Source organism: Streptomyces glaucus, from assembly GCF_039533365.1.
Classification (GTDB): domain Bacteria; phylum Actinomycetota; class Actinomycetes; order Streptomycetales; family Streptomycetaceae; genus Streptomyces; species Streptomyces glaucus.
Genome location: NZ_BAAATK010000028.1, coordinates 1 through 86816, shown reverse-complemented (window position 1 = coordinate 86816; position 86816 = coordinate 1). Strand labels below are relative to the sequence as shown.

The following is an 86816-nucleotide window of genomic DNA, read 5'->3' as shown; positions in this document are numbered from 1 at the left end:
ACCATCTGGATGTTGCGGCGGACCGCCTTCAACGCCCGCCCGGACAACCGGGTGATGTCCTGGCCCTTGTAGAAGATCTCGCCGGCGGTGGCCCGCTCCAGGTTCATCAGGAGCTTGGCGACGGTGGACTTGCCGCAGCCGGACTCGCCCACGATGCCCAGCGTCTCGCCCTGGTACAGGTCGAAGGAGACCCCGTCGACGGCCTTGACCGCGCCGATCTGCTTCTTGAACAGGATGCCCTGGGTGAGCGGGAAGTGCTTCTTCAGGTTGCGCACCTGCAGGATCGGCTCGCCCCGGCCGACGGGCGCCTCGATCGCCGCGACCGACTCGGTCTCCGACGCGGCGTCCACGACCTCCACCTCGGAGACGTTCGGCGTGCCGTCCTGCGGCTCGTCGGTCTTGCTGAGCTCAGCCATGGAGCGTCTCCTTCCAGAAGTGGCAGGCGGAAGCGCGGCCGGCCAGCTCCGTGCCGTCCCGCTCGGTGACCGGGAACAGGTCCGGGATGTCGGTCCGGCACACGTCCCGGGCCTGCGGGCAGCGCGGGTTGAAGGCGCAACCGGTCGGGATGCGCAGCAGGTTGGGCGGCAGGCCCTTGATCGCGTACAGCTCCTGGCCCTTGTGGTCCAGGCGCGGGATCGAGTCCAGCAGGCCCTTGGTGTAGGGGTGCGCGGGACGCTTGTACAGCTCGTGGACCGGGGCCCGCTCCACGATCCGGCCCGCGTACATCACCGCGATCTTGTCCGCGACGTCGGCGACCACGCCGAGGTCGTGGGTGATCAGGATCAGGCCCATGTGGTACTCGCGCTGGAGCTCCGCGAGCAGGTCCATCACCTGGGCCTGGACGGTGACGTCGAGGGCGGTGGTCGGCTCGTCGGCGATGATCAGGTCCGGCTCCAGGGCCAGCGCCATGGCGATCATGATGCGCTGGCGCATACCGCCGGAGAACTGGTGCGGGTAGTCGTCGACGCGGGCCGCCGCGGCCGGGATCTTCACCCGGTCCATCAGCTCGATCGCCTTGGCCTTGGCGTCCTTCTTGGACAGGCCCTGGTGGACGCGGAACATCTCGCCGAGCTGGTAGCCGACGCTCAGCACCGGGTTCAGCGAGCTGAGCGCGTCCTGGAAGATCATGGCGATCCGCCGGCCGCGGATGGTGCGCCGCTCCTCCGCGGACATCTTCAGCATGTCCTGCCCGCGGAAGAGGATCTCGCCCTGGGGGATCTTCGCCGGCGGCATGTCGAGGATGCCCATGACGGCCTGCGCGGTCACCGACTTGCCGGAGCCGGACTCGCCGAGCACGGCGAGCGTCTCGCCCGCGCCGACGCTGTAGTTGACGCCGTTGACGGCCTTGACGACGCCGTCCCGGGTGTGGAACTCCACGTGCAGGTCGCGCACTTCGAGGAGCGGGCCGCCGTCCGCCCCGCCCGCACGAGGCGAGGGCGCGGGGGTGGTTTCTTCGATGGTGGTCACGTACGCCTCCCTCAGCGCATCTTCGGGTCGAGGGCGTTGCGGACCGCCTCACCGAGCATGATGAACGCCAGCACCGTGATGCTGAGCATGATCGACGGGTAGAGCATGATGTACCGCGCGACGCGGATCTGGTTGCCGCCGTCGGAGATGTCGTTGCCCCACGATACGCCGTCCAGGCCCAGGCCCAGGAAGGACAGCGTGGCCTCGGCGCCGATGTAGACGCCGAGCGAGATGGTGGCGACGACGATCACCGGGGCCACCGCGTTGGGCAGCACATGGCGGAGGAGGATGCGGCGGGTCCCGGCGCCCAGGGCCTTGGCCGCCTGCACGTAGTCCGCCTGTTTGACGGTGATGACCGAACCGCGCATCACCCGGGCCGTCTGTGTCCAGCCGAGGAAGGCCAGGGCTCCGATGACGACCGGGAGGGAGCGGTCGGTGAAGGAGTTGAGCATCACCATCGCGCCGAGCAGGAACGGGATGCCGAAGAACATGTCCGTGATGCGCGACAGCACGGCGTCGAGCCAGCCGCCGAAGTAACCGGCGAGCATGCCGATCAGACCGCCGAACACGGTCACGACCAGGGCGGTTCCCGCGCCGACGAGGAGCGAGGCGCGCGTGCCGTGGATGGTGCGGGCGTAGACGCTGCGGCCCTGGGCGTCGTAGCCCAGCCAGTCGGCCGCGAAGAGGTGGCCGTAGTTCGGCTGCTGCAGGTAGTGGTTGGCCAGGTCCTTGTCGTTCGGGTCCGCGTCGGTGAACAGGCCCGGGAAGGCGGCCATGAGCAGCAGGATCAGGATCAGCGCCGCGGAGACGATGAACACCCAGTTGGTGCGCAGGTCCCGCCAGGCGTCGCCCCACAGGCTGCGGGTCTTCTCCGGCTTGGGCTCGTCCGGCACGTGCGAGGCGGTGGCGACGACTGCGTCGTCGGCGGTCTTGGTCAGCTCAGGCATAACGGATCCTCGGGTCCAGGACCGCGTAGAGCAGGTCGACGATCAGGCTGGTGAGGAGGTAGACGAGAACGAGGATGGTGACCAGGCCGACGAGCGTGGTGCCCTCGCGGCGCACGATCGACTCGTAGATGGTGCCGCCGACGCCGTGGATGTTGAAGATGCCCTCGGTCACGATGGCGCCGCCCATCAGGGCGCCGATGTCGGTGCCGAGGAAGGTGACGACCGGGATGAGGGAGTTGCGCATCAGGTGCACGCCGACGATGCGGCGGCGGGGCAGGCCCTTGGCGACGGCCGTGCGCATGTAGTCGGCGCGCAGGTTCTCCGCGACCGACGTGCGGGTCAGCCGGGCCACGTAGGCGAGCGACGCGCAGGCCAGCACGAGGGCCGGCATGAGCAGCTGGCTCAGGTTGGTGTCGTCGATGACCGACGGCTCCAGCCAGTTCAGCTGGAAGGCGAACACCACCTGGAAGATGTAGCCGAGGACGAAGACGGGCACCGAGATCAGCAGCAGCGTCAGGAACAGGATGGCGGTGTCGGCCGCCTTGCCCGCGCGCAGGCCCGCGACCACGCCGAGCAGGATGCCGAGGGTGGCCTCGATGGCGAACGCCAGACCGGCCAGCCGCAGCGTCACCGGGAACGCCTCGCCCAGGATGTCGGTGACCGGGCGTCCGCTGGCGATCTGCGTGCCGAAGTCGAAGTGCAGAACGATGTTCCGCATGTAGTCCCAGTACTGGACCAGGACGGGCTTGTCGAGGCCGTACTCGTGCCGCAGCGATCTCAGGACCGCGGGGCTCGCACCCTTGTCGCCGAAGAGCCCTCGCACGGGGTCACCGGGCAGGGCGTAGACCATCAGGAAAATCAGCAGGGTCGTCCCGATGAACACCGGGATCATCTGGAGCAGTCGTCGCACGACATAGCGCCCCATGGTGCCTCCATGTCAGTCACAGCGGCAGGCCCTTTTCACCGCGCACGGACGGACTCCCCGTGGGTCTTCCGTACATGCGCGGCGAAAAGGGCCCCCCGGCCGATCGGCCGACGCCGTGCCGCACCCTCTGCGGGGGCGGCACGGCACACGCTGTCGTCAGCGGTTACTTCTTGACCTGAACGCCGGTCAGGACCGGGTCGCCGTCCTGGGCGTACTTGACTCCGGTGACCTTCTCCGAGTAGCCCGCGTTGACCTTGTAGTACCAGAGCGGGATGCTCGGCATGTGCTCGGGGAGCTTCTTCTCGATCTCCTGGTACAGCTTCTCCGACTCCTCCAGCGTCTTGGCGGAGTCGGCCCGGTCGATCAGCTCGTCGATCTCCTTGTTGGAGAAGCCGCCCTTGTTGCCGTCCGAGTTGGTGCCGAACAGGTCGCGGATGAAGTTGGCGATGAACGGGTAGTCGAGCACCCAGCCGGAGCGGTAGAGCGACTTGACTTCCTTGTTGTCACGGGCGTTGAGCTCCGCCTGGAAGTCCGCCTTGGAGTCGCCGACGCACTCGACGCCGGTCGCCTTGGTGATGGAGCCGCAGACCGCCTCCACCCACTCCTTGTGGCCGCCGTCCACGTTGTACTGGATGGAGATCTTGTTGCCCGGGACGCCGCCGCCCGCCTTGATGAGCTGCTTCGCCTTGGCCGGGTCGTACTTGGTGATGTCGCCGGCGGCGTTCGGCTGGTAGCCGAGGACGCCCTTGGCGACCCAGCCGGTGGCGGGCTCACGGGTGCCCTGGAGCACCGTCTTGGTGATGGTGTCGCGGTCGATCGCCATCGACAGGCCCTGCAGGACCTTGGGGTCGATGTCCTTCCACTGCTTGGTGTAGAAGGCCACCGCGATGGTCTGGATCGAGGAGTACGGCTGGTCCACGGCGCGGTCGCCGAGGTCGGCCTTGTAGACCGGCAGGTCACGCGGGGCGACCTGCCGCATCACGTCGAGGTTGCCGGACTTCAGGTCCTGGTAGGCCGTCTCCAGCTTCGAGTAGTTCTTGAAGATCACGCCGCCGTTCTTGGCCTTGTTCGGGCCCTTGTAGTCGGCGTACCTGGTGACCTCGATCTGCTTCTTGTGCTGCCAGCTGACGAACTTGTAGGGGCCGTTGCCGACCGGCTTCTCACCGGCGGCCTTCGGGTCCTTGTAGAAGGACTCGGGCAGCGGCGAGAAGACCTCGTAGCCCAGCTTGTAGCTGAAGTAGGGCAGCGCCTTCTCCAGCTCGATGGTGAAGGTGGTGTCGTCGACGACCTTCAGGCCGGACATCTCCGTGGCCTTCGGCTTGCCCTTCGCGGGGGCGACGTCGGAGTAGCCCTTGATGTCGGAGAACCAGAAGCTGTTGGTCTGCTTGTTCTCCGGGTTCGCGGCCCAGTTCCACGCCTTGACGTAGGACTCGGCGGTCACCGGGGTGCCGTCGTGGAACGTCCAGCCCGGCTTCAGCTTGACCGTGTAGGTCTTGTTGTCCGTGGTGTCCACGGACTGGGCGTTCATCATGACGAGCTTGCCGCTGGAGTCGTAGTCGACGAGACCGGTGAACAGCGCCCGCGTGACGATGCTGCCGTTGGACTCCATGGTGTTCGCCGGCTGCAGCGGGTTCTGCGGCTCGCCGACCTCGATCGAGAACTTGCCGTTCGGGTCGATCGCGGCCTTGCCGTCGCCCTCGTCACCGCTGCCACCACCACAGGCGGTCGCGCCCAGCGCCACAACCGCGGCAATCGCGACCCACTTGGCGCTCTTCGCACCGCGCATGGGTTCCTCCTCAAGAGTCCAATGGTTCACCGCATGGGTGGGCACGCGACACGGCGCCGTCACCGGTGCCTGGGATGGTCAGGTGCCCCCTCGCTCGTGAGTCGGCGCCTGCAGCGCGTGACCCGTTCAACCGAGCTCTACGCGCCTAACTATCTGCCATGGGCCCTGGCCGAACCACACCCCTGAGGTCTCGGTTCGATCACACCTCGTCCGTACATCTTCCAAAATCCGGACAAAGTGTTTGCCGAAAGATCCCTGCGAAACGGACTTGTTACACATCTATCGGTGGCAGCTGTCCGCATTCCGGACACTCGGCGTGGAAAACCGATTGCGGCCGTCAGGGCCGATGTGCCAAGGGCCGCCGTCGGCGCACCCCTTCGCGGCGCGGGCGGTGTGCGGCAGGTCTCACCCACCGGTCCGGGCCGCCGGCCCGGCCCCCGGACCCGGGCCACCCGGCCGGCCCCGCCCGGCCGGTCAGGCCGGCCCGGCCACGGGCCGGCGCGCGGGAACCGCCGGCCGGCGCAGGCGCGCAGCGGCCGGACTCCCTTCCCACAGCAGCCTAATGGGCGCAACGGGGCGCGCGGGGCCCTCGCCCCGGAATGCAGGGTTTTCCCTCTGCACCCCTGTTTTCTCGCCCTACGTCCCCGGCTGCCCGTTCCCGCCCGGGCCGGGCAGCCGCCGCCACGCGAACCGGGCACCCCGCGACGCGGGGTGCCCGGTGGTGCCGTACGACGGCGTTCCAGCTGTGCTCGGCGCGCGGCCGCGCCCGGCGTGTCGGCCGCGCCCGGCGTGTCGGCCGTGCGTCAGCCGTGCTTGGCGCGGCTCGCGGCGCGGGCGCGCTCGCGCTGGTCGAGGACGACCTTGCGGATGCGGACCGCCTCCGGGGTGACCTCGACGCACTCGTCGTCGCGGCAGAACTCCAGGGACTGCTCCAGCGACAGCTTGCGCGGCGGGACGATCGACTCGGTCACGTCGGCCGTGGACGACCGCATGTTGGTGAGCTTCTTCTCCTTGGTGATGTTGACGTCCATGTCGTCGGAGCGGGAGTTCTCGCCGACGATCATGCCCTCGTACACCTCGGTGCCCGGCTCCACGAACAGCACGCCGCGCTCCTGGAGGTTGGTCATCGCGAACGCGGTGACCGCGCCGGCGCGGTCGGCGACCAGGGAGCCGTTGTTGCGGGTCTGCAGCGGGCCGAACCAGGGCTCGAAGCCCTCGTGGATGGAGTGGGCGATGCCCGTGCCGCGGGTCTGCGTCAGGAACTCGGTGCGGAAGCCGATCAGGCCGCGCGAGGGCACCACGAACTCCATGCGGACCCAGCCGGAGCCGTGGTTGGACATGTTGTCCATGCGGCCCTTGCGGACGCCCATGAGCTGCGTGACCGCGCCCATGTGCTCCTCGGGCACGTCGATCGTCATGCGCTCGACGGGCTCGTACGTCTTGCCGTCGATCTCCCGGGTGACCACCTGGGGCTTGCCGACGGTCAGCTCGTAGCCCTCGCGGCGCATCTGCTCGACCAGGATGGCCAGCGCCAGCTCGCCGCGGCCCTGCACCTCCCAGGCGTCGGGCCGGTCGGTGTCCAGGACGCGCAGGGAGACGTTGCCGATCAGCTCGCGGTCGAGGCGGTCCTTGACCTGGCGGGCGGTGACCTTGCGGTCCTTGACGGCCGCCTTGTTGTCCGCGCCCTTGCCGGTGGCGCCGCGGCCGACCAGCGGGGAGGTGTTGGTGCCGATGGTCATCGAGATCGCGGGCTCGTCGACCGTGATCAGCGGCAGCGGGACCGGGTTCTCCGGATCGGCCAGGGTCTCGCCGATCATGATGTCGGGGATGCCGGCGACGGCGCAGATGTCACCGGGGCCGGCCTTCTCGGCGGGCTTGCGGGTGAGCGCCTCGGTCATCATCAGCTCGCTGATCCGCACGTTCTGCACGGACCCGTCGCGCTTCATCCAGGCGACGGTCTGCCCCTTCTTCAGCTCGCCCTGGTGGACGCGGAGCAGCGCGATGCGGCCGAGGAAGTTGTCGGCGTCCAGGTTGGTCACGTGCGCCTGGAGCGGGGCGCCCTCCTCGTAGGTGGGGGCGGGGATGTGCTCCAGGATCGTGGAGAAGAACGGCTCCAGCGAGTCGGAGTCGGCCGGGACCGTGCCGTCCTGCGGCTTGGTCAGCGAGGCGACGCCGTCCCGGCCGCAGGCGTAGACGATCGGGAACTCGATCTGCTCCTCGTCGGCGTCCAGGTCGAGGAAGAGGTCGTAGGTCTCGTTGACGACCTCGTCGATCCGGGCGTCCGGCCGGTCCGTCTTGTTGATGCACAGGATGATCGGCAGCCGCTGGTGGAGCGCCTTGCGCAGCACGAAGCGGGTCTGCGGCAGCGGGCCCTCGGAGGCGTCGACGAGCAGGACGACGCCGTCGACCATCGACAGGCCGCGCTCGACCTCGCCGCCGAAGTCGGCGTGGCCGGGCGTGTCGATGATGTTGATGGTGATGGGCTCCCCGCCGTCCTTGGGGTGGTACTTCACCGCCGTGTTCTTGGCGAGGATCGTGATGCCCTTCTCACGCTCCAGGTCGTTCGAGTCCATGACACGGTCGTCGACCTGGTCGAGCTGGTGGGCGGCGAAGGCGCCGGCCTGCTTGAGCATGCCGTCGACGATGGTGGTCTTGCCGTGGTCGACGTGGGCGACGATGGCGACGTTGCGGATGTCGTGACGAGTGGACACAGCCATATTGCGGCGTACTCCCGGAGTGGTGAGGACGGCTCTCGCGTACGTCCTCGGTACGCGGGCCCTGCCGGGCTGAACACGCCACGGCCTCACCCCATGGTACGGGGCCGCACCCGTTGAGGTGAGCCGGCGGGGAACGACGCAGGTGAGAGCGCCTTTTCCCGCCCGTCGCCCGCCGTCCGCCGCCCGCCGGACCACCGTCCGCCGCCCGCCGGGCCGCTTGCCGGGCCGTCCGCCGAGGCGCGCCCGGCGGGTCAGCCGGCGGCCGCCCGCTTCGCGCCCTTCGCGAAGAAGCCCATGTCCTCGTAGACCGGTGTGGCGAAGCCGAAGGCGCCCGCGTTGGCGAGGTTCTTCCGGGCGGCGGTGAGCTGGGGGCGCTGGTAGAGCGGGATCGAGCCGGCCACCGCCCAGATGCGGGCGTCCGCCTTGCGGATCAGGGAGCGGGCCTCCTCCTCGTCCAGGGTCGCGACGGCCTGGTCGAAGAGCTGGTCGACCTGGTCGGTGCCGACGCGGGTGTAGTTCTGCTCGACGTTCAGGGAGCCGTCGGCGCCCGGGACCGGCTTGGCGTAGACGGGGCGGGCGTCGGTGGCGGGGAAGGCGGACGCGGGCCAGGAGTACAGGGCGAGGTCGTACGCGCCGGACGCGATGTGGTCCGTGAAGTAGGACTCGTCGGAGACCTTGGAGATGTCCGTGCGGATGCCGACCCGGGCCAGCATCCGGGAGATGCGGCCGGCCACGGTGTGCAGCGTCCCGGAACCCGGGCCCGAGGGGAGCACGAAGCGCAGGGTGAGCCGCTTGCCGTCCTTGGCGAGCGGCGCGGCGGCGCCCGCCGGGACGGCGGTGCCCTTGGGGGCGTACGCGCCGGGCTCGCCGTCCCGCGGCTCGTCGCCGCGCGGGGAGTCCTCCCGCTCCCGGCCGGCCTCGCGGCGCGCCTTGCCGTCGGACCCCTCGCCGCCGTCGTCGCGCTTCCCGCGCTTGTCCTCCCTCTTGTCGTCCTCCCCGACGATGTACGTCCCCTCGGCGCCGCCGTCGGACTCCTTCTCGGCCGCGCCGCCCTCCGGGCCGGCCGCCTTCTCGCCCTTTCCGCGCTTCCCGGCCGGCCCGCCGGGCACCCATCCGGCGTCCCCGAGCAGGGCCCTGGCCTCCTTGGTGTCCTGTTCGCCGAGCGCGCCGCTGTTGTCGGCGTACGCGGCCTGGCCGGGGAGGGCGAGATGGCTGCCGACCGGCGCGGCGGGCAGGCCGAGCGGTTTCAGGACCGTCGCGGCCAGCGCCTCGCGGTCGAGGGCGCGGGCGACGGCCCGGCGGACGCGTTCGTCGGCGAGCGGCCCGTCGGCGCCGTTGAGCGCGAGCTGCGTGTAGGCCGGCTCCAGCGACTTGCGCACCTCGAAGCCGCGCAGGGCCCGGTCCCTCCCGCGGCGGAGTCCGCGGGTGCCGCTCCCCTCGTCCGCGGCCTTCTCGTCGAGGCCGTGGGCGGCCGCCCGGGAATCCGGTGCGCCGGCGGCGGCCGGGCGTCCGGAGCCCGGCCGGGGGGCGCCGGCGGCCCGGGCGGCGGCGGTGACGCGCCGGGCGGTGGCCGGGTCGATCTCGGCCAGGTCGATCCGGCCGGCGGCCAGCGCGGCGGCCCGCTTCCCGCGCGGCACGGCGCGCAGCTCGATCCGGTCCAGCTTGGCCGGCTCGCCCCACCAGCGCGGGCTGCGGGTGAGGACCACCTCGCCGGACCTGCGGACGACCCGTTCGACGGTGAAGGGGCCGGCGGTGACCTTCAGTCTCCGCCGCGCCCCGTCGTTGAAGGCGTCCGGGGTGCCCATGACGTCCTTCGGGTACAGCGGCGTGAACAGCGACCGCCAGTCGGCGTAGGGCCGGCTGAACGTGACCTTGACCTCCAGGTCGTCGGCGCCGCGCTGGATCTTCTCGATGCGGTCGTAGCCGGCGTTGCGGGCGGTCCAGTAGGCGGTGTCCCGGCCGGACAGGGCACGCCACTGGGCGGCGAAGTCGGCGGCGCCGATCTCCCGGCCGTCGCTCCACACGGCCTGCTGGTTGAGCTTGTAGAGGACGACCTGCTTGGGCTCGGTCGCGACGACTTCGGCCGATTCCAGGTAGTCGGGGTTGCGCTCGGGCCGGCCGCTGGCGTTCAGCCGGAACATCGACGGCAGGACGGCCTGGGCGACGCGGGTGGTGGTGTCGTCGGCATCGGACTGGAACGCGTTCAGGGTGTCCGGCACGGCGTCCACCGCCCAGCGCAGCGTGCCGCCGTCGGCCACCCGGGCGCGGGCGGCGGCGGCGATATCCTGCCCGGCCTGCGGCTTGCCGGCCGGGTCCGCGGAGCCGCAGCCGGTGAGCGCGGGCACCGCGAGCGTCCCCGCGGTGAGGAAGGCGGCCGAGCGCATGACCGCGCGCAGTCCGACGCCGTCGTGGGACATCTCTGGTTACCTCCGGGGAGCTGCGGGCGTATTGTCAGCTTTGGGCATATATGAGCTCATCAGATGTATGCGGTCACTGAAGAGGAAAGGCTTCGGGAACGGAGGGCGACACGGCGGCCAGGGACGGGAAGCCCACCCGGGCGGCGCAACGCATCCGGCGGGCGCCGCCACGCGCCTCGGCCGATCGGTGCACATCCCTTCACAGGGCGTGGTGTGACGCGCGACACTCTCAGGCGCATGAACGTTGCCGCCTTGGGCCCGAAGGACCCGTGGAAGCGAGGGCGAGTCATGTCCGTGCACGATGAACTGACGGTGATCCAGCGCTGCCTCGACGACCTGTCCCGGTCGGTGAGCCGCCTGGAACAGCGCGTCGGCGGCGGGAGCCTGGAGATACGCCGGGTGCGCACCGACGCCGACCATCTGCGGGAGAGCGTCGCGCTGCTGCGCGAGGCCACCACCGCTCCCGCCGCTCAGCAGCGCTCCGACCTCGTCACCATCTCCGACACGCCGTACGACTTCTCCCTGTGGACGGACTCGGACGACGAGGGCCTCGGCGCCCGCGACCGCCGCGCCCCGTGAACCCGCACCGACCGGAGTCAGGAATTGGCCACTGGTACGGAACCCCCCGCCACCGATCCCCGTCCCCCTAGCGGCGGCGTCCGCGCCCCGGCGCGCGCCGCGATCGGCGCCCCGCACCTGCGGACCGACCGCTGGTGGCTGGCGCCCGCCGCCACGGCCGCCGGCCTGCTGGCCTTCGTGGTCTACTCGACGTGGCGGGCCTTCGCCGACGCGCACTACTACGCGGCGCCGTACGTCTCGCCGTTCTACTCGCCCTGCCTGGCCGAGCGGTGCGAGCCGATGCGCGCCGGGCCGAACTGGGAGATCTTCGGGAGCTGGTGGGGCCTGTCCCCCGCGATCATCATCCTGGTCTTCCCGCTCGGCTTCCGCCTGACCTGCTACTACTACCGCAAGGCCTACTACCGGGGCTTCTGGGCGTCCCCGCCGGCCTGCGCGGTGGCCGAGCCGCACCGCAGGTACACCGGGGAGACCCGCTTCCCGCTGGTCCTCCAGAACCTCCACCGGTACTTCTTCTACGCCGCGATCCCGGTCGCGGGCATCCTGACCTACGACACCGTGCTCGCCTTCCGCGACGAGCACTACGCGTGGGGCCACATGGGGCTGGGCACCCTGGTGTTCCTGGTCAACATCGTGCTGATCTGGGCGTACACCCTCTCCTGCCACTCCTGCCGGCACATCGTCGGCGGCAAGCTCAAGCACTTCTCGAGGCATCCGGTGCGCTACCGCATGTGGCAGTGGGCCGGGAGGCTGAACGCCCGCCACATGCAGCTCGCCTGGGCGTCGCTGCTGAGCGTGGCGCTCGCCGACCTCTACGTCTACCTCGTCGCGTCCGGTGTCTTCGACGATCCGCGCTTCTTCTAGATGAGTGGGGCCTTGTGATGTCCGTGGTCGACCGGCAGGAATGGGACGTCGTCGTGGTGGGCGCCGGCGGGGCCGGGCTGCGCGCCGCCGTCGAGGCGCGCGAGCGGGGCGCCCGTACGGCGGTGATCTGCAAGTCGCTGTTCGGCAAGGCGCACACGGTGATGGCCGAGGGCGGCATCGCGGCCGCGATGGGCAACGTCAACGCGGGCGACAACTGGCAGGTCCACTTCCGCGACACCCTGCGCGGCGGGAAGTTCCTCAACCAGTGGCGGATGGCCGAGCTGCACGCGCGGGAGGCCCCGGAGCGGGTGTGGGAGCTGGAGACCTGGGGCGCGCTGTTCGACCGGACGAAGGACGGCCGGATCTCGCAGCGCAACTTCGGCGGCCACGAGTACCCGCGCCTGGCGCACGTCGGCGACCGCACGGGCCTGGAGCTGATCCGCACGCTCCAGCAGAAGATCGTCGCGCTCCAGCAGGAGGACCACCGGGAGACCGGGGACTACGAGTCCCGGCTGCGGGTCTTCCAGGAGTGCACGGTGACGCGGATCCTCAAGGACGGGGACCGGGTCTCGGGGGTCTTCGGCTACGAGCGCGAGACGGGCCGCTTCCTCGTCCTCGAAGCGCCCGCCGTCGTGCTCGCGACCGGCGGCATCGGCAAGTCCTTCAAGGTGACGTCGAACTCGTGGGAGTACACCGGCGACGGCCACGCGCTGGCCCTGCTGGCCGGGGCGCCCCTGCTGAACATGGAGTTCGTGCAGTTCCACCCGACGGGGATGGTCTGGCCGCCGTCGGTGAAGGGCATCCTGGTCACCGAGTCGGTGCGCGGCGACGGCGGGGTGCTGCGCGACCGCGACGGCCGGCGGTTCATGTTCGACTACGTCCCCGACGTCTTCAAGGAGAAGTACGCCGAGACGGAGGAGGAGGCCGACCGCTGGTACGACGACCCGGACCACCACCGGCGTCCCCCCGAGCTGCTGCCCCGCGACGAGGTGGCCCGGGCGATCAACACCGAGGTGAAGGAGGGCCGGGGCTCCCCGCACGGCGGCGTGTTCCTGGACGTGTCGACCCGGATGCCCGCCGAGGCGATCAAACGCCGGCTGCCGTCGATGTACCACCAGTTCAAGGAGCTGGCCGACGTCGACATCACGGCCGAGCCGATGGAGGTCGGGCCCACCTGCCACTACGTGATGGGCGGCGTCGCGGTCGACTCGGACACGGCGGCGGCGCGCGGGGTGCCGGGCCTGTACGCGGCCGGTGAGGTGGCGGGCGGTATGCACGGCTCCAACCGCCTCGGCGGGAACTCCCTGTCCGACCTGCTGGTCTTCGGTCGCCGGGCGGGCCGGTACGCGGCCGAGTACGCGGCGGGCACGGCCGGGGCGCGGCCCCGGGTGGACGACGTCCAGGTCGACGCGGCGGCACAGGAGGCCCTGCGCCCGTTCTCGGCCCGGGCCGCGGAGCCGGCCGACGGCCCGCCGGAGAACCCGTACGCCCTCCACCAGGAGCTCCAGCAGACGATGAACGACCTGGTCGGCATCATCCGCCGCGAGACGGAGATGAAGCAGGCCCTGGAGAAACTCGCCGAGCTGCGGGCACGGGCCCGCAGGGCCGGCGTGGAGGGGCACCGGCAGTTCAACCCGGGCTGGCACCTCGCGCTCGACCTGCGGAACATGCTGCTGGTCAGCGAGTGCGTGGCACGGGCGGCGCTGGAGCGCACCGAGTCGCGCGGCGGGCACACCCGCGAGGACCACCCGTCGATGGACCGCAAGTGGCGCCGGATCACCCTGCTGTGCCGGCTCACCGACCCCGCGGGCGGACCGGCGGTGACCGACCCGGCGCACGGCCGGATCACCCTGGAACGGGAGACCACCGACCCCATCCGTCCGGACCTGCTCGCCCTGTTCGCCAAGGAGGAGCTGGTCAAGTACCTCACCGAAGAGGAGCTGTACGAGTGAGCAGCTACCGGGCCCGCTTCAAGGTGTGGCGGGGAGACGCGTCGGGCGGCGGTCTGGAGGACTTCGCGGTCGAGGTCAACGACGGCGAGGTGGTGCTCGACATCATCCACCGCCTCCAGGCCACCCAGGCGCCGGACCTGGCCGTGCGCTGGAACTGCAAGGCGGGCAAGTGCGGCTCGTGCTCGGCGGAGATCAACGGGCGGCCCCGGCTGATGTGCATGACCCGCATGTCGGTCTTCGACCGGGCGGAGACGGTCACGGTGACGCCGCTGCGCGCGTTCCCGGTGATCCGCGACCTGGTCACGGACGTCGGCTTCAACTACGTCAAGGCCAGGCAGGTGCCCGCCTTCGTGCCGCCCGCCGGGCTCGGCCCCGGCGAGTACCGCATGATGCAGGAGGACGTGGACCGTCCCCAGGAGTTCCGCAAGTGCATCGAGTGCTTCCTGTGCCAGAACACCTGCCACGTGGTCCGCGACCACGAGGAGAACAAGCAGGCGTTCGCGGGCCCGCGTCTGCTGATGCGGGTCGCGGAGCTGGACATGCACCCGCTGGACGCGGCCCGGGAGACGGGCCTGGACCGCAAGCGCACGGCCCAGGACGAGCACGGCCTCGGCTACTGCAACATCACCAAGTGCTGCACGGAGGTCTGCCCCGAGGGCATCAAAATCACCGACAACGCGCTGATCCCGCTGAAGGAGCGGGCCGTGGACCGCAAGTACGACCCGCTGGTGTGGCTGGGCTCGAAGATCAGGAGGCGTTCCCCGGCGCGCTGACGGCCCGCCGCAGGCCCTCCCCGCGCGCCCCGGTCCCCGCCTCCCGCCCCCTCCCCCGCGCGTCGCCCGCCCGGCGCCCCCGTCCCGGTCGCGGAGCCGGGTCCCTGCCCCTACGCTCCGGAATGTGACGCGATCCTCGATACGGGGGCGGCCGCGGGGCACCACGTCGCACCGGTCCGTGCGGGTGGCGCACGCCGTGCTGGGCGGTACGGCCGGGGTGGTGTGGCTGGTGTTGCCGGCGGTGACGCGGGACAGCGACGTTCCGGTCGCGGTCGAGCCGGACCGGCCCGCCGCGAGCGCCGTCGCGCGGGACGCGCGGAACGGGGAGGACGACGGGACGTCGGCCGCCGACCTGGTGCTGCCGCTGGTCACCGCGGGCGCGGTGGCCGTCCTGGCGGGCTACGGCCGGCTGCGCCGCATCCGGCGCGCCCGGACCCGCACCACTCCCGGCGGGGCGGCCGTCGAACCGCCCGTGCCGCCCCTGGCCGACCTGGACGGGTCCGCCCGGGCGGCGCTGGTCGAGGCCGACGACTGCGTGCGCACCAGCCGGGAGGAGCTGGGCTTCGCCGAGGCCCGGTCCGGCGCGGCGGCCGTCGCGGACTTCGCGCGGGCCGTGCGGGAGGCCGAGGCCGAGCTGTCGGCCGCGTTCCGGATGCGGCAGCGGTACGACGACGGTCTGCCCGGGGAGGCCGCGGCCCGCCGGCACGCGCTCGCGGGGATCGTCGGGCGGTGCCGGGAGGCGGGACGGCGGCTGGACGCGGAGGCCGGCGCGTTCGACCGGCTGCGCGGCCTGGCGGCGGACCCCGGGGCGGCGCTGGAGGTGGCGGAGGCCCGGTTCCGGGAGCTGACCGGCCGTACGGGCGCCGCGCAGGCGCTGCTCGCGGATCTCGGCGGGCGGTACGCGCCGTCCGCCACCGCCCCGGTCGCCGGGTACGCCGAGCGGGCCACGGACCGGCTGGTGTTCGCCACCGCCCGCCTCAACCGGGCCCGCCAGACGGCCGACGCCGGCGACCGCGCCCGGGCGGCCGGCCATCTGCGCGCCGCCGAGGGCGCCGTCGCCCAGGCCGCCGTCCTCGTGGCCGCCGTCGGACGGCTCGCCGCCGCCCTGGCCACGGCCGCCGCGCTCGTGCCGGCCGCCCTCACCGGCGCGGAGGCGGAGCTGGCGGGGGCGCGGGAGGGGCCGGCGCGCGCCCCGGCGGCCGCTGCGGAGGTGTCCGCCGATGAGCCGCGGACCCGGATCCCGCACGCCGACGCGGCCCTGGCCGCCGTGCGCGAGGAGCTGACGGGCGGGCCGTACGATCCGCTGGGCGCGCTGCGCCGGATCGTGCGGGCCGTCACGCCGCTCGCCGCCGGGCGGGCCGGGGTGCTGCCGGTGGCCGCCCTGCTCGTCGCCCGCGCCGCGGCCGGCGCCGCGGCCGGCTTCGTCGCCACGCACCGCGGCGCCGTGCGCGCCGAGGCCCGCACCCGGCTGGCGGAGGCCGAACGGCTGCTCGCCGCGGACCCGCCGCACCCCCTGGCCGCCGACGCGCTGGCCCGCCGGGCCCGCGAACTCGCCGAGCAGGACGTACGCCGCCACCGCCGCCCGGCCGCCGAGGCGGACGCCGTCCTCGGCGGGATCCTCCTGGGCGGGGCCCCGGACGGCGGACCGCCGCCGAGCTTCGGGGGGCCGCGCACCCGGGCCCGCCGCGCGGCGCCGCCGTGAGGACGGGCCCCGGCGGCGCGCCCCCGGAACCCGGACCCGTGGGCCCTCCGGCGTCAGAACAGGCTCAGCAGCGCCTCCGCCGGATCCGTCAGGCCGCTGTCGCCGCCCGGGAGGGGCAGCTCGAACCAGACCGTCTTGCCGTGCGGGGTGCGGCGTGACCCCCAGGCCGCGCTGAGCAGGCCGACCAGCTGCAGTCCGCGGCCGCCCTCGTCGGTGTCGCGGGCGCGCCGGCGGCGCGGCTGGACCAGACCGGCGTCCCACACCTCGCACACCAGCGTGCGGTCCAGCAGCAGGCGGAGCCTGATCTCGCCCTCGCCGTAGCGCAGCGCGTTGGTGACCAGCTCGCTGACCAGCAGCTCGGTGGTGTCGACCAGCGGCTCCAGGTCCCAGCTGAGCAGCTGGCCGCGCGCGTACTCGCGGGCCCGGCCCACGCTGCGCGGCTCGCGCGGCAGGGTCCAGTCGCCGACGGACTCGGCGGGCAGGCCCTGGACACGTGCCATCAGCAACGCGATGTCGTCCTCGCCGTGGTGGGTGTCGAGGGTGCGCAGGACGTGGTCGCAGACGTCCTCCAGGGACCGGACGGCGCCGGTGCCGACGGCCGGGCGGGCGGGATCCGTCAGCGCCCCCACGAAGGCCTGGAGCCCCTCGTCCAAGGGGTGGTCGCGGGATTCGACGAGTCCGTCCGTGTAGAGCGCGAGCAGGGCGCCCTCGGGCAGCTCGACCTCCACCTCCTCGAAGGGCTCGCCGCCGACGCCGAGCGGCATGCCCGGCGGCACGTCGAGCATCAGCGCCGACTCGCCCGGTTCGACCAGGACGGGCGGCAGGTGGCCCGCGTTGGCGAAGGTGCAGCGCCTGGTCACCGAGTCGTAGACCGCGTAGATGCAGGTCGCGAGGTACACCTCCGACAGGTCGGCCTCGCGGGGGCGGCGGGCGGCGCGCGTCGCCTGCTGCACGCCGCCGGGCGCGCCGAGGCCCCGCGCGATCTCGTCCAGCTGGGACAGCACCTCGGCCGGCTCGAGGTCGAGCAGCGCCAGCGTCCGCACGGCGGTGCGCAGTTCGCCCATGGCGACGGCGGCGCGCAGGCCGCGGCCCATGACGTCGCCGACGACCAGCGCGGTGCGGTGGCCGGGGAGTTCGATGACGTCGAACCAGTCGCCGCCGACCTCGCTGGGCCGGCCGGTGGCCGCGTTGCCGGGCAGGTAGCGGCAGGCGATGTCGAGGCCGGAGGCCTCCGGGTCGCCGGGCGGCAGCAGGGACCGCTGCAGTATCAGCGCGCGCTCGTGCTCCCGCCGGTACAGCCGGGCGTTGTCGATGCAGACGGCGGCCCGGGCGGCGAGTTCAACGGCCAGGTCGCGGTCCCGGTCCCCGAACGGCTCGCTGCCCTTGGTGCGGGCGAACTGCGCGAGTCCCACGACGGTGTCGTGCGCGACCATCGGCACGGCGAGCGTGGACTGCACCAGGCCGCCCTCCTCGCCGGGGACCAGGCGCGGGCGGGCGGCGCGCAGGGCGTCCGCGCAGGGCGAGTTGAAGGGGTAGTGGTGCACGGCGCCGACCTCGACGGGCGCGCCGGTGCCGCTGAACGGCGCGTCGGAGACGGCGCTGGCGAAGGCGACGCGGCGCAGTTCGGCGCTGCCGTCGGCGAGGCCGGGCGGGGTCTCGTCGCCGGCCAGCAGCCCCTGGTAGAGGTCGACGGTGGCGAGGTCGCAGAAGCCGGGGACGACGACGTCGAGGAGTTCGCGGGCGGTGGTCTCCAGGTCGAGGGAGTTGCCGATGCGGGCGCCGGCCTCGTTCAGCAGGGCGAGATTGCGCCGTGCGGCGGCGGCCTCGCGGGCGGCGGCGCGGCGGGCGGTGATGTCGGTGCCGAGCCAGGCGACGCCGATGGGGCGGCCGGGGCCGCTGTGCACGCGGTAGAGGTTGACGGACCAGTGGCGGCGCTCGTCGGAGCCGGGCACGAAGCCGGTGACGTGCATGTCCGTGACGGAGTCGCCGGTCTCCAGGACGCGTCGCAGGGTCGCGGCGACCCGCTCGGCCTCCGGGCGCGGCAGGTAGTCGTGGACGCCGCGGCCGCGGTGGTCGTCGGGCGTGCCGCCGAAGGTGGAGGCGAACCGCTGGTTGGCGCGGCGCACCCGGAGGTCGGTGTCGATCAGCAGGAAACCGAACGGGGACTGGCCGAATATGGCCTGTGAGGCGGCGAGGTCCGTCTCGATGCCGCGCAGGGTGCGCACGTCGACGACGATGCAGACGGCGGCCTTCTCGCCGCCCTCGGTGCGCGTCGGCATGACGTACACCTCGGCGAGACCCTGCCGTCCGCGTGCGCCGCCGGCGCCGCCGGGCGTGCGGAAGGGGACCACGCCGGTCCACTCCCGGCCGTCGAGGATCTCGGCCATCTTGCGGTGGCCCCGCTCGCGCAGGTCCGGGTCGACGAGCGCCTCGATGGGGTCCATGCCGACGGCCCGCCCGGCGGGGATGCCGAAGAGCTGCTCGGCGCGCAGGCTCCACTGGTCGATCAGCCCGTCGGGGCCGATGGAGAAGGACGCGACCTTGATGTAGTCGTAGATCGAGCCGGGCGGACTGCTCTGCCACATGGCGTCTCCGGGGAGCGCCTCACCGGCCCCGAGGCCGTTCGCGGCCTTTGCCCTCGCGCCGCCCGACGGGTCCTTGGACTCCGTGGCCTTCGCTGGTATCTCGCTCACGCGAACCGTCCCCTCCAGCTCACCGCGTCCGGCACCGGTCACCGGGTGCGGCTGCCCGCAGTATCCAGCACTACGGCGCCACTCGACACGGTGTTCACGATCACAGCACGGTCCCGATGCTTTCCGGACCGATCTGTGACGACACTTCCAGTCTTCTAACCAGCAGACACGCCATCGAACCACGTCCGCCACCCACCGCCACCGGTCGGTACCGGCCGGTCGGCGGGGCGGGGGCGCGCGTACAGCGTCCGGGGGACGGATTCCGGGTCGCACCGGGACGGATTCCGGACCGTGCGGGGGACGGATTCCGGATCGCCGGGAACGGAATCCGTCCGGCCGCGCGGGACTCCTGACGGCGGTGGGGCCCCGGCTCCGCGCGTCACCGGGGTACCGCGAGGCGTCACCGGGGTACCGCGAGCTCGAACCACACGGTCTTGCCCGCCGGGCACGGCCGGATGCCCCAGCGGTGCGCGGAGGAAGCCACCAGGTGCAGGCCCCGGCCGCTCTCGTCCTCGGGGCGGGCGACGCGCTCGCGGGGCAGGTCCGGAAGGGAGTCGGAGACCTCGACGAGCAGGACGCCGTCCCGCTCGCAGGGGTGGGTCAGGCGGAGGCCGATGGGGCCGGTGGCGTACCGCAGGGCGTTGGTGACCAGCTCGCTGACCAGGAGGGCGGCGAGGTCGCCGAGGCTGTCCAGGCCCCAGGCGCCGAGCCGGCCGCGGACGGCGGACCGGGCGTTGTGCACGGCGTCGGGTTCCGCGGGGAAGGACCACTCGGCGTGGTGGTCCTCGGTGTCGGTCACGCCGATCACTTCCCAGGCCAACGAACCCGCCCATGTCCGGTCTCATGGGGTCAATGGGCACATACCCGATATCCGGGGCGGGGTACCGCGGACGAGGGCGCCCGGCGGCACGGACGACGGACGAGGCGCGCCCGCACGTCCGCGGACCCGCCCTCCGCCCCGGCACGCACCCGGGATGCGCCGGGCGTCCCCCGCGCCCCGGCGCGTTCCGTGGGCGCCGCGCCGGGCGTCTCCTGCACCGGGCCCGCGCTCCTTCAGCGTCCGGCCGGGCCCTCGGTCCTCCCGAGCGCGCCGCCGGGCAGGCCCAGGTGGGCCAGCGTCCGCCGGACCGCCGGGACGTCCTGGTCGAGCCAGTCGACGTCGCCGGTCTCCTCGGGCGTCAGCCAGCGCAGTTCGTCGTGGTCCTGGAGGGGTTCGGGGGCGGCGGATCCGGGGCGCAGACGGGCGGTCCAGACGTGCAGGACGTACGGCGGCCGCAGCGGCCACTCCCCCGGGACGCGCTCGCCGGGCTCGGCGTCGACGCCGAGTTCCTCGCGCAGCTCGCGCACGAGGGCCGCGTCGGGCGTCTCGCCGGGTTCCACCTTGCCGCCGGGCAGCTCCCAGCGTCCGGCCAGGTCGGCCGGTGCGCTGCGGCGCGCGGCGAGCAGGCGCCCGCCGTCGAACAGGGCGGCTCCCACCACCACGATCGGTACCGTCATGCGCCGGAGCCTACGGGAGCGTCGGGAGCCCCGGCGAAGGGGCGGGTCCCGCCCGTCAGTCGGCGGCGTTCGTTCCGTTCTGGCCGATCCTCTCGACCCAGTAGAGCTGTTTCGGCCCGCGGCCGTCGAGACTGTCCGCGATCTTCTGGGCCTCGGCGCGGGTGGCGTATCTGCCCACCCGGTAGCGATTGCCGTTGTCGTCCTGCCTGATGACGAGCCAGGGAAGTGTGACCGTGCTGTCGTTCATCGCGCCCCTCCACTTCCCGCCCACGGCCTGTGCCGCGTCCCGCCCGGTAAGGAAACCGCAGTCCGCATATGCCCGAGCCTACGCCTAACCTTTACGCAGCGAATACGGGTTTTCACCAAGAGGTACGCAACCGGCCAGAACGCAGGGGGCGCACACAGCGGAACGCGCCGCCTTCGCACGCCGACGTGTCCGGTCAGCGGCGTGGCGAGCGCGTCCGGGCCGACCTGCGAGAACGGCCGGATTGCAACGGCGCCGGGGCGCGGCGCGGCGGAGCCGATCGGTGATCCGCCGCGCCCCGGGGGGCGTGGGAGGCGCGCGAAGGTGTGCGCTATCTCACGGGGAGGTGATACGCGACCCGGTAGCGGTCGGCCGGGATGACCACGTCGGCCGTCTCGACCGCGCGCCCGGAGGCGTAGAAGGTGCGCTGGACGACCAGGACGACGTGCCCGGGCACGCCCCCGAGCGCGAGCAGTTCCTCGGCGAGGCCGGGGCGGGCGCCGACCTCCTCGGTGACGTTGTCCACGACGACGTCGATGGCCGCCATCCGCTCGACGACGCCCATGCCGCCGAGCGGCCCCTCCTCGGGCAGCATTACCGGCGTACGGCCGGTCAGGGCGAGGGGCTCCCAGGAGGTGGAGAGCATCATCGCCTCGCCGCCGTCCCGGAAGACGTACCTGGTGCGCATCACCCGGTCGCCGGGCTCGATGCCGAGCCGCTCGGCGACGGCGCCGCTCGCCTCGGTCTGCTCGCTGCTGGACTCCCAGGTGCCGCGCGCGGCGGCGTCGGCCTGTTCCTGGCGGAAGGGCGTGGCCCCGCCGGCCGGGCGGTACCCGGAGCGGGCGATGCGCCGCGGCACGGGCCGCTCGCGCACGTACGTCCCCGAGCCGGAGCGGCCCTCGACCAGCCCCTCGGCCATGAGCACCTTGCGGGCCTCCAGCGCGACGGTGTCCGAGACGCCGTACTCCTCGCGGATCCTCGCCTGGGAGGGGAGACGAGTGTGCGGGGGCAGCAGACCGTCGACGATCTTCTTGCGGAGATCACCCGCGACACGCAGGTACGCCGGCTGCTCACCGAATGTCACTGGCCGCTCCCCTCAGGCTGTACAGACAGCAACAGCGTCGCAACCGTGGGTTGTCCCGGGCAAGTAAAGGCCAGAGAATCACTCGATGTGATGACATGAGGCGGTGAGGGGTTTTACGCAGGCACTTTCTCCTCGCCGTCGCCGCCGTCACGCCCCGGTCTCCGCGTTCCCCGCACCGCCCGCCGCCCTCCTCGTACGACGGCGGTGTCGCGGTCGGCCCCGGAGCCTTGCGCGCGGTGACCGGCCGGTGGGGGCCGGCGAGGTCGTGGCCCCGGTCGCAGTGCTGGTGGAAGGCGCCGTCGTCGGCGGCCCCGGCCCGCTCTTCGCGCGCGGGGCGTCGACGGGGTCCGCGCGGCCGCCCGGCGCCGGGTCAGCCGCGCGCCCGCTCCGCTCCCGCGTCCGTCCGGCCCGGCCCTGCGTCGGGGTGGGGCAGCAGGACGTTCCAGAGGTGGGGCAGGAAGTCCGGCAAGCGTCACTTCGGGTCGCGGGCGGCCAGGGTCTCGAAGCCGGCCGTCGCGGCCACGACGACCGCGGCGAGCGCGGACCGTGACAGACCGGGCGGCGGTTCGCCCGACCGTTCGGCCTCCGCCAGGACGCCGCGCACCCATGCCTCCCACCGCTTCCACAGCCCGGTCCCGCCCTTGCGGGTGACGTCCACGTCCAGCCGGAAGCCGGCCCGTACGACGGCGTCGGCCGTGATGCCCTCCACGAGGGCGTGGGTGGCCTCGGCCAGAAGGCGCAGCGCCGGCCGGTCCTCGCCGTGCCGCGCCCGCTGGAGGATGAGGTCCAGACGGGCTCCGGCCTCGGCCACGACCGCCTCCGCCAGAGCGCCCTTGCTGGAGGAGTGGAAGTGCAGGGCTCCCCTGCCGACACCGGCGGCGTCGCTGATCGCGGGGAGCGACGCACAGGCGTAGCCCTCCCGGGCGAAGGTCTCCGCGGCGACCCGCAGCAGCGCCTGCCGGGTGCGGATCGCGCGCTCCTGCCTGACCATCCATGCCTCCCGGCGTCGGACTTCCCCCACGGCCGGCAGGAGGACCGGTCCGCTCGCCCTCCCGCGGTGCCTTTGGCGGTGCCTCCGAGGAGATTAACGAACCGCATGAGCGGTTTTGAAGAGAACCCTCGCGGACCCGGCGGTTTCGCGTACGGGACGGTTCGCGCACCGGTCGGCGGTTGTGCGCAGCGGGCGGGGCCCGCTCAGCCCTCGGCCGCCCCGGCCCCGGTCGCGGCCGAGGTCTCCCGCACCTCCGCGATGACCCGCCGGCCCCGGTCGGGCGCGGTGTCCAGCTGGACGAGCACCGCGGGGGCGGCGATGGCCGGGAGGATGTGGTTGAAGAGGGACGACGCGCGTTCTTCCAGGTCGGCCCAGTTGGACGCGGCCTGCGAGACGAACTGGATGCCGACCCAGGAGCCGAGGACGACCTGGGCGGTCTCCTCCGGCACGACGTGCGGCAGGACCTCGCCGCGGTCCTTGGCCTCGGTGAGGTAGTCGACCATGAGTGCCGACCAGGCGGGCCAGGAGCTGCCGAACTCGTCCCTGCCCTGGAGGTCGGCGGAGAGCCGGACGCCGGCCAGGAGCAGCGGCTCGTGCGGAAGCCGGGCGGCGAGCGTCATGCCCGTGTCCACCCACTCCTGGAGCTTGAGGCCGCGGGCCACGTGGTACTCGGGGCTTATCTGGGCCTCCAGTACGCCCCGGGCGAGCGCCGCCTTGGAGTCGAAGTGGAAGTACAGGGCGCCCTTGGTCACCTGGGCCCGGTTCAGGATCTCGGCGATCGTGGCTGCCGCGTACCCGCGTTCGGCGAAGACGGCGGCGGCGGCCTCCACGACGGCGCGGCGGGTCCGGATCGCACGCTTCTGCTGACCCATGGGCCCTCCTGAAAACAAAACCGAACAAGATGTATCTTAGCGCACGGCCGCTCTCGCATCCGGGTCCGAGTTCCGTACCGCGTACGGGCCGTGGGCCCACCGGGCCGTGCGTCCGCCGTCCACCGCCGGCGCGGTCCCGGCGACGAACGGGGCGCGGTCGCCGCACAGCCAGGCCGCCGCCTCGGCCCCTTCCTCGGCGCGCCTCCGTCCGTCCTCCACTCGCCCGGTGGAGATGCCGACGGCCTTGGCCCCACCCCGCCCCGGCGCTGTGACGGCGACCGGCACGGCGACACCCGTTTCGAGGTCACCGGCCGGTGGCCGCGCGCCCCCGCCTCCTTCCGGAGCGCCGCCCGGTGAGGCCGGACGCCGAGCGGGGTGAGCGCGACGGCTGCGCCACGACACGAGGACTCAGGACACCGGGCCGGCGTCGCCGCCGCGGCGCAGGGCGCGGGCACACCACCAGATCGCCGCGGCGTTGGCCGACGCGCCGAGGACGACTGCGGCGATCAGCGTCGCAGGGCCGTCCCCGGGCAGCGCCAACGCCACCAGGCCGACCGGAGCGGCGGCAAGCAGCGGTACGACCGCCGCCATGGACTCGCCCGTGTCGTCGGCGGCGGTCACGGCGAACGCCCCTATGAGCAGGGCCGCACAGAGCACGAGATAGGCGAGGGCGATGATGTCACCGACAGCCTTGTTCGGGCGACGGGCGGAGGATCGGTCGGAAACGGTCACGATGGTGCGTCCTTCGCTGATGTGAGCGGGCCGAACGGGTCACAGGCAGTGGTCGGGCGGGACGGGGCGGGCAAGGCCGAGGTCGTAGGCGAGGATGGTCGCCTGCACCCGGTCACGCAGTCCCAGCTTGCGCAGCAGTGCGTTCACGTGGGATTTCACCGTGCCCACGGCGATGCCGAGGTGCTCGGCGATCTCCCTGTTGGTGAGTCCGGCTGCGATCAGGGTCAGGACGTCGCGTTCGCGGCCGGTCAGGCTGTCCAGCCGGCGCACGGCGTTCGCGGCTCCGGGGCCGCTGCCGGTGACGGGTACGGACGTGGTGGCGTAGTGGCCGATGAGCCGGCGGGTCGCGGTCGGGGAGAGCACGCTTTCGCCTGCGGCCACCACCCTGATGCCTTGCAGCAGTTCGGAGGGGCGTACGTCCTTGAGCAGGAAGCCGGAGGCGCCGGAACGCAGCGCGTCGAACACGTAGGCGTCGAGGTCGAACGTGGTCAGCACCAGGACCCTGGGCGCGTCCTGGCGGCCGGTGACGATCCGGGTGGCGGCGATGCCGTCCAGTTCGGGCATGCGCACGTCCATGACGACCACGTCGGGTGCCAGTTCCTCGGCCAGCCGTACTGCTGTGGCCCCGTCGGCGGCCTCTCCGACGACGGTCATGTCCTCCTCGTTGTCGATCACGGCGGCGAAGCCCGCCCGTACGACGCCCTGGTCATCGGCGACCAGCACTCTGATGCTCACGGGTTCCTCTGCTCTTCCCCACCCTGTTCGCAGGTGGCCGGTGATGTGTTCGCGGCGGTCCGGGGTGTCCTGGTCCGCGCGAAGGGCAAGGTCAGACCGACCGTTCCGGGAAGCTGGGCGGTGACCGTGCCGCCGAGGGCCGAGACCCGGGCGGCCAGGCGCTCGCACACCGCGGGGCCGGCCGCGCGGGGCACGCCTGTGGCCGTCAGCGTCAACGCGCCGTCGCGGGCATCGATCTCGATCACCGCGGGCGCCTCGCCGCCGGCGGTGAGCATCGTCTCCGCGGCGTGGTAGGCAGCCAGGTCGACCGCGGTGGGCAGGCGGTCCGGCACGCGGTCGGTCACCCGTATCTCCACGTCACGGCCGGTGGCACGGCACTGACCGGCCAGCAGGTCCAGGGCTTGCGAGGTGGGCCGGGGCCGCAGTCGCTGCCCGGGGCCCTCTTCCCGGGCCGTGTCGAGCAGGGCGCGCATCGCGGCCAGGGCCGCACGGGCGCGTTCGGCGGTCGCTTCGAGCTCACCGGCCTGAGCTTCGCGGATCATTTCGGCGGTGCGTGCCAGCACGGTGGTCTCCAGCCCGGCGGCCATGCGGCGGCGCTCGGCCCAGGCGTCCCGGACCGCCTCCGCGGTCCAGGTGGCGAGGCGTTCCTCGTGTTCCCGGCGGGTGGCCCGGTCGCGTCGGCCCCACAGGGCGCCGGCCCGGCGAGCGGTGTGGACGGCGGCCCAGACCCCAGCCGTCGACAGAGCGACGACGCCCCAGAGCGGAATCGGCGTGTCCCTCTCCAGGAGGGCGGCGGTCACGGCGACCGCGTGCACCGCGACGGCCGCGGCCGGGAAGAGCGAGCGCGGGCGTCCGTCCGCGGAGCGAGGGCCGGCGGTACCGGTCGCCTCGGCGGCGAGCGCCGCACCCGTGGCGAGCAAGCCCAGCACGGGCGGGAGAGCGGCCGGACCGGCGTAGTCGCTCACGGCCATCGCCACCGGCCACAGCAGGGCGAGGGCGCACAGGACGCCGTGGGCGGCGCGGCGTGCCCGCCGCAGCCACAGGAGCGTGATCGCTTGCGCAGCGGCCAGCAAGGCGAAAAGGACGCCCGCGGACACGTGCTCACCGGATGACGGGGCCTCGGCCCGGACGACCAGCACCGGCAGCAAGGGCTGCACGATGAGACCGACAGCCGCAGTCACCTGCGCCAGGCGATGGCTGCGCGGTACGGGCCGCCCCACCGGGGCGGCGGTCCGTCCGGGGAAGGCGGCGCGCACCTCCCAGCCGCCCTCGGCTGTCGGACCGGTGGTCAAGGTGCCGCCGGCCTCCCGTGCTCGGGAGCGGAGGAAGCCTTCACCGCGTCCTCCGCCGAGTCCCGCGCCGGGCATCACCGTGCCGGGAACCGGCGCGTCGCTGGTGACGACGACCTCCGTACGGGCGTCGCCGTACCGGCAGAGCACCCTCGTGCGCGCGCCGGGTGCATAGCGCGCGGCGTTGGTCAGCGCCTCGCGCACGATGCCGTAGGCGGCGTCCGCGACACCGCCCTCGGGCAGGGCGTCGATCTCGCAGTCCACCGGCCGGCCCAGTCGGCGGAACCCGGCCACCAGTTCGAGCAGCCGCTCTTCCGGCGTGGGCCGGCGTGCGGAAGAAGGAGCCGGTGCCCGGACGGCGCCGAGCGCCCGGGTGACCTCGTGACCGGCCTCGACGGCGAACCGGGCCGCCTCCTCGCCGAGTTCGGGGCGGCGTCCGCGCAGCCCGAGTGCCGCGCCCACGGTGACGACCACGGCCGTCAGGTGGTGGGCGCTGACGTCGTGCAGTTCGCGCTCCATGCGGCGCCGCTCGGCTGCCGGCAGCCGGCGGCGCTCGGACTCGGCCCGTTTCAGGCGCTGCTCGGCCGCTCGCCGGGCACGACGCGTTCGCCGGGCCAGCAGGCCGCTGACGCAGGCGGCGGCGTACACCAGCGCGGTGAGGACCATGTCGAGTCCGTCGTCCTGACGCAGCCCGTGCAGGCTCAGATCGTGCAGGGACTGCCAGGCGGCCAGAGCCGACACGCACAGCAGGGCGGTGAAGGTGTCCCGTTCGGCCGCCACGGTGAACAGGGCGAGAGCGACGCCCGCGGTCCCGAGCACTGCCATCGCCCCGGCGGGAAGCGGCCCGGCGCCCAGGGCACAGGCGGCGGCGACGACGACGAGCGCGGTCACCGGGCGGGCGCGTCGCAGGGCGAGAACGGCCGCCACCGGTCCGGCCACCAGAGCGGCCACGAGAAGGTCGGACCCGGACGGGACCTTCCCGTACACGAGCGCCGTCCCGGGCCACACTGCGGCCTGGACGCATATCAGCAGGGCCGGAATCGTCCGGTCAGCGATCTGTTTCATGACACGTCGAGGCCATGGCCTCATCGGTGCGGCCTGACTCCGGCTCAGGGCGGACTCCGTTCTCCAACCCGGGTTACAGATCTCCGGCCCGGGTCACCGATCTCTCCGGCCCGGGTCACGGATCTCCGACCCGGGTGGCAGACGCGGGCCGGTCGTGAATCCGCGGTCGGCTTCGCACGAGCCGGCCGTCCTCGCCTCGGATCCTTCCGCTCCGTACCGGCAAAGGCCCCTGGCCCGTTTCTTCACGCCAGGGGACCTTTTTCGAATCGTGACGGCGGCACCGTCGGTCACCGGCCGGTCCCGCTCCCCGTGCCCCGCACCGCGTGCGTCAAGCCGGCGGGGTGAGGCGGGACGGGCCGCGGCCGGGCAGGCCGGCGCGCCGTCCTGGGCTCTTCGATCAGAAGATGCGCAGACGGCTCAGCAGCTTGGCGGAGCCGTCGACATCCCGCTTGGTCGTCCACTTGGGCATGGTGAGGACCTCCCCGCCCAGAACCATGCGGATGCTGTTGTTGCCGGACGAGACCTTGACGGTATGGGGGAGATGGACGTCCTGGACACCCGCATTGGCGAAACAGGCGACATGGCTGCCGTGGTCGTACCAGATCTTCACGAAATCGACGCGGGTCCCGCAGTCGGTCCTGTTCAGCGCGGCGGCGGGACCCGCGGGCACAAGAGCCGCCAGCACCCCCGCGGTGACCACGGCGAGCGACGTACGCAGAGTGACACGCTTCATGATGAAGCTCCTTCGCATGGATGGAAAAGCACTGCACCGCAGTGCCCGAATTGCAGACATCGCTCCCCGCGGCAGGCAGGCACCGGCATCGACCGGGTGTGCCGAGTGGTGGAACGGGCCGGGTCGGGAGCGGGACCGGGCGCCCCGGCGGGGGCGTTGTTCAGCCGAGGGTGTAGCCGTACTTCTCGGCCACCTCCGCCATGGCGGCCACATCGGCCGGGTCGAGGGGAGGACCGACCCGGCCCCGGACACCGGGGCGGCCGATCTCCTGGAACATGCCGTCCATGCCGCCGGGGACGTAGAGGAAGTACATGCGGGCGGGGTGGCCCGGGCTGGTGTTGCGGAAGGAGTGGCGAACACCCTTGGGGACGTGGACGACCCCTCCGGGCTCGACGTCGAACTCCTCGTCCCCGGCGGTCACCCGAAGGGTGCCGTCGAGGAGGACGAACGTCTCGGACTCCCCATGGTGCGTGTGCGGCGGGGGGCCGGCGTCAGCCGGAACGACGGCCTCGGCCAGGGAGAGCTCTCCGCCGGTGTCGGCGGCGCTGAGCAGCGTGGTGTAGGTGTCTCCGACGAGAAACACCGACGACCCGCCCTCCGGCGGTATGTACAGGGGAGGTAAGGACATGGATCGTTCTTTCCTGTCGGGTGGCTTGCAGTGCTGTGCTCCGCCCGGCTGATGGGACGAGAGCGTGGCCGGCGTGCGGACGGCGGGCCCGTCACCACGTGGCCGAGCCCTCCCCGTGGCCGGGCCGGCCCCGGCCGTCACCGGGGCAGGAGGGCGGCGTTCCGCGTCCGGCCGCTTCGAGGGGCTCGCCGTGCCCTCGCACCGACGACGGCGCGGGACGGCACGGCGTGACCGGTGCTCCCGGCGGTGAGGCGCGTACCGGTGATGCCCCGGCCCCGCTGGAGTGCCGCGTCGGCGGAGGTGACGAGCTCGGTGGCGGGGTTTCCCGCTCCGGTGAACCCGTCGGGCGGCACGGCGAAGCAGCCGGAGCGGGCGGCCGCGCTCAGCTCTGCGGGGCGGAGCCGACTGCGGCAAGCGCCGCGAGCTCGTCATCGGTCAACTGCGACGAGGCGAGGCGGGAGAGGTGCTCATCGGTGAGCCGCAGCGTGGACGCGGCGACGTTCTCCTCGAGATGCGCGATCGAGGAAGTGCCGGGGATGGGGCAGATCACGGGTGACCGGGCCAGCAACCAGGCGAGAGCGACCTGTGCGGGCGTCGCGTCCAGGTCCGCCGCCACGTCGGCGACGGGATGGTCGGCGCGGGCCAGGTCACCGCTCATGATCGGAAACCACGCGACGAACGGGATCCGTTCCCGTTCGCAGTGTTCGAGCACGTCCTCGCCCGCACGGGCCACCACGTTGAACATGTTCTGCACGGCCGCCACCTCGATGATCTTCCGTGCGGACTCGATCTGGTCGACGGTGACGCTCGACAGTCCGAAGTGTGCGATCTTCCCCTCGTCCTGGAGTTCCCGCACCGTCCCCACCTGCTCGTCGAACGGCACCCGCGGGTCGACGCGGTGCAGGTAGAAGAGGTCTATCCGCTCCCGGCCGAGGCGCCGCAGGCTCGCCTCGCACTGCTGGCGCAGGTACGCGGGGCGCCCGAGGGGTTCCCACACCCCCGGCCGCACCTGAGCCTGGCCTGCCTTGGTCGCGATCAGCAGATCGTCGGGATAGGGGTGCAGAGCCTCGCGCAGGATCTCCTCGGTCACGCCGAAGGCGTAGGAGTCCGCGGTGTCGATGTGGTCGACGCCGAGTTCGACCGCACGACGCGCGACGCGAACCGCGTTCGCGCGGTCGGCGGGCGGTCCCCAGACGTCCTTGCCGGCGAGACGCATCGCGCCGAAGGACATGCGGTGAACCGTACGGTCGCCGATCCGGACGGTGCCGGACCGCTCGACCCACTTCTGTACGTCGTTCATGTTGTTCATGATCAACGCGCTGGTCCGGCACGGGCTACGCAACGACGGACGCAAAAGTTGAACATCACGCCACTCCGGCCGTTTCGGGGCGCCGGCCGCGCGCGGTGCCGAACGTGCGGCGGTAGCGGCCGGGCGGCATCTCCGTGAGCCGGGTGAAGTGGTAGCGGAGCGCCGCCTCCGAACCGAAGCCACTGGCCTCGGCGATCCGGTCCACGGTCCAGGTGGTGCGCTGCAGCAGCTCCTGCGCCCGGCGCACCTTGGCGCGTTGCAGCCATTCCATCGGTGCGATGCCGACCACATCGCGGAACCGGCGGGTGAACGTGCGCGTACTCATGCATGCGTGCTCCGCGAGTGCGGCGACCGTGGACGCCTCGTCGAGATGCTCCTCCGCCCACCGCAGGGTGTCCTGCAGGGAGCGCGTCCGGCCGGGCACCTGCCATCTCGCGTACTGTGTCTGGTCACCATCGCGGCGGAGCGGGACGACCATGAACCGTGCGATCTCCGCTGCGAGCGCCGATCCGTGGTCCTGCTCGATCAGGTGCAGCACCAGGTCCAGGGCCGCTGTCCCGCCTCCCGACGTGAAGAGGCCGCCGTCCTCGACGAACAGGCTCTCCGGCTCCACCCGTACCCTCGGGTGCAGCGCCGCGAGTTCGTCGGCCCAGTGCCAGTGTGTCGTGGCCCTGAAACCGTCGAGCAGGCCCGCGGCCGCGACGAGGAAGGTTCCCAGGCACAGGGACACGACGCGCGTACCCCCGGCGTGCGCACGTCGGATCGTCTCGACGAGCGCGGCCGGCGTGTGCGGTTGCTCGGGGTAGGCGGGCACGACCAGGGTGTGCGCCGACTCCGCCCAGGACAGCGGCCGGTCGGGGACGAGACGGAAACTCGTGGCGTATCCCGTACGCGTGACCAGGGCACGTCCGGGTCCGGCCACAGCGACTTCGTACAGCACATCACGCGCGTGATCGTTCGCCGCTGCGAACGCCTGCACGGCCAGAGCGACCTCGAACGCTCCGACACCGTCATGGCCGAGGACCGCTACGCGATGCGGGCTCGCCTGGTGGGCGGAGGTGAGCGGGGGAGGGACCGTGAGGTCATTCTTCTGCAACTGGAATTCCTCTCGTCGATGGAGGGCTGCAGGCCCCGCGGGCGCCGTGCCCCGCCCGGGCCGGAGACGTCCCGTGCCCGGCGGGTGCTCCGTACGGCGGCCCGCGGGCCTGCCCGGCCTGGCCGCGGATCACGGCGTACGAAGGGGAGACGGGGATCCGGTGGTGGCCGCCGCACGGGACCACGTCCGGCGGCGCGGACCGCTGCGGGCGGACGGGCGGATCCCGGTGGCCGCTTCCGGGGAGCCGATGTCGCCGATGGGCGGACGGGTCCGGGCGTTCGCCCGGGGCCGGCCCCGGTGTCGTGCCGTCGGTCTATACCTTGCGGTCCGGACGAGGTTCCTCCTGACGGCCGACATCCCGGCGGGTTCCGCGCGAAAGGATCGGCGCATGGAACGCATCGATGCCGCAGTCGCCCTGACCGCCGCTCTGGCCCTTGCCGTCACCGCATGGGCCAAGCCGCTCAAGACCCTGTCGTTCCGGCACCTCGTCGTCGTGTGCGCGGTCTCCTACCCGGTGGGCGCGAAGCTGTTCCCGGTGCTCGGGCCGGCCGGGGCCGGCGCCGTGTGGGCCGAGTGGGTCTTCCTGCTGAGCGTCGGCCTCCTGTTCGCCGCGCTCGCCGCGTCGGCCCTCCGGCGGATCAGGACCTTCCGGGGCACACGCGCCGACCGGCACTCCTGCCACCAGGACTTCGACGTGTGAGCGTCCGTCCGCTCCACCCGCGCCACCTGCGGCCCCATCGGACCGGTGGAAAGACCGGTGGAAGCAGCCCGCGCATCACCGCATCTCCCGGACCCTCGTCGCCCCCGGCGTCGTCGTACCGGCCTCGGCCACGGTCGCGGCCTGCGGCTCCGACGGACGAACCGCACGGTCCTGCGCCGGGGCGGGCGTCGATGCCCGGGCGGGCGGCGCGGGTGGTCCGCGGGGCCCCACCGGTGCCGTACGACTCGGCGCTGCGGGCCTGCCCCTTTCCGGTGGCCAGGTCCTTTGGCGGCCCCGTGTGCGCGGCGTGATCGGCCGACGGCACGTGCCGGGGACGGGGACGCCCCCGGCCGGAGGGAGGCCGGCCGGGGGCGGCGGTGGGGGGATGCTCAGGCGGCCGGGGTGTTCAGCACGTACTCGCGCGAGGCGTGGACCTCGCGGCGCAGGGCGGGCAGGTCGACGTCAAGGACGTGGCCGTTCCACTTGCGGGGCTCGCCGCCCACGAGGACGGCGCTGATGTTGCGGGCGTCGGAGCCCAGCACGACGGTGCCGATGGGGTCGTTGAGCGGCATGTTGTTGAGGTCCTCGGCCCGGACGACCAGCAGGTCGGCCTTCTTGCCCGGGGTGAGCGAACCGGTGACGGCGTCCAGGCCGTTGGTGCGGGCGCCCTGGAGGGTGGCGAAGTCGAGGACGTCGTGGGTGGTGATGCGGCGGGGCTGCCGGTCGGTGCCGTGGGCGGCGTTGACGGCCCGCATCCGCTGGATGGCGTGCAGGGATCGCATCTGCGTGAACATGTCGCTGACCAGCGCCACCTCGACGTCGATGCTCAGGCCCGGGCGGATACCGACGGACAGGGCCTCGTCGACGGCGGGGATCGCGGTCTCCAGGCCGATCTGGGCGTCGGAGGTGGGGGCGAGCGCCACGGTGGTGCCGGTCTCCCCCATCGCCTTCCACGCCTCGCAGGTGAGTCCGGTGGCGTGGATGAGGGTGACGTCGGGGCCGAGGAGGCCGTCCCCGGCCCAGCGCAGGATCGCCTCGGAGGAGGCCGTGCCGAAGACCGCGTCCACGCTCACCCCGATGTCCAGGTCCTTGGCGACGCGGGCGAGTTCGGGACCGTAGGCGAGTGCCGGTCCGGCGATCTCGTCGGTGGCGAGCGTCGCCAGGCGCAGCGTCAGCAGCTGGTCGTCGCTGCTGAAGTACCGCTCCTTGAGGCGGGTCAGGTCGCCGGGCCACTGCTTGTCCCAGTCGCCGAAGTGCGGGCCCATGGAGGCGTGCACGCCGCGGATGCCGGTGTCGCGCAGGGCCTCGACGGCGGCGTCGGAGTGCTCGGGGGTGCGGGAGTTGTGGGAGAAGTCGAGCAGGGTCGTGATGCCGCTGTCGAGCGCGGTGAGGGCGGCCAGCTTGGTGCCGGTGTACATGTCCTGGGGCCGGTAGACGGTGGCGTAGCCGGCCAGGGTGGACATGACGTAGGCGCCGAGGTCGTCGACGTCCGGCATGATCCGGCGCAGCTGGGTCTCCCAGGCGTGCCGGTGGGTGTCGACGAAGCCCGGGCTGAGGACGGTGCCGGTGGCGTCGACGACCACGGCGTCGCCGGCGTCGAGGCGGGGGCCGACGGCGGTGATGGTGTCGCCCTCGACGAGCAGGTCGGCGTTGTGCAGGACACCGAGGCCGGGGTCCATGGTGACGATGGTCGCGCCGGTGAACAGGATGCGCCGCTCGGCCGCGGGGCGGCGCCGGAGCTGGTCGAGGACGGCCGCGTCGGTGGTGTCGTTGGCGTTCATGAGGGGTCTGCTTTCCGTACGTCGGGGAGGGGGGCGGGCTGCCGGCGGCGCCGGCGCTGCTCGGTTTCCGGTCCTGGCCGGCCCGGCCACGGCGACCAGGGCGCCGTTCGCCCGGGCGCCGCGCGTCCAGGGTCGAAGGCGGGTACGGGCAGGGTCTTCGAGCCGGCCGTCCGTGGGCCGCACGGCGGCCGGGCGCCGTGCCCGCCGCACGGCGGCCGCGGGCCGGCGGTCAGCCCAGCTTCATGACGTAGCCCGCGTGGTGCAGTTCGTCGCCCCTGAACTCCCCGTAGGCCCAGAAGCCGAGGTCGTCCAGGTAGTCGATGCGGTCGCCGTCGATCCAGAACCGGCCCTGGTAGGCGTGGCGGCGACCGCCCCGTGTCTCGTCGTAGCGGCCGTCGGCGGTGAGTTCCTGGTGCAGGAAGTCCTTCCGGTCGATCCAGACGCCGAGCCGGGGGCTGCCGGTCAGGTCCGGTGCGGCGGGGATGCCCGCCTCGGGGGCGGTGGCCCGGCCGGGGGCGTCGGTGCCCGCCCACAGGACGGGCCGGCCGGCTGCGACCAGGGCGCGGACCTGCTCCGGGCGGGACAGGAGGGTGGCCACCGCGCCGGGCACGTCGGCGGCGAGTTCGTCGGGCACCACCAGGAAGTCGGCGGTGTTGCCCGGGGTGAGCGTCGCGACGTGGTCCGAGCGCCGGCCGCGTCCGCCGGCCAGGGCGACGGTGTCCACGACGGCGGGGACGACGGTCGTGCCCGTGCAGTCGACGACGATGGCGTTGTCGTCCTGTGCCGCGGTGACGATGGCGGGGCCGACGCCCACGATCAGGGAACCGACGAACAGGATGTCGGCACCGGTCATGGTCCCGATCAGCGGGTCCATCGTCATGATCCGGGCGTTGGTGAACAGGACCGGACGGCCGCCGTCGTTCGAGACGATCTCGTCGAGGGCCGTACGGTTCCAGCTCACGGTGCCGGTGCCGGTGTCGGTGATGGTCATGGTGTTCCTCAAGGGGAGTTCGGGGGTACGGCTCGTCGGCCGGCCCGGCGAAGCGGGCGAGCAGCGAGGCGAGCGGGGCAGCTGCTCGGCGGTCGCGGCAACTGCACGACCACCAGACTCGTCGCCCCGCGGAACTGCAACCAGGCCGCTGCGTTCCCGGGTGCGCGGCACCCAGGGTCGGCCCCGCCGCCCGCGACGGCCCCCGCGGAACGACCCTGCCGGGCTGCCGGCGCGGGAGCGGCGAGCGGGAGCCGGCGCTCGGCGGTGGTGAGGTCCCGGCGATCCACGGCCGCGGCCCTGGCGCGTTCCGGGTTCACCGCGGCCGGGAGGCCCGTCCGCCCGGCCTCCTCGTGCCGCCGCGCCGTCCCGGCCGTGATCGTGGGTGCACGGCCCCCGGGATGCCCGCACCTGGGGAGAAAACGGCCTGGCTTCTTCCCGTCGCGGGTTCAAGAGTGGAGCCATGACCAGCAACGACACGCCCCGCGACCCGCACCCGTACGTCGGCGTGTGGGTGACCGCGGACGGCTTCATCCGCCAGGAACTGCTGCCGGACGGCCGCTACGACGAGGCCCGCGGACAGCGCCGGAGCGCCTACACCGGCCGGTACACCGTCACCGGCAGCCACATCGACTACGTCGACGACACCGGCTTCACCGCCACCGGCGACATCCGCGACGGCGTTCTCTTCCACGAGCACCTGGTGCTCTACCGCGAGGGCGACCGGCGCGTCCGCCGGAAAGGCATGGTGCCGCGCGGCTGACAGGGCGCACGGGCTCCCCGCCGAGGCCGTCCGCTCCGGGCGGCGGCGCCCGGAGCGGACGGCCGACGCCGCGGTGAGCGCGCCCTTCCCGCAGGACGAGCCATCGCAGGGACGCCCATGGGCAGGGGCGGGAGAGCACGGGGCGAAGCCGCGGCGCCGGCCGGAGTCGCCTGCCGTCAGGCCCCCTCGGCCGGGCCGTTCCCGAGCTCCCCGGTCCGCGCGCCGCCGGTCCGCGCGGCGGGGTCACGGTCGTGGCCTCGACCGGCGCGGCACCGGCCGCCCTCTGCCATCGCTTCCCCCGCCGGCGTCGACGTCAGCGGGGTCGTCGTGCGTCGGCCGCCGGCCATGCCCGAGTCGCTCGCCGTCCCCGCCTCCTCCCGCAAGGGTCGGTGTCATCGGCCCGCGCAGGCAGCGGGACGCTCCCCCGGGCGCCCGCGTGCCGCTTCCACGGGCGGGTCACACGGCAGGCCGGGTGCCGCCGGGAGCCGGACCGGACTCCTCCCGCACCACCTGTGCGGATTCCCCTCCGCGGACGCCGGACCGGAGTTCGGCGAAGGCGGCCGCGGTGGGGCTCGCCGGCTCGGCCTGGTAGACGACCAGCTGCTGATGCGGGGCTCCGCCGACGGTGAAGGCCGAGAACTGGATCTCCAGAGCGCCCACTTCGGGGTGGGCGAGGTGCTTCGCCTGCTGGGTCTTGCCCCGCACCTCGTGCCGTGCCCACAGCCCGGCGAACTCCGGGCTCTTCGCGCGGAGCGTGTCGACGACCTCGGTGATCCGCGGGGAGTCGGGGTCGTGCCCGTAGGCCGCGCGCAGTTCGGCCGCGCACGAGCCGGCGGCCTTGTCCCAGTCCCGGTAGAAGGCGCGCCCGGCCGGGTCCAGGAAGACCATGCGGGCCAGGTTGTCGAACCGCTGGAATCCGCTGTGCAGGGCCGCGGCGAGCGCGTTGTGCGCCAGGACGTCCAGGGCCGGTCCCAGGATGAAGGCGGGGGTGCCGGGCCAGCTGTCGATCAGCTGCAGAAGCTGGGGATGGATCCTGTCGTGACCGGCGGGAGCGCTGCGGCGTTCCCGGGGTGTCCGGGTGAGTCTGCGCAGGTGGTCGTGTGCCTCGTCGTCGAGGCGGAGGGCGGCGGCGATCGCGTCGATCGTCTGGGGCGACGGGCTGGTCTCCCGGCCCTGCTCCAGGCGCATGTAGTAGTCGGAGCTCACGCCCGCGAGCAGGGCGACCTCCTCGCGGCGCAGCCCCGGCACCCGCCTGCGCCCGTGCTCGGGCAGGCCCACGTCCTGCGGTTTGAGGGCTTCACGCCGTGCTCTGAGGTAATCGCCCAAGGGAGTGCTGTCGCTCATGTCCCCAACCTAGGTGTTGTCCCGTCACCGGCGCAGCGGGCGCCGCCCCGCCCTGGCACGGAGGGCGGTCCCCACGGCTCGAAGCCCTCGGCCCGCCGCGGTCCTCGGTCACTCGGTCCCCTTGCCGGCGGTCGCACCAGCCCGCCGGATCCGCGGGGAGGCCGGGTCCGTCGGGGGCGGCGCGCCGGCGCCCGCGCGGGTTCGCGGGATCGCCGCGTCCGGCAGGGCCGCCGCCGCTCGACCACCCCGCGGGTCGCCGTTCAGCCGAAGACGGCGCCCGACGCCGCGTCCCGTGCGGACACGAGGCCGGCGCCGAGGGAGCCGAGCAGGGCGAGGGCGTCGGCGGACGGGGTGCCCGGCTCGGCCTGGTAGACGACGAGCTGCTGGGTGCGGGCACTGTTGACGGTGAAGGACTCGTAGTGCAGTTCCAGGTCGCCGACCTGGGAGTGGTGGAAGAGCTTGGCCTCCCTCGTCTTGGCGCGCACGTCGTGGCGCGCCCACAGCGCGCAGAAGTCGTCGCTCTTCAGGGACAGTTCGCCGACGACCTCGCTCAGCCGCGGGTCGTCGGGGTCGATACCGGCCGCCCGCCGCAGTGCGGCCACGGCCGACTGGGCGGCCCGGTCCCAGTCCCGGTGGAAGCGCCGCGCGACCGGGTCCAGGAACGTCATGTGCAGCAGATTGTCGGCTCGGGCGAAATCGGCGTAGAGGGCGCTCGCGAGCCGGTTGCGGGCCAGGAGGTCCAGTGCGGGGCTCAGGACGAAGGCGGGCGTGTCGCTCCACGTGCCGAGCAGCCGCCGCAGGTGCGGGGCGACGCGTTCGATGCGCGCGGCGCGGCGCGTCCGGCGGGTGGTGGGGCCGGCCACCCGGTACAGGTGGGCCACCGCTTCGTCGTCCAGCCGCAGCGCCCGCGCCACGGCCTCGAGCAGCTGCTGGGAAGGGTGCCGTTCACGGCCCTGTTCCAGACGCGTGTAGTAGTCGGAACTCACCCCCGCGAGCGCGGCCACCTCTTCACGGCGCAGACCGGGCACCCTGCGGCGGCCGGATACGGGAATGCCCACGTCCTCGGGGCGCAGACGGGCACGCCGCGCACGGAGGAAACCTCCCAGCGCGTTCTCGACGGCGAGATCCTTGTCGGTGTCCATGCGTGTGAGGCTAGAGCCGCGCACCGCCCCGTCCTACGGGCGAAAGGGGGCGCGCTTCACCTGGGAACAGCGCACCCTGGACAACCGCGGCCCGGTCCGTCCGAGGCCGGTCCCGCCCACTCGGCCGGCCGGCGCGGCCCGGACCGCCTTCGGGCCGTGGCCGCTGCCGGGCGCGCGAGCCGGGCCGGACGGGTCCTCCTCGGCGGTGCCGCGGGCGGTCGGGCGCGCGGGCGGCCCGCCCGCGGCGACAGCTGCGCGAGTACCCGGCGCCCTCAGCGGCGGCCGGACGCCTCGGCCCGCTCCGTCACCGCGCGGGCCGGCAAGCCGGCCAGCAGGCTGCGTCGTGCAGAGTCCACGTGCTCCTCGGCCCGGCGGGCGAGTGTCCGGCTGTCGCCGGAGCGCAGGAGAGCGGCCAGTTCGCGGTGCTCGCCGACGACGCGCGCGCGGTAGTGGTCGTAGGCGGCGTCGACGCGGCGCAGCTGGAACAGGTGCACCTGGGAGCGGATCGCCTCCCAGGCGGTGACGAGCCTGCCGTTCCCGGCGGCGCGGTAGATCTGGTCGTGGAAGGCGATGTCCAGCGCCACCAGCCGGTGGGCGTCGCCGCCGGCGGCGATCTCGGCCTCCATCCCGGCCACCAGCCGGTCCAGCTCGGACAGGTGCTCCGCGCTCGCGGCTCGCCGCGCGGTGGTCGCGGCCAGGCGGTCCAGCGCGGCCCGCAGCGCGTAGACCTCCTGGACGTCCTCGGCCGTCACCTCGATGACGGTGGTGCTGCGGTGCCAGCCGCCGCGCACCAGCCCTTCGCGCTCCAGCCGGGCCAGCCCTTCCCGGACCGAACCGCGGCTGACCTGGAGGTGTTCGGCCAGCTCCACTTCGCGCAGTGCGGCTCCGGGCGGGAAATGGCCGGAGAAGATGGCCGCGCGCACCAGGTCGGCGGCTTCGTCGGCCAGCCCGCGTCGGGCTGCCCTCGGCAGTGCGGATGACATGGAACCAATGTTGACGTCCGGACGATCGCCGACGCCAGCCCGCACCGTCCGGGACCCGCCGGGATCCATGTCCTAATGTTGACATCAGGACATCGTCTCGGTCACGCTGCTGCGGTCACCGAGCCCACGGGAGGGGACCCCCGATGTCGCACCGACCCGCCGTCCACCTGGCCATCCCGGTCGACGACCTGGTCGCCGCCCGCGGCTTCTACGGACAGGTGCTGGGCCTGCCCGAGGGGCGCAGCACCGACCACTGGGTGGACTGGAGCCTGGAGGGCCACCAGCTGGTGACCCACCTCGTGCCGACGGCGCCGCAGCCGGCCGGCACGAGCTCGGTGGGGCGGCACCAGGTGCCGATCCCGCACTTCGGTCTGCTGCTGGACGAACGGCACTTCCACCGGTTCGCCGAGCGGTTGCGAGCCGCCGGGGTGCGATTCGACATCGAGCCGCATCTTCGCTTTCCCGGTGAGCCCGGTGAGCAGTGGACCATGTTCTTCCGTGATCCCGCGGGCAACGCCCTGGAGTTCAAGTCCTTCCGTGACGAGTCGATGGTGTTCGCCCGATGAGGGGCGTACTGGTCACCGGCGGATCGCGGGGCATCGGCCGCGCCGTCGCGACGGCCTTCGCCGCCGACGGCGACCGGGTCGCGGTGCAGTACGCGGGCCGCCACGCGGACGCCGAACGGACGCTGCGGGAACTGCCCGGCACCGGACACACGCTGATCCAGGCCGACCTGGGCGAACCCGGCGCGGCCGAGCGGGTCGTGGCCGAGGCGGTGGCCGCACTCGGCGCGGTGGACGTGCTGGTGAACAACGCCGCCGTGGCCCCCACGGCGGACACCCGGCATCCGATCGCACGCACTCCCCTGGCGCACTGGCAGCAGGTCTGGCGACGGATGGTGGACGTCAACCTCCTGGGCGCGGCCGACTTGAGCTGGGCCACGGCCCGCCACCTCGTCGACCGGGGCGTCGGCGGCGCGATCGTGAACATCGGCTCGCGCGGCGCGTTCCGGGGCGAACCGGATTTCCCCGCCTACGGGGCGACCAAGGCGGCGCTGCACGCCCTCGGCCAGTCGCTGGCCGTGGCGCTGGCCCCGCACGGCATCGCGGTCACCTCCGTCGCGCCCGGATTCGTGGCCACCGAACGGCAGACGGCGAAACTGTCCGGCCCCGAGGGCGAGCGTCTGCGCGCGGAAAGCCCGTTCGGGCGGGTCGGCACCCCGGAAGAGATCGCCGCCACCGTGCGTTTCCTCGCGTCCCCGGCCGCGGCGTGGGCCTCGGGAACCATCGTCGACCTCAACGGCGCGTCCCACCTGCGCACCTGACCCGAGGGTCCGGCCCCGGTGCGGTGGAAGCCGCACGCCGGATTCGGCCGGGGACCCGGAGAAACGCATCGGCGACACCGCCGGCACCGCGCTCCGTGCCGGCTCGGCGGCCTCCCGTCGACGCATCGGGGACCGACAACGCCGGGCAGGCGGAGATTCGTTTCCGCAACGGGCGGAGGCCAGGTGAGGAACGTGCGCCGGATGCCCGGCCGGCCGGGTCGGCTTCCCCGGCGCACGGCACGCGGGCTCGTGGCGCCCGCTCGGTCCGTCGGCATCCGGCACGAATCCGGCACGGTACGGAGACGGGGGCGACGACGGGTGACGGGGGGCCGGAAATCCAGCACCTGTCCAGCACGGTAACGGTCAGGGGGCCTGCCCCCGAAGAGTCGGACCCTCTGTGACCTGCGTGTCTGCCGGGTCAGCGAAGTGGTGCCATGCACCGGCTAGACGTTGAAGCGGAACTCCACCACGTCCCCGTCCTGCATCACGTAGTCCTTGCCCTCCATGCGCGCCTTGCCCCTGGCGCGGGCCTCGGCGACCGAGCCGGCCTCCACCAGGTCGTCGAAGGAGATGACCTCGGCCTTGATGAAGCCCTTCTGGAAGTCGGTGTGGATGACACCGGCGGCCTCGGGGGCGGTGGCGCCCTTCTTGATGGTCCAGGCGCGGGACTCCTTGGGGCCGGCCGTCAGGTAGGTCTGCAGGCCGAGGGTGTCGAAGCCGACGCGGGCCAGGGTCGCCAGGCCCGGCTCGTCCTGGCCGACGGACTGCAGCAGTTCCAGGGCCTCGTCCTCGTCGAGCTCGGCGAGGTCGGCCTCCAGCTTGGCGTTGAGGAAGATCGCCTCGGCGGGGGCGACCAGGGCGCGCTGCTCGTTCTTGAAGTCCTCGTCGACGAGTTCGTCCTCGTCGACGTTGAAGACGTAGAGGAACGGCTTGGTGGTCAGCAGGTGCAGGTCGTGCAGGAGCTCGGCGCGCTCGCTGCCCTGGACGATGCCGTGGGCGAAGAGGGTGTCGCCCTTCTCCAGGATCTCCTTGGCCTCCTCGACGGCCTTGACCTTCGGGGCCACGTCCTTCTTGATCCGCGACTCCTTCTGGAGCCGGGGCAGGACCTTCTCGATCGTCTGGAGGTCGGCGAGGATCAGCTCGGTGTTGATCGTCTCGATGTCGTCCTTGGGCGAGACCTTGCCGTCGACGTGGACGACGTTCTCGTCCTTGAAGGCGCGGATGACCTGGCAGATCGCGTCGGACTCGCGGATGTTCGCCAGGAACTTGTTGCCCAGGCCCTCGCCCTCGGACGCGCCGCGGACGATGCCCGCGATGTCGACGAAGTCGACCGTCGCGGGGAGGATCCGCTCCGACTTGAAGATCTCGGCCAGCTTGGCGAGCCGGGCGTCGGGGACGCCGACCACGCCGACGTTCGGCTCGATGGTGGCGAACGGGTAGTTGGCCGCCAGCACGTCGTTCTTGGTCAGGGCGTTGAACAGGGTCGACTTGCCGACATTCGGCAGACCGACGATTCCGATCGTGAGCGACACGTTGCGACTTCCCGTACGTGAGGATGCGGAGGGCCCGGGCGGGGGCCGATCCACCAGTCTACGGGGTGCCCGCGCCCGGCCCGGCACGGTGCCGGATGCCGGGACGGGCTCCGCGAGCTTCGCGCGACGGCGTGTCCGAGCGCCGATTGGGCATATTGACCGACCTAAGTTGGTCCGATGGAGCAACACAGGACGCGACCCGCACAGCACGGACCGCGACGTGGCAGGCCTTCGCTGCCTCCGCAGGGGCGGCGGACGGACACCGGCGGCGCCGCCGGAAGGGGGACGGGCGGTCCCCCGGCGGGGAGCGGCCCGGCGGGGCGGGGCGCCGGGGGAGGCGGCTCGCCGGGGAAGGGCGCGGGCGGCTCGGCCGTGAGGAGGAGCGCCGGGGCCGGGGGCGTGACCGGCGGTGCGACCGGGCGTGGGGGCGGAGACGGTGCCGCCGGACGCGGAGCCGGGCGGCCCGTGCGGCCCCCGCGCCCCGAGCGGCCCGCGCAGGCGGCCGGGCCGGCGGCCCGCGGCGGGGCGTCACCCGGCGGTGCGGCGCGTGAGGGCGCGGCGTCCCGTCTGCCGGTGGTGCGGCGGCGGTCCGGGCCGTCCGTGGTGCGGGCCGGACGGCGGGTGCCCGGCCCGCGGCTGACCGGGCTGGGCGCGGCTCTGTTCTGCGCGGTGGCGATGTGCGTGCTCGGCGTGCTCGACCGGGTGCTGTTCGGGGCGTCGCCGACGGCGTACGGCGCGCTGTTCCTGCCGGTGTGCGTGCTGACCGCGGTGGGGGTGCGCCGGGGGGACCTGGCGGCCGCGCCGGTGGTGGCGCCGATCGCCTTCGCCGTGGGGCTGCTGCCCGTGGCCGGGAGCGGGGACGGGGCCGGCGGCCGGCTGATGGGGTTCGTCGCCGCGCTGGCCACCGAGGCCGGATGGCTGTACGGAGGCACCCTCGTCACGGGGGCGATCGTGCTCGTCCGCAGGATCCGGCTGGTCAGGCGCCGGGCCGCCGGGAAGCGCCCGGCGGCCTGAGCCCCGCCGCGCCGCCCGTGCCTCCCCGGGGCCGGGCCGGCGGCCCCGCCCCGGCCCCGGGCCCCGGCCTCCTACGCCCCCTCGGCCGCCCGCATGGCCGCCCCCACGATCCCCGCGTTGTTCTGCAGCTGGGCCGGGACGATCTCCGCCTCGATGCCCTCGATGTGGGGCAGGAACTTGTGGGCCTTGCGGCTGACGCCGCCGCCGATGATGAACAGCTCCGGGGAGAAGAGCATCTCGACGTGGGCGAGGTACCGCTGGACGCGGTGCGCCCACTGCTCCCACGTCAGGTCGCGGTCCTCCTTGACCTTGCTGGAGGCGCGCTTCTCCGCTTCGTGCCCGTCCAGCTCCAGGTGGCCCAGCTCGGTGTTGGGCACGAGGGTGCCGTCGACGAAGACGGCGCTGCCGATGCCGGTGCCGAAGGTGAGGACGACGACCGTGCCCCGCCTGCCGCGTCCCGCGCCGAAGTGCATCTCGGCGACGCCCGCCGCGTCCGCGTCGTTGACCACCGTGACCGGCAGGCCGCCCAGGCGCTCGGCGAACAGCGCCCGCGCGTCCTTGTCGACCCAGCTCTTGTCGACGTTCGCCGCCGTACGGATCAGGGCGCCGCCGGTCACCACGCCCGGGAACGTCAGCCCGACCGGCCCCGTCCAGCCGAAGTGCCCGACGACCTCGCGCACGCCGTCGGCCACCGCGTCCGGCGTGGCCGGGTGCGGGGTGAGCACCTTGTGGCGCTCCTGCGCGAGGTCGCCCCTGTCCAGGTCCACGGGAGCGCCCTTGATCCCGGATCCGCCGATGTCCACGCCGAAGATCTGCATGGCCCCACGGTACGACGTACGTCCGGCGGTCACTCCACGGATGCCGGCACGGGGCCGCTTCCGCCGCGCTCCGCCACCAGGGCCGCCGCCTCCTCGCGCAGGTCTCGGCGGAGTTCCTTGGGCAGCGAGAAGGTGATCGACTCCTCGGCGGCCTTCACGATCTCGACGTCCTCGAAGCCGCGCTGCGCGAGCCACTCCAGCACCTGCTCGACCAGGATCTCCGGCACCGAGGCGCCCGAGGTGACGCCGACCGTGGCCACGCCCTCCAGCCAGGCCTCGTCGATCTCGTCGGCGAAGTCCACGAGGTACGCCGCGCGGGCGCCCGCGAGCTTGGCGACCTCGACGAGCCGCTTGGAGTTGGAGGAGTTCCGGGAGCCGACGACGATGACCAGGTCGGCCTCGGCGCCCATCTGCTTCACCGCGAGCTGGCGGTTCTGCGTGGCGTAGCAGATGTCGTCGCTGGGCGGGGAGACCAGCTGCGGGAACTTCTCCTTCAGGGCGTCGACGGTCTCCATGGTCTCGTCGACGGAGAGGGTGGTCTGGGAGAGCCAGACCACCTTGGCGGGGTCGCGCACCTCCACCTTGGCGACGTCCTCGGGGCCGTCGACCAGCTGGATGTGGTCGGGGGCCTCGCCGGAGGTGCCGATGACCTCCTCGTGGCCCTCGTGGCCGATCAGGAGGATGTCGTAGTCCTCCTTGGCGAAGCGGACGGCCTCCTTGTGGACCTTGGTGACCAGGGGGCAGGTCGCGTCGATGGTGGCGAGCCGGCCGCGCCTGGCCTCCTCGTGGACGGCGGGGGCCACGCCGTGCGCCGAGAACATCACGATGTTGCCCGGCGGCACCTCCTCCGTCCGCTCGACGAAGACGGCGCCCTTCTTCTCCAGGGTCTGCACGACGTACTTGTTGTGGACGATCTCGTGCCGGACGTAGACGGGAGCCCCGTACTGCTCCAGGGCTTTCTCGACGGCGATCACGGCGCGGTCCACACCGGCGCAGTAGCCCCGGGGGGCGGCGAGCAGGACACGGCGGCCAGGCGAAGCGGTCATGGCACCCATCGTAAGGCCGCGTCCGGGGGGTCGAAGATCGCCTGCCGCGGCGCTCCGGGGAGGCGGGCGGCGGGCCGCCCCGCGCGGGTGCCGGCCCGCGCGGGGCGGGCCGGCGCGGGTCCCGTTGTCGGCGGCGGCCGTTACGCTCGGGCGCATGGCTGTCAACACGTCCCCCGAGTCCCCGCTGCCCGTCGGTGAGGTGTCGCGCCTGATCGGCGGGTGGATCGACCGGCTCGGCGCGGTCTGGGTCGAGGGACAGATCACGCAGCTGTCGCGGCGGCCGGGCGCCGGGGTGGTGTTCCTGACGCTGCGGGACCCGTCGTACGACGTCTCCGTCAGCGTCACCTGCTACCGGCAGGTGTTCGACGCGGTGGCCGACGTCGTCGGCGAGGGCACCCGGGTCGTCGTCCACGCCAAACCGGAGTGGTACGCCCCGCGCGGGCAGCTGTCGCTGCGGGCCGCCGAGATCAAGCCCGTGGGCGTCGGGGAGCTCCTCGCCCGGCTGGAACAGCTGAAGAAGGCCCTCGCGCGCGAGGGGCTGTTCGCGCCGGAGCGCAAGAAGCCGCTGCCCTTCCTGCCGCGGCTGATCGGCCTGGTCTGCGGCCGCGCCTCGGCCGCCGAGCGGGACGTGCTGGAGAACGCCCGGCGTCGCTGGCCCGCCGTCCGCTTCGAGGTGCGCAACGTCGCCGTGCAGGGCGTGCACGCCGTGCCGCAGGTCGTGCAGGCCGTCAAGGAGCTCGACGAGCTCGACGCCGTGGACGTGATCGTCGTGGCGCGCGGCGGCGGCAGCGTGGAGGACCTGCTGCCGTTCTCCGACGAGCAGCTCGTGCGGGCCGTGGCGGCCTGCCGTACGCCCGTGGTGTCCGCGATCGGGCACGAGCCGGACAATCCGCTGCTGGACCACGTGGCCGACCTGCGGGCCTCGACGCCCACCGACGCCGCCAAGAAGGTCGTGCCGGACGTCGGCGAGGAGTACGAGCGGGTACGGCTGCTGCGGGACCGCGCGCGGCGCTGTGTGGAGGCGCTGGTCGAGCGGGAGGAGCGGGGCCTGGCCCACGCGCTCGCCCGGCCCTCGATGCAGGACCCGCACCGGATGGTCGACGAGCGGGCCGAGCAGGTGGCGTCCCTGCTCGACCGGGGCCGGCGCTCCCTGCGGCACGCGCTCGACCGCGCCGACTCCGAGCTGACGCACACGCACGCGCGCGTGGTGGCCCTCTCCCCGGCCGCGACCCTGCGGCGGGGGTACGCCGTGCTGCAGCGGGCCGACGGCCAGGCGGTCCGCGCCCCCGGCGAGGTGGCGGCCGGCGAGGCGCTGCGCGCCCGGGTCGCCGAGGGCGAGTTCTCCGTACGAGTCGACGCATAGGGTGAGTGGATGACCAGCGAGGTGGAGCGGACGGCGGCCACGGCCGAGGCGCTCGGGTACGAGCAGGCGCGGGACGAGCTGATCGAGGTCGTGCGGCGGCTGGAGGCCGGCGGTACGACGCTGGAGGAGGCGCTCGCGCTGTGGGAGCGGGGCGAGGAGCTGGCCCGGATCTGCCGGCGCCGGCTGGACGGGGCGCGGGCCCGGCTGGACGCGGCGCTGGCCGAGGAGGAGACGGCGGACGCCGGGGACGAGGACGGGGAGTAGCCCGCGGTCCGGCCGCGCGGGCTGTGAAGCGGATCACCACGCCCCCGTTTTGATTGAAGCTTGAACTTCTTCGGCGTATCGTCGGGGACGCAAAGCCGATCTCTGACGAAGGTTGCTCCATGTCCCTCGTTCTCGACCCCGCCGCCCAGGACCTGCTGTTCCGCGAGGCGCGCACCGCGAACACCTTCACCGACGAGCCGGTGACCGACGAGCAGGTGCAGGCGATCTACGACCTGGTCAAGTACGGCCCCACCGCCTTCAACCAGTCCCCGCTGCGCATCACGCTGGTCCGTTCCCCCGAGGCCCGCGAGCGCCTGGTCGGGCACCTGGCCGAGGGCAACCGGGCGAAGACCGCCGCCGCCCCGCTGGTCGCCATCCTGTCCGCGGACAACGAGTTCCACGAGGAGCTGCCGCAGCTCTTCCCGCACTTCCCCGAGGCCAAGGACGCCTTCTTCGCCGAGCGCCCGGTCCGGGAGAACGCCGCCGCGCTGAACGCCGCGCTCCAGGCCGCGTACTTCATCGTCGGCGTCCGCGCCGCCGGCCTCGCCGCCGGGCCGATGACCGGCTTCGACTTCGAGGGCGTCCGCAAGGAGTTCCTGGACGACGACCACACCCCGCTGATGATCGTCAACATCGGCAAGCCGGGCCCGGACGCCTGGTACCCGCGCTCCCCGCGCCTGGCCTACGAGCAGGTCGTCACCACCGTCTGAGACGCCCCCGGCCCGGGACGCCCCGGGCACCGCGCACGACGAAGGCCTCCGGCACATGCCGGAGGCCTTGGTCGTGTCCGTGCGCCGGGGGCGGGGCGCGCTCACTCCAGCTTCAGCGCCGCCGCCATCGTCGCCAGCCGGTCGAACGACGCCGTGCCCGCCACCACCGTCGTGGAGTCGTCCGTGCCCTGCAGCACCAGGGCGTCGTAGCGGCCGCCCTCGTACCGCTTCCACGTGCGGCCGCCGAGCTCCTGGGTGACGTCGGTCTCCCGGGCGCCCTGGCTCGCCTCCTCGATGAACGCGGCCGGCTTCTGCGTGGACTGCTCGATCGCCACGTACTCGCCGTCGGGGGCGTGGAAGCCCAGGTGCCAGGCGTCGTGCTCGTCGCCGCGGAAGCGGACGGAGGTCGCCTTCCAGTCCCGGGCCAGGCCCTCGGGCGCGGCCACCGGGTAGGGGGCGGCGCGGCGCGCGGTGAGCAGCTCGACGCGGTAGTCGACCCGCTTGAGGTCGGGGGCCCGGTCGTCGTGCGGGATGAAGAGGTACATCACCAGCCCCACGAGCACGATGACCACCATGGAGAGGACCATGTCCCGCGCCGTCTTCTGCTTGCCGTTCGTGCCTGCCACGCTCTCTATCGTCGCAGGTCGCCGAAGCGCTCATCCGTGGGGTCCCCTGCTCATTTTGTCTACCCGGCGATAGAGTCGGACGACAACACCCTCATCCGGCCGTCGTCGTACAGAAAGGTGCGCTCCGATGACCGAGCATCACCACTTGCCGTCCGAGCTCGACGTCCCCTCCGAGGCTCCCGACCGCAACCTCGCCCTCGAACTCGTCCGGGTGACCGAAGCCGCGGCGATGGCCGCGGGCCGCTGGGTCGGGCGCGGCGACAAGAACGGCGCCGACGGTGCCGCGGTGCGCGCCATGCGGACCCTCGTCTCGACCGTCTCGATGAACGGCGTGGTCGTCATCGGCGAGGGGGAGAAGGACGAGGCCCCGATGCTCTTCAACGGGGAGCGCGTCGGCGACGGGACCGGAGCCGAGTGCGACATCGCCGTCGACCCGATCGACGGCACCACGCTGACCGCCAAGGGCATGCCGAACGCGATCGCGGTGCTGGCCGCCGCGGAGCGCGGGTCGATGTTCGACCCGTCGGCCGTGTTCTACATGGACAAGCTGGTGACCGGGCCGGAAGCGGCCGACTTCGTGGACATCGACGCGCCGGTGTCCGTGAACATCCGCCGGGTCGCCAAGGCCAAGCGGTCCACGCCCGAGGGCGTCACGGTCTGCATCCTCGACCGGCCGCGCCACGAGGGCCTCATCAAGGAGGTCCGGGAGACCGGCGCCCGGATCAAGCTGATCTCCGACGGCGACGTGGCCGGCTCCATCCTGGCGCTGCGCGAGGACACCGGCATCGACCTGCTGCTCGGCATCGGCGGCACGCCGGAGGGCATCATCTCGGCCTGCGCCGTGAAGTGCCTGGGCGGCACCATCCAGGGCAAGCTGTGGCCGAAGGACGACGCGGAGCGGCAGCGGGCGGTCGACGCCGGGCACGACCTGGACCGGGTGCTGACCACCGACGACCTGGTCTCCGGCGACAACGTCTTCTTCGCCGCGACCGGCATCACCGACGGTGAGCTGCTGCGCGGGGTGCGGTACCGGTCGGAGACCGCCACGACCTCGTCCATCGTGATGCGGTCCAAGTCGGGGACGGTGCGGCGGATCGACTCCGAGCACCGCCTGAGCAAGCTGCGGGCGTACAGCGCGATCGACTTCGACCGGGCCAAGTAGCGCCGGCGGCCGCGCGGCGACGGGGCGCCTCCGGTGCGGAGGGGGCGCCCCGCTCCGGGCCGGGGCGGATCAGCCCGCCGCGGCTATGCGGCCCGCCGCCCGGGCCGCCTTCTTCAGTTCCACGTCGCGGCGGCGGCGCCGGGCCAGGACCACGCGGCGTTCGGCGGCGGTGAGGCCGCCCCAGACGCCGTACGGCTCGGGCTGCAGGAGGGCGTGCTCGCGGCACTCGACCATCACCGGACAGCGCGCGCAGACGCGCTTGGCCGCCTCCTCGCGCGAGAGCCGGGCGGCGGTGGGTTCTTTGGAGGGCGCGAAGAACAGGCCCGCCTCGTCGCGCCGGCACACCGCCTCGGTGTGCCACGGGGCGTCCTGGTCCCGGTCTCGCGCTGGCACCCGCTGGGCCGGAACGGCAGCTACCTGCAGGGACGAATGCGGCGGTTGCAGCACGGTCTACTCCTGACGACGGCTTCGCGAGCGAGAGACGATGCAGCAAGCCCTACCCGCTGTACGCGCGCCTATGCACTGAGTTTCCGACCGCCGGTCCCGGCGGCCGCCGGGCGCCCCCACCGGCCGACCGGATCACCGCCGGATGTTTCCGTAAATGATCGAATTAACAACCGTCAACGGTCGAGGCGCTTGCGCAAACCCCTGTCGACCGTGCGCTGGACCCGGTCGAGGATGTCCGCGACGATCCGGCCCCGCCGGGGCCGCGCCTCCACGTCGCCCAGCACCGCCCAGCCGTCGATGTAGACGACGGGGGCCCCGGGTTCGGCCGCATCCAGCGTGTGCACCTCGAAGTTGCCGAGCACGCCGCCGCCCAGGCCGCGCAGCGAGACGTTCTCCGGGACGCGGACCTCGACGCTGCCGAGGACCGAGAACACCTTGACGACGACCTGCTGGTACTCGAAGAGCGCCTCGCTGAGGTCGATCTCCACACTGCCGAGGACCGCGTACACGTGGATCCGGCGCCCCGGGCGCCAGCGGCCCCTGCGGACGGCGTTGCTGAGGACCGCCACCACGGTGTCGTCGGGGTCCGCGGGGATCGCGCCGGCCGGGGGGCGGCCGGGGACCGGGGCGGGGCGCGGGGCGTGCGCGGCGGGCAGGTCCCGTATGTGGACGTCCAGCTCGCCGACGGTCCTGGCGCTCAGCACCCCCTCGACCCGCTCGGCGTGCTCCTCGGCGGTCAGCCGGCCCTCGGCGAGGGCCTCGCGCAGGATGTCGGCGACACGGTCGCGGTCGGCGTCGGAGGCGCGCAGCCCGGAGGCGGCGGGCGGAGTCTGCTTGTGAAGGTCCACGAAGGCAGCGTACCGAAACGCGATAGATCGCGACCAGACCTGTTGAGGACAACCTCACAGGTGCGCCGCCGCGGGCAGGTTCTACGCTGGTGGGCGCCCGCCGAAGGAGGCGGTCGCCGTCTGTCGAGTGAGGAATGGGCGAGATGCCTGAGTTCGCGTACACCGATCTGCTCCCCACGGGAGAGGACACCACCCCGTACCGGCTGGTGACCTCCGAGGGTGTCTCCACGGTCGAGGGGCCGGACGGGCGGACGTTCCTGAAGGTGGAGCCGGAGGCGCTGCGCAAGCTGGCCGAGGAGGCCATCCACGACATCCAGCACTACCTGCGCCCCGCGCACCTGGCGCAGCTGCGGCGCATCGTCGACGACCCGGAGGCGAGCGCCAACGACAAGTTCGTCGCCCTGGACCTGCTGAAGAACGCGAACATCGCGGCGGCGGGCGTGCTCCCCATGTGCCAGGACACCGGCACCGCGATCGTCATGGGCAAGCGCGGGCAGAACGTGCTGACCGCCGGCCGCGACGAGGAGGCCCTCTCCCGCGGCATCTACGACGCGTACACCAAGCTCAACCTGCGCTACTCGCAGATGGCTCCCCTGACCATGTGGGAGGAGAGGAACACCGGCTCCAACCTCCCCGCCCAGATCGAGCTGTACGCGACCGACGGCGACGCCTACAAGTTCCTGTTCATGGCCAAGGGCGGCGGCAGCGCCAACAAGAGCTTCCTCTACCAGGAGACCAAGGCCGTCCTGAACGAGGCCTCCATGATGAGGTTCCTGGAGGAGAAGATCCGCTCGCTGGGCACGGCCGCCTGCCCGCCGTACCACCTGGCGATCGTCGTCGGCGGCACCAGCGCCGAGTACGCGCTGAAGACCGCCAAGTACGCCTCCGCGCACTACCTGGACAACATGCCGACCGAGGGCTCGCCGCTCGGCCACGGCTTCCGGGACAAGGAGCTGGAGGAGAAGGTCTTCGAGCTCACCCAGAGGCTCGGCATCGGCGCGCAGTTCGGCGGCAAGTACTTCTGCCACGACGTGCGCGTGATCCGCCTGCCCCGGCACGGCGCGTCCTGCCCGGTGGCCCTCGCCGTCTCCTGCTCCGCCGACCGCCAGGCCGTCGCGAAGATCACCGCCGAGGGCGTCTTCCTGGAGCGGCTGGAGAAGGACCCGGCGCGCTTCCTGCCGGACACCACGGACGAGCAGCTGGAGTCGGACGGCGACGTCGTCCGCATCGACCTCAACCAGCCGATGGACGCCATCCTCGCCGAGCTGACCAAGTACCCGGTCAAGACCCGCCTGTCGCTCACCGGCCCGCTCGTCGTCGCCCGCGACATCGCGCACGCCAAGATCAAGGAGCGGCTGGACCGCGGCGAGGAGATGCCGCAGTACCTGAAGGACCACCCGGTGTACTACGCCGGCCCGGCCAAGACCCCCGAGGGCTACGCCTCCGGTTCCTTCGGGCCCACCACGGCCGGCCGCATGGACTCCTACGTCGAGCAGTTCCAGGCGGCGGGCGGCTCCAAGGTGATGCTCGCCAAGGGCAACCGCAGCAAGCAGGTCACCGACGCCTGCGCCCGGCACGGCGGCTTCTACCTCGGCTCCATCGGCGGCCCGGCCGCCCGCCTCGCCCAGGACTGCATCAAGAAGGTCGAGGTCGTCGAGTACGAGGAGCTCGGCATGGAGGCCGTCTGGAAGATCGAGGTCGAGGACTTCCCGGCGTTCATCGTCGTGGACGACAAGGGCAACGACTTCTTCCAGGACCCCGCCCCGCAGCCGACCTTCACCTCGATCCCGGTGCGCGGTCCCGGGCTCGCGTGAGCGGTACTCCCGGCCCGGCGGGGCCCCGGCCGGTGCGTCCGGCCGGGGCCCCGCGCCGTACGGCCCGGCGGCCGGCCGGCGCGGGGCCGGGCCGGCCGGAATAGCCTCGGTGGGGGGCGGTGCTGACCTGGACGGAGGTGATCGGCAGTGGCCGACGAGCAGCAGGACAGGTACCGGATCGAACACGACTCCATGGGGGAGGTCCGCGTCCCCGCCGACGCGAAGTGGCGGGCCCAGACCCAGCGGGCCGTGGCGAACTTCCCCGTCTCGGGGCAGCGCATCGAACGCGCGCACATCGAGGCCCTGGCCCGCATCAAGGGGGCCGCGGCCAAGGTGAACGCCCGGCTGGGCGTGCTCGACGAGGACGTCGCCGAGGCGATCCAGGAGGCGGCCGAGGAGGTCGCCCGGGGCGAGTGGGACGAGCACTTCCCCGTCGACGTGTTCCAGACGGGGTCGGGGACCTCGTCCAACATGAACGCCAACGAGGTCATCGCCACCCTCGCCGGTGAGCGGCTGGGGCGGGACGTCCATCCCAACGACCACGTCAACGCCTCCCAGTCCTCCAACGACGTCTTCCCGTCCTCCATCCACATCGCCGCCACGGCCGCCGTCACCCGCGACCTGATCCCGGCCCTGGACCACCTCGCGACCGCGCTGGAGCGCAAGGCCGAGGAGTTCGCCGACGTGGTGAAGTCGGGCCGGACCCATCTCATGGACGCCACGCCCGTCACGCTGGGCCAGGAGTTCGGCGGCTACGCCGCCCAGGTCCGGTACGGCATCGAGCGGCTGAACGCCTCCCTGCCCCGGCTCGCCGAACTGCCCCTCGGCGGCACCGCCGTCGGCACCGGCATCAACACCCCGCCCGGCTTCTCCGCCGCCGTCATCGAGGAGGTCGCCCGCGCCACCGGGCTGCCGCTGACCGAGGCGCGCAACCACTTCGAGGCGCAGGGCGCCCGGGACGGCATCGTCGAGACCAGCGGGCAGCTGCGCACCATCGCCGTCGGACTGACCAAGATCGCCAACGATCTGCGGTGGATGTCCTCCGGGCCGCGCACCGGGCTCGCCGAGATCTCCCTGCCCGACCTCCAGCCGGGCTCCTCGATCATGCCGGGCAAGGTCAACCCGGTCGTCCCCGAGGCGGTGCTGATGGTCGCGGCCCAGGTCATCGGCAACGACACGACCGTCACCACCGCCGGGGCGGCCGGCAACTTCGAGCTCAACGTGATGCTGCCGGTCATCGCCAAGAACGTGCTGGAGTCGGTCCGGCTGCTCGCGAACGCCTCCCGGCTGCTGGCCGACCGCACGGTCGACGGCATCGTCGCCCACCGCGAACGGGCGCGGGAGTACGCCGAGTCGTCGCCCTCCGTCGTCACCCCGCTCAACCGGTACATCGGGTACGAGGAGGCCGCCAAGGTCGCCAAGAAGGCGCTGGCCGAGCGGAAGACGATCCGTCAGGTCGTCCTGGAGAGCGGGTACGTCGAGCGCGGCGACCTGACCGTCGAGCAGCTCGACGAGGCGCTGGACGTCCTGCGGATGACCCGCCCGTGACCCGGCCGGCCCGGGTGCGAACCATGACGGGCGCCGCGGCCTCGCATGTCCGGGGCGCCTAATATCTGTGCATGGCAGACGGCGAAGCGGTGAGAGCGGTGGCGGAAGCGGGTGAGGCGGCGGCCCGCTGGGCGCCCGGGAGCCAGATCCTGTGGCGGTACCGGGAGAACGCCGGCACCCGCTTCCACATCGCGCGCCCCGTCACCGTCGTGCGGGACGACCCCGAGCTGCTCGCCGTGTGGATGGCGCCCGGCACCGAGTGCGTGCGGCCGGTGCTCGCCGACGGCACGCCCGTGCACCTGGAGCCGCTCGGCACCCGCTACACCAAGCCGCGGGCCGTCCGGCGCGACCGCTGGTTCGGCACGGGCGTGCTGAAGCTGGCGCGGCCCGGTGAGCCCTGGTCGGTGTGGCTGTTCTGGGAGCCGGGCTGGCAGTTCAAGAACTGGTACGTGAACCTGGAGGAGCCGCTGACCCGCTGGGCGGGCGGCGTCGACTCCGAGGACCACTTCCTGGACATCTCCGTCCACCCGGACCGCAGTTGGCAGTGGCGGGACGAGGACGAGTTCGCCCAGGCCCAGCGGGACGGCCTGGTGGACGCCGGACTCGCCGAGCGGGTGCGGCAGGCGGGGCGGGACGCGGTGGAGGTGATCCGCGCGTGGGGGCCGCCGTTCTGCGACGGCTGGCAGGACTGGCGCCCGGATCCGTCCTGGGCGGTACCGTCGCTGCCGGAGGACTGGGACCGCACGCCCGCGCGCGTGTCCCCGTGAGACCCTTGATGTGCCCCGGGGCAAGAACCGTAGGATCGTCCTCCGCAACCAGGGAGCGGGGTCGGTGCACAGCACCGTCGTCGAGGGGTGGTGGCTGGGTGGCGGACGGGCGCACAGTGGCAACCACCGGAGCACGGGCTGAGCTTGACCGATCGTCACCGAGGGGCGGCAGGACGTGATCGAGGGGTACCAGGGCGACACCGGCAGGGACCGCCGGCGGTCCGCCGACGGCACGGGAACGGTCCCCGGCCACGCGGGAATCCCGTTCCCTGGGCACGTATTGCGGGTATCGGGTTTTCTGCGGGACGAACTGCACGCGCGGCGCGCAGCCCCGGACGGATGGATTCGACACGCGTGACGGAGCAGCCGATCTCCTTCGAACGCCCCCAGACGGGCGCCGACCCCGCGGACCCCCGCGGGGCGCTCCTGCGTTCCCCGGTGCCGCCTTCCGCGGGCACCCCGGCGGCCGGTACCGCCGCCTTACCGGCACAGGCACGCCCCGGCGAGACGCCCCCGGACACGGCGGTGCCCGGTCAGGAGCCGGCCGGCGTGACCGAGCACTCCCAGCCGGGCGCCGAGCACGCCGCCGAGCCCGACACGCACCGCCCGCGTCCGGCGCCCGAGGGCGTCCCGGCCCCGGCGGCCGGCGAGCAGGAGCACGCCGAGGCGGCGGGCGGGGAGCGCCGTACCGGGCAGGGGCTGCCGCCGGGCCGGCCCACGCCGATGCGGCGGGACGGGGACCGGCTGCGCTTCGTGGGCGCCGCGACCCGGCGGATCGCCCGCGGCATGGACCTGGACGAGATCGTGATGGGGCTGTGCCGGGCCACCGTGCCCACGTTCGCCGACGCGATCCTGGTCTACCTGCGCGAGCCGCTGCCCGTGGGCGACGAGCGGCCCATCGGCCCGCTGGTGCTGCGGCTGCGCCGCACCGACCGGATCCCGGCCGAGCGCGACACCGAGGGCGGCTTCATGCCCCCGGTCCAGCCCGAGCCGTCCGGGCTGGACGCGGTCGGCGCCGAGACCTGCGAGGTGCGGCCCGGCAGCGCGCTCGCCGAGGTGCTGCGCGGAGTGCGGCCGGTCTTCACGGACGCGCCCGCCGCCCGCGCCGCGCTGCCCGAACTCCTCGGGGACGGCGGCGGCTTCGCCGTGCCCTCGGGGCAGCGGGCGATCCTCGCGCCGCTGCGCGGACGGCGCCGGGTGATCGGCGCCGCGCTGTTCCTGCGCCGCCCCGAGCGCCCCGCCTTCGAGGCCGACGATCTGCTGGTGGCCGCCCAGCTGGCCACGCACAGCGCCCTCGGCATCGACAAGGCCGTGCTGTACGGCCGGGAGGCGTACATCGCGGACGAGTTGCAGCGCACCATGCTGCCGGAGACCCTGCCGCGGCCGACCGGCGTGCGGCTGGCGGCCCGCTACCTGCCGGCCGCGGAGACCGCGCGCGTCGGCGGCGACTGGTACGACGCGATCCCGCTGCCCGGCAGCCGGGTCGCCCTCGTCGTCGGCGACGTCATGGGCCACTCCATGACCTCGGCCGCGATCATGGGTCAGCTGCGCACCACCGCGCAGACCCTGGCCGGCCTCGACCTGCCGCCGCAGGAGGTCCTGCACCACCTCGACGAGCAGGCCCAGCGCCTGGGCATCGACCGCATGGCGACCTGCCTGTACGCGGTCTACGACCCGGTCTCGCACCGCATCACCATCGCCAACGCCGGCCATCCGCCGCCGGTCCTGCTGCACCTGGGCGGCCGGGCCGAGGTGCTGCGGGTGCCCGCGGGCGCCCCGATCGGCGTCGGCGGCGTCGACTTCGAGGCCGTGGAGCTGGACGCGCCCGCCGGCGCGACCCTGCTGCTGTACACCGACGGCCTGGTCGAGTCCCGCCTCAGGGACGTGTGGACCGGCATCGAGCAGCTGCGGGAGAAGCTGGCCGCGACCGCGCAGCTCACCGGGCCGGACCATCCGCCGCCGCTGGAAGCGCTGTGCGACGAGGTGCTGGACATGCTCGGCCCGGGCGACCGGGACGACGACATCGCGCTGCTCGCCGCCCGCTTCGACGGGATCGCGCCGAACGACGTGGCGTACTGGTTCCTGGAGCCGGAGGACGCCGCCCCCGGCCGGGCCCGCCGCCTGGCCCGCCGCGCGCTCGAGCGCTGGGGCCTGGAGGAGCTCAGCGACTCGGTGGAGCTGCTGGTCAGCGAGGTCGTCACCAACGCCGTGCGGTACGCCACCCGCCCGGTCACCCTGCGGCTGCTGCGCACGAACGTGCTGCGCTGCGAGGTCGGCGACGACGTGCCGCAGCTGCCGCGGCTCCGTCAGGCGCGGGCCACGGACGAGGGCGGGCGCGGGCTGCTCCTGGTGAACAAGGTGGCCAGGAGGTGGGGGGCGACCCGGCTCTCCACCGGCAAGGTGGTGTGGTTCGAGCTCGGGGTGCCCCCCGCTCCCTAGCGCCCGGCAGGCCCTGCCGTCGGATCCCCCCGCCGTCCGTCCAAGGGGGATCCGACGGCTGCCGCGGGGGCGGTGTTCCGTTGCCCTCTTCGGGTGGCGTCTGCGGCCCCGCCCCGCAGGGCGCGTTGCGCCGCGGGTTTCCGGGGCCTGGAATGGCTCGCCGGTGCTCCAAGGTCCGAGCACCCGCAGTCAGCTCCAGGAGGATGCATGCCCTCAGCCACCATCCGCCGTGCCGTGACGGTCGGCGCCCTGACAACCGCATTGACGTTCGTGCTGTCCGCACACGCGTCGGCAGACGTCGGCGACGAGGACATCGTGCGGGTCAAGTTCACGGGTGTCACCACGTTCGACACACGCCCCAGGGTCGTCACCAAGGGCACCAGCTGGGTCACCTACCTGCACCTGTACACGCCGGGGAAGAAGTTCGCCGGCGACGCCGGCTCGCGGTGCAGCGCCGTCGCGGTCGCCGCCAACCGGGTGACCAGCCAGTGCACCCGGGTGCTGCGCATGAAGGACGGAGAGATCCACCTGCACGACATGATCGGCCGTGAGGGCGGCAAGTCCGTCACGGCCAAGACCGCCATCGTGGGCGGCACGGGCGTCTACAACGACGCCGAGGGCGAGGGCTACATCACCCTGAAGGGCGACCGCGTCCACTTCGACCTCCACGTCGATGACTGAGCGGTGCGCACCGGCCGGCCGCCGGCCGGCCGGTGCGTCGCCCGAGGGGTACGTGTGCCCCGGCCACGCGGGTTCCGTCGCGCTGCGGGAACGAACTGCGTGGAACGACTCGCCCGTGTCCCGGAAGGCCTGGGGCACTCCGTTCGGCCTGGAGGTTCCGTGATCACATCGGTTGTCCGCGGCATCGCCGTCACCGCCCTCACCACCACGATCGCCCTTCTCCCGACGCAGGCGCAGGCCGAGGGGTCGGACGAGGACAACGACATCGAGACGATCGAGCTGACCGGCGTCAACTGGCTCGACACGTCGCCCCCGCACATCCGGGTCGGCGACAAGTGGGTGGTCCGCCTGGACCTGTACACCAAGCGGAAGACGGGGTCGGCCGAGCGCCCGCTGCAGCGCGCCGGTGACGGTCAGGCGGAGTGCAGCGCGGTCCAGGTCCGGGGCAGCCGGGTGACCACGGTGTGCACGCGCGTGCTGAGCCTGAAGAAGGGCACGCTGACGCTCAGCGACATGATCACGTCCACCCCGCGGAAGCCCGTGACGGCCAAGACCGCCATCACCGGCGGCACCGGCCAGTACCGCTCCGCCTACGGTGACGGCTACCTCACCCTGGACGGCCGGTACAGCCACTGGAAGCTCGACGTCGACGAGTGACCCGGCCTCGGCCGCGCCGGTGCGGGGACGCCGTTCCGCGTCCCCGCGCCGGGGTCCCCGCGTCCTCAGTCGCCTATGCCCGAGGTTTTCTCGATGAGACGGGTGAAGACGATGAGCGCTCCCACGGCGGGCAGGAGGCCGGCCAGCGTCCACAGGACGCAGAACCCCGCCGCCGCGGCGGCCATCATGCGCAACGGGGCCGGGGCGTCCTCGGGAATCCCCGCCACCACCAGGAGGAGCACGGTGGACAGGACCCCCGTCGCGATGATGGTGAAGAACGGCCACAGGTAGTGGGCGATCGGCAGGATCCGCGCCTTCCTCGCCTTTTTGAGGAAACTGTTGTCGCAGGCACGCGTGATCATCGCCAGGACGGCGAACACGGATCCGATGATGATGCCGACCATGGAGACGGCGACGCTGAGCGCCTCCTCCATCGGCAGGTCGCCGTCGTGGCCGAGCCAGGCGCCGCCCGCCGCCCCCAGGACCGCGCCCAGCGGCTCGCCCCACCATCCGCTCCGCAGGCTCACGTGCACGAGCCTCATGAACTCCTTGAAGTACTTGTCCCCCAGGGTGCGCCCGGCGGGTTCCTCCGGGCAGGAGTCGAAGCCTTTCGGCGTTTCCGTGTCCATGAAAGCCCCCGCCCGTCGGCGGTCACTCCCACCGAGCCGCGTTCACTCGGTCCGGTTCCTCGTCACCCGTCCCTTCTCACGGGCCCTTCTCCGCTTCCACGACCGCCGCGTACAGGCTCATGCCGCGCAGGGCGTCGTACAGCGAGGCGTGGCGCCCGGCGGGGGACTCCTCCTCCGCCGGGTGCGGTTCGTGTATCAGGCCGACCTGGAAGTCACGTGTGCCGGCCGTGCACTCGGCGAACTCTCGAAGGGAACCGTTCATCGCTCGCTCCGCCTTTCAGGGTGCGCGCCGTGCGGGGCCGCCGGGAATGGGGCCGGAACATGCGCATCACCCTAGGCGGCGTCGGCCGATCAGGCCCGTTAAGCCGACATAAGAGTGAATTTCAGCTGAACAAATAACCAATAAAGGGAAAACGTGTCTGCCCGGGTGGGGGGAGCTGGTCGCGAGGCCGGCGGGCACCGTGCGCGCGGGGGCGCCCGGCGGCTCGTCGGGCGCCCCCGCGCGTTACTCGTCCTCGTCCTCGTCCTCGTCCGGTACGACGGGGTCCTGCGGGATGTCCTCGTCGACCGGCGGTTCCGTCGTCGGTGTCTGGGACGGCGTCCGGGACGGTGTCTGGGACGGCGTCTGGGACGGCGTCCGGGACGGTGTCCGGGAGGCCGGCGGCTCCGACGTCGGCTCCTCGGTGGTCGGTTCCTCCGAGGGCGTCTCGACCGGCTGCCGGGTGACGGGGGGCTTCGGCGTCCGGGTGGGCCTGACGGCCGCGCCCTGGGTGGTCTCCAGGTCGAACCGGCTGACCTCGTCCAGCACGCCGAAGGTGTACTCCGCCCAGATCTGCGCCGGGAAGCCGCCGCCGTTGACCCGTTCGAAGCCGCCCGCGCCGTACAGCTCGACCTGCGGGTGCGGGGGCTTGGTGCTCTCGCCGAACAGGCCCACCGCGGTGACCAGGTCGGGGGTGTAGCCGACGAACCAGGCCGACTTGTTGTTGTCGGACGTGCCCGTCTTGCCGGCGACCTGCTGGCCGTTCCGCCGCGGGTTGTCCCGTACGGACGCGCGGGCCGTGCCGTCGTCGACCACGCCGGTGAGCACCGAGGTCACCGTGTCGGCGGCCTCCCGGCTGATCACCTGCTCGCCGATCGGGTCGGGCATGGTGACCGTGCGGCTCCGCTGCTCCGCCGACGCGATGATGGTCGGGGTGACCTTCCTGCCGTGGTTGTCGAGGGTGGCGTAGACCCCGGCCATCTCCAGCGGGCTCGCGCCCATGGTGCCGAGGGTCTGGGCGGGCACCGCCTTCAGGCCCTCGGTGTCCATGCCGAGCGCGCCGGCCGTCTCCAGCACCTCCGTCATGCCGACGTCCACGCCCATCTGCGCGAAGACCGAGTTCACGGACTTGTTCATCGCCGTCTGCACGGTGATGTCGCCGTAGTCCCGGTCGTCCTCGTTCTCCGGGGCGAAGCCGACCTCGCCGCCGTCGCGGTCGACGACCGGGCGCTTGCTGGTGCCGTCGTAGACCGTGCTCGCGGTGATCGGCGTGCCGTCCCGGGTGGTCGCGCCCTCCTCCAGGGCGGCGGCGAGGATCACCGGCTTGAACGTCGAGGCCGGCTGGTAGTCGGTGCGGGTGGCGTTGCTGAGGTAGTGCTTGAAGTAGTCCCGGCCGCCGTACAGCGCGACGATCTTCCCGGTCTCCGGGTCGACGGAGACGGCGCCGGCCTGCACCGCGGCGTCGACCTCGCGCTTTCGCGGATCGAGCCTGCCGGTCAGCTGCGTCTTCACGGCCCGCTCCAGCTCGGCCTGCTTTTCGCGGTCGATGTTGAGCGTGATGGTCCAGCCGTTGTCCTGGACCTCGGCCTCCGCCTGCGCCTGGGAGATGCCCTCCTGCTCCCTCAGCTGCCGGGCGAGCTGCTGGTTGGCGAGCTGGACGAGGTAGCCCTTCTGGCCCGCGAGCCCGGCGGTGCCCCGGGGCTCCTCCGGGACCGGGAACTCCATGGCGTCCCGCTCGGCCCTGTCCAGCCAGCCCTCCTCGACCATGTTGTCCAGGACGTAGGTCCAGCGCTCCTTCACCAGCCGCTTGCCGGTGTCGGAGGCGACCGCCCAGTCGTACTGGCTCGGCGCCTGGAGCAGCGCGGCGAGGTAGGCGCCCTGCTCGACGGTCAGGTCCTCGGCGTCGGTGCGGTAGTAGGCCTGGGCGGCCGCCTGGATGCCGTAGGCGCCGCGGCCGTAGTAGCTGGTGTTGATGTAGCCCGCGAGGATGTCGTCCTTGGACATCTCGCGGTCCACCTTCAGCGAGATGACCAGCTCCTTCAGCTTGCGGCTGACGGTCTGCTCCTGGCTGAGGTAGTAGTTCTTGACGTACTGCTGGGTGATCGTCGAGCCGCCCTGGGTGCCCTTGCCGGCGAGGGTGTTGAGCAGGCCGCGGGCGGTGCCCCTCAGGTCGACGCCGGCGTCGCTGTAGAAGCTCTTGTTCTCGGCCGCGACGAAGGTCCGCTGGACGTCCTTGGGCACCTTGTCCAGGCCGACGATCTCGCGGTTGACCGTGCCCGAGCGGGCCAGCACCGTGCCGTCGCTGAACTTGTACACGTTGCTCTGGCGCCGTGCCGCCGCGTTGCCCTCGGGCACGTCCACCACCAGGTACAGCACGACGAACGCGCCGATGCCGAGCAGGCACAGGCCGAAGAACGCGCCGAGGACCTTCTTCCAGGTGAACAGCGCGCGCATGCCGCCCCGGCCGGCGCCGCCGGCCGCCCTGCGGGCCCCGGCCCGGCCGCCGAGGGCGGCCGACGGCGTCCCGGACGAGCGCCGGGGCGCCGCGCGGTGGCCACCGCGCTGTCGCGCTCGTCTCTCTTCCGCTCGTCCCATGGGTCCGATCCGCTCCGCTTCGTTCATGTGTGCTCAGAAGTCACACAGGTTCGCCGCTCAGGTCAGCTCAGAAAGCTAACACCACCAGATATGACAAAGGGCTGCCGATCCGGCCTTTTACGGACGTGACAATCAGCACCCGTCCCACAGGAATCGACGCCCGAGCCGGGCGGAGGGTTGTCATGACACGATAAAGTGATATCACTTAGATAGACCGGAGCCGGGCAGGAGAGCTCCGGCGCGAGAACGGGGGGACACCCATGCCCACAGAGGACACCCAGGTCACGGCCGACGTGCCGGAGATGCCGGCCCCGCGCGTGCGGGAGTTCCCGGCGCACAGCATCGGCGGCGGGCTCGCGCTGCTGCTCGGACTGGCCGGGCTGCTGGCCGCCGCCGTGCTGATCGTCGGCGCCACGGTCGTCGCCGCGGCCGGCGCCAAGGCCGCGCTGATCGTCGCGGGCGTCCTGGTCGGCCTCGCCTCCTTCCTGGCGATGTGCGGGCTGAACATGGTGGCGCCGGGCGAGGCCCGGGTCGTCCAGCTCTTCGGGCGGTACCGCGGGACGATCCGGCAGGACGGGCTGCGCTGGGTCAACCCCTTCACCTCGCGCAGCAAGATCTCCACCCGGGTCCGCAACCACGAGACCGCCGTGCTCAAGGTGAACGACGCCTACGGCAACCCGATCGAGCTGGCCGCCGTGGTGGTGTGGAAGGTGGAGGACACCGCCCAGGCCACCTTCGAGGTGGACGACTACGTGGAGTTCGTCTCCACCCAGACCGAGGCCGCCGTGCGGCACATCGCCATCGAGTACCCCTACGACGCCCACGAGGAGGGCGGCCTGTCGCTGCGCGGCAACGCCGAGGAGATCACCGAGAAGCTCGCCGTCGAGCTGCAGGCGCGCGTGGAGGCGGCCGGCGTGCGGATCATCGAGTCGCGCTTCACGCACCTGGCGTACGCTCCCGAGATCGCCTCGGCGATGCTCCAGCGGCAGCAGGCCGGCGCGGTCGTCGCGGCCCGGCGGCAGATCGTGGACGGCGCGGTGGGGATGGTGGAGATGGCGCTCGCCCGGCTCACCGAGCGGGACATCGTGGAGCTGGACTCCGAACGGAAGGCGGCGATGGTGTCGAACCTGATGGTGGTGCTGTGCGGCGACCGCTCCGCCCAGCCGGTCCTCAACACCGGGTCGCTGTACCAGTGACACCCCCTGCCGAGGACTCCCGGTCCGGGCGCCGGCCGCAGCAGCGCAAGCAGGTGCTGCTGCGGCTGGACCCGTTGGTGTACGAGGCGCTCGCGCGGTGGGCGTCGGACGAGCTGCGGTCGGCCAACGCCCAGATCGAGTTCCTGCTGCGCAGGGCACTGGCGGAGGCGGGCCGGCTGCCCGGCGAGGCGGGCCCGATCCCGCGCCGCGGACGCCCGCCCGCGGATCCCGCCCCCTAGGCGCGGCGGGCCCCCGGCCGACGGGCGCACCGGCCGACGAGCGCACCCGGCCGACGGGCACCCCCGGCCGGCGGAGGCGCCCGGTCGGCGGGCGCACTCGCGCGACAGGCGCGCCCGTGTGACGGAACCGTGACAATCGCCCCCCACCTGCGCCCTCGCACCCTCACCGGGGTCTGCACACGGTGTGTATACACACTGCGTATACACACCGTGTAGAGTCCCCGGCATGTCCATCGGTCACACACTTCTGGGACTCCTGGAGTCCGGCCCCCGCCACGGCTACGACCTGAAGCGGACCTTCGACGAGAAGTTCGGTCACGACCGGCCGCTGCACTACGGCCAGGTCTACTCGACGATGTCCCGCCTGCTGAAGAACGGCCTCGTCGAGGTCGACGGCATCGAGGCGGGCGACGGCCCCGAGCGCAAGCGGTACGCCGTCACCGAGGCCGGCGTCACCGACGTCGAGCGCTGGCTCGCCACGCCGGAGAAGCCCGAGCCGTACCTGCAGTCGACCCTCTACACCAAGGTCGTCCTCGCCCTGCTCACCCACCGGGACGCGGCCGGCATCCTCGACACCCAGCGCTCGGAGCATCTGCGCAGCATGCGCGTCCTCACCGACCGCAAGCGCAAGGGCGACCTCGCCGACCAGCTCATCTGCGACCACGCCCTGTTCCACCTGGAGGCCGACCTGCGGTGGCTGGAACTGACCGCGGCGCGTCTGGACAAGCTGCGCGCGGCGGTGGCCCGATGACGCCGCCCGCCGGTTCCCTGCTCGCGGCCGAGGGGCTGCGCAAGGCCTACGGCCCGACGCCGGCGCTGGACGGCGCCGAGTTCTCCATCCACCCCGGCGAGGTGGTCGCCGTCATGGGCCCGTCCGGGTCCGGCAAGTCGACGCTGCTGCACTGCCTGGCCGGGATCGTCCCGCCCGACGCGGGGACGATCACGTACGACGGGCGGGAGCTGTCCGCCATGAACGACGCCCGGCGCAGCGCGCTCCGGCGCAGCGAGTTCGGGTTCGTGTTCCAGTTCGGGCAGCTCGTGCCGGAGCTGACCTGCGTGGAGAACGTGGCGCTGCCGCTGCGGCTGAACGGCGCCTCGCGCAGGGAGGCCGAGAAGGCCGCGCTGGGGTGGATGGAGCGGCTGGAGGTCGACGACCTCGCCGGGAAGCGGCCCGGTGAGGTCTCCGGCGGCCAGGGGCAGCGGGTCGCCGTCGCGCGTGCGCTGGTCACGCGCCCGCGGGTGCTGTTCGCCGACGAGCCGACCGGCGCGCTGGACTCGCTCAACGGCGAGCGCGTGATGGAGCTGCTCACGGACGCCGCCCGGTCCACCAACGCCGCCGTCGTCCTGGTCACGCACGAGGCGCGGGTGGCCGCGTACTCCGACCGCGAGATCGTGGTGCGGGACGGCCGGTCCCGGGACATGGAGCGCGTCGTATGAGGGGGCGGTGGGCCCGGGACCTGGCCATGGGCGTCCGCTTCGCCTTCGCGGGCGGGCGCGAGGGGTGGGGCCGGGCGCTGCTGACCGCGGTGGGCGTCGGGCTCGGGGTGGCGCTGCTGCTGCTGACGACGGCGCTGCCGAACGCGCTGGCCGCCCGGGAGGAGCGGGAGCAGGCCCGCACGGACCTGACCTTCGGCGCGCCGATACCGAAGGGGAACGACACCCTCTTGGTCGCGGAGGTCGGCACGGACTTCCGCGACCTGAGCATCCGCGGACGCGAGCTGGAACCCGAAGGGCCGCGCGCCCCGCTGCCGCCGGGGGTCGCGGAGTTCCCGGCGGAGGACGAGATGGTCGTCTCCCCCGCCCTGGAGCGGCTGCTGGAGTCCGACGGCGGGAGGCTGCTGCGGGAGCGGCTGCCGGAGCGGATCGTCGGCACCATCGGCGAGAGCGGGCTGGTCGGCCCGGCCGAACTCGCCTTCTACCGGGGCGGCGAGGGACTCGCCCCGTACCTCGACGGCGGCCGGGTGACCCGGATCGACCGGTTCGGGGAGCCGGACCCGGACCCGTCCTCCGAACCGCTGGACCCGGTGCTGCTCCTGCTGATCGTCGTCGTCCTGGTCGTGCTGCTGATGCCGGTGGCCGTGTTCATCGCGGCGGCCGTGCGGATCGGCGGCGAGCGGCGCGACCGGCGGCTCGCGGCGCTCCGGCTGGTCGGCTCCGACAGCCGGATGACCCGGCGCATCGCGGCCGGCGAGGCGCTCGCGGGCGCGCTGCTCGGGCTGGTGTTCGGCGCGGGCTTCTTCCTGCTGGGCCGTCAGGCGGTGGGCTCGGTCGAGCTGTTCAGCGTGAGCGTGTTCCCGGACTACCTCGACCCCTCGCCGCTGCTGACCCTGCTCGTCGCCGTCGCGGTCCCGGCGGCGGCGGTGCTGGTCACGCTGTTCGCGCTGCGCGGCGTGGTGATCGAGCCGCTCGGCGTGGTGCGCACGGCCAGGCCCGCGCGGCGCCGGCTGTGGTGGCGGCTGCTGCTGCCGCTGGGCGGGCTCGCGATGCTCTCCCCGATGGTCGGCCAGGGCCGCGAGAACGGGAACTTCAACACCTACCTGGTGGTCGGCGGCGTGATGCTGCTGCTGGTCGGGGTGACCACGCTGCTGCCGTGGGTGGTGGAGGCGGTCGTCGCCCGGCTCGGCGCGGGCGGCGTCTCCTGGCAGCTGGCGGTGCGCCGTCTGCAGCTGAGCAGCGGCACGGCGGCCCGTATGGTCAACGGCATCGCGGTGGCGGTGGCCGGGGCGATCGCGCTGCAGATGCTGTTCTCCGGCGTGGAGAGCGACTACACCGAGCAGACCGGGTACGACCTCTCGCGGGCGCAGATGCAGGTGTCCGTGCCGAAGGAGGTGCCGCTGGACGCGGCCGCCGGGAAACTGCGGAGCACCGAGGGCGTGCGCGGGGTCCTCGCCTACGCCGAGGGCTACGCCGGCGACCGCCGCCGCGACCCGGAGCACGGTACGCAGGTGACCGTCGGCGACTGCGCCTCGCTGCGCGAGATCGCGAAGCTGCCCGCGTGCCGCGACGGGGACGTGTTCGCCGTCCACGGCGCCGAGTACGACACCGAGACCCCCCTCGTGGCCGAACCCGGCCGGAGACTGTTCCTCGACCCGTCCTACGAGGGTTCCCCGCGCGGCCGGGAGGTCGCCTGGACGGTGCCGCGGGACCTGAAGCGGGCGGCGGCGCGCGTGGGCCCGACCGGCTCGGACCGGGGCGGTTTCCTGATCACCCCGAAGGCGCTGCCCGCCGCGGCCGCGCCCGCCCTGGAGGGGGAGGCGTACGTCAAGCTCGACCCGGCCGTGCCGGACGCGGAGGAGCAGGTGCGGAACACCGCGGCGGCCGTCCACCCGCTGACCTATCCCCTGTCCTGGTCCGGGACACAGCAGTCCGGCCGGTACACCTCCATCCGCACCGGGCTGTTCGTCGGCGCCGCCTGTGTGCTGGCGCTGATCGGGGCGAGCCTGCTGGTCTCCCAGCTGGAGCAGTTGCGCGAGCGCCGCAAGCTGCTGGCCTCGCTGGTCGCCTTCGGCACCCGGCGGCGCACGCTGACCCTGTCGGTGCTGTGGCAGACGGCGGTGCCGATCGCGCTGGGCCTGGTGCTGGCCTCCGTGGTGGGCCTGGCGCTGGGCGCGGTGCTGCTGCGGATGACGAGCGCGTCGGTGCGCGTGGACTGGGCGAGCGTGCTGTCGATGACCGGCATCGGCGCCGCGGTGGTCCTGGCGGTGACGCTGCTCAGTCTGCCGCCGCTGCTGCGGATGATGCGGCCGGAGGGGCTGCGCACGGAGTGAGGCGGCGTCACCCGCCGCCGTGCAGTACCCGGACGGGCAGCGGCCGCAGCGCCTCGCGCAGGGCGGCCGCCAGCTCCTCGTACTCCGCCTCGCGGGCGGACCCGGTCCGCATGGCGAAGGCGATGCGGCGGGTCGGGGCGGGGGCGGCGAAGCAGCCGGTGCACAGCCGGTCGCTGCGGCTCGTCTCCACCTCGACGGCGGTGCGCGGCAGCAGGGTGCAGCCCAGGCCGCCGGCGACGAGCTGGACGAGGGTGGCGAGCCCGGCGGCGGTCGTGCTGACCGGCACGTCCGCCCGGCCGACCTCCCGGCAGATGTCCAGGGCCTGGTCGCGCAGGCAGTGCCCCTCGTCCAGGAGGAGCAGGTCGAGCTCCTTCAGGGCCTCGCGCGGGATGCCCTCCCGGCCGCCGAGCGGGTGGCCGAGCGGAGTGACGAGCACGAAGTCCTCGTCGAACAGCGGCAGTTCGGTCACCCCGGGCACGCCGAGCGGGACGGCGAGCAGCAGCAGGTCCAGACGGCCGCGGGCGAGGCCGTCCAGCAGCGAGGCGGTCTGCTCCTCGTGGACCTGGAGGTCGAGGTCCGGGTAGCGGCCGTGGACGAGGTTGAGCACGGTCGGCAGCAGGTACGGCGCCACGGTCGGGATGACGCCGAGGCGCAGCACCCCGGTGAACGGCGCCCGCACCGCCTGGGCCTCCTCCATCAGCGCCCCGACCTCCGCCAGCACCGCCTTCGCCCGCTCGGCGAGCCGCTCGCCGGCCGGTGAGAGCAGCACCTTGCGGGTCGTACGCTCCAGCAGCGTGACGCCGAGGGCGTCCTCCAGGGCCGAGACGGCGCCGGACAGGGCCGGCTGGCTCATGCCGATCGTGGCGGCGGCGTCCCGGAAATGCAGATGCTCGGCGACCGCGGCGAAGGCCCGCAGCTGGGCGAGACTGGGCTGCCTCTCCCGCCCCGTCGGCACCGATAACCACCTCCGATCAACCCGACCGAGTGTAGCTATTTCCGTAATCAATCCGCGCTGTGCCACCATCAACTCCGTCCAACCCATGGGAAACGCCTGCAAAACGGGTGTTTCTTCGCTGCGAGGAGAGCTAGTGCTCACTGTCGGTGACAAGTTCCCCGAGTTCGAACTGACCGCCTGCGTCTCTCTGGAGAAGGGCAAGGAGTTCGAGAAGATCAACCACAAGACCTACGAGGGCAAGTGGAAGGTGATCTTCGCCTGGCCCAAGGACTTCACCTTCGTGTGCCCCACCGAGATCGCGGCCTTCGGCAAGCTGAACGAGGAGTTCGCCGACCGCGACGCGCAGGTGCTCGGCTTCTCCGGTGACTCGGAGTACGTCCACCACGCCTGGCGCAAGGACCACGACGACCTGCGCGACCTGCCGTTCCCGATGATGGCGGACTCCAAGCACGAGCTCATGCGGGCGCTGGGCATCGAGGACGAGGAGGGCTTCGCCAAGCGCGCGGTCTTCATCGTGGACCAGAACAACGAGATCCAGTTCTCCATGGTGACCGCGGGCTCCGTCGGCCGTAACCCGAAGGAGGTCCTCCGGGTCCTGGACGCGCTCCAGACGGACGAGCTGTGCCCGTGCAACTGGACCAAGGGCGACGAGACGCTCGACCCGGTCAAGCTGCTGGCCGGGGAGTGACCGGACATGTCCCTCGACTCCCTCAAGTCCCGTATACCGGACTACGCCAAGGACCTGAAGCTCAACCTGGGCTCGGTCATCGGCAACTCGGAGCTGTCGGCGCAGCGGCTGTGGGGCACCGTGCTGGCGACGGCGATCGCCTCGCGCTCCCCGATCGTGCTGCGTGAGCTGGAGCCGGAGGCGAAGGCGAACCTGTCGCCGGAGGCGTACACGGCGGCCAAGTCCGCCGCGGCGATCATGGCGATGAACAACGTCTTCTACCGCACCCGCCACCTGCTGTCGGACCACGAGTACGGCTCCCTGCGCGCGGGCCTGCGGATGAACGTCATCGGCAACCCGGGCGTCGACAAGGTCGACTTCGAGCTGTGGTCCTTCGCGGTCTCCGCCATCAACGGCTGCGGCATGTGCCTGGACTCCCACGAGCAGGTGCTCCGCAAGGCGGGCCTGGACCGCGACACCGTCCAGGAGGCCTTCAAGATCGCCTCCGTGATCCAGGCGGTCGGCACGACGCTGGAGGCGGAAGCCGTCCTCGCCGAGTGACCTCCCGGCACGCCCGACCGGGCCCCGGCCACCCGTCAGGTGGCCGGGGCCCGGTCGTCGTCACGGCTCATGCGGAAGGCGGGGAGGGCGGCGCGGGCGGGGGCTCCGCGCCCGGCGCCGCGTCCGTCGCCGTGGCGCCCCTCGGCCTCGGCGCCTGGCGCAGGGCCGCCTCCCGCGAGTACGTCCGCAGGTAGGTCGCCACCGTGTTCGTGACCGCCACCAGCGGTACGGCGACCACCGCCCCGCCGATCCCGGCCACCAGTCCCCCGGCGCTCACCGACAGCACCACCGCCAGCGGATGGACCCGCACCGCGCGTCCCAGGATGAACGGCTGCAGGATGTGCCCCTCGATCTGCTGCACCGCCAGCACCACCGCCAGGGTCATGACGGCCGTGAAGACGCCCTGGGTGACGAGGGCCACCACCACCGCGAGCGCGCCGGAGACCACAGCGCCGACCAGGGGGATGAAGGAGAAGAGGAAGATGAAGACCGCCAGCGGCACGGCCATCGGCACGTCCAGGAAGTAGATGCCGAGGCCGATGAAGACGGCGTCGATCAGCGCCACGATCACCGTGCCGCGCACGTACGACGTGAGCGTCCGCCACGCTCGCGGCCCGGCCCCGGCCACTCCGGGCCGCGCCGCCGCCGGCACCAGCCGCAGCGTCCACTGCCAGATGCGCTTGCCGTCGTAGAGCAGGAACAGCGTGGAGAAGACGGCGAGCAGAAGTCCCGTCAGGGCCTCCACCACGACCGTCACGCCCTCCAGGCCCGCCGAGGTGATCTGGTCGGTGTTGGCGCCGACCGCCTCGCGCAGGTTCGTGGCGATCTCGTTGATCTGTTTTTCCGTGACGTGGAAGGGGCTGTTCAGCAGCCAGTTGCGCAGTTCGTCGATGCCGTCCTGGACCTGGCCGGAGAGGTTGTCGATGTTCTCCATGACCTGCCAGGTCACGAACCAGCCCATCAGTCCCATGATGACGAAGCCGAGGACGGCCGTCAGCGCCGTGGCCGGCCCGTGCGGCACCCCGTGCCGCCGCAGCCGCGCCACCGTGGGCTGCAGCAGCGCCGTGATCAGGAGCGCGGCGGCGAAGGCCAGCACGACCAGCCGGACGGCGCTGATGACCCGCATCAGCACCCACAGCGTGCCCGCCAGCACCAGCAGCCGCCAGCCGGCCTCGGCCGCCACCCGCAGGCCCCACGGGACCGCCTGGACGGGGTCCGGGCGGGCCGGGACCGCGGGCGCGTAGTCCGGGGGCGGCGGGACGTGGTCCTGCGGCGGCATCGGTTCGTCCTCGGCCCGCGCCCGTTCCGCCGCGGCACGGCGCTCGTTCCACCGTTCGCTCATCTCGGTGAGCCCCGCGCCGAGCCGGCCGAGCCACCCTGGCACTCGCGACATGATCCGTCCTCTTCCCCCGTAGCTGCGCACCACTCCCCCCTGGAGTCGTTCGCATCCGACCGTACAGGGCGAAAGCCCCCCACCGTAGGACGGTGAGGGGCTGCGTGGAGTCGCGCAGGGGCCGGGGGCGGCTCAGTACCAGTGGTTGGCCTGCCAGAACGACCAGGCCCCGCAGGGGCTGCCGTAGCGCTCGTTCATGTAGTTCAGGCCCCACTTGATCTGGGTGGCCGGGTTGGTCTGCCAGTCGGCGCCGACGGAGGACATCTTGGAGCCGGGCAGGGCCTGGAAGAGGCCGTAGGCGCCGGAGGAGGGGTTGACCGCCTTGTAGTTCCAGCTGGACTCGTGGTCCACGATGTTGCTGAAGCACTGGAACTGGCCGCTCGGCACCATCTGCCGCGCCATCGCCTGGATCTGCGCGATGGTGTACGAGGACTGGACGGCGAAGCTGGTCGCCTCGCGGGCGGCGTCGCGGCTGGCCGCATCCTTGGCCTCGGCGCGCTCCTTGGCTTCCTCGGCCGCCTTGGCCGCCTTGGCCGCCTTCTCGGCGGCTTTCTTCTTCGCGACGGCGGTCTCGGCGGCCGCCTTGCGGGCCGCCTCCTCGGCGTCCTTCTTGGCGCTCACGTCCGCTGCGATGGCCTGTGCGTCGGCCTGCTGCGTCAGGGACGCGGTCTGCACCTGGGCCTGCTGTCCCGCGGGTATGTCCGCGAGCAGCGTGGTGCCAGCGGCCGTCGTTTCGGCGTCGTTGTTCTGCGCGGTGCTGCCCGAGGCAACGCCGACGACGCTTCCGACAGCGGTGACCGCCGTGGCCGAGGCCACTGCGAATCCCCGGACCGAGATCCGGCTCACACGGTTTCCTTCCAGCATCGCCCGCTTAGGTGACCCTGGCGGACGCAATCGTGCCCCTGGCACTGGCCTCCCCAACTACGGGGTCACGGGAGGCGCGGGCCCGGTGGGCAACTCCCGCGGGGGGAGCGCCGCGTGGTGCTCGGGCGGCATACGACGGCGCTATGCAGTTGACGCTGATGCTTTGTGGTGCCGTACCGCTGGGGGTACAGGTGTGTCGTATGCGGGGCCTGACAGGAGTGAGACTCTGCCGCAACCCGACGCCGCAAGGCAATTCCGAGTTGCGTGTGAAAGCTCACACCCGGTTTCGGCCCAGGGATTTCCCGGAAACCGCCACACGTGAAGGCGCCGCCCGGCTAGGCTCTACGCCTTTCCCGGACGGCGCCGACGAGTGCGCGACCGGCCCCGGTCGGGGCATCACCGCCCCGTTCGGGGCGCTCCGTTCAGATCTGTCCGTCCTCCAGCATTTCGGTCACAAGGGCGGCGATCTGGGACCTTTCGGACCGCGTCAGCGTCACGTGCGCGAAGAGCGGATGGCCCTTCAGCTTCTCGACGACGGCGACGACACCGTCGTACCGGCCGACCCGGAGGTTGTCCCGCTGCGCCACGTCGTGGGTCAGGACGACCCGCGAATTCGCCCCGATCCGGGACAGAACGGTGAGCAGGACGTTCCGTTCGAGGGACTGGGCCTCGTCCACGATCACGAACGCGTCGTGCAGGGAGCGGCCGCGGATGTGGGTGAGCGGCAGGACCTCCAGCATCCCGCGCGCGGTGACCTCCTCGATGACCTCGCGGCTGGTGACCGCCGACAGCGTGTCGAAGACCGCCTGTGCCCAGGGGCCCATCTTCTCCGCCTCGGTGCCGGGCAGGTAGCCGAGCTCCTGCCCGCCCACCGCGTACAGCGGGCGGAAGACCATGATCTTCTCGTGCTGGCGGCGCTCCAGGACCGCCTCCAGCCCCGCGCACAGGGCGAGGGCCGACTTGCCGGTGCCGGCCCGGCCGCCCATCGACACGATCCCGATGTCCGGGTCGAGCAGCAGGTCGAGCGCGATCCGCTGCTCGGCGCTGCGGCCCTTGACGCCGAACGCCTCCCGGTCGCCGCGCACGAGGCGGACGTCGCCGTCGGCGGTCACCCGGCCCAGCGCCCTGCCCCGCTCCGACTGGATGGTCAGGCCGGTGTGCACGGGCAGCCCGGCGGCCTCGGGCACGTGCACGCGCCCTTCCTCGAAGAGGATGTCCACCTGCTCGCCGGGCAGGGTCAGTTCGGACATCCCGGTCCAGCCGGAGGCGTCCGTGATGGCGAGCTCGGCGCGGTACTCCTCGGCGAGGAGGCCGACGGAGGAGGCCTTGATCCTGAGCGGCAGGTCCTTCGACACGACGGTGACGTCGAACCCCTCGGCCTGCAGGTTGCGGGCGACCGCGAGGATGCGGGAGTCGTTGTCCCCCAGGCGGTAGCCGGTGGGCAGCACGCTGGGGTCCGAGTGGTTGAGCTCGACGCGGAGCGTCCCGCCGAGGTCCCCGGTCGGGATGGGGGCGTCGAGGCGGCCGTACCGGATCCGGTAGTCGTCGAGCAGGCGCAGGGCCTGCCGGGCGAAGTAGCCGAGTTCGGGATGGTGCCGCTTGGCCTCCAGCTCCGTGACCACGACGATGGGGAGCACGACCTCGTGCTCGTCGAAGCGGCTCAGGGCGTTCGGGTCGGCCAGCAGGACGCTGGTGTCGAGAACATAGGTGCGCCGGTCTGGCTTGTGGCGCTTTGTGCTGGTCACCACGGAAGGACGTACCCCCTCGGATGAGGTCGGGGAGCGACGGGAAGGAGCTGGACCGGTCGTCGGCCGCCCTGCACGCGCGCGGGCCGAGAACCGGCCCTCCGCGTCTGCTTCCGTGCCGTGACCGCACGGTCGGGCTGGTGCAAAGGGCCTCCCGGGCGGACGGCCCCGAGCCGCCCGCTGAGATCCGACGCCCGTGGTTCGGGCGTCGACCTGTCTGCGTTATGCCCTCGAACAGGCGCGGCCATGCCAGGGCATATGACGGCGGTCCGGTGAACTCCTCGTTACGTCCCTCGTGGGCCGGGGCAGGGCGATGCCCGTGCCGGCGGGTCAGCCGCCGTAACGGCGGTGCCGGGCCGCGTAGTCACGCAGGGCGCGCAGGAAGTCGACCTTGCGGAAGGCCGGCCAGAAGACCTCGCAGAAGTAGTACTCCGAGTGGGCGGTCTGCCATAGCATGAATCCGGACAGCCGCTGCTCGCCGCTGGTCCGGATGACGAGGTCCGGGTCGGGCTGGTCGCCGGTGTACAGGTGGCGCCCGATCATCTCGACGTCGACGGCCTCGGCGAGCTCGTCGAGGGAGGTGCCCTTGGCCGCGGCGTCGAGGAGCATCGAGCGGACGGCGTCGGCGATCTCCTGGCGGCCGCCGTAGCCGATGGCGACGTTGACGAGTATCCCGTCGATGTGCGCGGTGGCCTCCTCGGCCTCCTTGAGGGTGCGCTGCATCCCGGACGGCAGCAGGTCCATGGTGCCGACGTGGTGCACGCGCCAGCGGCCGTCGGCGGCGAGGGTGCGGACGACGTCCTCGATGATCCCGAGCAGCGGGACCAGTTCCTCCTGCGGCCGTTCGAAGTTGTCCGTGGACAGCAGCCAGAGGGTGACGACCTGGACGTCCGTCTCGCTGCACCAGCCGAGGAACTCCTCGATCTTGTCAGCGCCGGCCCGGTGGCCCTGTGCGGTGGTGGAACCGGCGGCCTTCGCCCAGCGCCGGTTGCCGTCCATGATGACGCCGATGTGCTTGGGCACCTGAGCGTGGTCCAGGTGGCCCTCCACCCGGCGCGCGTACAGCCTGACCAGCAGGCCGCGCAGCTTGTCGCGCAGGTTCACGAGATTGTCAGCCCCTCCGTACGGATCGGACAGGCGCGACGGGCCCGGCCGTCGGATTCGGCCGAGGGCGGTCCCTGTCCGGATGGCGGTCCCCGGGGGCGAAGCCTACCGCTGCGGGGGGCGGGCCGGGGGCGGGGGTGGCCTGTGGCGGGGGCCCCGGGTTCCGGGTGGTTCCGCGGGTTCCCGTTCCCGGTGCCGGTGTTGGCCGGCCGGGGGTCCGCCGCTGCCGTGTCCGCCGGAGGGGTGAAGGGGGTCCGCCGGCGGGGCGGACGGGGTGACCGGCGGGGCGGACGGGGGTGGCCGGCGCGGAAAGGGGCGCGACCGGAGGGCGGGGAGGGCGCGGGAGGGGGACCGGGAGGAGCCGGTGAGGGGCGCGGTGAAGGGGGGCGAGAAGGGCGCGGGAAGGACGCGGGAAGGGCGCGCGAGGGGAGACGAAAAAACGGGCCGGTCCGTGGGGGGGGGGGAGACGGACCGGCCCGAGGGGGGGCTTCCACCATAACCCTTCGTAAGTGATGCTGCGTGCATCGGCACGCCACAACTACTCTCCGGAGTCGCCCGGCGACGCGCCGCTCGTCGCGGAAGCCGCCGTTCGCGGCGGCCCCGCGGCCGGAGCGCGGCGGGCCTCCGGGGCTTCGGCACGTTCCGGGGGAGGCGCCCTTCCCCCGGGCGGTCCCGGCGGCGGGCGCCCGCTCGGTCTCCGGTGGCCCCTCGCCCGGCCCGTGCGCCCGCGGCCCGCGCCGACCGGGGCGGTTCGAGGAGGCGGCACCGCGCAGTCCCCTCCACTGCGCGGTACCGCCCGCGCAGCTTCACTTACGCGAATTACCTTGGTCTGAACTTACGTCAGGCGCGGTCGCGGAATCCAACCGTCGGCATAACGATGTGGAAACCCCGTGAGAATCCTGCGGCGCTCCCGTCACCCGCCGTACCCGTCGTACCGTCACATGGCGAGCCGCGCCCGGGCGCTCCGGGAAACGGGATCCGGTCCCGTCCGGCCCGGCGGCCGCCGTGTGACGGCGCGTGCGAGGAGGACGGGGACGCGCGGGAGCGTCACGGGCGGGGTCTGCGGGCCTCGATGAGCTGGCGGGCGCTGTGGGCGACGAAAGGCCCCTCGTTCCGGATCCGCTCGTGCAGGGCGCGGAGCCGGGACTCGTACGCCTCCACGGTGAAGCCGGGCACCATCCAGACCACCTTGCGCAGGAAGTGCACGACGGCCCCGATGTCGTGGAACTCCATGCGCAGCCGTTCCGCGCGCAGATCGACGACCTCCAGCCCGGCGGCCTCGGCGTCGGCCCGTTCCCGTTCGGGATGCCGGTCGCCGCGGGCGCCGTCCGGCTGGGGCCCGAGGAAGAACTCGACGAGTTCGAAGGCGCTGGCGGGTCCCACGTGCTGGGCGAAGTACGTGCCGCCCGGCTCCAGGACCCGGGCGATCTCCGCCCACTGCGGCCGGACGGGGTGGCGGCTGACGACGAGGTCGAAGGCGCCGTCCGCGAAGGGCAGGGCCGCGTCCTCGGGCACGGCGACGACGGCCACGCCGCGCGGACGGAGCAGGGCGGTGGCCCTGGCGGCGTTGGGCGGCCAGCCCTCGGTGGCGACGGTGAGCCGGGGCGGTCGCGGGGCTCGGCCGAGGGCGGAGTCCAGCACCTCCCCTCCCCCGGTCTGGAGGTCGAGCACGGCCGCGGCGCCGCCCAGCCGCCCGGCCATCGTCCGCGCGTACCCCCAGGAGGGCCGCGCCTCGGTGGCCCGGCCCTCGAACCAGGAGAAGTCCCAGCCTTCGGTGGGCACGGAGGCGCCCTCGGTCACGAGGTCCTCGAAGGAGCGGAGGTGGTGGTGAGGCATGGGGAACGATCTCCACGGTGTCGGGGTTGTCCGGATGTCCGTACCCGCCGGCGTCCGTCCGGTGGTCCCGGCCGGTCCGCACGGCGCCGGGCGGGGGTCACGTCGCCGTCGCCGCTCCCAGCACCAGGCCGGTGAACGCCCCGCCCATCATGAAGGGCCCCAGGGGGATGGCGGACCTGCGGTTCGCCCGGCGCAGGGCGACGAGGGCCAGCCCGTACAGGGCGCCGTAGAGGATGCCGGCGAAGGCGCCGGTCAGCAGGGGCTGCCAGCCGTACCAGCCGAGGGCCAGCCCCAGGGACAGGGCCAGTTTGACGTCGCCGAAGCCCATGCCGGACGGGTTGACGAGGAAGAGGAGGAAGTAGCCGCCGGCCAGGGCGAGGCCGCCCAGCAGGCTCCTCGGCCAGGAGCCCGCGGCGGCGGGGAGGGCGGACGCCAGGGCCAGCAGGACGGCGAGCGCGGCGGCGAGGGGGAGGGTGAGGACGTCGGGGAGGCGGTGCACCCGGCGGTCGACGAGGGCCAGGAGGACCGCTGCGGGGGTGGCGAGGAGCCAGACGGCCGTCTCGGGGCGGGGACCGGCCGCCGCGGCGAGGGCCGCGCAGATCAGGGCCGTCAGCGTCGCGACGGCCGGGGTGCCGGGGCCGTAGGGTCCGCAGGGCCGTGGTGCGGTGCCGGTGTGCGGGCAGCGGGCCCGGCCGAGCCAGCCGGCGAAGGCGCCGGTGATCGCGTGGCCGCCGGGGCAGCGGTCGTTCCACGGTCGCCCGGGGTGGACCGAGAGGCGGTGGGCGGCGCGGGGCAGCAGGAGGCCGGTGCCCGCGCCCCACAGGGCCGCCGCGGTCGTCAGGAGGAACAGCACTCCGGGACCGTATGCCGCCGTGTCCCGTCGCGCATGGGCCCGTGGACCCATGCGGGACCCACTTCCCCGCGGATACGTTCGGTCCGGGCAGTCGGCCCTACGGCGGGTGACGGGCAGGGAGGTGGCCTCGGTATGGGGCGGCGCTGGCGGGACGGGCGGGGGACGCTGGTCGTGCACGGGGACGGCGGGGCCCCGCCCGTCCGGGTGCCGCTGGAGATCGCGACCTCCTACCGGGCCCGCACCAGGGGACTGCTGGGGCGGGACTCGGTCGACGGGGCGATCCTGCTGTCGCCGGCCGGCGGCGTGCACACCTTCCGGATGCGGTTCCCCATCGACGTGGCGTACCTCGACCGCCGGCTGCGGGTCGTCGCCGTGCGCACCATGCGGCCGGGCCGGCTCGGGCTGCCGCGGATCCGGTCACGGCACGTGCTGGAGGCGCAGGCCGGGGCGATGGCCGGGTGGGGGGTGCGGGCCGGGGGGCGGGTGGAGGTCGCCGCCGCGGAGTAGGGCGCCCCGGCCGGCGGTTTCCCGGGCCGCCGGCGGGCGCGTGGGGCCGGGGCCGCCGCGCCGGGGCCTGTGGCGGGTCAGGCCGTCCCGGGGCGGGGGAATCCACGCACCGCGGCGGGCGGCAGGTGGTCCCGTGGCACGGGCGCCGCGCGCCCCTCGAGCACCGTGCCGGCCCTCACCAGGGGATCCGCCGGGGCCGCCGGTGCCACCACCAGCCCTCCGCGTTCTCGTCCCGGCCGGGCCGGTCGTCCGCGCGGGCCGCGGCGTCCCCCTCTTCGGGCTCGGTGTGCTCCAGGACGACGCGGTCCAGCGGGCCGACCACGGAGCGCAGGGCGTCGGCGCAGGTGCCGCCGGCCTCGCGGGCCAGGCGCGCCAGCTCGTCCCGGGCTTCCAGATCGCGCCGGAACAGGTCCTCCCGGTACCGGCCCGACGGGCTCCATCCGGACTCCATGCGGCGGGCCAGCCGTTCCCACACGCGCAGGTGGTGGTGGAGGCGGCCCTCGACGCTCGCCGCCGGCCCCGTCGGGCGGCCGGCGAGGAAGGCGTCGGAGAGGGGCGTGGCGACGGGCTGCCGGTCGAGGACCTCCGGAAGCGGGCCCACGTGCGCACCGGGCAGGTCGGCCACCGGTTCCTCCACGGCGTCCACCCGGTAGGCGGTGTCCTCGCCGGTCTCCACCGCCTCCAGCCGGCACCTGACCGCACGTCCGTCCGGCACCGCGATCCAGTAGGCACTGGGCAGGCCGAGGTCCGAGGGGTAGAGCACGGGTCCCCCCGCCCCGGCCGCGATGCCGTGGGCGAGGCCTTTCTCCGTGAGACCGCCCGCGGCCCGTTCCCCGACCGTGACGTCCAGTTCGAGCGCCAGGTCGCCCGGCGGCAGCCGGCGGTACGTGCAGAGCACGGGGGCTTCCCACCGCCGCCCCTCCTGGTCCGCGTCCGCGTCGGCCACGTCGACCTCCTCGTCCGGGACCGCCAGCAGGTCCGCGAGAACGCGCCGGAGCCTTCCCGCGTCCCATTCCGCGACGGTGAAGAGGTTCCCGATCACTTGTACGTCCCGTCGTAGATCTGCTTGGCCTTCTGCACCTTCGCCGGATTGTCGACGAATTTGGGATCGCGCTGCAATTGCTGCGACTTGCCGATGTCGCCCTTGTTCCGCGCGATCTCCTTCAGGGCGGCGTACTCGATGCGGTCCATCTCGACGAGTCCCGGACCGGACTTGGGGAAGACCGTCCCGTTGCCCTCCACCTCGTACGTCCGGCCGTTGATCTCGTACGTGTTCCCGTCCGGCGACAGGGTGGCACGGCCGTTCGCGATTCCCTCGATGTCGGCGCGGACCAGGTCCTCGTTCCCTCTGAGGATCACGGTGTTGCGCTCCTTGACCTGGCCGCCCGCCGATCCGCTGACGGTGTGCCGCTTGTTGGGGAACTTCAGGGTCTTCCCGCGCGCCGGACCGGCGATGTCGTCCCTCGCCCGCCACTCGTTGGCCGGCTTGCCGCCGTGCGCCCCGTCCGCCTTCTTCCCGGCCTCGTCCGCCGCCTTCCCGGCCGCCTCGGCCTGCTCGCGGGCCTGCTTCGCCTGTTCGCGGGCCTCCTCGTCGCAGCCGTCGTCGGCCAGGACGACGTACGGGGAGGTGGCGGCGGTGAGGGCCAGGACCGTGGTGCCGGTGCCGGGGCCGCCCAGGTGCGGGCCGCCTCCGTACGGGGCCCGGCGGGCCGGTGCCGCGATCGTGCAGCCGGACTCGCGGGCCTTGCGCTCGGCTTCGTCGGCCGCCTCGTCGGCCTCCCGGGCCGCCTTCCGGGCGCCCTCGACGTCCCCCGTCCCGGCCGCCTTCCGGGCCCGCTCCGCCGCCTCGGCCGCCTCGTCGGTGAGCTTGCCCAGTGCGCCGAGTTTCCCGAGCTTGCCCAGCTTCCCGGCGACCTTGGCCTCGCCGTAGCCGGGGATGAAGAGGGAGCCGACGTTCCAGACGACCGTGGTGGCGGCCCGGGTCTTGTCGCCCTTGTCCCAGTGGTCGCGGACCTCGTCCCCGACGAACATGTCGTCGAGGATCTTCACGCCCGAGTCGACGGTCGCGCCGCCCCAGTCGGTGAGCGCGTCCAGGTAGTCGCCCCTGGCCCACTTGTCGCCCGCTTCCCTGGTGCCCTCGGACCACTGGTCGGCGATCGTGCCGCCGTAGTCCTTCAGGCCCTCCAGCGTGTCCAGGGGGCTGGAGACCGTGTCCCAGACGCCCTTGAGGTCACCGCCGATGCCGTCGACGAAGAGGCCCTCACCGACCTGTTCGACCTGGTCCCCGGCGCAGCCGAGGAAGGCGCCGAAGCCGGAGAAGCAGCCGTCGTCCGTCTTCGGGGCGTCGCCGTCGCCGGCTTCCGTCTTGTCGCCGCCATCACCGTCATCACCGTCACTGCCGGAGCCGGGGCCGGAGCCGGGATCGGTCTTCGGGCCGTCGCCCGCCGTCACGTCCGTGCCGTCGCCCGCCGGGGCGGCGCAGCCCATGCCGGTGACCTTGCAGACCTGCGCCTGGACGCCGGCGTGGATCCGCGTGCCCAGGCCGCTGACGACCAGGGCGGCGATGATCGCCGCCACCACCGCGACCAGGCCCGCGTACTCCACCGCCGTCTGGCCCTCGTCCCGGCGCCGGCGGATCATGCGGGCCAGGGAGAAGGGGCGGCGTTCCCGGCGGTCCGGCTCGGGGAGGCGGTACCAGGCGCGGCTGTCCGGGCGGGTCAGGAAGTACAGGATCAGGACGGGCAGGAAGAGCTGGACGCAGCCCCGGGACGAGCCCTGGACGATGTTGTCGACCGCCCCGAGGACCAGCCATGCCTGTACGGCGATCAGACCGGCCCAGGTCCGGCTTCCGCCCTCCCGGCTCCGCCGGGCCAGCCACCAGCCGAGGACGCCGGGGGCGGCTCCGTAGGCGGTCAGGGCGAGAACGCCGCCGTCGAGGGCGTCGTACGAGGAGGCGGTGAGCAGGAGACCGAGGCCGCCGACGACCGTGATCAGGAAGAGGGCGTGGACGAGGACCAGCGCCGCGCGGAGCGGGCCGGGCAGGTCCCGGCGCCGGCCGTGCTCCGGGAACCACGCGGCCCCGGATCCGGGTATTCCGCCCGCTTCTCCCGCTCCCCCTGCTCCCCCGATCGAGGCCATTGCCCGCTCCCCCTCGACTCGCTCCGCGTGAAGGCCTGTCCACGACACGGCCGAGGGTAGGAAGGGGCCGGTGGGGCGGCATGGGCCCGCGGGCCCAAATCGGCACCCAAACGGGTCCCGCGCCCGCTCTACGGCTCCGCGTCCAGGTAGGCCGCGGCGCCCCGCCTCGGCAGCACCGCCCACATCCGCGTGCCGCCGCCCGGTTCGCGTGCGTCGCCGAAGCCCCAGTCCCCGTCGCAGGCCTTCACCACGCAGGCCAGTACGCGCAGCACGGCGCGGCGGCGGGCGTCGCAGGCAGCGGCCAGACGGGGGTGGGTGTGGCGGGGGTGGCCGTCGTAGAGGACCACGCGGAGGGCACCGTCCCGGTAGCGCAGCGACAGGTACACCTCCGCGACGGGTGCCAGGCGGCAGGCGCAGGAGACCAGTTCGCTCACCACCTGCACCGCCGCGTCCGTCACGTCGTCGAGGGCGTGGGTCCGCAGGATCGTCCGCGTGGCGGCACGGGCGACCGCCGGGGTTCGCGGCGCGGCAGGGAGCGTGAGGCTGTAGGCGAGGGTCTCGGGGGTCGGTGGGGCGGGCGGCAGGTCCGTGGGAGTGGGGATCGGGCAGGACGGGACCATGATTCCGGGCACGGCAACTCCGTTGTTCCGCGGGTGGGCTGAATCTCCGCACCGGTGGCCCGTCTCCCTGACGCGGCCCCCCCTCCCAGGGCAGGAGAGTGCGGGCGGGCACGCGTGATGCGCTTCCGGAACGCGGAGGGTCGTAGTCGACCTGTCGCCGACCGTAAGAGCAAAGGAGTCACAGTGTCCATTCATTCGGGGACAATTACCCCTCACGGTGATGGACCCCGGACGTCGTGCAACGGCAGACTGGGGTGCACCACGGCGCGGGAAGGGGCGGCATGGCGACGAGAAGCACGCCGACGGAGCGGCAGAAGCGACTGGGTGCCGAGTTGCGCAAGATGCGTCTCGCGGCGGGCGCCACCACGGAGTACGCCGCCGGGCTGCTCGGCATCGACCGGACCCGGCTGTCCAACATGGAATCCGGGATCCGCCCGTTCTCACCCGACCGCATCCGCACCCTCGCCTGCAACTACGCCTGCGCGGACGGAAGTTACGTCGACGCACTGGTCGCCATGGCCGAGGACAGGGGGCGCGGGTGGTGGGAGCACTACCGGGGCACCCTGCCTGCCGGACTGCTCGACATCGCCGAGTTGGAATGGCACGCGACGCGCGTACGGACCGCGCAGGTCATGCACGTGCCGGGGCTGCTGCAGACGGAGGAGTACGCCCGCGCGGTCTTCGCCGCCGTGCTCCCGGCGTTGAGCCGGCTCGAGATCGAACTACGGGTGGCCCATCGCATGGAGCGCCAGCAGGTCTTCGAACGAGCCGAGCCGCTTCCGTACATGGCCTACGTCCACGAAGCCGCCCTGCGCATGCCGTACGGCGGCAGCGAAGTGCTCCGACAGCAACTGGACCACCTGACCACGCAGTCCGAGCGGGACACCATCGACGTACGGGTCGTCCCGATGAGCGTGGGCGGCTTTCCCGGGGCCGGGCACGCGCTGCTGTACGCCGACGGGGCCGTGCCCCAGCTCGACACCGTCCAGTTGGACTCCGCACACGGGCCGGAATTCACCGGAGCGGAGGCGCAGCTCACCAAGTACCGTGCCCACTTGGACTGGATGGACAACGCGGCGTTGCCCCCGGCTGCCTCGCGCGACCTCATCCGCAACGTCGCCCGCGAACTCTGAGGGAGTCGTCATGACCGGCATCGACTGGGAAGAGCCCTTCTGCGGTGAGGGCAACAACTGCTTCCGCATAGGCACCGACGGCGAGGGCAACGCCTACATCGCCGTCGCCGGACAGGAGGACCGGTACCTCACCGACAGCCGGGAGGCCCTCCGTGCCCTCATCCAGGACATCAAGGCGGGGAAGGCGGACCACCTGCTGTAGGGCCGTCCGCCGGCGAGCCGGCCGGGAAGCGGGGCCCGTACCTGTCGGCAACGGCGCGGGACGGGCCCCTCGGCTCCGGCACGGATTCCGGACGTGCGTCAGCTCTCCGTGCGGGGGAAGGAGACCTCCACCCGGCGGTTCTTCTTGCGGCCGGCCTCCGTCGAGTTGTCGGCGATCGGGTACTGCTCGCCGTAGCCGCGCACCTCGTAGGTGATGTTGGAGTCGTTCAGCTGCTGGTCCAGGACCTCCTGGACGGCGTTGGCGCGCTGCTTGGACAGGACGTCGCCGTGAGCGGAGGAGCCGAGGTCGTCGGTGAAGCCGAAGACGCGGACCTGCGTCGCGTTCTGCGTCTTGATCTCCTCGGCGATCCCCTCGATGCGCGCCCTCGCCGCGGCACTGAGCTTGGCGCTGTCCTTGCCGAACAGCACCTCGGCCTGGAGCGCGAACTTCACGTCCGAGTTGGTGTCCTCGCGGCGCTCGTCACCGCTCTCGTCCTCCACGACCGACTTGATGTCGAGGACCTTGGGTTCGGCGAGGGTGGCGCCGTCCGGAAGCTTCAGGTCCGGGTCGTTGGCGTCCACCTCCACGGGCGCGGAGGCCGTCGCCTCGGTGCCCGGAGGGACGCTGGGGCCGTCGTCGGCGTAAGCCACCGCGCCGAAGACGTTCGTGGCGACCATGACGGTGGCGGCGGTCAGGGTGAGGGCGAGGCGGGGGGTGCCCGCTCGGAGTGGGGTGTGGGTGACGGTCATGTTGGCCTCACCCGGAGATCGTGATGGTGGCAGTGGGGAAGCCCGGCAGTTGGAAACCGACTTCGGTCGTACTGGCCGGCGGGGCCGGGAACTGCATGAAGACCGGAACGGATTCACCGGCCTTCAGGGTAGGCAGACCGATAGTGGTCAGGGGGCGACCGTCCGTGTCACGCAGGACGTAATAGCGCTTCTTCCCCTTGGGGTCCACAAGCGTGGCACCACCGAGAGAACTCCCGTTCTTGATGATCTCGGTCTCGTTGCCACTCAAGTTGGAGGGAACGACCACTGTTTCCGAACCGTCGTTCTTCAGGGTGCCGTTCACTGTCACGAACCCGCCTGAATCCCGCTTGGCGGAAGTGATCTGAAGGAAAAGGCTCTGGGGTCCCTTCAGTTCGGCCAACGGCTCTTCTGCCTGCCCCTCCTGAGCACTCGGCTCGGACCCATCGTCCTTCGTGGCGGATGCCGATGTGTCCGGCTTCTCGTCATCACCGCCTCCACCGCAGCCGGCCACACCCAGGACCAGGCCGGCTGCCGCAGTCAACGCAACCATCCCCCTGCGGGCCTTGGCAGTGAACCGAATGCTCATCTCTCTGCTTCCTTCATCACTCGTCGTTCGCTTGTGGGTCGGCCAGATGCACATCGAAGAGGTCCTTGGGTTCCGGGAGATCAGTGAGGTCTTTCGGATCCAAGTCCCATTCCTCGCCCTCGCAGGAGAGCCTGGGCAGTACGTCGTTCTCCGCGTCCTCGGCGGGGGGCGGAAATGTGCACCGAGGTTCTACCACTGCGGTGGCGAAGGCGTTCGCCCTCTGGTTCTCCGTGTCGGGCACGATGGAGTCTCCGACGGACTTGTTCGTCTCGACCTCGACCGTCCACCCCAGCAGTCCGTCCGGATTGCAGCTCCGCACCTCGGCGTCGTTCTGCGCGGCGAGCTGAGTCGCCCGCGCACAGGCGCCGGGCGTCAACTGCACGTCCCCGTCGAAGATGTCCTGCCACTTGGCCGGGTCGAGCACGTTCTCCACCCACTCGCCCGCCAGCTTGTCCCGGGTGTCCTGGGCCGCCGCGAGGGCCGCCGCGTCAGCGGCCGTCTGGGCGCCGTTCCGATTCGCCGCGGCCTGGCCGACCGCGAAGTACGCGAACGCGAGGAAGAGCAGGCCCCCCACCACCGTGATGTAGATGGGGAAGGCCTGCCCTGCGTCGCCGTACTTGCGCGGTCGCATCAAGGAGCGACCTTGGCGACCTGTGCCTTGATCTTGTCGAGGATCGTCTGCCCGATGTCCGTGCCCGTGATCGCCAGCACGATCGCCACGACCACCGCGATGATGCCCAGGTACTCCACCGCGGTCTGCCCGCGGTCGCCGGCGCGGCGCTGAACCGCCTCGACCGTGGTGTTCTTCCAGCCGTTCACGCGGACCTTGGTGGCAACGGCAGTCTTCAGCATCAGGTCGCTCATGGTGTTCCCCTCCGGGTGTTGCTTGACCGGTGCCGCTTCCGACTCCGGAACCGTACGGCGGAACTCCTCGCTCCCCGGAGGGCCCCAGGGCCCATTCCCGGGCCCATTCGCGGGCCCAGGGCGGTGTCTCACTCCTCCGGAACGTCATCGCGTGTCACCCCAGTCCCCGGTGTGGGTCCGGGGCCGTGCCGAGCCACTTGGCGGCGGCCTCGGAGCGGCTGGTGCTGTGGAGCTTGGCGAAGATGCGGTTGATGTGGTTCTTGACCGTCTTCTCGCTGATGAAGCAGGTGGCGGCGATCTGCTGGTTGGTCATGCCGGACGCGATGAGGTCCATGATCTCCGCCTCCCTCGTGCTCAGCTGGAACCGTGACCTGTCGTGGGCGGCCGGGCGGCCGCCCGGCCATCCCGACGACTGTCTCACATTCGGTTGCAGTTGCGAAAGGTTTTCCGTAGAAGTGTTTGGCTGTAAGGGCGTTGGGCTGTAGTTATCGTGTGCAGTCGCATTCGTCTGCCCCAGGCCGTCCGGGAGCGGGGGGCCGCTCGGGCCCGTTCCCTGGCGGAGTTGGGCCAGGAGGGCCCCCGCCGCCGTCGGGGTGAAGTGGGCCCTGCCCTCCTTGATGTCCCGCACGGCCGTGACCAGTTGGTCGGCGGTGAACTCGCCGTGGACGAGGTAGCCGCCCGCTCCCCTGCGCAGGGCCTCCTGGACGATCTCCGACTCCCTGCTGTACGTCAGCATCACGACCGGGGCGATCCGCACGAGGTACGGGAGCGCCGAGATGCCGTCCACGCCCGGCATGCGGACGTCCAGCAGGACGACGTCGGGGCGGTGGTGGTGGGCGGCCTCGTAGGCCTGGCGGCCGTCGGCGGCCTCCGCGACGACCGTGATGTCCGCGCGGCCGGACAGCAGGGCGGTGAGGCCGGCGCGGACCACCGGGTTGTCGTCGGCCACGACGACCCGCAGGGGGGCCGGGGGCGGGACGTGCTCGAACGGGTCCGGGGGCGGCTGCGGGGGGCCGGGGTGGGGGGTCGTCGTCCGGTCCGGCATCGGGCTGCCTCCTCTCGTGGGGTGGGGGACGGGTGCTGCGCCGCGCTTCACGCGGGGGGCGGGGCCGTCAGGGCCGCCAGCGGCAGTTCCAGGCGGACCTCGGTGCCCTTGGGGTGGCCGCCGCGGCCTATGCGGATGCGGGCGCCCACCGAGGCCGCGCGCTCGACCATGCCGACCAGGCCGAAGTGGCCGGCCCGGCGGAGCTGTTCGAGGGTGGTGCCGGGAGGGAGACCGCGGCCGTCGTCGTGGACGCTGATGCGCAGCAGGTCGCCGTGGACCCCCGCGCGGACGTCGACGTGGGTGGCGCAGGCGTGGCGGTGGGCGTTCTCCATCGCCTCCGAGGCGATCGTCAGGAGTTGGCGGGCCACCGCCGGCGGGACGGGCGGGACCGCGTGGTCGCCCGTGGGGCGGTAGGTGGCCGCCAGGCCGGTGCGGGCGCTGAAGTCGCGGGTGCGGGCGGCCAGTTCGACCAGTACGTCGGTGCCGTGGTCCGGGTCCGACTCGCGGCGCAGGTCCGCCAGAAGTTCGCGGGCCTCCGCGGCCGCGCGGCGGACCGACCGGGCCACCAGTTCCGCTTGCTGTTTGACCAGGGCCGGGTCCATGCGGTCCGCGCCCGCCGAGCCCGCCAGGCCGTCCGCGGCCAGGGCCACGCCGTGCAGGGTCTTGGCGACCGAGTCGTGCATCTCGCGGGCCAGCCGGGCGCGTTCGGCGCCGACCGCCTCCGTGACGGCCAGGCGGGACTGGACCGTGGTCAGGGCCTGGGTGGCGGCGCCGAAGCGGAGCATCAGGTTGCGGAGGCTGGAGCCCACCGCGCCGGCGATGACGCACAGCCCGGGCAGGAGCAGGGACTGCGCGAGGCCCGGCTGCCGGTGCTGGTCCTCCAGGGTGGCGTGGACGAGGAGCAGGATCAGGCCCTGGAGGGAGGCGAAGCAGGCGGCTCCGCGCCAGCCGTAGACGATGCCGGCGAGGAGGGGGGTGCAGACGCTGACGTAGGCGAGGGTGGTGTCCGGGCCCGCCGCGATGAGGAGGAGGGCGCCGAAGAGGGTGTCCACCGCCAGGAGGGTGGGGTGGCGCAGGAGGAGGGGGCCGAAGCGCTCCCAGTCCCGGAAGAGGACGTAGGAGCCCATGAAGGTGACCACCACCGCGGCGCCGACCAGGCGGGTGGCCAGGCCCGGGGTGGCGTTGAGGAGGGCGGCGGGGGCCGCCAGGGCGATCATGGCCAGGCGGAAGCCGAAGACCTGGCGGCACATCGCCTGCAGGGCGTTGACCTGGATGGGGATGGTGGGGCTGCCGGGGGCGCCGCCGGCGGTGTTCGTGCCGGTTCCGTCGCCGGGGGCGGGCGGCCCCGGCACGGCGTCCGCGGCCGGCCCCGGCACGGCGGTCCCGGCGGCCGGCCCCGGTGCGGCGCCCGCGGCGTCGGCGGCCGGCCGTGCCGGGGCCGGCTTCGCCGCCGG

Annotated in this window: 80 protein-coding genes and 1 pseudogene; 30 read left to right on the top strand and 51 right to left on the bottom strand. The window is 72.9% G+C overall.

What is annotated here, in order from left to right; all coding sequences use genetic code 11:
- From ABD363_RS20940 to ABD363_RS20910, 7 genes are all read right to left on the bottom strand, one after another.
- On the bottom strand, positions 1 to 416 hold a 416-nt coding region (locus ABD363_RS20940; RefSeq protein WP_344605816.1), incomplete at its 3' end, for an ATP-binding cassette domain-containing protein.
- The gene (locus tag ABD363_RS20935) at positions 409 to 1467 is read right to left on the bottom strand and encodes an ABC transporter ATP-binding protein (protein ID WP_344605814.1); all 1059 of its coding nucleotides are present in this window, start codon (positions 1465 to 1467) and stop codon (positions 409 to 411) included. The genes ABD363_RS20940 and ABD363_RS20935, both read right to left, overlap by 8 nt.
- An 11-nt stretch (positions 1468 to 1478) precedes the next feature.
- Positions 1479 to 2414, bottom strand: a complete 936-nt coding sequence (locus ABD363_RS20930; RefSeq protein ID WP_344605812.1) for an ABC transporter permease — start codon at positions 2412 to 2414, stop codon at positions 1479 to 1481.
- Complete coding sequence (locus ABD363_RS20925) at positions 2407 to 3339, bottom strand: ABC transporter permease (RefSeq protein ID WP_344605810.1); 933 nt, start codon at positions 3337 to 3339, stop codon at positions 2407 to 2409. The genes ABD363_RS20930 and ABD363_RS20925 overlap by 8 nt, the downstream gene beginning before the upstream one ends.
- Positions 3340 to 3502: 163 nt before the next feature.
- Positions 3503 to 5125 carry a peptide ABC transporter substrate-binding protein gene (locus tag ABD363_RS20920; protein ID WP_344605808.1) on the bottom strand — a complete coding sequence of 541 codons (1623 nt, stop codon included), beginning with the start codon at positions 5123 to 5125 and terminating at the stop codon, positions 3503 to 3505.
- An 803-nt stretch (positions 5126 to 5928) separates the two neighbouring features.
- A complete protein-coding gene (typA, locus tag ABD363_RS20915; protein ID WP_344605824.1) occupies positions 5929 to 7836 on the bottom strand; it encodes a translational GTPase TypA in 1908 nt (635 codons plus the stop codon).
- A 257-nt stretch (positions 7837 to 8093) separates the two neighbouring features.
- The gene (locus ABD363_RS20910) at positions 8094 to 10259 is read right to left on the bottom strand and encodes an ABC transporter substrate-binding protein (protein ID WP_344605806.1); all 2166 of its coding nucleotides are present in this window, start codon (positions 10257 to 10259) and stop codon (positions 8094 to 8096) included.
- 288 nt (positions 10260 to 10547) lie between these two features.
- Between ABD363_RS20910 and ABD363_RS20905 the strand changes: the two genes are divergently transcribed.
- The 5 genes from ABD363_RS20905 (at position 10548) to ABD363_RS20885 (ending at position 16126) form a co-directional block, all read left to right on the top strand.
- Entirely contained in the window at positions 10548 to 10838 is a 291-nt protein-coding gene (locus tag ABD363_RS20905; protein ID WP_344605804.1) for a hypothetical protein, read from the top strand.
- 24 nt (positions 10839 to 10862) lie between these two features.
- Positions 10863 to 11699 (top strand): hypothetical protein, encoded by an 837-nt coding sequence (locus ABD363_RS20900; RefSeq protein WP_344605802.1) that lies wholly within the window; start codon positions 10863 to 10865, stop codon positions 11697 to 11699.
- A 17-nt stretch (positions 11700 to 11716) separates the two neighbouring features.
- The gene (locus tag ABD363_RS20895; protein ID WP_344605800.1) at positions 11717 to 13651 is read left to right on the top strand and encodes a fumarate reductase/succinate dehydrogenase flavoprotein subunit; all 1935 of its coding nucleotides are present in this window, start codon (positions 11717 to 11719) and stop codon (positions 13649 to 13651) included.
- Positions 13648 to 14424 (top strand): succinate dehydrogenase/fumarate reductase iron-sulfur subunit, encoded by a 777-nt coding sequence (locus ABD363_RS20890; RefSeq protein ID WP_344605798.1) that lies wholly within the window; start codon positions 13648 to 13650, stop codon positions 14422 to 14424. Before ABD363_RS20895 ends, ABD363_RS20890 begins: the two co-directional genes overlap by 4 nt.
- A gap of 124 nt (positions 14425 to 14548) precedes the next feature.
- The gene (locus ABD363_RS20885) at positions 14549 to 16126 is read left to right on the top strand and encodes a hypothetical protein (RefSeq protein ID WP_344605796.1); all 1578 of its coding nucleotides are present in this window, start codon (positions 14549 to 14551) and stop codon (positions 16124 to 16126) included.
- 53 nt (positions 16127 to 16179) lie between these two features.
- Here the strand turns inward: ABD363_RS20885 and ABD363_RS20880 are convergent, their stop codons facing one another.
- From ABD363_RS20880 to ABD363_RS20815, 14 genes and pseudogenes are all read right to left on the bottom strand, one after another.
- The gene (locus ABD363_RS20880) at positions 16180 to 18819 is read right to left on the bottom strand and encodes a SpoIIE family protein phosphatase (RefSeq protein WP_344605794.1); all 2640 of its coding nucleotides are present in this window, start codon (positions 18817 to 18819) and stop codon (positions 16180 to 16182) included.
- Positions 18820 to 19219: 400 nt separating this feature from the next.
- Complete coding sequence (locus ABD363_RS20875; RefSeq protein ID WP_344605822.1) at positions 19220 to 19627, bottom strand: ATP-binding protein; 408 nt, start codon at positions 19625 to 19627, stop codon at positions 19220 to 19222.
- Positions 19628 to 19872: 245 nt separating this feature from the next.
- Positions 19873 to 20316: a (deoxy)nucleoside triphosphate pyrophosphohydrolase gene (locus ABD363_RS20870; protein WP_344605792.1), complete on the bottom strand. Its 444-nt coding sequence runs from the start codon at positions 20314 to 20316 to the stop codon at positions 19873 to 19875.
- 55 nt (positions 20317 to 20371) lie between these two features.
- A pseudogene (locus ABD363_RS20865) lies at positions 20372 to 20611 on the bottom strand (SPOR domain-containing protein); the annotation flags it as partial.
- 280 nt (positions 20612 to 20891) lie between these two features.
- Positions 20892 to 21644: a GntR family transcriptional regulator gene (locus tag ABD363_RS20860; protein WP_344605791.1), complete on the bottom strand. Its 753-nt coding sequence runs from the start codon at positions 21642 to 21644 to the stop codon at positions 20892 to 20894.
- 472 nt (positions 21645 to 22116) lie between these two features.
- Entirely contained in the window at positions 22117 to 22635 is a 519-nt protein-coding gene (locus ABD363_RS20855) for a TetR family transcriptional regulator (RefSeq protein WP_344605789.1), read from the bottom strand.
- A 203-nt stretch (positions 22636 to 22838) separates the two neighbouring features.
- Positions 22839 to 23507 carry a ScbR family autoregulator-binding transcription factor gene (locus ABD363_RS20850; RefSeq protein WP_344605787.1) on the bottom strand — a complete coding sequence of 223 codons (669 nt, stop codon included), beginning with the start codon at positions 23505 to 23507 and terminating at the stop codon, positions 22839 to 22841.
- 408 nt (positions 23508 to 23915) lie between these two features.
- Complete coding sequence (locus ABD363_RS20845) at positions 23916 to 24239, bottom strand: SCO4225 family membrane protein (RefSeq protein ID WP_344605785.1); 324 nt, start codon at positions 24237 to 24239, stop codon at positions 23916 to 23918.
- 39 nt (positions 24240 to 24278) lie between these two features.
- Complete coding sequence (locus ABD363_RS20840; RefSeq protein WP_344605783.1) at positions 24279 to 24974, bottom strand: response regulator; 696 nt, start codon at positions 24972 to 24974, stop codon at positions 24279 to 24281.
- A complete protein-coding gene (locus ABD363_RS20835; protein ID WP_344605781.1) occupies positions 24971 to 27328 on the bottom strand; it encodes a sensor histidine kinase in 2358 nt (785 codons plus the stop codon). Before ABD363_RS20835 ends, ABD363_RS20840 begins: the two co-directional genes overlap by 4 nt.
- A 397-nt stretch (positions 27329 to 27725) precedes the next feature.
- The gene (locus ABD363_RS20830; RefSeq protein ID WP_344605779.1) at positions 27726 to 28061 is read right to left on the bottom strand and encodes a beta/gamma crystallin domain-containing protein; all 336 of its coding nucleotides are present in this window, start codon (positions 28059 to 28061) and stop codon (positions 27726 to 27728) included.
- 160 nt (positions 28062 to 28221) lie between these two features.
- Positions 28222 to 28689, bottom strand: a complete 468-nt coding sequence (locus ABD363_RS20825) for a cupin domain-containing protein (protein ID WP_344605777.1) — start codon at positions 28687 to 28689, stop codon at positions 28222 to 28224.
- A gap of 382 nt (positions 28690 to 29071) precedes the next feature.
- Positions 29072 to 29989, bottom strand: a complete 918-nt coding sequence (locus ABD363_RS20820; protein WP_344605775.1) for an aldo/keto reductase — start codon at positions 29987 to 29989, stop codon at positions 29072 to 29074.
- 64 nt (positions 29990 to 30053) lie between these two features.
- Positions 30054 to 31094, bottom strand: coding sequence for a GlxA family transcriptional regulator (locus ABD363_RS20815; RefSeq protein ID WP_344605773.1), 1041 nt, complete (start codon positions 31092 to 31094; stop codon positions 30054 to 30056).
- Positions 31095 to 31482: 388 nt separating this feature from the next.
- On the opposite strand from ABD363_RS20815, the gene ABD363_RS20810 reads away from it, so the two are divergent.
- Positions 31483 to 31794, top strand: a complete 312-nt coding sequence (locus tag ABD363_RS20810; protein ID WP_344605771.1) for a hypothetical protein — start codon at positions 31483 to 31485, stop codon at positions 31792 to 31794.
- Positions 31795 to 32183: 389 nt separating this feature from the next.
- Here ABD363_RS20810 and ABD363_RS20805 read toward each other — a convergent pair whose 3' ends face one another.
- Together ABD363_RS20805 and ABD363_RS20800 are read right to left on the bottom strand one after the other, a co-directional pair.
- Positions 32184 to 33575: an amidohydrolase family protein gene (locus ABD363_RS20805; protein ID WP_344605769.1), complete on the bottom strand. Its 1392-nt coding sequence runs from the start codon at positions 33573 to 33575 to the stop codon at positions 32184 to 32186.
- A gap of 229 nt (positions 33576 to 33804) precedes the next feature.
- Entirely contained in the window at positions 33805 to 34566 is a 762-nt protein-coding gene (locus ABD363_RS20800) for an Atu4866 domain-containing protein (protein ID WP_344605767.1), read from the bottom strand.
- A 460-nt stretch (positions 34567 to 35026) separates the two neighbouring features.
- Between ABD363_RS20800 and ABD363_RS20795 the strand changes: the two genes are divergently transcribed.
- Positions 35027 to 35326, top strand: a complete 300-nt coding sequence (locus ABD363_RS20795; protein ID WP_344605765.1) for an Atu4866 domain-containing protein — start codon at positions 35027 to 35029, stop codon at positions 35324 to 35326.
- Positions 35327 to 35782: 456 nt separating this feature from the next.
- Here the strand turns inward: ABD363_RS20795 and ABD363_RS20790 are convergent, their stop codons facing one another.
- The 3 genes from ABD363_RS20790 to ABD363_RS20780 form a co-directional block, all read right to left on the bottom strand.
- Positions 35783 to 36670, bottom strand: coding sequence for a helix-turn-helix transcriptional regulator (locus ABD363_RS20790; RefSeq protein ID WP_344605763.1), 888 nt, complete (start codon positions 36668 to 36670; stop codon positions 35783 to 35785).
- Positions 36671 to 36930: 260 nt separating this feature from the next.
- Positions 36931 to 37812: a helix-turn-helix transcriptional regulator gene (locus ABD363_RS20785; protein ID WP_344605761.1), complete on the bottom strand. Its 882-nt coding sequence runs from the start codon at positions 37810 to 37812 to the stop codon at positions 36931 to 36933.
- Positions 37813 to 38084: 272 nt separating this feature from the next.
- Complete coding sequence (locus tag ABD363_RS20780; protein WP_344605759.1) at positions 38085 to 38795, bottom strand: GntR family transcriptional regulator; 711 nt, start codon at positions 38793 to 38795, stop codon at positions 38085 to 38087.
- A 143-nt stretch (positions 38796 to 38938) separates the two neighbouring features.
- Between ABD363_RS20780 and ABD363_RS20775 the strand changes: the two genes are divergently transcribed.
- Positions 38939 to 39361, top strand: coding sequence for a VOC family protein (locus tag ABD363_RS20775; protein WP_344605757.1), 423 nt, complete (start codon positions 38939 to 38941; stop codon positions 39359 to 39361).
- Positions 39358 to 40119, top strand: coding sequence for an SDR family NAD(P)-dependent oxidoreductase (locus tag ABD363_RS20770; protein ID WP_344605755.1), 762 nt, complete (start codon positions 39358 to 39360; stop codon positions 40117 to 40119). The genes ABD363_RS20775 and ABD363_RS20770 overlap by 4 nt, the downstream gene beginning before the upstream one ends.
- 443 nt (positions 40120 to 40562) lie before the next feature.
- On the opposite strand, the gene ychF is transcribed toward ABD363_RS20770, so the two are convergent.
- A complete protein-coding gene (gene ychF / locus ABD363_RS20765) occupies positions 40563 to 41651 on the bottom strand; it encodes a redox-regulated ATPase YchF (protein WP_344605753.1) in 1089 nt (362 codons plus the stop codon).
- Positions 41652 to 42224: 573 nt separating this feature from the next.
- Here ychF and ABD363_RS20760 point away from each other — a divergent pair.
- Positions 42225 to 42665 (top strand): DUF6542 domain-containing protein, encoded by a 441-nt coding sequence (locus ABD363_RS20760; protein WP_425578008.1) that lies wholly within the window; start codon positions 42225 to 42227, stop codon positions 42663 to 42665.
- Between the two features lie 71 nt (positions 42666 to 42736).
- Here the strand turns inward: ABD363_RS20760 and ppgK are convergent, their stop codons facing one another.
- Both ppgK and ABD363_RS20750 read right to left on the bottom strand, forming a co-directional pair.
- A complete protein-coding gene (ppgK, locus tag ABD363_RS20755; RefSeq protein WP_344605749.1) occupies positions 42737 to 43483 on the bottom strand; it encodes a polyphosphate--glucose phosphotransferase in 747 nt (248 codons plus the stop codon).
- A gap of 29 nt (positions 43484 to 43512) precedes the next feature.
- A complete protein-coding gene (locus tag ABD363_RS20750) occupies positions 43513 to 44538 on the bottom strand; it encodes a 4-hydroxy-3-methylbut-2-enyl diphosphate reductase (RefSeq protein ID WP_344605747.1) in 1026 nt (341 codons plus the stop codon).
- Positions 44539 to 44683: 145 nt separating this feature from the next.
- On the opposite strand from ABD363_RS20750, the gene xseA reads away from it, so the two are divergent.
- The 3 genes from xseA to ABD363_RS20735 all read left to right on the top strand — a co-directional run bounded on the left by xseA (position 44684) and on the right by ABD363_RS20735 (position 46866).
- On the top strand, positions 44684 to 45892 hold the full coding sequence (gene xseA / locus ABD363_RS20745) for an exodeoxyribonuclease VII large subunit (protein WP_344605745.1): 1209 nt from the start codon (positions 44684 to 44686) through the stop codon (positions 45890 to 45892).
- A 9-nt stretch (positions 45893 to 45901) separates the two neighbouring features.
- Positions 45902 to 46156: an exodeoxyribonuclease VII small subunit gene (locus ABD363_RS20740; RefSeq protein WP_344605743.1), complete on the top strand. Its 255-nt coding sequence runs from the start codon at positions 45902 to 45904 to the stop codon at positions 46154 to 46156.
- Between the two features lie 119 nt (positions 46157 to 46275).
- Positions 46276 to 46866, top strand: a complete 591-nt coding sequence (locus ABD363_RS20735; protein WP_344605741.1) for a malonic semialdehyde reductase — start codon at positions 46276 to 46278, stop codon at positions 46864 to 46866.
- Positions 46867 to 46967: 101 nt separating this feature from the next.
- Here ABD363_RS20735 and ABD363_RS20730 read toward each other — a convergent pair whose 3' ends face one another.
- Entirely contained in the window at positions 46968 to 47492 is a 525-nt protein-coding gene (locus tag ABD363_RS20730; protein WP_344605739.1) for a DUF4245 domain-containing protein, read from the bottom strand.
- Positions 47493 to 47619: 127 nt separating this feature from the next.
- Between ABD363_RS20730 and glpX the strand changes: the two genes are divergently transcribed.
- Positions 47620 to 48654 (top strand): class II fructose-bisphosphatase, encoded by a 1035-nt coding sequence (gene glpX / locus ABD363_RS20725; RefSeq protein ID WP_344605737.1) that lies wholly within the window; start codon positions 47620 to 47622, stop codon positions 48652 to 48654.
- Between the two features lie 69 nt (positions 48655 to 48723).
- Here the strand turns inward: glpX and ABD363_RS20720 are convergent, their stop codons facing one another.
- Positions 48724 to 49101, bottom strand: a complete 378-nt coding sequence (locus tag ABD363_RS20720) for a WhiB family transcriptional regulator (protein WP_344605735.1) — start codon at positions 49099 to 49101, stop codon at positions 48724 to 48726.
- 173 nt (positions 49102 to 49274) lie between these two features.
- A complete protein-coding gene (locus ABD363_RS20715; RefSeq protein ID WP_344605733.1) occupies positions 49275 to 49949 on the bottom strand; it encodes a DUF1707 SHOCT-like domain-containing protein in 675 nt (224 codons plus the stop codon).
- A gap of 134 nt (positions 49950 to 50083) precedes the next feature.
- On the opposite strand from ABD363_RS20715, the gene ABD363_RS20710 reads away from it, so the two are divergent.
- The 6 genes from ABD363_RS20710 (at position 50084) to ABD363_RS20685 (ending at position 57855) form a co-directional block, all read left to right on the top strand.
- Positions 50084 to 51763 carry a fumarate hydratase gene (locus ABD363_RS20710; protein ID WP_344605731.1) on the top strand — a complete coding sequence of 560 codons (1680 nt, stop codon included), beginning with the start codon at positions 50084 to 50086 and terminating at the stop codon, positions 51761 to 51763.
- 147 nt (positions 51764 to 51910) lie between these two features.
- Positions 51911 to 53311 (top strand): class II fumarate hydratase, encoded by a 1401-nt coding sequence (locus ABD363_RS20705; protein ID WP_344605729.1) that lies wholly within the window; start codon positions 51911 to 51913, stop codon positions 53309 to 53311.
- A 71-nt stretch (positions 53312 to 53382) separates the two neighbouring features.
- Positions 53383 to 54078: a cytidylyl-2-hydroxypropylphosphonate hydrolase gene (fomD, locus tag ABD363_RS20700; RefSeq protein WP_344605727.1), complete on the top strand. Its 696-nt coding sequence runs from the start codon at positions 53383 to 53385 to the stop codon at positions 54076 to 54078.
- A 339-nt stretch (positions 54079 to 54417) separates the two neighbouring features.
- A complete protein-coding gene (locus tag ABD363_RS20695; protein ID WP_344605725.1) occupies positions 54418 to 56517 on the top strand; it encodes a SpoIIE family protein phosphatase in 2100 nt (699 codons plus the stop codon).
- Positions 56518 to 56724: 207 nt separating this feature from the next.
- Positions 56725 to 57198 carry a hypothetical protein gene (locus ABD363_RS20690; protein ID WP_344605723.1) on the top strand — a complete coding sequence of 158 codons (474 nt, stop codon included), beginning with the start codon at positions 56725 to 56727 and terminating at the stop codon, positions 57196 to 57198.
- A gap of 159 nt (positions 57199 to 57357) precedes the next feature.
- On the top strand, positions 57358 to 57855 hold the full coding sequence (locus ABD363_RS20685; protein WP_344605721.1) for a hypothetical protein: 498 nt from the start codon (positions 57358 to 57360) through the stop codon (positions 57853 to 57855).
- A gap of 65 nt (positions 57856 to 57920) precedes the next feature.
- Here ABD363_RS20685 and ABD363_RS20680 read toward each other — a convergent pair whose 3' ends face one another.
- The 3 genes from ABD363_RS20680 to ABD363_RS20670 form a co-directional block, all read right to left on the bottom strand.
- On the bottom strand, positions 57921 to 58484 hold the full coding sequence (locus ABD363_RS20680; RefSeq protein ID WP_344605719.1) for a hypothetical protein: 564 nt from the start codon (positions 58482 to 58484) through the stop codon (positions 57921 to 57923).
- A gap of 76 nt (positions 58485 to 58560) precedes the next feature.
- The gene (locus ABD363_RS20675) at positions 58561 to 58746 is read right to left on the bottom strand and encodes a hypothetical protein (protein ID WP_344605717.1); all 186 of its coding nucleotides are present in this window, start codon (positions 58744 to 58746) and stop codon (positions 58561 to 58563) included.
- A gap of 243 nt (positions 58747 to 58989) precedes the next feature.
- The gene (locus ABD363_RS20670; protein ID WP_344605715.1) at positions 58990 to 61338 is read right to left on the bottom strand and encodes a transglycosylase domain-containing protein; all 2349 of its coding nucleotides are present in this window, start codon (positions 61336 to 61338) and stop codon (positions 58990 to 58992) included.
- Positions 61339 to 61598: 260 nt separating this feature from the next.
- Here ABD363_RS20670 and ABD363_RS20665 point away from each other — a divergent pair, with 260 nt between their 5' ends.
- The 5 genes from ABD363_RS20665 (at position 61599) to ABD363_RS20645 (ending at position 66540) form a co-directional block, all read left to right on the top strand.
- The gene (locus ABD363_RS20665) at positions 61599 to 62534 is read left to right on the top strand and encodes an SPFH domain-containing protein (RefSeq protein ID WP_344605713.1); all 936 of its coding nucleotides are present in this window, start codon (positions 61599 to 61601) and stop codon (positions 62532 to 62534) included.
- Positions 62531 to 62773: a type II toxin-antitoxin system antitoxin gene (locus tag ABD363_RS20660; RefSeq protein ID WP_344605711.1), complete on the top strand. Its 243-nt coding sequence runs from the start codon at positions 62531 to 62533 to the stop codon at positions 62771 to 62773. The genes ABD363_RS20665 and ABD363_RS20660 overlap by 4 nt, the downstream gene beginning before the upstream one ends.
- Positions 62774 to 62999: 226 nt before the next feature.
- The gene (locus ABD363_RS20655) at positions 63000 to 63524 is read left to right on the top strand and encodes a PadR family transcriptional regulator (protein ID WP_344605709.1); all 525 of its coding nucleotides are present in this window, start codon (positions 63000 to 63002) and stop codon (positions 63522 to 63524) included.
- The gene (locus ABD363_RS20650) at positions 63521 to 64210 is read left to right on the top strand and encodes an ABC transporter ATP-binding protein (RefSeq protein ID WP_344605707.1); all 690 of its coding nucleotides are present in this window, start codon (positions 63521 to 63523) and stop codon (positions 64208 to 64210) included. The genes ABD363_RS20655 and ABD363_RS20650 overlap by 4 nt, the downstream gene beginning before the upstream one ends.
- Positions 64207 to 66540, top strand: coding sequence for an ABC transporter permease (locus ABD363_RS20645; protein WP_344605705.1), 2334 nt, complete (start codon positions 64207 to 64209; stop codon positions 66538 to 66540). The genes ABD363_RS20650 and ABD363_RS20645 overlap by 4 nt, the downstream gene beginning before the upstream one ends.
- A gap of 7 nt (positions 66541 to 66547) precedes the next feature.
- Here ABD363_RS20645 and ABD363_RS20640 read toward each other — a convergent pair whose 3' ends face one another.
- A complete protein-coding gene (locus ABD363_RS20640) occupies positions 66548 to 67495 on the bottom strand; it encodes a LysR substrate-binding domain-containing protein (RefSeq protein WP_344605703.1) in 948 nt (315 codons plus the stop codon).
- Positions 67496 to 67628: 133 nt separating this feature from the next.
- Here ABD363_RS20640 and ABD363_RS20635 point away from each other — a divergent pair, with 133 nt between their 5' ends.
- Together ABD363_RS20635 and ABD363_RS20630 are read left to right on the top strand one after the other, a co-directional pair.
- Positions 67629 to 68183: a peroxiredoxin gene (locus tag ABD363_RS20635; protein ID WP_344605701.1), complete on the top strand. Its 555-nt coding sequence runs from the start codon at positions 67629 to 67631 to the stop codon at positions 68181 to 68183.
- A gap of 6 nt (positions 68184 to 68189) precedes the next feature.
- Entirely contained in the window at positions 68190 to 68723 is a 534-nt protein-coding gene (locus ABD363_RS20630) for an alkyl hydroperoxide reductase (protein ID WP_344605699.1), read from the top strand.
- A 67-nt stretch (positions 68724 to 68790) separates the two neighbouring features.
- On the opposite strand, the gene ABD363_RS20625 is transcribed toward ABD363_RS20630, so the two are convergent.
- The 6 genes from ABD363_RS20625 to ABD363_RS20600 form a co-directional block, all read right to left on the bottom strand.
- Positions 68791 to 70116: an AI-2E family transporter gene (locus ABD363_RS20625; RefSeq protein ID WP_344605697.1), complete on the bottom strand. Its 1326-nt coding sequence runs from the start codon at positions 70114 to 70116 to the stop codon at positions 68791 to 68793.
- 132 nt (positions 70117 to 70248) lie between these two features.
- On the bottom strand, positions 70249 to 70962 hold the full coding sequence (locus ABD363_RS20620; protein WP_344605695.1) for an aggregation-promoting factor C-terminal-like domain-containing protein: 714 nt from the start codon (positions 70960 to 70962) through the stop codon (positions 70249 to 70251).
- Positions 70963 to 71402: 440 nt separating this feature from the next.
- Entirely contained in the window at positions 71403 to 72728 is a 1326-nt protein-coding gene (phoH2, locus tag ABD363_RS20615; protein WP_344605693.1) for an RNA 5'-3' helicase PhoH2, read from the bottom strand.
- Between the two features lie 327 nt (positions 72729 to 73055).
- The gene (locus ABD363_RS20610) at positions 73056 to 73829 is read right to left on the bottom strand and encodes an isoprenyl transferase (RefSeq protein WP_344605691.1); all 774 of its coding nucleotides are present in this window, start codon (positions 73827 to 73829) and stop codon (positions 73056 to 73058) included.
- Between the two features lie 1047 nt (positions 73830 to 74876).
- The gene (locus ABD363_RS20605; protein ID WP_344605689.1) at positions 74877 to 75665 is read right to left on the bottom strand and encodes a class I SAM-dependent methyltransferase; all 789 of its coding nucleotides are present in this window, start codon (positions 75663 to 75665) and stop codon (positions 74877 to 74879) included.
- A gap of 97 nt (positions 75666 to 75762) precedes the next feature.
- Positions 75763 to 76569 (bottom strand): prepilin peptidase, encoded by an 807-nt coding sequence (locus tag ABD363_RS20600; RefSeq protein ID WP_425578007.1) that lies wholly within the window; start codon positions 76567 to 76569, stop codon positions 75763 to 75765.
- A gap of 81 nt (positions 76570 to 76650) precedes the next feature.
- On the opposite strand from ABD363_RS20600, the gene ABD363_RS20595 reads away from it, so the two are divergent.
- Positions 76651 to 77025, top strand: coding sequence for a DUF192 domain-containing protein (locus ABD363_RS20595; RefSeq protein WP_344605685.1), 375 nt, complete (start codon positions 76651 to 76653; stop codon positions 77023 to 77025).
- Between the two features lie 175 nt (positions 77026 to 77200).
- Here ABD363_RS20595 and ABD363_RS20590 read toward each other — a convergent pair whose 3' ends face one another.
- The 3 genes from ABD363_RS20590 to ABD363_RS20580 form a co-directional block, all read right to left on the bottom strand.
- Complete coding sequence (locus tag ABD363_RS20590; RefSeq protein WP_344605683.1) at positions 77201 to 78067, bottom strand: hypothetical protein; 867 nt, start codon at positions 78065 to 78067, stop codon at positions 77201 to 77203.
- On the bottom strand, positions 78064 to 80163 hold the full coding sequence (locus tag ABD363_RS20585) for a hypothetical protein (RefSeq protein ID WP_344605681.1): 2100 nt from the start codon (positions 80161 to 80163) through the stop codon (positions 78064 to 78066). Before ABD363_RS20585 ends, ABD363_RS20590 begins: the two co-directional genes overlap by 4 nt.
- A gap of 128 nt (positions 80164 to 80291) precedes the next feature.
- The gene (locus tag ABD363_RS20580) at positions 80292 to 80783 is read right to left on the bottom strand and encodes an ATP-binding protein (RefSeq protein WP_344605820.1); all 492 of its coding nucleotides are present in this window, start codon (positions 80781 to 80783) and stop codon (positions 80292 to 80294) included.
- 281 nt (positions 80784 to 81064) lie between these two features.
- Here ABD363_RS20580 and ABD363_RS20575 point away from each other — a divergent pair, with 281 nt between their 5' ends.
- Together ABD363_RS20575 and ABD363_RS20570 are read left to right on the top strand one after the other, a co-directional pair.
- Positions 81065 to 81916 carry a helix-turn-helix domain-containing protein gene (locus tag ABD363_RS20575; protein ID WP_344605679.1) on the top strand — a complete coding sequence of 284 codons (852 nt, stop codon included), beginning with the start codon at positions 81065 to 81067 and terminating at the stop codon, positions 81914 to 81916.
- 10 nt (positions 81917 to 81926) lie between these two features.
- Entirely contained in the window at positions 81927 to 82118 is a 192-nt protein-coding gene (locus ABD363_RS20570; RefSeq protein WP_344605677.1) for a hypothetical protein, read from the top strand.
- Between the two features lie 98 nt (positions 82119 to 82216).
- On the opposite strand, the gene ABD363_RS20565 is transcribed toward ABD363_RS20570, so the two are convergent.
- From ABD363_RS20565 to ABD363_RS20540, 6 genes are all read right to left on the bottom strand, one after another.
- Complete coding sequence (locus ABD363_RS20565; protein ID WP_344605675.1) at positions 82217 to 82867, bottom strand: OmpA family protein; 651 nt, start codon at positions 82865 to 82867, stop codon at positions 82217 to 82219.
- A gap of 7 nt (positions 82868 to 82874) precedes the next feature.
- Positions 82875 to 83453, bottom strand: a complete 579-nt coding sequence (locus ABD363_RS20560; protein WP_344605673.1) for a hypothetical protein — start codon at positions 83451 to 83453, stop codon at positions 82875 to 82877.
- Positions 83454 to 83469: 16 nt separating this feature from the next.
- The gene (locus tag ABD363_RS20555) at positions 83470 to 84084 is read right to left on the bottom strand and encodes a pilus assembly protein TadG-related protein (RefSeq protein ID WP_344605670.1); all 615 of its coding nucleotides are present in this window, start codon (positions 84082 to 84084) and stop codon (positions 83470 to 83472) included.
- A complete protein-coding gene (locus ABD363_RS20550) occupies positions 84084 to 84317 on the bottom strand; it encodes a hypothetical protein (RefSeq protein WP_344605668.1) in 234 nt (77 codons plus the stop codon). Before ABD363_RS20550 ends, ABD363_RS20555 begins: the two co-directional genes overlap by 1 nt.
- A 154-nt stretch (positions 84318 to 84471) precedes the next feature.
- Positions 84472 to 85362: a response regulator gene (locus ABD363_RS20545; RefSeq protein WP_344605666.1), complete on the bottom strand. Its 891-nt coding sequence runs from the start codon at positions 85360 to 85362 to the stop codon at positions 84472 to 84474.
- Between the two features lie 47 nt (positions 85363 to 85409).
- Positions 85410 to 86612 (bottom strand): sensor histidine kinase, encoded by a 1203-nt coding sequence (locus ABD363_RS20540; RefSeq protein ID WP_425578009.1) that lies wholly within the window; start codon positions 86610 to 86612, stop codon positions 85410 to 85412.
- Between the last annotated feature and the right edge of the window lie 204 nt (positions 86613 to 86816).

Excerpts from the sequence above, each read along its gene's own strand:
- ABD363_RS20930 (WP_344605812.1), bottom strand. The coding sequence starts at position 2,414 with ATGCCTGAGCTGACCAAGACCGCCGACGACGCAGTCGTCGCCACCGCC.
- ABD363_RS20925 (WP_344605810.1), bottom strand. The coding sequence starts at position 3,339 with ATGGGGCGCTATGTCGTGCGACGACTGCTCCAGATGATCCCGGTGTTC.
- ABD363_RS20920 (WP_344605808.1), bottom strand. The coding sequence starts at position 5,125 with ATGCGCGGTGCGAAGAGCGCCAAGTGGGTCGCGATTGCCGCGGTTGTG.
- ABD363_RS20910 (WP_344605806.1), bottom strand. The coding sequence starts at position 10,259 with ATGTCCCACGACGGCGTCGGACTGCGCGCGGTCATGCGCTCGGCCGCC.
- ABD363_RS20905 (WP_344605804.1), top strand. The coding sequence starts at position 10,548 with ATGTCCGTGCACGATGAACTGACGGTGATCCAGCGCTGCCTCGACGAC.
- ABD363_RS20895 (WP_344605800.1), top strand. The coding sequence starts at position 11,717 with ATGTCCGTGGTCGACCGGCAGGAATGGGACGTCGTCGTGGTGGGCGCC.
- ABD363_RS20870 (WP_344605792.1), bottom strand. The coding sequence starts at position 20,316 with ATGACGGTACCGATCGTGGTGGTGGGAGCCGCCCTGTTCGACGGCGGG.
- ABD363_RS20855 (WP_344605789.1), bottom strand. The coding sequence starts at position 22,635 with ATGGTCAGGCAGGAGCGCGCGATCCGCACCCGGCAGGCGCTGCTGCGG.
- ABD363_RS20850 (WP_344605787.1), bottom strand. The coding sequence starts at position 23,507 with ATGGGTCAGCAGAAGCGTGCGATCCGGACCCGCCGCGCCGTCGTGGAG.
- ABD363_RS20835 (WP_344605781.1), bottom strand. The coding sequence starts at position 27,328 with ATGAAACAGATCGCTGACCGGACGATTCCGGCCCTGCTGATATGCGTC.
- ABD363_RS20830 (WP_344605779.1), bottom strand. The coding sequence starts at position 28,061 with ATGAAGCGTGTCACTCTGCGTACGTCGCTCGCCGTGGTCACCGCGGGG.
- ABD363_RS20825 (WP_344605777.1), bottom strand. The coding sequence starts at position 28,689 with ATGTCCTTACCTCCCCTGTACATACCGCCGGAGGGCGGGTCGTCGGTG.
- ABD363_RS20820 (WP_344605775.1), bottom strand. The coding sequence starts at position 29,989 with ATGAACGACGTACAGAAGTGGGTCGAGCGGTCCGGCACCGTCCGGATC.
- ABD363_RS20810 (WP_344605771.1), top strand. The coding sequence starts at position 31,483 with ATGGAACGCATCGATGCCGCAGTCGCCCTGACCGCCGCTCTGGCCCTT.
- ABD363_RS20805 (WP_344605769.1), bottom strand. The coding sequence starts at position 33,575 with ATGAACGCCAACGACACCACCGACGCGGCCGTCCTCGACCAGCTCCGG.
- ABD363_RS20800 (WP_344605767.1), bottom strand. The coding sequence starts at position 34,566 with ATGACCATCACCGACACCGGCACCGGCACCGTGAGCTGGAACCGTACG.
- ABD363_RS20795 (WP_344605765.1), top strand. The coding sequence starts at position 35,027 with ATGACCAGCAACGACACGCCCCGCGACCCGCACCCGTACGTCGGCGTG.
- ABD363_RS20790 (WP_344605763.1), bottom strand. The coding sequence starts at position 36,670 with ATGAGCGACAGCACTCCCTTGGGCGATTACCTCAGAGCACGGCGTGAA.
- ABD363_RS20785 (WP_344605761.1), bottom strand. The coding sequence starts at position 37,812 with ATGGACACCGACAAGGATCTCGCCGTCGAGAACGCGCTGGGAGGTTTC.
- ABD363_RS20780 (WP_344605759.1), bottom strand. The coding sequence starts at position 38,795 with ATGTCATCCGCACTGCCGAGGGCAGCCCGACGCGGGCTGGCCGACGAA.
- ABD363_RS20775 (WP_344605757.1), top strand. The coding sequence starts at position 38,939 with ATGTCGCACCGACCCGCCGTCCACCTGGCCATCCCGGTCGACGACCTG.
- ABD363_RS20770 (WP_344605755.1), top strand. The coding sequence starts at position 39,358 with ATGAGGGGCGTACTGGTCACCGGCGGATCGCGGGGCATCGGCCGCGCC.
- ppgK (WP_344605749.1), bottom strand. The coding sequence starts at position 43,483 with ATGCAGATCTTCGGCGTGGACATCGGCGGATCCGGGATCAAGGGCGCT.
- ABD363_RS20750 (WP_344605747.1), bottom strand. The coding sequence starts at position 44,538 with ATGGGTGCCATGACCGCTTCGCCTGGCCGCCGTGTCCTGCTCGCCGCC.
- xseA (WP_344605745.1), top strand. The coding sequence starts at position 44,684 with ATGGCTGTCAACACGTCCCCCGAGTCCCCGCTGCCCGTCGGTGAGGTG.
- ABD363_RS20740 (WP_344605743.1), top strand. The coding sequence starts at position 45,902 with ATGACCAGCGAGGTGGAGCGGACGGCGGCCACGGCCGAGGCGCTCGGG.
- ABD363_RS20735 (WP_344605741.1), top strand. The coding sequence starts at position 46,276 with ATGTCCCTCGTTCTCGACCCCGCCGCCCAGGACCTGCTGTTCCGCGAG.
- glpX (WP_344605737.1), top strand. The coding sequence starts at position 47,620 with ATGACCGAGCATCACCACTTGCCGTCCGAGCTCGACGTCCCCTCCGAG.
- ABD363_RS20710 (WP_344605731.1), top strand. The coding sequence starts at position 50,084 with ATGGGCGAGATGCCTGAGTTCGCGTACACCGATCTGCTCCCCACGGGA.
- fomD (WP_344605727.1), top strand. The coding sequence starts at position 53,383 with ATGGCAGACGGCGAAGCGGTGAGAGCGGTGGCGGAAGCGGGTGAGGCG.
- ABD363_RS20695 (WP_344605725.1), top strand. The coding sequence starts at position 54,418 with ATGGATTCGACACGCGTGACGGAGCAGCCGATCTCCTTCGAACGCCCC.
- ABD363_RS20690 (WP_344605723.1), top strand. The coding sequence starts at position 56,725 with ATGCCCTCAGCCACCATCCGCCGTGCCGTGACGGTCGGCGCCCTGACA.
- ABD363_RS20680 (WP_344605719.1), bottom strand. The coding sequence starts at position 58,484 with ATGGACACGGAAACGCCGAAAGGCTTCGACTCCTGCCCGGAGGAACCC.
- ABD363_RS20675 (WP_344605717.1), bottom strand. The coding sequence starts at position 58,746 with ATGAACGGTTCCCTTCGAGAGTTCGCCGAGTGCACGGCCGGCACACGT.
- ABD363_RS20670 (WP_344605715.1), bottom strand. The coding sequence starts at position 61,338 with ATGGGACGAGCGGAAGAGAGACGAGCGCGACAGCGCGGTGGCCACCGC.
- ABD363_RS20665 (WP_344605713.1), top strand. The coding sequence starts at position 61,599 with ATGCCCACAGAGGACACCCAGGTCACGGCCGACGTGCCGGAGATGCCG.
- ABD363_RS20655 (WP_344605709.1), top strand. The coding sequence starts at position 63,000 with ATGTCCATCGGTCACACACTTCTGGGACTCCTGGAGTCCGGCCCCCGC.
- ABD363_RS20650 (WP_344605707.1), top strand. The coding sequence starts at position 63,521 with ATGACGCCGCCCGCCGGTTCCCTGCTCGCGGCCGAGGGGCTGCGCAAG.
- ABD363_RS20645 (WP_344605705.1), top strand. The coding sequence starts at position 64,207 with ATGAGGGGGCGGTGGGCCCGGGACCTGGCCATGGGCGTCCGCTTCGCC.
- ABD363_RS20630 (WP_344605699.1), top strand. The coding sequence starts at position 68,190 with ATGTCCCTCGACTCCCTCAAGTCCCGTATACCGGACTACGCCAAGGAC.
- ABD363_RS20625 (WP_344605697.1), bottom strand. The coding sequence starts at position 70,116 with ATGTCGCGAGTGCCAGGGTGGCTCGGCCGGCTCGGCGCGGGGCTCACC.
- ABD363_RS20605 (WP_344605689.1), bottom strand. The coding sequence starts at position 75,665 with ATGCCTCACCACCACCTCCGCTCCTTCGAGGACCTCGTGACCGAGGGC.
- ABD363_RS20600 (WP_425578007.1), bottom strand. The coding sequence starts at position 76,569 with ATGGGTCCACGGGCCCATGCGCGACGGGACACGGCGGCATACGGTCCC.
- ABD363_RS20595 (WP_344605685.1), top strand. The coding sequence starts at position 76,651 with ATGGGGCGGCGCTGGCGGGACGGGCGGGGGACGCTGGTCGTGCACGGG.
- ABD363_RS20585 (WP_344605681.1), bottom strand. The coding sequence starts at position 80,163 with ATGGCCTCGATCGGGGGAGCAGGGGGAGCGGGAGAAGCGGGCGGAATA.
- ABD363_RS20580 (WP_344605820.1), bottom strand. The coding sequence starts at position 80,783 with ATGGTCCCGTCCTGCCCGATCCCCACTCCCACGGACCTGCCGCCCGCC.
- ABD363_RS20575 (WP_344605679.1), top strand. The coding sequence starts at position 81,065 with ATGGCGACGAGAAGCACGCCGACGGAGCGGCAGAAGCGACTGGGTGCC.
- ABD363_RS20570 (WP_344605677.1), top strand. The coding sequence starts at position 81,927 with ATGACCGGCATCGACTGGGAAGAGCCCTTCTGCGGTGAGGGCAACAAC.
- ABD363_RS20565 (WP_344605675.1), bottom strand. The coding sequence starts at position 82,867 with ATGACCGTCACCCACACCCCACTCCGAGCGGGCACCCCCCGCCTCGCC.
- ABD363_RS20560 (WP_344605673.1), bottom strand. The coding sequence starts at position 83,453 with ATGAGCATTCGGTTCACTGCCAAGGCCCGCAGGGGGATGGTTGCGTTG.
- ABD363_RS20555 (WP_344605670.1), bottom strand. The coding sequence starts at position 84,084 with ATGCGACCGCGCAAGTACGGCGACGCAGGGCAGGCCTTCCCCATCTAC.
- ABD363_RS20550 (WP_344605668.1), bottom strand. The coding sequence starts at position 84,317 with ATGAGCGACCTGATGCTGAAGACTGCCGTTGCCACCAAGGTCCGCGTG.
- ABD363_RS20545 (WP_344605666.1), bottom strand. The coding sequence starts at position 85,362 with ATGCCGGACCGGACGACGACCCCCCACCCCGGCCCCCCGCAGCCGCCC.
- ABD363_RS20540 (WP_425578009.1), bottom strand. The coding sequence starts at position 86,612 with ATGTGCCGCCAGGTCTTCGGCTTCCGCCTGGCCATGATCGCCCTGGCG.